This window comes from Polynucleobacter sp. HIN7 (genome assembly GCF_030297595.1).
GTDB lineage: Bacteria > Pseudomonadota > Gammaproteobacteria > Burkholderiales > Burkholderiaceae > Polynucleobacter.
Window position 1 is genome coordinate 1 of record NZ_AP028138.1, and the last position, 113,877, is coordinate 113,877.

Annotated in this window: 119 protein-coding genes, 8 tRNA genes and 3 rRNA genes (1 of these 130 only partly in view); 114 read left to right on the forward strand and 16 right to left on the reverse strand. The window is 47.4% G+C overall.

The window, feature by feature from the left end:
* Positions 1-130 precede the first annotated feature (130 nt).
* From dnaA to priA, 21 genes are all read left to right on the forward strand, one after another.
* Positions 131-1,582, forward strand: a complete 1,452-nt coding sequence (gene dnaA, locus QUE64_RS00005; RefSeq protein WP_286225412.1) for a chromosomal replication initiator protein DnaA — start codon at positions 131-133, stop codon at positions 1,580-1,582.
* Between the two features lie 248 nt (positions 1,583-1,830).
* Positions 1,831-2,946 carry a DNA polymerase III subunit beta gene (gene dnaN / locus QUE64_RS00010; protein WP_286225413.1) on the forward strand — a complete coding sequence of 372 codons (1,116 nt, stop codon included), beginning with the start codon at positions 1,831-1,833 and terminating at the stop codon, positions 2,944-2,946.
* Positions 2,947-2,981: 35 nt separating this feature from the next.
* Positions 2,982-5,480, forward strand: a complete 2,499-nt coding sequence (gyrB, locus tag QUE64_RS00015) for a DNA topoisomerase (ATP-hydrolyzing) subunit B (protein WP_286225414.1) — start codon at positions 2,982-2,984, stop codon at positions 5,478-5,480.
* A 31-nt stretch (positions 5,481-5,511) separates the two neighbouring features.
* On the forward strand, positions 5,512-5,970 hold the full coding sequence (locus QUE64_RS00020) for an SET domain-containing protein (RefSeq protein WP_286226215.1): 459 nt from the start codon (positions 5,512-5,514) through the stop codon (positions 5,968-5,970).
* A 12-nt stretch (positions 5,971-5,982) separates the two neighbouring features.
* Entirely contained in the window at positions 5,983-6,210 is a 228-nt protein-coding gene (locus QUE64_RS00025) for a DUF3717 domain-containing protein (RefSeq protein WP_286223743.1), read from the forward strand.
* Between the two features lie 23 nt (positions 6,211-6,233).
* Positions 6,234-7,025 (forward strand): sulfite exporter TauE/SafE family protein, encoded by a 792-nt coding sequence (locus tag QUE64_RS00030; protein WP_286225415.1) that lies wholly within the window; start codon positions 6,234-6,236, stop codon positions 7,023-7,025.
* 95 nt (positions 7,026-7,120) lie between these two features.
* Positions 7,121-9,040, forward strand: coding sequence for a tRNA uridine-5-carboxymethylaminomethyl(34) synthesis enzyme MnmG (mnmG, locus tag QUE64_RS00035; RefSeq protein WP_286225416.1), 1,920 nt, complete (start codon positions 7,121-7,123; stop codon positions 9,038-9,040).
* A complete protein-coding gene (gene rsmG, locus QUE64_RS00040; RefSeq protein ID WP_286225417.1) occupies positions 9,037-9,696 on the forward strand; it encodes a 16S rRNA (guanine(527)-N(7))-methyltransferase RsmG in 660 nt (219 codons plus the stop codon). Before mnmG ends, rsmG begins: the two co-directional genes overlap by 4 nt.
* A 5-nt stretch (positions 9,697-9,701) precedes the next feature.
* On the forward strand, positions 9,702-10,472 hold the full coding sequence (locus QUE64_RS00045; protein WP_286223747.1) for a ParA family protein: 771 nt from the start codon (positions 9,702-9,704) through the stop codon (positions 10,470-10,472).
* A gap of 7 nt (positions 10,473-10,479) precedes the next feature.
* Positions 10,480-11,388 carry a ParB/RepB/Spo0J family partition protein gene (locus tag QUE64_RS00050; RefSeq protein ID WP_286225418.1) on the forward strand — a complete coding sequence of 303 codons (909 nt, stop codon included), beginning with the start codon at positions 10,480-10,482 and terminating at the stop codon, positions 11,386-11,388.
* Between the two features lie 59 nt (positions 11,389-11,447).
* Positions 11,448-11,951, forward strand: coding sequence for an ATP synthase subunit I (locus tag QUE64_RS00055; protein ID WP_286225419.1), 504 nt, complete (start codon positions 11,448-11,450; stop codon positions 11,949-11,951).
* A 37-nt stretch (positions 11,952-11,988) separates the two neighbouring features.
* Entirely contained in the window at positions 11,989-12,858 is an 870-nt protein-coding gene (atpB, locus tag QUE64_RS00060) for a F0F1 ATP synthase subunit A (protein WP_286223750.1), read from the forward strand.
* Positions 12,859-12,897: 39 nt separating this feature from the next.
* Positions 12,898-13,164 carry a F0F1 ATP synthase subunit C gene (gene atpE, locus QUE64_RS00065; protein WP_286223751.1) on the forward strand — a complete coding sequence of 89 codons (267 nt, stop codon included), beginning with the start codon at positions 12,898-12,900 and terminating at the stop codon, positions 13,162-13,164.
* A 52-nt stretch (positions 13,165-13,216) separates the two neighbouring features.
* Positions 13,217-13,687: a F0F1 ATP synthase subunit B gene (locus QUE64_RS00070; protein WP_286225421.1), complete on the forward strand. Its 471-nt coding sequence runs from the start codon at positions 13,217-13,219 to the stop codon at positions 13,685-13,687.
* Positions 13,688-14,224 (forward strand): F0F1 ATP synthase subunit delta, encoded by a 537-nt coding sequence (locus tag QUE64_RS00075; RefSeq protein WP_286225422.1) that lies wholly within the window; start codon positions 13,688-13,690, stop codon positions 14,222-14,224.
* A gap of 46 nt (positions 14,225-14,270) precedes the next feature.
* The gene (gene atpA / locus QUE64_RS00080) at positions 14,271-15,812 is read left to right on the forward strand and encodes a F0F1 ATP synthase subunit alpha (RefSeq protein WP_286225423.1); all 1,542 of its coding nucleotides are present in this window, start codon (positions 14,271-14,273) and stop codon (positions 15,810-15,812) included.
* Between the two features lie 11 nt (positions 15,813-15,823).
* Positions 15,824-16,693 carry a F0F1 ATP synthase subunit gamma gene (gene atpG, locus QUE64_RS00085; RefSeq protein ID WP_286225424.1) on the forward strand — a complete coding sequence of 290 codons (870 nt, stop codon included), beginning with the start codon at positions 15,824-15,826 and terminating at the stop codon, positions 16,691-16,693.
* 37 nt (positions 16,694-16,730) lie between these two features.
* Positions 16,731-18,131: a F0F1 ATP synthase subunit beta gene (gene atpD / locus QUE64_RS00090; protein WP_286223756.1), complete on the forward strand. Its 1,401-nt coding sequence runs from the start codon at positions 16,731-16,733 to the stop codon at positions 18,129-18,131.
* The gene (locus QUE64_RS00095; protein WP_286225425.1) at positions 18,131-18,547 is read left to right on the forward strand and encodes a F0F1 ATP synthase subunit epsilon; all 417 of its coding nucleotides are present in this window, start codon (positions 18,131-18,133) and stop codon (positions 18,545-18,547) included. Before atpD ends, QUE64_RS00095 begins: the two co-directional genes overlap by 1 nt.
* 6 nt (positions 18,548-18,553) lie before the next feature.
* Positions 18,554-19,663: a uroporphyrinogen decarboxylase gene (gene hemE / locus QUE64_RS00100; protein WP_286225426.1), complete on the forward strand. Its 1,110-nt coding sequence runs from the start codon at positions 18,554-18,556 to the stop codon at positions 19,661-19,663.
* 263 nt (positions 19,664-19,926) lie between these two features.
* Entirely contained in the window at positions 19,927-22,008 is a 2,082-nt protein-coding gene (gene priA, locus QUE64_RS00105; RefSeq protein WP_286225427.1) for a replication restart helicase PriA, read from the forward strand.
* On the opposite strand, the gene gcvH is transcribed toward priA, so the two are convergent.
* Positions 22,005-22,397 carry a glycine cleavage system protein GcvH gene (gene gcvH / locus QUE64_RS00110; protein ID WP_286225428.1) on the reverse strand — a complete coding sequence of 131 codons (393 nt, stop codon included), beginning with the start codon at positions 22,395-22,397 and terminating at the stop codon, positions 22,005-22,007. The two genes, priA and gcvH, sit on opposite strands and share 4 nt — an antisense overlap.
* Before the next feature lie 44 nt (positions 22,398-22,441).
* Here gcvH and QUE64_RS00115 point away from each other — a divergent pair, with 44 nt between their 5' ends.
* Entirely contained in the window at positions 22,442-23,086 is a 645-nt protein-coding gene (locus tag QUE64_RS00115) for an MBL fold metallo-hydrolase (protein ID WP_286223760.1), read from the forward strand.
* Positions 23,087-23,306: 220 nt separating this feature from the next.
* On the opposite strand, the gene QUE64_RS00120 is transcribed toward QUE64_RS00115, so the two are convergent.
* Both QUE64_RS00120 and QUE64_RS00125 read right to left on the reverse strand, forming a co-directional pair.
* The gene (locus QUE64_RS00120; protein WP_286226216.1) at positions 23,307-24,341 is read right to left on the reverse strand and encodes a fatty acid desaturase; all 1,035 of its coding nucleotides are present in this window, start codon (positions 24,339-24,341) and stop codon (positions 23,307-23,309) included.
* A gap of 182 nt (positions 24,342-24,523) precedes the next feature.
* Positions 24,524-24,599, reverse strand: a tRNA-Arg gene (locus tag QUE64_RS00125).
* Between the two features lie 99 nt (positions 24,600-24,698).
* Between QUE64_RS00125 and QUE64_RS00130 the strand changes: the two genes are divergently transcribed.
* Positions 24,699-25,220, forward strand: coding sequence for a c-type cytochrome (locus tag QUE64_RS00130; protein WP_286225429.1), 522 nt, complete (start codon positions 24,699-24,701; stop codon positions 25,218-25,220).
* Here QUE64_RS00130 and rsmI read toward each other — a convergent pair whose 3' ends face one another.
* On the reverse strand, positions 25,221-26,117 hold the full coding sequence (gene rsmI, locus QUE64_RS00135) for a 16S rRNA (cytidine(1402)-2'-O)-methyltransferase (protein WP_286225430.1): 897 nt from the start codon (positions 26,115-26,117) through the stop codon (positions 25,221-25,223). It abuts the gene before it with no gap.
* A 97-nt stretch (positions 26,118-26,214) separates the two neighbouring features.
* Between rsmI and QUE64_RS00140 the strand changes: the two genes are divergently transcribed.
* From QUE64_RS00140 to dsbD, 55 genes are all read left to right on the forward strand, one after another.
* On the forward strand, positions 26,215-26,823 hold the full coding sequence (locus tag QUE64_RS00140; protein WP_286226217.1) for a phosphoheptose isomerase: 609 nt from the start codon (positions 26,215-26,217) through the stop codon (positions 26,821-26,823).
* Position 26,824: 1 nt separating this feature from the next.
* Positions 26,825-27,469 carry a BON domain-containing protein gene (locus tag QUE64_RS00145; protein ID WP_286225431.1) on the forward strand — a complete coding sequence of 215 codons (645 nt, stop codon included), beginning with the start codon at positions 26,825-26,827 and terminating at the stop codon, positions 27,467-27,469.
* A 415-nt stretch (positions 27,470-27,884) separates the two neighbouring features.
* Positions 27,885-29,417 (forward strand): 16S ribosomal RNA (locus tag QUE64_RS00150).
* Between the two features lie 58 nt (positions 29,418-29,475).
* Positions 29,476-29,552: transfer RNA gene (locus QUE64_RS00155), tRNA-Ile, on the forward strand.
* Between the two features lie 28 nt (positions 29,553-29,580).
* A tRNA-Ala gene (locus QUE64_RS00160) sits at positions 29,581-29,656 on the forward strand.
* Between the two features lie 237 nt (positions 29,657-29,893).
* Positions 29,894-32,765 (forward strand): 23S ribosomal RNA (locus tag QUE64_RS00165).
* 112 nt (positions 32,766-32,877) lie between these two features.
* Positions 32,878-32,991: ribosomal RNA gene (gene rrf, locus QUE64_RS00170) — 5S ribosomal RNA — on the forward strand.
* Together the 16S, 23S and 5S rRNA genes with 5 tRNA genes alongside form the textbook arrangement of a ribosomal RNA operon.
* A gap of 106 nt (positions 32,992-33,097) precedes the next feature.
* Positions 33,098-33,183 (forward strand) — tRNA-Tyr (locus QUE64_RS00175).
* 73 nt (positions 33,184-33,256) lie between these two features.
* A tRNA-Gly gene (locus QUE64_RS00180) sits at positions 33,257-33,330 on the forward strand.
* Between the two features lie 49 nt (positions 33,331-33,379).
* Positions 33,380-33,454: transfer RNA gene (locus QUE64_RS00185), tRNA-Thr, on the forward strand.
* Positions 33,455-33,517: 63 nt separating this feature from the next.
* A complete protein-coding gene (gene tuf / locus QUE64_RS00190; RefSeq protein WP_286223765.1) occupies positions 33,518-34,708 on the forward strand; it encodes an elongation factor Tu in 1,191 nt (396 codons plus the stop codon).
* Between the two features lie 9 nt (positions 34,709-34,717).
* A tRNA-Trp gene (locus QUE64_RS00195) sits at positions 34,718-34,793 on the forward strand.
* Between the two features lie 26 nt (positions 34,794-34,819).
* On the forward strand, positions 34,820-35,197 hold the full coding sequence (gene secE / locus QUE64_RS00200; protein ID WP_286223766.1) for a preprotein translocase subunit SecE: 378 nt from the start codon (positions 34,820-34,822) through the stop codon (positions 35,195-35,197).
* A gap of 21 nt (positions 35,198-35,218) precedes the next feature.
* Positions 35,219-35,776, forward strand: coding sequence for a transcription termination/antitermination protein NusG (gene nusG, locus QUE64_RS00205; RefSeq protein ID WP_407675552.1), 558 nt, complete (start codon positions 35,219-35,221; stop codon positions 35,774-35,776).
* A gap of 115 nt (positions 35,777-35,891) precedes the next feature.
* Entirely contained in the window at positions 35,892-36,323 is a 432-nt protein-coding gene (rplK, locus tag QUE64_RS00210) for a 50S ribosomal protein L11 (RefSeq protein ID WP_108507572.1), read from the forward strand.
* 2 nt (positions 36,324-36,325) lie between these two features.
* Positions 36,326-37,024: a 50S ribosomal protein L1 gene (gene rplA / locus QUE64_RS00215; RefSeq protein ID WP_286223768.1), complete on the forward strand. Its 699-nt coding sequence runs from the start codon at positions 36,326-36,328 to the stop codon at positions 37,022-37,024.
* A gap of 220 nt (positions 37,025-37,244) precedes the next feature.
* On the forward strand, positions 37,245-37,835 hold the full coding sequence (rplJ, locus tag QUE64_RS00220; protein ID WP_286223769.1) for a 50S ribosomal protein L10: 591 nt from the start codon (positions 37,245-37,247) through the stop codon (positions 37,833-37,835).
* Between the two features lie 36 nt (positions 37,836-37,871).
* On the forward strand, positions 37,872-38,249 hold the full coding sequence (gene rplL / locus QUE64_RS00225) for a 50S ribosomal protein L7/L12 (protein WP_108507575.1): 378 nt from the start codon (positions 37,872-37,874) through the stop codon (positions 38,247-38,249).
* Positions 38,250-38,474: 225 nt separating this feature from the next.
* Positions 38,475-42,575 carry a DNA-directed RNA polymerase subunit beta gene (gene rpoB, locus QUE64_RS00230; protein WP_286225432.1) on the forward strand — a complete coding sequence of 1,367 codons (4,101 nt, stop codon included), beginning with the start codon at positions 38,475-38,477 and terminating at the stop codon, positions 42,573-42,575.
* 1 nt (position 42,576) lies between these two features.
* Positions 42,577-46,845 carry a DNA-directed RNA polymerase subunit beta' gene (gene rpoC / locus QUE64_RS00235; protein WP_286223771.1) on the forward strand — a complete coding sequence of 1,423 codons (4,269 nt, stop codon included), beginning with the start codon at positions 42,577-42,579 and terminating at the stop codon, positions 46,843-46,845.
* 176 nt (positions 46,846-47,021) lie between these two features.
* The gene (gene rpsL / locus QUE64_RS00240; RefSeq protein WP_286223772.1) at positions 47,022-47,399 is read left to right on the forward strand and encodes a 30S ribosomal protein S12; all 378 of its coding nucleotides are present in this window, start codon (positions 47,022-47,024) and stop codon (positions 47,397-47,399) included.
* A 118-nt stretch (positions 47,400-47,517) separates the two neighbouring features.
* Positions 47,518-47,988 carry a 30S ribosomal protein S7 gene (rpsG, locus tag QUE64_RS00245; protein ID WP_108507579.1) on the forward strand — a complete coding sequence of 157 codons (471 nt, stop codon included), beginning with the start codon at positions 47,518-47,520 and terminating at the stop codon, positions 47,986-47,988.
* Positions 47,989-48,011: 23 nt separating this feature from the next.
* Positions 48,012-50,114: an elongation factor G gene (gene fusA / locus QUE64_RS00250; protein ID WP_286225433.1), complete on the forward strand. Its 2,103-nt coding sequence runs from the start codon at positions 48,012-48,014 to the stop codon at positions 50,112-50,114.
* A 39-nt stretch (positions 50,115-50,153) separates the two neighbouring features.
* Positions 50,154-51,344, forward strand: a complete 1,191-nt coding sequence (gene tuf, locus QUE64_RS00255) for an elongation factor Tu (protein WP_286223765.1) — start codon at positions 50,154-50,156, stop codon at positions 51,342-51,344.
* Positions 51,345-51,442: 98 nt separating this feature from the next.
* The gene (gene rpsJ / locus QUE64_RS00260; protein ID WP_108507581.1) at positions 51,443-51,754 is read left to right on the forward strand and encodes a 30S ribosomal protein S10; all 312 of its coding nucleotides are present in this window, start codon (positions 51,443-51,445) and stop codon (positions 51,752-51,754) included.
* 185 nt (positions 51,755-51,939) lie between these two features.
* Complete coding sequence (gene rplC / locus QUE64_RS00265) at positions 51,940-52,590, forward strand: 50S ribosomal protein L3 (RefSeq protein WP_286225434.1); 651 nt, start codon at positions 51,940-51,942, stop codon at positions 52,588-52,590.
* 9 nt (positions 52,591-52,599) lie between these two features.
* Positions 52,600-53,220: a 50S ribosomal protein L4 gene (gene rplD, locus QUE64_RS00270; RefSeq protein WP_286225435.1), complete on the forward strand. Its 621-nt coding sequence runs from the start codon at positions 52,600-52,602 to the stop codon at positions 53,218-53,220.
* Complete coding sequence (rplW, locus tag QUE64_RS00275) at positions 53,217-53,531, forward strand: 50S ribosomal protein L23 (RefSeq protein ID WP_108507584.1); 315 nt, start codon at positions 53,217-53,219, stop codon at positions 53,529-53,531. Before rplD ends, rplW begins: the two co-directional genes overlap by 4 nt.
* Before the next feature lie 2 nt (positions 53,532-53,533).
* A complete protein-coding gene (rplB, locus tag QUE64_RS00280) occupies positions 53,534-54,364 on the forward strand; it encodes a 50S ribosomal protein L2 (protein WP_286225436.1) in 831 nt (276 codons plus the stop codon).
* A gap of 18 nt (positions 54,365-54,382) precedes the next feature.
* Positions 54,383-54,661, forward strand: a complete 279-nt coding sequence (rpsS, locus tag QUE64_RS00285) for a 30S ribosomal protein S19 (protein WP_108507586.1) — start codon at positions 54,383-54,385, stop codon at positions 54,659-54,661.
* 7 nt (positions 54,662-54,668) lie between these two features.
* Positions 54,669-55,001 (forward strand): 50S ribosomal protein L22, encoded by a 333-nt coding sequence (gene rplV / locus QUE64_RS00290; protein WP_199908528.1) that lies wholly within the window; start codon positions 54,669-54,671, stop codon positions 54,999-55,001.
* An 8-nt stretch (positions 55,002-55,009) separates the two neighbouring features.
* Positions 55,010-55,852 carry a 30S ribosomal protein S3 gene (rpsC, locus tag QUE64_RS00295; protein WP_286225437.1) on the forward strand — a complete coding sequence of 281 codons (843 nt, stop codon included), beginning with the start codon at positions 55,010-55,012 and terminating at the stop codon, positions 55,850-55,852.
* Positions 55,853-55,854: 2 nt separating this feature from the next.
* Positions 55,855-56,271 carry a 50S ribosomal protein L16 gene (gene rplP / locus QUE64_RS00300; protein WP_108507588.1) on the forward strand — a complete coding sequence of 139 codons (417 nt, stop codon included), beginning with the start codon at positions 55,855-55,857 and terminating at the stop codon, positions 56,269-56,271.
* A 13-nt stretch (positions 56,272-56,284) separates the two neighbouring features.
* The gene (gene rpmC / locus QUE64_RS00305; protein ID WP_108507589.1) at positions 56,285-56,479 is read left to right on the forward strand and encodes a 50S ribosomal protein L29; all 195 of its coding nucleotides are present in this window, start codon (positions 56,285-56,287) and stop codon (positions 56,477-56,479) included.
* Between the two features lie 13 nt (positions 56,480-56,492).
* Positions 56,493-56,762, forward strand: coding sequence for a 30S ribosomal protein S17 (rpsQ, locus tag QUE64_RS00310; protein WP_108507590.1), 270 nt, complete (start codon positions 56,493-56,495; stop codon positions 56,760-56,762).
* Between the two features lie 221 nt (positions 56,763-56,983).
* The gene (gene rplN, locus QUE64_RS00315) at positions 56,984-57,352 is read left to right on the forward strand and encodes a 50S ribosomal protein L14 (RefSeq protein WP_108507591.1); all 369 of its coding nucleotides are present in this window, start codon (positions 56,984-56,986) and stop codon (positions 57,350-57,352) included.
* Positions 57,353-57,362: 10 nt separating this feature from the next.
* A complete protein-coding gene (gene rplX, locus QUE64_RS00320; RefSeq protein WP_286223777.1) occupies positions 57,363-57,671 on the forward strand; it encodes a 50S ribosomal protein L24 in 309 nt (102 codons plus the stop codon).
* Positions 57,672-57,685: 14 nt separating this feature from the next.
* Entirely contained in the window at positions 57,686-58,228 is a 543-nt protein-coding gene (gene rplE, locus QUE64_RS00325) for a 50S ribosomal protein L5 (protein ID WP_286225438.1), read from the forward strand.
* Positions 58,229-58,237: 9 nt separating this feature from the next.
* A complete protein-coding gene (gene rpsN, locus QUE64_RS00330; protein WP_108507594.1) occupies positions 58,238-58,543 on the forward strand; it encodes a 30S ribosomal protein S14 in 306 nt (101 codons plus the stop codon).
* A 25-nt stretch (positions 58,544-58,568) separates the two neighbouring features.
* Positions 58,569-58,964 (forward strand): 30S ribosomal protein S8, encoded by a 396-nt coding sequence (gene rpsH / locus QUE64_RS00335; protein ID WP_108507595.1) that lies wholly within the window; start codon positions 58,569-58,571, stop codon positions 58,962-58,964.
* 10 nt (positions 58,965-58,974) lie between these two features.
* Positions 58,975-59,508 (forward strand): 50S ribosomal protein L6, encoded by a 534-nt coding sequence (gene rplF, locus QUE64_RS00340; RefSeq protein ID WP_286223779.1) that lies wholly within the window; start codon positions 58,975-58,977, stop codon positions 59,506-59,508.
* 22 nt (positions 59,509-59,530) lie between these two features.
* Complete coding sequence (gene rplR / locus QUE64_RS00345; protein ID WP_286225439.1) at positions 59,531-59,884, forward strand: 50S ribosomal protein L18; 354 nt, start codon at positions 59,531-59,533, stop codon at positions 59,882-59,884.
* Positions 59,885-59,905: 21 nt separating this feature from the next.
* A complete protein-coding gene (gene rpsE, locus QUE64_RS00350; protein WP_108507598.1) occupies positions 59,906-60,424 on the forward strand; it encodes a 30S ribosomal protein S5 in 519 nt (172 codons plus the stop codon).
* 23 nt (positions 60,425-60,447) lie between these two features.
* Positions 60,448-60,642, forward strand: a complete 195-nt coding sequence (gene rpmD, locus QUE64_RS00355) for a 50S ribosomal protein L30 (protein WP_108509267.1) — start codon at positions 60,448-60,450, stop codon at positions 60,640-60,642.
* 4 nt (positions 60,643-60,646) lie between these two features.
* Positions 60,647-61,087, forward strand: a complete 441-nt coding sequence (gene rplO / locus QUE64_RS00360; RefSeq protein ID WP_286225440.1) for a 50S ribosomal protein L15 — start codon at positions 60,647-60,649, stop codon at positions 61,085-61,087.
* Between the two features lie 38 nt (positions 61,088-61,125).
* Entirely contained in the window at positions 61,126-62,439 is a 1,314-nt protein-coding gene (secY, locus tag QUE64_RS00365; RefSeq protein WP_286225441.1) for a preprotein translocase subunit SecY, read from the forward strand.
* Between the two features lies 1 nt (position 62,440).
* Positions 62,441-62,659, forward strand: a complete 219-nt coding sequence (infA, locus tag QUE64_RS00370) for a translation initiation factor IF-1 (protein WP_108507601.1) — start codon at positions 62,441-62,443, stop codon at positions 62,657-62,659.
* 21 nt (positions 62,660-62,680) lie between these two features.
* Positions 62,681-62,797, forward strand: a complete 117-nt coding sequence (gene rpmJ, locus QUE64_RS00375) for a 50S ribosomal protein L36 (RefSeq protein WP_096673338.1) — start codon at positions 62,681-62,683, stop codon at positions 62,795-62,797.
* Between the two features lie 23 nt (positions 62,798-62,820).
* On the forward strand, positions 62,821-63,186 hold the full coding sequence (gene rpsM / locus QUE64_RS00380; protein WP_108507602.1) for a 30S ribosomal protein S13: 366 nt from the start codon (positions 62,821-62,823) through the stop codon (positions 63,184-63,186).
* A 12-nt stretch (positions 63,187-63,198) separates the two neighbouring features.
* Positions 63,199-63,612, forward strand: a complete 414-nt coding sequence (gene rpsK, locus QUE64_RS00385) for a 30S ribosomal protein S11 (RefSeq protein ID WP_108507603.1) — start codon at positions 63,199-63,201, stop codon at positions 63,610-63,612.
* A gap of 115 nt (positions 63,613-63,727) precedes the next feature.
* Positions 63,728-64,351: a 30S ribosomal protein S4 gene (gene rpsD / locus QUE64_RS00390; RefSeq protein ID WP_108507604.1), complete on the forward strand. Its 624-nt coding sequence runs from the start codon at positions 63,728-63,730 to the stop codon at positions 64,349-64,351.
* A gap of 28 nt (positions 64,352-64,379) precedes the next feature.
* Complete coding sequence (locus tag QUE64_RS00395) at positions 64,380-65,360, forward strand: DNA-directed RNA polymerase subunit alpha (protein WP_286223783.1); 981 nt, start codon at positions 64,380-64,382, stop codon at positions 65,358-65,360.
* 16 nt (positions 65,361-65,376) lie between these two features.
* A complete protein-coding gene (gene rplQ, locus QUE64_RS00400; protein ID WP_108507606.1) occupies positions 65,377-65,775 on the forward strand; it encodes a 50S ribosomal protein L17 in 399 nt (132 codons plus the stop codon).
* Between the two features lie 76 nt (positions 65,776-65,851).
* Positions 65,852-66,172: a divalent-cation tolerance protein CutA gene (gene cutA / locus QUE64_RS00405; RefSeq protein WP_286225442.1), complete on the forward strand. Its 321-nt coding sequence runs from the start codon at positions 65,852-65,854 to the stop codon at positions 66,170-66,172.
* Complete coding sequence (gene dsbD / locus QUE64_RS00410; protein WP_286225443.1) at positions 66,169-67,851, forward strand: protein-disulfide reductase DsbD; 1,683 nt, start codon at positions 66,169-66,171, stop codon at positions 67,849-67,851. The genes cutA and dsbD overlap by 4 nt, the downstream gene beginning before the upstream one ends.
* Before the next feature lie 2 nt (positions 67,852-67,853).
* Here the strand turns inward: dsbD and hemB are convergent, their stop codons facing one another.
* Positions 67,854-68,846 carry a porphobilinogen synthase gene (gene hemB / locus QUE64_RS00415; protein WP_286225444.1) on the reverse strand — a complete coding sequence of 331 codons (993 nt, stop codon included), beginning with the start codon at positions 68,844-68,846 and terminating at the stop codon, positions 67,854-67,856.
* A gap of 26 nt (positions 68,847-68,872) precedes the next feature.
* Complete coding sequence (gene yihA, locus QUE64_RS00420) at positions 68,873-69,496, reverse strand: ribosome biogenesis GTP-binding protein YihA/YsxC (protein ID WP_286223787.1); 624 nt, start codon at positions 69,494-69,496, stop codon at positions 68,873-68,875.
* Between the two features lie 112 nt (positions 69,497-69,608).
* Between yihA and QUE64_RS00425 the strand changes: the two genes are divergently transcribed.
* Entirely contained in the window at positions 69,609-70,277 is a 669-nt protein-coding gene (locus tag QUE64_RS00425) for a c-type cytochrome (protein ID WP_286225445.1), read from the forward strand.
* 17 nt (positions 70,278-70,294) lie between these two features.
* Here QUE64_RS00425 and lysA read toward each other — a convergent pair whose 3' ends face one another.
* Complete coding sequence (gene lysA, locus QUE64_RS00430) at positions 70,295-71,587, reverse strand: diaminopimelate decarboxylase (protein WP_286225446.1); 1,293 nt, start codon at positions 71,585-71,587, stop codon at positions 70,295-70,297.
* Between the two features lie 226 nt (positions 71,588-71,813).
* On the opposite strand from lysA, the gene cyaY reads away from it, so the two are divergent.
* A complete protein-coding gene (cyaY, locus tag QUE64_RS00435; RefSeq protein WP_286225447.1) occupies positions 71,814-72,197 on the forward strand; it encodes an iron donor protein CyaY in 384 nt (127 codons plus the stop codon).
* Here cyaY and aroB read toward each other — a convergent pair.
* Genes aroB through QUE64_RS00455 form a run of 4 tightly spaced genes read right to left on the reverse strand, consistent with a single transcriptional unit; the run spans position 72,181 to position 75,583 of the window.
* The gene (gene aroB, locus QUE64_RS00440) at positions 72,181-73,263 is read right to left on the reverse strand and encodes a 3-dehydroquinate synthase (protein ID WP_286225448.1); all 1,083 of its coding nucleotides are present in this window, start codon (positions 73,261-73,263) and stop codon (positions 72,181-72,183) included. The two genes, cyaY and aroB, sit on opposite strands and share 17 nt — an antisense overlap.
* Positions 73,260-73,784, reverse strand: coding sequence for a shikimate kinase (locus QUE64_RS00445; protein ID WP_286225449.1), 525 nt, complete (start codon positions 73,782-73,784; stop codon positions 73,260-73,262). The genes aroB and QUE64_RS00445 overlap by 4 nt, the downstream gene beginning before the upstream one ends.
* 9 nt (positions 73,785-73,793) lie before the next feature.
* The gene (locus tag QUE64_RS00450) at positions 73,794-74,912 is read right to left on the reverse strand and encodes a secretin and TonB N-terminal domain-containing protein (protein WP_286225450.1); all 1,119 of its coding nucleotides are present in this window, start codon (positions 74,910-74,912) and stop codon (positions 73,794-73,796) included.
* On the reverse strand, positions 74,909-75,583 hold the full coding sequence (locus QUE64_RS00455; protein WP_286225451.1) for a hypothetical protein: 675 nt from the start codon (positions 75,581-75,583) through the stop codon (positions 74,909-74,911). Before QUE64_RS00455 ends, QUE64_RS00450 begins: the two co-directional genes overlap by 4 nt.
* 98 nt (positions 75,584-75,681) lie before the next feature.
* Between QUE64_RS00455 and QUE64_RS00460 the strand changes: the two genes are divergently transcribed.
* From QUE64_RS00460 to hisD, 16 genes are all read left to right on the forward strand, one after another.
* On the forward strand, positions 75,682-77,979 hold the full coding sequence (locus QUE64_RS00460) for a penicillin-binding protein 1A (RefSeq protein ID WP_286223795.1): 2,298 nt from the start codon (positions 75,682-75,684) through the stop codon (positions 77,977-77,979).
* 6 nt (positions 77,980-77,985) lie between these two features.
* A complete protein-coding gene (locus QUE64_RS00465) occupies positions 77,986-78,669 on the forward strand; it encodes a transposase (protein WP_286225452.1) in 684 nt (227 codons plus the stop codon).
* A gap of 168 nt (positions 78,670-78,837) precedes the next feature.
* On the forward strand, positions 78,838-83,586 hold the full coding sequence (locus tag QUE64_RS00470) for a glutamate synthase-related protein (protein ID WP_286225453.1): 4,749 nt from the start codon (positions 78,838-78,840) through the stop codon (positions 83,584-83,586).
* Between the two features lie 38 nt (positions 83,587-83,624).
* Positions 83,625-85,088 (forward strand): glutamate synthase subunit beta, encoded by a 1,464-nt coding sequence (locus QUE64_RS00475; RefSeq protein ID WP_286225454.1) that lies wholly within the window; start codon positions 83,625-83,627, stop codon positions 85,086-85,088.
* A gap of 7 nt (positions 85,089-85,095) precedes the next feature.
* Positions 85,096-85,929 (forward strand): ABC transporter ATP-binding protein, encoded by an 834-nt coding sequence (locus QUE64_RS00480; RefSeq protein ID WP_286223799.1) that lies wholly within the window; start codon positions 85,096-85,098, stop codon positions 85,927-85,929.
* Positions 85,929-86,741: a lipid asymmetry maintenance ABC transporter permease subunit MlaE gene (mlaE, locus tag QUE64_RS00485; RefSeq protein WP_286225455.1), complete on the forward strand. Its 813-nt coding sequence runs from the start codon at positions 85,929-85,931 to the stop codon at positions 86,739-86,741. The genes QUE64_RS00480 and mlaE overlap by 1 nt, the downstream gene beginning before the upstream one ends.
* 35 nt (positions 86,742-86,776) lie before the next feature.
* Positions 86,777-87,271 (forward strand): outer membrane lipid asymmetry maintenance protein MlaD, encoded by a 495-nt coding sequence (gene mlaD / locus QUE64_RS00490; protein ID WP_286223801.1) that lies wholly within the window; start codon positions 86,777-86,779, stop codon positions 87,269-87,271.
* 27 nt (positions 87,272-87,298) lie between these two features.
* Complete coding sequence (locus QUE64_RS00495; RefSeq protein ID WP_286225456.1) at positions 87,299-88,036, forward strand: MlaA family lipoprotein; 738 nt, start codon at positions 87,299-87,301, stop codon at positions 88,034-88,036.
* A 47-nt stretch (positions 88,037-88,083) separates the two neighbouring features.
* On the forward strand, positions 88,084-88,713 hold the full coding sequence (locus QUE64_RS00500) for an MlaC/ttg2D family ABC transporter substrate-binding protein (protein ID WP_458574694.1): 630 nt from the start codon (positions 88,084-88,086) through the stop codon (positions 88,711-88,713).
* Positions 88,714-88,715: 2 nt separating this feature from the next.
* Complete coding sequence (locus QUE64_RS00505) at positions 88,716-88,976, forward strand: STAS domain-containing protein (protein WP_286225457.1); 261 nt, start codon at positions 88,716-88,718, stop codon at positions 88,974-88,976.
* Between the two features lie 3 nt (positions 88,977-88,979).
* Positions 88,980-89,726 carry an ABC transporter ATP-binding protein gene (locus tag QUE64_RS00510; protein ID WP_286223805.1) on the forward strand — a complete coding sequence of 249 codons (747 nt, stop codon included), beginning with the start codon at positions 88,980-88,982 and terminating at the stop codon, positions 89,724-89,726.
* Between the two features lie 5 nt (positions 89,727-89,731).
* Positions 89,732-90,508: an ABC transporter permease gene (locus tag QUE64_RS00515; protein ID WP_286225458.1), complete on the forward strand. Its 777-nt coding sequence runs from the start codon at positions 89,732-89,734 to the stop codon at positions 90,506-90,508.
* A gap of 12 nt (positions 90,509-90,520) precedes the next feature.
* Positions 90,521-90,760, forward strand: coding sequence for a BolA family protein (locus QUE64_RS00520; RefSeq protein ID WP_286225459.1), 240 nt, complete (start codon positions 90,521-90,523; stop codon positions 90,758-90,760).
* Positions 90,761-90,778: 18 nt separating this feature from the next.
* Entirely contained in the window at positions 90,779-92,053 is a 1,275-nt protein-coding gene (gene murA, locus QUE64_RS00525) for a UDP-N-acetylglucosamine 1-carboxyvinyltransferase (protein WP_286225460.1), read from the forward strand.
* A 9-nt stretch (positions 92,054-92,062) separates the two neighbouring features.
* Positions 92,063-92,689: an ATP phosphoribosyltransferase gene (gene hisG / locus QUE64_RS00530; RefSeq protein WP_286225461.1), complete on the forward strand. Its 627-nt coding sequence runs from the start codon at positions 92,063-92,065 to the stop codon at positions 92,687-92,689.
* Complete coding sequence (gene hisD / locus QUE64_RS00535; protein WP_286225462.1) at positions 92,686-94,005, forward strand: histidinol dehydrogenase; 1,320 nt, start codon at positions 92,686-92,688, stop codon at positions 94,003-94,005. The genes hisG and hisD overlap by 4 nt, the downstream gene beginning before the upstream one ends.
* 24 nt (positions 94,006-94,029) lie before the next feature.
* Here the strand turns inward: hisD and hisC are convergent, their stop codons facing one another.
* A complete protein-coding gene (hisC, locus tag QUE64_RS00540; RefSeq protein WP_286225463.1) occupies positions 94,030-95,109 on the reverse strand; it encodes a histidinol-phosphate transaminase in 1,080 nt (359 codons plus the stop codon).
* A 106-nt stretch (positions 95,110-95,215) separates the two neighbouring features.
* On the opposite strand from hisC, the gene hisB reads away from it, so the two are divergent.
* From hisB to QUE64_RS00595, 11 genes are all read left to right on the forward strand, one after another.
* Positions 95,216-95,803, forward strand: coding sequence for an imidazoleglycerol-phosphate dehydratase HisB (gene hisB / locus QUE64_RS00545; protein WP_108507634.1), 588 nt, complete (start codon positions 95,216-95,218; stop codon positions 95,801-95,803).
* A 36-nt stretch (positions 95,804-95,839) separates the two neighbouring features.
* Entirely contained in the window at positions 95,840-96,490 is a 651-nt protein-coding gene (gene hisH, locus QUE64_RS00550) for an imidazole glycerol phosphate synthase subunit HisH (protein WP_286225464.1), read from the forward strand.
* 22 nt (positions 96,491-96,512) lie between these two features.
* Positions 96,513-97,259 (forward strand): 1-(5-phosphoribosyl)-5-[(5-phosphoribosylamino)methylideneamino]imidazole-4-carboxamide isomerase, encoded by a 747-nt coding sequence (hisA, locus tag QUE64_RS00555; protein WP_286223813.1) that lies wholly within the window; start codon positions 96,513-96,515, stop codon positions 97,257-97,259.
* 7 nt (positions 97,260-97,266) lie between these two features.
* Positions 97,267-98,025 (forward strand): imidazole glycerol phosphate synthase subunit HisF, encoded by a 759-nt coding sequence (hisF, locus tag QUE64_RS00560; protein WP_286223814.1) that lies wholly within the window; start codon positions 97,267-97,269, stop codon positions 98,023-98,025.
* A gap of 5 nt (positions 98,026-98,030) precedes the next feature.
* Complete coding sequence (gene hisI / locus QUE64_RS00565) at positions 98,031-98,432, forward strand: phosphoribosyl-AMP cyclohydrolase (RefSeq protein WP_286225465.1); 402 nt, start codon at positions 98,031-98,033, stop codon at positions 98,430-98,432.
* A complete protein-coding gene (locus QUE64_RS00570; protein ID WP_286225466.1) occupies positions 98,429-98,824 on the forward strand; it encodes a phosphoribosyl-ATP diphosphatase in 396 nt (131 codons plus the stop codon). The genes hisI and QUE64_RS00570 overlap by 4 nt, the downstream gene beginning before the upstream one ends.
* Positions 98,825-98,878: 54 nt before the next feature.
* Positions 98,879-99,244 carry a histidine triad nucleotide-binding protein gene (locus QUE64_RS00575; protein ID WP_286225467.1) on the forward strand — a complete coding sequence of 122 codons (366 nt, stop codon included), beginning with the start codon at positions 98,879-98,881 and terminating at the stop codon, positions 99,242-99,244.
* Positions 99,245-99,261: 17 nt separating this feature from the next.
* Entirely contained in the window at positions 99,262-99,489 is a 228-nt protein-coding gene (gene tatA / locus QUE64_RS00580) for a Sec-independent protein translocase subunit TatA (protein ID WP_286225468.1), read from the forward strand.
* Between the two features lie 46 nt (positions 99,490-99,535).
* Positions 99,536-100,027 carry a Sec-independent protein translocase protein TatB gene (gene tatB / locus QUE64_RS00585; RefSeq protein WP_286223819.1) on the forward strand — a complete coding sequence of 164 codons (492 nt, stop codon included), beginning with the start codon at positions 99,536-99,538 and terminating at the stop codon, positions 100,025-100,027.
* A gap of 27 nt (positions 100,028-100,054) precedes the next feature.
* Complete coding sequence (gene tatC, locus QUE64_RS00590; protein WP_286225469.1) at positions 100,055-100,846, forward strand: twin-arginine translocase subunit TatC; 792 nt, start codon at positions 100,055-100,057, stop codon at positions 100,844-100,846.
* 170 nt (positions 100,847-101,016) lie between these two features.
* Positions 101,017-102,315 (forward strand): porin, encoded by a 1,299-nt coding sequence (locus QUE64_RS00595; RefSeq protein ID WP_286225470.1) that lies wholly within the window; start codon positions 101,017-101,019, stop codon positions 102,313-102,315.
* Between the two features lie 268 nt (positions 102,316-102,583).
* Here the strand turns inward: QUE64_RS00595 and QUE64_RS00600 are convergent, their stop codons facing one another.
* From QUE64_RS00600 to mscL, 3 genes are all read right to left on the reverse strand, one after another.
* Positions 102,584-104,881, reverse strand: a complete 2,298-nt coding sequence (locus QUE64_RS00600) for a tetratricopeptide repeat protein (protein WP_286225471.1) — start codon at positions 104,879-104,881, stop codon at positions 102,584-102,586.
* Between the two features lie 60 nt (positions 104,882-104,941).
* Positions 104,942-107,359: an O-linked N-acetylglucosamine transferase family protein gene (locus tag QUE64_RS00605; RefSeq protein ID WP_286225472.1), complete on the reverse strand. Its 2,418-nt coding sequence runs from the start codon at positions 107,357-107,359 to the stop codon at positions 104,942-104,944.
* Positions 107,360-107,435: 76 nt separating this feature from the next.
* Complete coding sequence (gene mscL / locus QUE64_RS00610; protein WP_286224685.1) at positions 107,436-107,852, reverse strand: large conductance mechanosensitive channel protein MscL; 417 nt, start codon at positions 107,850-107,852, stop codon at positions 107,436-107,438.
* Positions 107,853-108,006: 154 nt separating this feature from the next.
* Between mscL and petA the strand changes: the two genes are divergently transcribed.
* The 6 genes from petA (at position 108,007) to QUE64_RS00640 (ending at position 112,067) form a co-directional block, all read left to right on the forward strand.
* A complete protein-coding gene (gene petA, locus QUE64_RS00615; RefSeq protein ID WP_108507647.1) occupies positions 108,007-108,609 on the forward strand; it encodes a ubiquinol-cytochrome c reductase iron-sulfur subunit in 603 nt (200 codons plus the stop codon).
* Positions 108,610-108,651: 42 nt separating this feature from the next.
* Positions 108,652-110,052, forward strand: coding sequence for a cytochrome b (locus tag QUE64_RS00620; RefSeq protein WP_286225474.1), 1,401 nt, complete (start codon positions 108,652-108,654; stop codon positions 110,050-110,052).
* A 52-nt stretch (positions 110,053-110,104) separates the two neighbouring features.
* Positions 110,105-110,860, forward strand: a complete 756-nt coding sequence (locus QUE64_RS00625; RefSeq protein ID WP_458574695.1) for a cytochrome c1 — start codon at positions 110,105-110,107, stop codon at positions 110,858-110,860.
* A 48-nt stretch (positions 110,861-110,908) separates the two neighbouring features.
* Positions 110,909-111,520: a glutathione S-transferase N-terminal domain-containing protein gene (locus QUE64_RS00630; RefSeq protein WP_108507650.1), complete on the forward strand. Its 612-nt coding sequence runs from the start codon at positions 110,909-110,911 to the stop codon at positions 111,518-111,520.
* 35 nt (positions 111,521-111,555) lie between these two features.
* Positions 111,556-111,963, forward strand: a complete 408-nt coding sequence (locus QUE64_RS00635; protein ID WP_286225475.1) for a ClpXP protease specificity-enhancing factor — start codon at positions 111,556-111,558, stop codon at positions 111,961-111,963.
* Positions 111,964-111,991: 28 nt separating this feature from the next.
* Positions 111,992-112,067 (forward strand) — tRNA-Thr (locus QUE64_RS00640).
* A gap of 21 nt (positions 112,068-112,088) precedes the next feature.
* Here QUE64_RS00640 and QUE64_RS00645 read toward each other — a convergent pair.
* On the reverse strand, positions 112,089-113,405 hold the full coding sequence (locus QUE64_RS00645; RefSeq protein ID WP_286225476.1) for an MFS transporter: 1,317 nt from the start codon (positions 113,403-113,405) through the stop codon (positions 112,089-112,091).
* 160 nt (positions 113,406-113,565) lie between these two features.
* Between QUE64_RS00645 and QUE64_RS00650 the strand changes: the two genes are divergently transcribed.
* Positions 113,566-113,877: the 5' portion of a phasin family protein gene (locus tag QUE64_RS00650; RefSeq protein WP_286225477.1), read on the forward strand. 270 nt of this gene lie beyond the right edge of the window; the window shows 312 of its 582 coding nt (coding positions 1-312); the start codon lies at positions 113,566-113,568; its stop codon lies off the right edge, out of view.

The window sequence follows — 113,877 nt, forward strand, 5'->3', positions numbered from 1 at the left end:
AGAGAAACTCTGTTTACACACAACTTATCCACAGCTTATCCCCTGTACTTTTGCTTGTGGATAACTTTTAACACTGGCTACAATCGATACCTAATTTCGTATGAGCAAACCCGATCTACCCCCCCTTCTTATGCACCCAAATCCATTGGGTTTTTGGGATTTAGCTCTGGAAACCCTGGCCAAAGAGCTCTCACCACAACAATTCAAAACCTGGATTCAACCACTTAAAATAAAGGGTTACGACGAAAGTGAGCGGTTACTATTAATTGGCGCGCCCAACCCCTTTAAGCTTGACTGGATCAAACGGACCTTTTCTACAAGGCTCCATGAAATCGCCTCTTCCTATTTTGGGGGGCCGGTTAACCTTCAATTTACACTCGGTGCCGATCCATCAAAAAACATCACCAAAATACCTGGTCCCGGCTTTCGCCCCGAAGGTTTAACTGAGGGCGCCGCTGGCACCGCCGTATCGACAGGGCCCACATTAATTGCTGAGGGTTTGGGGGCTGAGCCTGATGAGGCTTCCCAAACCAACCTTGGTGCCGCGCTTGCTGACCGCGAACACTCCAAGCTGAATCCTGGTCTAACCTTTGAGAGCTTTGTTACTGGCAAAGCAAATCAACTGGCTCGCGCAGCCTCCATTCAGGTTGCCCACAATCCTGGGGCATCTTATAACCCAATGTTTTTGTATGGCGGCGTTGGTTTAGGAAAAACCCATTTAATCCACGCAATTGGCAACCATCTTCTAAAAGAAAAGCCGGATGCCAAAATTCGGTACATACACGCCGAACAGTATGTGTCAGATGTCGTTAGAGCATATCAACAAAAGGCGTTTGATCGGTTTAAGCGCTATTACCACTCCTTAGACCTTTTGTTAATTGATGACATTCAGTTTTTTGGTGGCAAGTCGCGCACCCAAGAGGAGTTCTTTTATGCCTTTGAAGCCCTCATTAGCAATGGGGCACAGGTCATTATTACTAGCGATACCTATCCAAAAGAAATGGAGGGCATCGATGAGCGGTTGATTTCTCGTTTTGATTCCGGACTAACTGTCGCTATTGAACCCCCAGAACTTGAAATGCGAGTAGCAATTTTGATGAAGAAAGCCGCAGCCGAAGGCATTCCAATGGGTGAGGATGTTGCATTTTTTGTTGCTAAACACCTACGCTCCAACATTCGGGAGCTAGAGGGGGCGCTAAGGAAAATTTTGGCTTACGTTCATTTTCATGGCAAAGAAGTCAATATTGAGGTGGCCCGCAGCGCCCTTAAGGATCTTTTATCAATTCAGAACCGCCAAATTTCGGTTGAAAGTATCCAAAAAGTGGTTGCCAGCTTCTATAACATCAAGGTTGCCGACATGTACTCCAAAAAGCGGCCCGCCAATATTGCCCGACCCAGGCAAATCGCGATGTTTATTGCCAAGGAGCTAACCCAAAAAAGTCTGCCTGAAATTGGTGAACTTTTTGGCGGCAGAGACCATACTACGGTTTTGCATGCGGTTCGCAAAATTGCTGAGGAGCGCCAACACGACTCTCACCTTAACCACGAACTGCATGTGCTTGAGCAGAGTTTGAAAAACTAGCCTGTGGATAAGCCTGTGGAAGGCAAATGGGATAACCCTGTTAATAGGTGATTGATAAGTTTGTGAATAAGCAGTTTGTCTTTTTTGAACCAAACCCTTGTTCACAATTTTTCCATACCTTATACCGAACTTATCCACACCAATTTTTCTCAAAAAGAGCCTGATTTCACTATAAAATTTAACTTATCAACAGAAAAAATCGGTCTTATTATTACTACGATATAAATATAAAAAGGAATTTAAAAACAATGCAACTAATCAACGCTACCCGAGATGAATTGCTAAAACCATTACAGGTGGTTAGTGGTATTGTTGAGCGCCGTCATACCTTAGCAATTTTGGCGAATTTACTTTTTAAAAAGACGGGGTCTTCGGTCTCGTTTGTTTCTACCGATATCGAAATACAAATTACGACTAAGGCGAATTTTGGAGTTGGTGATGATGATGTCACCACAACAGTTGGCGCACGAAAAATTTTAGATATTTTGCGAGCTCTACCAGAGGGCCCTGTAAGCCTTAATCTTAAAGATAACAAACTGGTGGTGCAAAGCGGTAAGAGCCGGTTTTCTCTTCAAACCTTAGCCGCCTCCGAATTTCCTGTCATGCAAACCCACTCTGAAGCTCAGGCAAGCTGGGGGATGAGTCAAAGAAAATTCCGTCAACTCATCAGTCAAGTGTATTTCGCAATGGCTCAGCAAGATATACGCTATTACTTAAACGGAATGCTTTTAGTTGTGGATGGCAAGGATGTGATTGCGGTTGCAACCGATGGTCATCGTCTTGCTTATAGCCACACCGAGCTTGATGCGAGCCCCACAGGAAATGGTCAAAAACAAGAAATTATTATTCCTCGTAAAACGATTTTAGAGTGTCAACATTTGTTGCAGGATACAGACGAGGCGGTTGACATTAGTATTAGCAATAATCAAATCAAATTCACTTTTGGGGATATCGAATTAATCTCGAAGTTGGTCGAGGGTAAGTTTCCAGACTATCAGAGAGTAATTCCAAAGGGGCACAAAAATACACTTTCTGTAAATCGTGAAGTTTTGCAGGCAGCGTTGCAGCGGGCGGCTATTTTGACAACCGAAAAGTTTAAAGGTGTTCGCTTTTCACTAACAACTAACAAAATTACGATACAGTCTACAAACGCGGAGCAAGAAGAGGCCCAAGAGGAAATTGAAACCAATTATGCTGGCGACGCCGTTGAGATTGGGTTTAACGTTAGCTATCTTCTTGATGTCTTGGCTAATATTAAAAACGAAGAAATTCAAATCAGTCTTGGTGATGCTAACAGTAGCGCTGTTATTACATTACCCGGATCAGAGGCGTTTAAATACGTTGTAATGCCAATGCGCATTTAAGTTTTGATGCCCAATAAGTTCAAAGAAGAAAATTCATGTCTTTAGAAAATCAAACTAACGAGCAATATGGCGCCTCTTCGATCCAGATATTAGAGGGCTTGGAGGCAGTTCGTAAGCGTCCGGGGATGTACATTGGTGATACCTCCGATGGCACTGGCTTACATCACCTAGTATTTGAGGTTCTTGACAATTCGATTGACGAAGCTCTAGCAGGGTACTGTACCGAGATTTCGGTTGTGATTCACACCGACAACTCTATTTCAATTATCGACAATGGCCGAGGTGTTCCAACTGGCATTAAGTTTGATGATAAGCATGAGCCAAAACGTAGCGCCGCAGAAATCGTAATGACAGAACTTCATGCGGGTGGCAAATTTGATCAGAATTCCTATAAGGTCTCAGGTGGGCTTCACGGCGTTGGAGTTAGTTGTGTAAACGCCCTTTCAAAATGGCTGCGCTTAACCATTCGACGTGACGGCAAGATTCATCACATGGAGTTTGCTCGCGGCGTTGTTCAAAACCGGAACATCCAAACAGAAAATGGGGTTGAGGTTTCCCCAATTTCAATAACAGGTGAAACGGATCTTCGAGGCACAGAGGTTAACTTTCTTGCAGATGAAGAGATTTTTGGCAACATTGAGTATCACTATGAAATTCTTGTAAAACGAATACGCGAACTTTCGTTCTTAAATAACGGCGTTCATATTCGTCTTGTTGATCAGCGTAGCGGCCAAGAAGAGGACTTTGCTTTTTCTGGCGGTGTGCGGGGCTTTGTTGAGTACATCAACCAAACCAAAACTGTTTTGCACCCAAACATTTTCCATGCGCTTGCTGAGCGCCCATCGGATTTGGGTGGCCAAATCACCGTTGAGGTTGCGATGCAGTGGAATGATGGATACAACGAACAAGTTTTATGTTTTACCAATAACATTCCTCAGCGCGATGGCGGCACACATCTAACGGGGTTACGCGCGGCAATGACTCGTGTCATCAATAAATATATCGATGAAAATGAGATTGCGAAAAAAGCAAAGGTCGAGATTTCTGGCGATGATATGCGCGAGGGCCTTACATGCGTTCTTTCAGTGAAGGTTCCGGAACCTAAGTTTTCAAGCCAAACCAAAGATAAGTTGGTGTCAAGTGAGGTCCGGGGTCCTGTCGAGGAGGTAGTAGCCCAGGCACTTGCAGAATATTTAGCTGAAAAACCACAGGATGCAAAAATCCTGTGCGGCAAGATTGTGGATGCCGCAAAGGCGCGCGAGGCTGCACGTAAGGCTCGTGAGATGACCCGTCGCAAAGGGGCGCTCGACGGCATTGGCCTACCGGGCAAGCTCGCTGATTGCCAAGAAAAAGACCCCGCCAAATCGGAGTTGTTTATTGTCGAGGGAGACTCTGCCGGCGGCTCGGCCAAACAGGGGCGCGATCGAAAGTTCCAAGCAATCTTACCGCTAAAGGGCAAGATTCTAAATGTGGAAAAAGCGCGTTTTGACAAGATGCTAGGAAGCCAAGAGGTGGTTACCTTAATTACGGTTTTGGGCACCGGCATTGGTGCCGAAGAATACAAAGCCGATAAATTGCGCTATCACCGCATCATTATCATGACCGACGCCGATGTAGATGGCAGCCATATCCGCACCTTGCTCCTAACTTTCTTTTACCGCCAAATGCCAGAATTAATTGAGCGCGGACATGTTTATATAGCTCAGCCCCCTCTTTATAAAGTGAAGTTTGGTAAGAGCGAGCAGTACATTAAAGATGATGCTGAATTAAATCAACTGTTGTTTAGGGTTGCGCTTGAGCAAGCCTCTATTGAGACCCCAACAGGTGAGAAGATCGTTGGTCAAGAGCTAGAGGATCTTGCAAAACACTATCAAAATATTCAAGCGGTGGTTGACCGATTATCAAGAACGATGGACGAAGATGCTCTCAGAGCGGTTGCCGCGGGCGTAACCCTCAATTTTGATACAGAAGCCCTAGCCAACGATTCAGCCCGTCGCCTACAAGAGGCATTCTCACAAAACGCAAATCTCTTATCGATTCCTACCGATATTGTGGTTCAAAAGGAAGAGAGAACCGAGCGCTATCGACTGCTGTTATCTAAACGAGTCCATGGTAATTTAAAAATCTCAGTGATTAGTTCTGACTTTGTGGCAAGCGATGATTATCAAAGCCTAATGAATGCCGCCCTATCGCTTGCCGGGAAGGTTCCCCAGGGCAGCCGCGTGCGGCGCGGAGATCCCGAGAAATCCAACAAAGAGAGTGTGATTGCTGATTTCCGCGGAGCGTTTGAGTGGCTTCTCTCCGAGGCCGAGCGCTCGATTAGTCGTCAACGGTATAAAGGCTTGGGTGAAATGAATCCCCAGCAGCTCTGGGAAACCACAATGGACGCAAGCACCAGAAGACTGTTGCGCGTACAAATCGAAGACGCCATCATGGCCGATCAGGTGTTTACAACTTTAATGGGTGATGAGGTTGATCCTCGACGTGCTTTTATTGAAAAGAATGCTTTAATCGCACGCAATTTAGATATCTAGCCTCATGAAAAATAACAAAGCCCCGAAAACCGTGGCCAAATCATCCATTGCCGTTAAAAACTCGAAAATCCACGGTCGTGGGGTTTTTGTAAAAAAAGAAATTCCAAAGGGCTCGGCAATCATTGAATACATTGGGGAGCGGATTAGCTGGAAGGGGGCTCTGCGTCGCCATCCACATGATCCAGAACAACCGAACCACACCTTTTATTTTTCTTTGGAAGACGGTCGGGTCATTGATGCGAATGTTGGCGGTAATGCGGCGCGCTGGATTAACCACTCCTGTAAACCAAATTGCAAGGCAGACGAAATCTCGGTCGACGGCGAGGGGCGCGTATTTATTTTTGCAAAACGCAAGCTTCTTCCCGGCGAAGAGCTTTTCTATGACTATTCCTTAAATTTAGACGAAAAGCCAACCAAAAAGTTACTGAAGGAATATGCCTGTTATTGTGGCCATAAAAAGTGCCGAGGCACGATGCTCGACATCGATTGATCGGTTGTCGAAATGCTCTTCGTTTCCATTCAAGAGTTAGAGGCCGCCATTAATTATTGGCGCTCCCAGTCACCCTCTCGCGGCGATGAACTGATTTTGTCTAAAGAGGCTAGTGCGTTAGCAAAGCCTTATGCACTCATGATTATCCAGGGCGCACAACGAATCCCGCTTGATATGCTCGACGAGCTTAGTAAAGAATCGTTTGCCAAGTTTGTGGCCTGGAAGTCGCAGACTAAATAATTGGCAATTTCTTAAGCCAAGCCATGGAAACCGTAGTCGATTTCAGTTCATATTTATGGCTTTTGCTTTTAGTGGCTGCGTTTGCTTCGGGTTTTGTTGATGCAATTGCTGGTGGTGGAGGATTAATACAGGTGCCAGCTTTATTTGCGGCCTACCCAGACACTCATCCAGCAACGCTCTTGAGCGCCAATAAGGTTTCCTCGATTGGCGGAACTATCAACGCAGCAAGGCGCTATTTGCGTCATGCAAAGTTACCCTGGAATATCTTGGGTCCAGCCATCGTTGCCGGTTTTATTGGGGCGCTTTTGGGGGCTCTGGCGGTAAGTGTATTTCCGCCTGAGCCTCTTCGAAAGGCTTTGCCATTTATGTTGGCGATTTTGTTGGCCTACACCTGGTTTGCCCCGAACATGGGCCTTGAGAATCGCCCCGCCCACAAAATAGGTCGCTACGAGGCTCCGAAGGCGGTGGCGATGGGCTTGGTCATCGGGTTTTATGACGGATTTTTTGGCCCAGCAACCGGAAGTTTTTTTCTGTTCGCTTTTGTCCGAATCTTTTACTTTGACTTTCTGCACGCATCTGCCGCGACCAAATTAGTTAATGTCACCACTAATCTGGCCACGATCATCATGCTTACAAGTCTTGGCTTCATTGATTGGCCCCTCGGCTTGAGCCTCATGGTGGCCAATATTCTTGGCAGTCAGGTGGGAACCATGTTGGCGATTGCGCATGGCAGCCAATTTGTTCGGAAAATATTCTTAATTGTGGTGTTAGCCCTTATCGCTCGATCGACCTACTCAGCATTTTTTTCCAATTAAATCAACAACTTAAATTTTTTTGTATCCCCGGCCACCGGATTGTTTCACGTGAAACAGTAAAAATGCTATGATCAACGCCCTAATTGGGCAAATCCATGTTTTATTTCAAGAAATTCGATGTGATTGTGGTCGGCGGCGGTCATGCAGGAACCGAAGCCGCACTTGCGTCTGCTCGGAGAGGATCAAACACCTTATTAATTACCCACAGCATCGAAACACTTGGGGCAATGAGCTGTAACCCTTCAATCGGGGGTATTGGCAAGGGTCATCTAGTAAGAGAGATTGATGCCTTGGGCGGAGCCATGGCGGTCGCAACCGATGAGGCTGGCATTCAATTTCGGATCTTGAACTCAAGCAAGGGCCCAGCGGTTCGGGCAACCCGGGCTCAGGGCGATCGAATTCTATATAAGGCTGCGATTCGTCGGCGCCTCGAGAACCAAGCAAACTTGACCCTATTTCAGGCGGCCGTTGATGATTTGATTGTGGTTGGAGATCGGGTTCGTGGGGTTAGAACCCAAAGCGGCCTTGAGTTTGAAGGAAAAAGTGTTGTATTAACCGCGGGCACTTTTTTGGATGGAAAAATTCATATCGGCCTAATGAACCATAGTGGTGGCCGGGCTGGAGATCCTGCTGCAACCACCCTTTCTGCTCGTCTAAAAGAGCTGAAATTACCGCAGGGGCGCTTAAAAACCGGAACCCCACCCCGCATTGATGGTAGGACCATTAATTTCTCAGTAATGCAGGAGCAGGCCGGAGACTTAGATCCTATTCCATGTTTTTCGTTTATGGGCAGACCCGAACAGCACCCGCCCCAGGTGCCCTGTTGGATAACCCATACTAATAGCCAAACGCACGACATTATTCGTTCCGGATTGGACCGTTCGCCGATGTATACGGGGGTCATTGAGGGGGTTGGCCCGCGCTATTGCCCTTCGATTGAAGACAAAATCCATCGCTTTGCTGCTAAAGAGAGCCACCAAATCTTCTTAGAGCCAGAGGGCTTAACAACCAACGAGTTTTATCCGAACGGAATTTCAACGAGCCTGCCATTTGATGTTCAAATGGCTCTGGTTCACAGCATTCGTGGGCTTGAGAGTGCTGATATCGTCCGCCCAGGATATGCCATTGAGTATGACTATTTCGATCCGCGGCAGCTAAAGCATAGCCTAGAAACCAAGGCGATTAATGGCCTATATTTTGCCGGGCAGATTAATGGAACAACTGGGTATGAGGAGGCTGCGGCCCAGGGCCTGCTGGCGGGTATTAATGCAAGCCTTTCAGCACAAGACCAGGAGCCCTGGCTGCCCAAGAGAAGCGAGTCATACATTGGTGTTTTAGTTGACGATTTAATTACAAGGGGCGTGCAAGAGCCCTATCGCATGTTCACTAGCCGCGCCGAATATCGTTTGAGTTTGCGGGAGGATAATGCCGATACGCGGCTTACCGAAATTGGACGAGGCCTTGGTCTGGTGGGTGATGAGCAGTGGGAGTTTTTTCAACGAAAGCAGGAGCATGTTTCACGTGAAACATCGCGCTTACGCTCCTTCCGGGTTGGGCCAAAGCATCACACCGCTCAACAACTGGAGGCATTTCTTGGTCAAGCCTTGGCGCATGAGTGTAGCTTGGCAGAGATCTTAAGACGACCCGAGGTTGATTACCGCTCGTTAATGAAAGTTGATCCGGTTTTTGTGCAGGACTCCCCAAGCCTTGAAGACCCTCATTTGGGGCGCCAGGTTTTTGATCAGGTAGAGGTTTCCATTAAATACGAGGGCTATATTGAGCGGCAACGCGTTGAAATCGAGCGACATGAGCATTACGAAACACTTCGTTTGCCTGGGGACCTGGACTATTCCTTGGTTAAGGGCCTGTCAGTTGAGGTTTGGCAAAAGCTGAATTTGCATCAACCGGAAACCTTAGGCCAGGCATCGCGAATTTCAGGGGTAACGCCGGCCGCCATATCCTTGCTTTTGGTTCACTTAAAAAAGGGTATTGGCAAAACCCAAATAGTGTCATGAGCCCTGAGGTTGGTGAGGGCCTAAAAGCGGCCGGCCTTTCCCCGGAAGAGGCTGCTGCAATGCAATATTTTTTAGGCGAGCTGCTACGCTGGAATCGGGTCCATAACCTCACCGCTATTGATGAGACTGAGGCCGCATTTCATTTGCATCTTATTGATTCAATTGTTGTTTTGCCGATATTGCGGCGATATTTACAGGCTCACTCGCGGACCAGTGGGGCGCCGATTCAAATTGCTGACTTGGGGTCGGGGGGCGGCTTGCCGGGCATTCCGCTGGCAATCCTTCAGCCCACATGGTTTTTTAGTTTGATTGAGTCAAGCAAGAAAAAGGCCGCATTTTTACAGCATGTTCGTGGCGGTTTGGGCCTAGGTCATCTTCAAATTATGGCAAGTCGTGTTGAAAATGTGGCCAAGACCCGCCGGGCATTTTTTGATGCCATTACTGCAAGAGCATTTACGCGTCTTCATAAACTGCTAGACCTTTCAGCCCCTTTATTAAAATCATCGGGGTTTGTATTTGCGATGAAGAGTCAACAAAGCGAAGAGGAAATTTCTGAGGTGTCGAGCAAAGACTGGACGCTACTTGAGGAGTGTGAATTATCCTTGCCCGGGCAAACTCTTGATCGCCGACTCTTGGTTTTTCAGTACCAACAATAGTTACTATGGCTAAAACTTTTTGCATCGCAAATCAAAAGGGCGGGGTTGGAAAAACAACTACTGCAGTTAATCTGGCCGCCGGACTGGTTGCCCAGAGACAGCGCGTGCTTTTGGTGGATTTGGACCCCCAAGGAAATGCCACCATGGGCTCAGGAATTGATAAGTCGACGATCACAAGCGGCGTTTATCACGTGCTGATCGGAATGGCTTCCGCAAGCGAAGCAATTCAGTTCGCAAAAGAATCTGGTTACAGTGTTTTGCCTGCAAATCGCGAATTAGCCGGAGCCGAGGTTGAATTGGTTGATTTGGAGGGTCGGGAGGCAAGACTAAAAAATGCATTAAATGAGGTTGCTGATCAATACGATTTCATATTGATTGATTGCCCTCCCGCGCTGTCTTTGTTGACCCTAAATGGTTTATGCGCAGCTAATGGCGTAGTGGTCCCCATGCAGTGTGAATACTTTGCTCTAGAGGGACTTTCTGATTTGGTTAATACCATTAAACAAGTTCATGCCAACTTAAACCCAGACTTGAAAATCATTGGGCTTCTAAGGGTTATGTTTGATACCCGGGTTACCTTACAGCAACAGGTTTCAGAGCAGCTCAATTCACATTTTGGCGACAAGGTGTTTAAGACCATTATTCCTCGTAATGTGCGCTTAGCCGAGGCCCCTTCATTTGGCTTGCCGGGCGTAATTTTTGACAAATCATCTCGAGGCGCTCAGGCCTATATTGAGTTTGCGGGTGAAATGGTTCAACGAATTAAAACGATGTAGGTGAACAATGGGTGTGAATAAGAAAAAGGGGTTGGGGCGCGGCCTTGACGCGTTATTGAGTGCTAGTAGCAAGGTGGGCGATGCGGACCCTGTTGCCGACAAGGCACTCCAGTCGCTAGCACTGCAGCGTTTGCAGGCGGGTAAATATCAGCCTCGAACCATGATGGCTGATGAGCCACTAAAGGAATTGGCTGATAGTATTCGAGAGCGCGGTGTGATGCAGCCCCTCTTGGTTCGTGAAATTGATGGTGGTCGGTACGAAATTATTGCGGGTGAACGACGATTTCGAGCTGCAAAACTAGCGGGTCTTAATGAGGTGCCCGTACGAATCTTAGAGGTCGACGACCAGGCCGCAGCTGCGATTGCCCTCATTGAGAACATGCAGCGGGAGGATTTAAATCCCCTAGAAGAGTCGCGAGGACTATCTCGTCTGATTCATGAATTCAGCTTTACTCATGAGCAGGCCGCAAAAGCCGTTGGTAAATCGAGAAGCGCCATTACTAACCTGCTTCGCCTATCGCAACTCTCCGGAGCGGTTCAAGCGATGCTTTTATCTGGTGATTTGGATATGGGCCATGCAAGGGCGCTCTTGTCCCTGCCGGGCGCAAGCCAAGTTGCCTTGGCCCAAAAAATTGTTGCCCAAGGCCTTTCAGTTCGTGAGGCAGAGCGATTGGCGAGTTCGGCGGCCCTGGCTGCGGGCGATTTATCCCGAAATACTCCCACAAAGGGAAAAAAGAAGCACTTAATCAGCCAAGACCAAGATTACAAACGCCTTGCTCAAGCTCTGGCTGATTTAGTTGGGCTAGAGGCTGTTTTTAAGACCAATAAAAGGGGCGGAGAGTTACGCTTTTACTTTAGCCACTTTGATGAGCTTGATTCGCTGATAAAAAAACTGGGAATTAAGGATCATTCTTAATAAAAGTGTCTAAAACAATTGACCTTCACTAGGGTAAATACTAAAATCTTGAGGCTTAATTGATTCCCAAAAAAGATCAATCAATGCAATCCCGGTCTTGGGAAGAGGACGATCAAGAAGTAGATGTGTATCGAACCCTCAGTCGAGACGAGGCAAAAGCCCTTTTTGGCAACAATAAAAAGGCATTTGCAACGATTTCGCCGTGGCTAGTTGTGCGTATTCAGCTGCTAATGACCGGTATTTGCGTCCTTTTTTGGTCAATATTTGCAGATCCGATGGAGGGGCGAACCCTTTATACTTATTCGGCTTTTTGGGGTGGGTTTATCGGATTTTTTCCGGTACTGGTATTTGCTCTGCGCGTTCGAATGTCGCGAAGCATGAAAAACCCAAGCCCTGGAAGAATGTTGTCGGCGATTGTGTCTGGCGAACTGATGAAGATCGCCTTAACAATCGGGTTGTTTTTGGGGGTAGCACTTGTTATTCCCAACCTGCAGTGGTTACCGTTGCTGGTCACATACGTGCTTACGCTAATGAGCTATTGGTTGGCGTGGGTGTTGCGGTGAGCAGCTTTAATTGGCGTAGAGAAGGAATGATCTAGAAATGGCTAGCGCAGCACACGGGGCATCAACAGAGCCTCTAACCCCGACCGCATATATTGCCGAGCATTTACAGAATTTAAACAATATCGGTGGTGCGCAGAGCTCCGTCGTTGACTTTAGTGTTATTAATCTTGACACCTTGTTTTGGTCGATTTTGATGGGCCTGATTGTGGTCACTTTTTTATTGATTGCTGCTCGACGCGCAACCTCTGGTGTTCCGGGGCGCTTTCAGGCATTTGTAGAGATGATGGTCGACATGGTTGAGACGCAATCAAAAACCATTGTTCATGGAGACCGTAGCTATATTGCACCTTTGGCTTTGCTCGTTTTTTGCTGGATTATTTTGTTAAATGCGCTCGATTTGGTGCCGGTGGATTGGGTGGTTGGATTTAACCACTTCTTAGAAAATTTTGGCGTGCACGTGCCGCATCACAAATTAGTACCCACTACGGATTTGAACGCAACCTTGGGAATGTCCTTTGCTGTTATTTTGCTGGTTTTTTTCTACAGTTTTAAGATCAAGGGCGTTGGCGGCTTCCTTCACGAATTGATTTCAGCCCCCTTTGGTGCGAAGTGGTATTTAGCCCCATTTAATCTCGTTCTTAACATGATTGAATTTGTTGCCAAGGGCGTTTCTCTTGGGATGCGACTTTTTGGCAATATGTATGCAGGTGAGCTCCTGTTCTTGTTAATCGCATTGCTCGGTAGCATCTGGACCTTTAGTCTTGACCTCAGTGTTTTTGGCTTGGTTGGGCATGTGATTGCAGGATCTGCTTGGGCCATTTTTCATATTTTGGTCATCCTTTTGCAGGCCTTTATTTTTATGATGTTGACATTGGTCTACATTGGTCAGGCGCACAGCCATCATTAATTTTTATTTTTTACACACTTAAACTTAGGAGTTAGCAACATGCAAGAATTTCTCGCCAACATTCAAGGATTAACCGCCATTGCAATCGGCATCATTATTGGCCTAGGCGCAATCGGAGCCTGTTTGGGTATCGCCCTAATGGGTGGAAAATATATTGAAGCTTGTGCTCGCCAGCCTGAGCTCATGGAGCCATTACAAACCAAAATGTTTTTATTGGCCGGCTTGATCGACGCGGCCTTCCTGATCGGTGTTGGTGTTGCGATGTTGTTCGCATTTGCCAATCCATTGCTTGCTGTTATTAAGTAATTTAGTTGTGGGTCGATGACCCATTACTGCAACAAGTTTTGAAAGGAATATCGTGAATTTAAACGCGACTCTATTCGCGCAAATGATCGTTTTCTTCGTTTTATGGTGGGTCGTGGCTCGTTTTGTGTGGCCCCCATTGGTGAAGGCGCTTGATGAGCGAGCCGCTAAAGTGGCAGAAGGTCTTGCTGCCGCTGAGCGGGGAAAATTAGATCTTGAGAATGCGACGAAAAAGGCAGAAGAGGCTATGAGCTCTGCTCGTCAAGAAAGTATTCAGCGTGTTGCAGAAGCTGAAAAGCGTGCTCAGTTAGCGGCGGAAGAAATTAAGGCGAATGCCCAGGCGGAAGCAGCTAGGATTATTGCCCAGGCTAAGGCTGACGCAGAGCAACAGGTCGACAAGGCTCGTGACGAGTTACGCAATCAGGTCGCCAGCTTAGCTGTCAGAGGTGCAGAGCAAATTTTACGACGCGAGGTTGATCCTAAAGCGCATGCTGCATTGCTTGACCAACTAAAGGCAGAACTATAAATGGCTGATATTGCCACCATTGCCCGCCCTTACGCTGAGGCCTTGTTTGCAAGCGCCAAGCCAAATGATTTGTCATCATGGGAAAAGCAGCTCGATGAGCTTGCTAGATATTTAGAAAACAACGAGCTTCTAACGCTTGTTAGCAACCCAAAATTAGGTGCTGACGAGCTTGCTAAGCTAGTCTTAGGTTTTCTTAAATCAAAACCCGATGAATCAATCAGCTCTTTTATTAAGCTTTTAGCGAATAATCATCGCCTCATCGTCTTGCCCGAGATTGCGAAGCAATTTTCGGCGATGAAAAACAAAAGCGAGGGTGCCGCAGAAGCTCTCATTACCTCGGCCTTTCCTCTCGAGGGCGCCGCACTAAATGATTTGCTCTCCGCCCTAAAAAAACGTTTTGGTGGAAAAGAATTACGCCCAACGGTGGTGATCAATCCTAATTTAATTGGCGGCGTTCGTGTCCAAGTGGGCGACGAGGTGTTGGATGGCTCCGTGAAAGCGCAGCTTAGCCATATGCACGATCGGTTGATTGCTTAACGCAGGGATTTATTAAGAATATTCGATTTATATCTAGGAGTAATTGATGCAACTAAACCCTTCCGAGATCAGCGAACTGATCAAAAGCCGAATTAACGAATTAGGCGTTGATTCAAAGATTCGTAACGAGGGAACCGTGATTTCGGTAACCGACGGCATTTGTCGTATTTATGGTTTATCTGGGGTCATGCAAGGTGAGATGCTTGAGTTTCCTGGTGGCACCATTGGTTTGGCATTAAACCTAGAGCGCGATTCCGTCGGTGCCGTGGTATTGGGTGAATACACTCATATTAAAGAAGGCGATGCCGTTAAATGTACTGGCCGTATTCTTGAGGTTCCCGTTGGACCAGAGCTCCTCGGTCGAGTTGTTAATGCTCTCGGCCAGCCTATCGACGGCAAGGGCCCCGTCAATACCAAGCTGACTGACTTTATTGAAAAAGTTGCTCCCGGCGTGATTGCACGTCAATCGGTTAGTCAACCAGTGCAAACTGGCCTAAAGGCGATTGATGCAATGGTACCAATTGGTCGCGGTCAACGCGAGCTCATTATTGGCGATCGTCAAACTGGTAAAACCGCCGTTGCTGTGGATTCCATCATCAATCAAAAGGGTAAGGGCGTTTACTGTATTTATGTTGCGATTGGTCAGAAGGCGTCGACAATTGCAAACGTGGTTCGCAAGTTGACTGAGCTTGGTGCGATGGAATACACCATTGTGGTTGCGGCAAGCGCCTCAGAGTCCCCAGCAATGCAGTATTTATCGGCTTATGCCGGCTGCACGATGGGCGAGTATTTCCGTGATCGCGGTGAGGATGCGCTGATTATTTATGACGATTTAACGAAGCAGGCGGTTGCTTATCGTCAAATTTCTCTTTTGTTACGTCGTCCCCCAGGTCGCGAAGCATATCCTGGCGATGTTTTCTATTTACACTCCCGCTTGTTAGAGCGCGCTGCCCGCGTGAACGCAGATTATGTGGAGAAATTCACCAACGGCGCCGTTAAAGGAAAAACGGGATCTTTAACCGCTTTGCCGGTGATTGAGACCCAAGCTGGCGACGTATCGGCTTTCGTGCCAACCAATGTGATTTCGATTACGGACGGTCAGATCTTCCTAGAAACTGATTTGTTTAATGCAGGTATTCGTCCAGCAATTAATGCCGGTATTTCAGTATCGCGCGTAGGTGGTGCGGCACAAACCAAAGTGATTAAAAAATTATCGGGCGGTATTCGTACAGACCTTGCCCAATATCGTGAATTAGCAGCTTTTGCCCAATTTGCATCCGATCTTGACGAAGCAACCCGTAAGCAATTAGAGCGCGGTCGTCGAGTTACTGAATTGCTAAAGCAGCCCCAGTACTTGCCCATGCAAGTATGGCAAATGGCCGCCTCCTTATATGCAGTGAACAATGGCTTTTTTGACGACTTAGAGATTAAACAGGTTCTGCCATTCGAAAAGGGTCTGCACGAGCATTTAAAGTCAAAATACGCTGATTTGGTTGGCCGCATTGAGGACACCAAAGATTTGAGTAAAGACGATGAGGCTGCTCTTCGCTCTGCCATTGAAGACTTTAAACGCGCTGGCACTTTTTAAGATAGGCAATCATGGCCGGCACAAAAGAAATACGCACCAAGATCAAGAGCGTTCAGAATACGCGCAAGATCACTAAAGCGATGGAAATGGTCGCCGCTTCCAAGATGCGGCGTGCTCAAGAGCGCATGCGCTCAGCAAGACCTTACTCTGAAAAAATTCGGGCAATCACCGCCAATCTATCAAAAGCAAATCCAGAATACCGTCCGGTGTATATGGCTGTGCGTGAGATTAAGAAGGCAGGCCTGATTTTAGTAAGCACTGACAAGGGATTGTGCGGCGGTTTAAATACCAACGTCCTTCGTTTGGTCACGAATCAGATGCGGGACTTTGGCGAGAAGAATATTTCTGTTGAGTTCACTGCAATTGGTTCAAAGGGCTTGCAATTTTTAAACCGAACCAAGGCTAAGCTTTTATCTCAATCTATTTTGTTGGGCGACACCCCGCATATGGATAGCTTAATCGGTGCAATCACTGCACAGCTTGATGCATTTGAGCGCGGCGAGGTGGATGCGGTGTATTTGGCCTATACCCGATTTATCAACACCATGAAACAAGAGCCAGTCTTAGAAAAGCTCTTGCCGCTTGAGTCTGACGACTTAAGCCAAGAAGCAAATACAGGCCATGGTTGGGATTACATCTATGAGCCTGATGCGGAATCAGTATTGAATGGCCTTTTGAAGCGCTACATTGAGGCGTTGATTTATCAGGCGGTCGCAGAGAATATGGCGTCAGAGCAGTCAGCGAGGATGGTGGCCATGAAAGCCGCGTCTGATAACGCAAAGAATGTGATCGGTGAATTGCAGCTGATTTATAACAAAACCCGTCAAGCAGCGATTACCAAGGAGCTTTCCGAGATCGTCGGCGGAGCGGCGGCGGTTTAAGTAAAGATTTTTAAAGATTAAATAGCGGAGAAATGTGATGAGCATCGGAAATATTGTTCAGTGTATTGGTGCGGTGGTGGATATTCAGTTCCCCCGAGATAAGATGCCCAATATCTATGACGCATTAACTTTGGTCGAAAGCGATGAGGCTTCATTTGCCGAAAAAGGATTGACCTTTGAAGTTCAGCAGCAAATTGGCGACGGCGTGGTTCGCGCGATTGCGATGGGCGCTAGTGACGGCCTACGTCGTGGCATGGAGGTGAAGGCGACCGGCGCGGGAATTTCTGTACCAGTTGGCCCCGCAACCTTGGGCCGCATCATGGATGTATTAGGTCGTCCGATCGATGACGCCGGTCCAATTGCAACCCAAGAGCGCCGCTCCATTCATCAATCCGCACCAAAGTTTGATGAGTTATCGCCATCGGTGGATTTGCTTGAAACCGGTATTAAGGTGATTGACCTCGTCTGCCCATTCGCTAAAGGTGGTAAGGTCGGACTCTTCGGTGGCGCGGGCGTTGGAAAAACCGTGAACATGATGGAGCTCATCAACAACATTGCAAAACAACACTCCGGTTTGTCGGTGTTTGCGGGAGTCGGTGAGCGCACTCGTGAAGGTAACGACTTCTATCATGAAATGAAAGAGTCAAACGTGATCGATAAGGTGGCCATGGTTTTTGGTCAGATGAACGAGCCCCCAGGCAACCGTTTGCGTGTCGCTTTAACAGGCTTGACAATGGCTGAAGCATTCCGTGACGAAGGCCGTGACATTCTGTTCTTCGTTGACAATATTTACCGCTATACCCTTGCGGGTACCGAAGTATCCGCTCTATTAGGCCGTATGCCATCTGCTGTGGGATATCAGCCTACCTTGGCTGAAGAGATGGGAAAGCTCCAAGAGCGAATCACCTCAACTAAAACAGGCTCGATTACGTCGATTCAGGCCGTTTATGTTCCAGCTGACGACTTAACCGATCCATCGCCAGCCACTACCTTCTTGCACTTGGATTCCACGGTCGTGTTATCCCGTGACATCGCGGCTTTGGGTATTTATCCGGCGGTTGATCCTTTGGACTCAACAAGCCGACAGCTTGACCCGCAGGTGGTGGGAGCTGAGCATTATGAAGTTGCGCGCGGTGTGCAAATGACCTTGCAACGTTATAAAGAATTGCGAGACATCATTGCGATTTTGGGTATGGACGAGCTCTCTCCCGAAGATAAGTTAGCTGTTGCCCGTGCTCGTAAGATTCAGCGTTTCTTGTCCCAGCCTTTCCACGTTGCCGAAGTTTTCACCGGCTCACCTGGAAAATACGTTCCACTAAAAGAGACAATTCGTGGCTTTAAGATGATTGTTAGTGGTGAACTTGACCATTTGCCAGAGCAGGCCTTTTATATGGTTGGTTCAATTGATGAGGCCATTGAGAAAGCGAAGAAACTCTAATGGCAACCATTCATGTTGATGTCGTGAGTGCAGAGCGGTCAATTTTTAGTGGCGAGGCTAAATTTGTAGCCCTGCCAGGCGAATCAGGTGAGCTTGGAATTCTGCATGGCCACACCCCTTTAATTACTCGCATTCGGCCTGGTTCGGTGCGAATTGAAAAGGCGGATGGCGATGAAGAGTTTGTCTTTGTTGCCGGCGGTTATTTAGAGGTTCAGCCAGATTGCGTTACGGTTTTGGCTGATACCGCAATCCGTGGCCATGATCTGGATGAGGCTAAGGCGCTTGAGGCAAAAAGGCGTGCTGAAGAAGCCATGCAAAATCGTGCCGGTGATTTTGATATTGCCTACGCCCAGTCTGAATTTGCAATGGCCGCAGCTCAATTGGCTGCAATTGCGCGCTTGCGTCGTAAGAAGTAAGCTCAATTGTTAGCAAACGATCGCTTCCTTCGGGCCTGTTTGGGTCAAAAAACAGACCGCACTCCTTTGTGGCTCATGCGTCAGGCAGGTCGGTATCTACCTGAATACAATGCAACGCGTGCAAAGGCCGGTAGTTTTTTGGGCCTTGCTAAAAATCCTGCGTATGCAACAGAGGTTACTTTACAGCCATTAGACCGCTATCCCTTAGATGCGGCCATTTTGTTTTCTGATATTTTGACCATCCCTGATGCGATGGGTTTGGGCCTCCAGTTTGCTGCGGGCGAAGGCCCAAGCTTTACTCACCCCTTGCGCACGGAGGAGGCTGTTAAAAATTTAAGGCCTGCAGACCTTCATCAACTGCAATATGTGTTTGATGCGGTAGCCCAAATTAGGAAATCGTTGATCCAACACGGCAAGCAGCGCGTTCCGCTAATTGGATTCTCGGGCAGTCCATGGACCTTAGCTTGTTACATGATAGATGGCTCAGGTTCGGATGATTTTCGACATGCAAAGACCATGATGTTTAATCGTCCGGATTTGCTCAAGCACATTCTCGACATTAACGTTCAATCGGTAGCTGCATATTTGACGGAACAATTACGCTCAGGCGCTCAGGCGCTCATGATTTTTGATACTTGGGGTGGGTTATTGCCTGATGGTTGGTACCAAGAAATCTCATTGGCAAGTATGCGTAAGGTGATTGACCAGCTTCCTCAGGAATTAAATGGGCAAAAGGTGCCAATCATTATTTTTACTAAGGGCGGCGGTCTGTGGCTCGATGACATGGCAGAATCTGGAGCTGATGTGATTGGGCTCGATTGGACAATGTCGGTCGCCAAGGCAAGAGCTCGCTTAGTCGAAAAAAATAAGTCCATTGCGCTTCAAGGCAATCTTGACCCGCTCGCTTTATTTGCTAACCCAGAACAAATTGAGGCTCAGGCCAAGAAAATCTTGGATGGCCTCAACAAGGCTCCCGCTTTGAAGGCGGACCTCCACCCCCTTGATGCGCACATTTTCAATTTGGGGCACGGAATCTCCCAGTTCACAAATCCAGATAGCGTGACTGTCCTAGCCAAGACCGTTATCGAGTATTCAGAATATCTACGTAAGGCTTAATTTACCCGTTTTATCCCTTTGCTTCAGTAGGTTTAGGGGTAGACTTATGCACAAATAGTGTCGGTCTATTGGATTTCATGGAGATTATCAATATACCGCAGATCATAGTTTAACTTTATCCTATAAGTTATTGATTTGTTTAAATATTTTTTAATTTTCAATGGATATAAGAAAGTTAGGGCCCGCTATCACTCTTGTTATTTATTAGCCTAAGTAGCGGTTGTCCACAAAGTTATCCACAGACTAATCAATACACTACTTTATTGAATCAATCAGCGCCAATCATCGTTAAAGTTGTTGTCGATCGGCCTCTTCCGGAGGCCTTTGATTACCTATGGGATAAAGAAACGCTTCGCGCCATACCCCAGGTCGGGATGTTGGTTGAGGTTCCCTTTGGACGAACAAATCTACCAGGTATAGTTATTGAAGTAACTACTTACTCTCATTTAAATGATTCAAAATTAAAGAAAGTGCTTCAGATTGCGCCCCTAAACCCGATCGATAATCGCTTGATGGAATTAGCGCATTTTGCTTCCCAATATTATCTTCATGGGCTTGGCGAAACAATCGTGTCAGCGATACCGAAATGGTGGCGCACTGCCAGCAACTGGAATAAGCCACTTGATTATTTAAATCTCAAAACAAAGGACGCAACCGAATCAAAAGCCAAGGAGAAAAAACTCTCTCTTGAGGAGCTCAATGATGATCAAAGACAAGCAATTCAGATCCTAAACGGCCATCAGCAGGGGACATTTAATACATTCCTTCTCAACGGGGTGACCGGTAGTGGCAAAACAGCCGTTTACCTTACGTTTATCGAAACTTTGCTCAAGCAAGATCCCGCGGCTCAAGTTTTAATCATGTTGCCGGAAATTAATCTAACTCCGCAATTACAAAGGCGGATTCAAGAATATTTCCCCCAAGAGATTCTGGCCGTTCTTCACAGTGGATTAACGGAGAAGCAGCGTGGCATTGCTTGGTACCTTGCAATGACGGGGCTTGCCCGCATCGTATTGGGTACGCGACTATCGATTATGACCCCCCTACCAAAATTGGTAGGGATTGTGGTCGATGAGGAAAATGACAGCTCCTTTAAGCAGCAAGAAGGTATGGCCTATTCAGCGCGCGACTTAGCCGTGTGGCGTGCTAAAAACGAACGCCTGCCAATTGTTTTAGTTTCAGCAACCCCCTCCTCGCAAACCTGGCAGGCAGTAAAAGAAGGTCGGTATCAGGAAATTCAATTAACCAATCGAGCCGGGGGTTTTCAAATGCCCAATGTCGAGCTGGTAGCCCCTAGTAAGTCCTCGCGTTCAATCACCATCAGTCCTTTAATGATCAGGGCGCTTGAACAGAATCTTCACAAAGGCCGACAGAGTCTAATATTGATCAACCGGCGGGGATTGGCGCCCGTTCTTAGTTGTTCATCGTGTGATTGGTTAAGTGAGTGTGACCATTGTTCCAGTTATATGGTGATGCATCGACAGTTAGGGCACTTTAAAAAGCCTATGTTGTGCTGCCATCATTGCGGCCTGATGAAAGTTGTTCCACAAGGATGCCCAGGGTGTGGTGATGTTGATTTGCAGCCGCTCGGCAGGGGAACCCAAAAAGTCGAGGATCAATTACAAACACTGTTCCCACAAGCAACGGTACTTCGCGTTGACGCCGATACTGCACGCACGAGCAAAAAGACCGAGGCGCTGTTTCAAGCGATACATGCTGGTACAGCACAAATTATTGTTGGTACACAAATGCTTGCGAAGGGGCACGATTATCAAAATATCGGCCTAGTTTGTGTTCTAGATGCCGATGCAAGGCTGTATTCCAATGACTATATGGCGCCAGAACATTTATTTGCTCAACTCGTTCAGGTGGCTGGGCGGGCTGGCCGTTTTAGTGGTGAGTCCACCCAGATATTGATTGAAACTCGATATCCCGATGATCCCGTCTATCAATATATAAAAACATTCGATCTAGCTGGATTCATGGAGCATTTAATGGCTGCTCGTCAAGAGGCAGGTCTGCCGCCATTTAGTTATCAAGCGTTAGTGCATGCGGAAGCAAAGCAGAAGAAAGAGGTATTGACATGGCTAAATCATGCAAAACAATTTTTGCAGAAAACCGCTCATTTACAAACCGGAATCACCGTCTTTGATCCAGTTCCGAAATCCATCGCTCGTCTAGGAGGATGGGAGCGTTCGCAATTATTAATTGAGTCGCGTCAACGGGCACCGCTCCAAGCCCTGCTTAATGAGCTTGAGCATTATTTGCGGCAACAGTCAGTCGGACGAATTTCAAAAGTGGGCAAAGTGCGCTGGTCAATTGAGCGCGATCCGCTATTTATTTAGCCACTAACGCCAGTCTCGTATTGATCGGGGCTTTGTAATAACGCAAGCTCGTTAACAGACAGCGCCTCATCTTTTGTCTGAATTTTGAAAAGCCAAACATCATAGGGTTGGGTGTTGATGCTTTCTGGTTTTTCTACTGCCGCTACATTAATTTCGCTAATGATCCCACTAATTGGCGCATGAATATCGCTTGCTGCTTTGAGCGATTCAATCGTAGCGCAAGTCTGACCCTGTTTCAATGAAGCCCCAAGTTCAGGAAGCTTTAGAAAAAGAATATCCCCCAAGGCCTCTTGAGCATGATTACTAATGCCAACCCAATATTGACCGTCATCACCATGCCTTACCCATTCATGGGTTTGTGCAAATAAAAGATCGTTTGGAATATTCATTAGAATATTTTAACGACACTAACCAAGAATTTGATCATATCGGCATGACCTTAAAGCTCTCAATTGTTCCTGTGACCCCATTTGAGCAAAATTGCTCAATCGTGTTTTGTGAGAAAACTAAAGAGGCGGCAGTTGTTGATCCAGGTGGAGATTTAGAAAAAATCGAAGACGCCTTATCGAAGCTGAATGTCAAACTTCGTAAAGTCCTATTAACTCATGGCCATTTGGATCATTGCGCTGGGGCGAAAGAGCTTGCTAAAAAATGGCAGGTTCCCATTGAGGGCCCCCACCCTCTTGAAAAATTTTGGCTTGATCAACTTCCAGAGCAAACCGTCCGTTTTGGTTTTGGGGAGGCCGAACCTTTTGAGCCGGATCGTTGGTTACTCGACGGGGATACGGTTTCTCTTGGAGAGCATGAATTGAAGGTATTTCATTGCCCAGGACACACGCCTGGGCACATCGTGTTCTATGACGAGCCTACTCGCCTTGCTTTTGTTGGCGATGTCTTATTTGCTGGATCGATTGGCCGCACAGATTTTCCAAAAGGTAATCACGCAGACCTAATACACGCCATCAAAACAAAGTTATGGCCTCTAGGCAATGATGTACATTTTGTGCCAGGCCATGGCCCCATGTCGACTTTTGGCCGCGAGAGACAAAACAACCCCTATGTTGGGGATAGGGCTTAGGTTTTAGCTGAACCAGTGCGGTGTGTGCGATTGTAAAGGCAGCTTGCGCAAATCCAACGCTGTTTACGATTGCTCGTAGGGATCCAGGTGCCCCCTTCTAGCCTTTTTTCCCGGCTGCATGAAGAGCAAAACTTAAGGCTAGGAGAAGTATCTTGGGTAGGGGTTGGAGTGGTTGACGTGGTCATAACGGAATCTGATAAATCTTCTCGAAACCATTATTTTACCTTGTTTCCCCATTGTTAGAGGGGGTAAGCAGAACCCGAACGGAGTTCGCGGTTTTATTGCCATCAAAATCGAGCCAGGCTTTCTCATTAAAGTCGTAGAGTTTGCAGGCTTTGGCGGTATCAAAATACCACTTCCAAGAAAACGGCTGAACAATAATTCTTTCTGGTAGAAGGGTTTCCAGGCGATTTTGGGCGGCCGGAAGGTTATACAGGGGAACGCTCATATCAACGTGATGCGCCGTATGTTCCATGATGTGATGCATCAGGGCTCCCCAATAGAAACCAAAGGTCAAGTGAACCGTGGTCGATACAAAAGGCTGTGCCCTTAACCACTCTGATTTATTGTCGTACCAACAAACTGCTGGGTGGGTATGGTGGACATAGACTACAAACCCAATCATCCCGTTCCAGAATAAATAAGGAAGGACAAAGCCGCATAACAATGCGACCAGAACAGATTGCCCCGTGTTGATGGCAAAAAAGCTCAAAAGCCCAATCCAGATCAGGGCAAATGCGCTCACCAGAAGGTTATCTTTTAGAAAAATAGAACGGTCCGCAGGGCGGTATTTTTTATTGGGGAAGAACATTTTGTTCCACCAAATTTCAATCAAATAGTAGGCGATGGGCCCCCAACCACTCCGATAGTGCCGCTCTAGAAATTGACGCCATTTGGGAAGGGCATCATATTCTGATTTTGAAAGGGGTGCCCAAACGAAATCAAAGCCTTTGAGATTAGTTTGTCCATGATGGACTACGTTGTGCCCTATATCCCAAAGGCTGTACGGGGTAAGGGAAGGCAAGAAGGCAATGCGACCAAGTACTTTGTTTAAGGTGCGATGGGCGGTAAAGCTCTGGTGACAGGCATCGTGGCCCAAGATAAAGATTCGTCCAGTCACAAAACCGGCGATCACACCAAATAGAATTTTGATCAGAATGTTCTCAAAGTAAACCGTAGCGGCAATACTAAGAACCCACAAGAACGAATCTAGGATCAAAAGAGAAATGGCCCGAACCGTGTTTCCCTCGGTCATTGGGCTCAACCATGAGCGAATAACCTTGCGGTGAGGAAGGGGAAGATCTGGGCTTAGGGGTGCCGGATTAACCAATACTTGATTGGATTGGAGGGCGCTATTTAGCTCTGACACAGTGACTTTCTTAAGATCCTTGAATCATAGTGGTTTTTTGGGATTTCGGTATTACAGAATGATGAAAGTGGCGCGCCCGGCAGGAATCGAACCTGCGACCCTTGGCTTCGGAGGCCAATACTCTATCCACTGAGCTACGGGCGCAATCAAAATAATTCAGTATGTATTGTAAGTGCCTGAAACCAGATTGCTCTCGGTATAATCCAATGCATTCTTAATTAACCACCCTTTTTTCGAGCCATTATGAGTGAAGAGCACGGTAATTTAATCAAAAATACAAAGCAATTAAGTATTGCGGTAATTGCTAGTTTTTTTGTACCCCTAATCATCATTTTCCTGTTGATTGTTTATGTCAGCAGTGGGAAAAATAAAGAAAATGTGGCCTCAGAGAAGAGTACGGAGACCTTGATCAAGCCAGTTGGTAAATTGAATTTCAAAGATGCAAGCGCTCCTCGCGAAGTTCAAACGGGTGAGGCAGTTTACAAAGCAGTGTGCGCTTCTTGCCATAATTCGGGCGCTGCTGGCGCTCCCAAGTATGGCGATCCATCTACCTGGGGTGGCAGAATCGCCAAGGGCTATGATGCGCTCTATGCATCGGTTATGAAGGGCAAGGGCGCGATGCCCGCTCGTGGCGGCGCAAGTCCTGCAGATGTGAGCGATTATGAAATTGCTCGATCGGTTGTTTATCTAGCGAATTCAGCTGGCGGAAAGTTTGCTGAGCCCAAGGCCCCCGCTCCTACGCCAGCAGCAGAGCCAGCGAAGTAATTACTCATCCCCCTTCTTCACTGCAAGGGCAAGTTCGTAGGCCTCATTTTTTTGTAGGCCATACATCGACTGCAAAACTGCTGAGAGATCTTTGCTGCTCAATTGCTTGCTAAGCAATTGAGCTAAGCGTAAAGGCGCATTGCTTTCAATGACGATTTTGCGATCCACGCCCTCAAGAACAAAGACAAATTCCCCCTTTAGGTGATTAGGGTTGTCTAGCCAGGCCGAGATTTCGTTGGGCCGTAATAAAAAAAGACTCTCAAATTTTTTACTAAGCTCCCGCCCAATGATTAATCGTCGATCATTACTCAGAAGCTCACTCAATCGAGTTAAGGTCTTGGTTAGGCGATGGGGGCTTTCGTAAAACACAGTTGGAATCGGGCTCTCAATCATTAAACGAAGTGTCTCTTCCATCTCATTTTTTGAGCTAGGCAAGAAACCAAGAAACTGAAATTGCCCATGGGCTGCTTGTAGTACACCCCCGGCAATCGAAAGAACTGCTGTCAGTGCGCTTGCTCCTGGAATGGGAATGGTTCGATAACCGTTCTTTTGAACTTCGGCGACCAAACGAGCCCCAGGATCCGAGACTCCCGGGGTGCCAGCGTCTGATAGATAGGCCCAACGCTCTCCCGCTTTAAGACGATCTATTAGTTTTTTTGATGCCTCAAGTTCGTTGTGCTCATGAATGGCCATCATTGGTTTGCTAATTCCATAATGCTTGAGAAGCAATAGGCTATGACGTTTGTCTTCACAGGCAATGCCGTCGACAAGGTTCAGCACATGTAACGCCCTTAGTGTGATATCCCCTAGATTTCCGATCGGGGTTGCTACGACATACAAACTGGCGCTTGGAAAGTCTTGCTTTTGCAATGCATCGAGTGATGGTATTTCCAGCATGAAGAACCCCTTTAGAATTAATTATCCCTGCAAATGTATTGAAATGAAACCATATGGAGCAGTATTTGGGGATGGCAAAACAGAGCATAATATTGTGATGAAAACAAAACCAATCGATGAGCTAAAAGCCAGAGCACAACAGCATTTTGTTGATAGTATTGCGACAAAGCAGTTAGGGGCCAAGGCCCTGCCTTCAGAAATTGCGCGCGCCATTCTTTTGATCACGCAATCGATTGAAGCGGGCGGAAAAATAATGGCCTGCGGAAATGGTGGATCTGCGGCAGACGCACAACATTTTGCAGCCGAACTAATGGGTCGCTTTGAACGTGAGCGCCGCGAGCTTGCTGCGCTTGCACTCACAACCGACTCATCCATATTGACAGCCATCGGAAATGATTACAGCTATGAGGAAGTATTTAGCAAGCAGGTGCGCGGCATCGGGCGCCCGGGCGATGTATTGATTGCTATATCAACATCTGGGAACTCAAAGAATGTCGTCAAAGCGATTGAAGCAGCGAAAAAGATTGGCATTCATATTGTTGCGATGACAGGTAATGGCGGGGGAAAGATTGCTGTGCTACTCAGCGGAGAAGATGTTCATTTATGTGTTCCAGCGACCCGTACTGCACGCATCCAAGAAACCCATCTACTTTTATTGCACTGCCTTTGCGATGGCGTTGATCACGTTTTGTTTAACGAGGATTGAAATGATGCGACTCATCAAAATAGTTTGTACCGCCTTAATTGCCCTGCAACTATCTGCTTGCGGCGTGTTAGTGGTTGGTGGCATGGTCGGTGGCGTAACAATACTGGCTGATCGCAGAACGCCCGCAGTTCAGGCAATTGATTTGGGAATTGAGATTGAGGCCAATAGTCAGCTCTCCAGAAAGTTCGGGGACTCTGGGCACATTGTCGTTGTTTCATTTAACCAAAAAGTTCTCCTAATCGGCGAGGCGAAAGACGAGACCATCAAAACTCAGGCAGGTAACGATGTGAAGGCGATGAAGAACGTTCGCTCTCTATTTAATGAAATTGTGATCGGGCCCAATAGCTCATTGGGTCAACGGGCAAGCGATGCTTATTTAGCCTCAAACATTAAAACCCAACTTATTTTTAGCCCTGATGTTCCCTCAAATTCTATGAACATTTCGGTTGAGAGTGGCAGGGTTTACCTAATGGGCATATTGACTCAGCAAGAAGCTGACAAAGCCAAGCAAATTGTCAGCAAGGTAAGCGGCGTGAAGCAGGTGTTTGCCTTCTTTGACATTATTTCGGAGGCTGAGAAGCAGCGCCTTGAGCAAGAAGGCAAGGCAAGAACCTCGCAACCAGATACGAATCCTGCCCCAAACTAAATTCGGATGCTTTTTGATCCCAATTAATTAGTATTTACCCTAATATCTAGAGCTAGCGCTTTATATGAGTTTAAAGAATTGGCCTAGGGGGCTTTCTAAGCCATTGATTTTATTGTAGCCCAAATTGATGGGGCTAATTTGGGGGTCCGGCGGCATAAAAATATTTGTAAGAAGGTGTTGACATCCTTCTAAGGGTATGTCATAGTTATGGACTTCGCTGAATTCCCATGAATTGTCTCTGGGGACAGCCTTCTTTAAAAATTAGTCAACCGATAATTGTGGGTACTGAGTAGAGGCATCCAGTCCTTCGGGACAGATGTAAATAAACAGTACTCATAGACAGTAAAAATGATTTGGTTTTTTACCAAGTCAATTTCTTAAATGAGTGCGACGAACCGCAAGGTTCACAGGAATTGAACTGAAGAGTTTGATCCTGGCTCAGATTGAACGCTGGCGGCATGCCTTACACATGCAAGTCGAACGGCAGCACGGGTGCTTGCACCTGGTGGCGAGTGGCGAACGGGTGAGTAATACATCGGAACGTACCTTATCGTGGGGGATAACGCAGCGAAAGTTGCGCTAATACCGCATACGCCCTGAGGGGGAAAGCGGGGGACCGTAAGGCCTCGCGCGATTAGAGCGGCCGATGTCTGATTAGCTTGTTGGTGAGGTAAAAGCTCACCAAGGCGATGATCAGTAGCTGGTCTGAGAGGACGATCAGCCACACTGGGACTGAGACACGGCCCAGACTCCTACGGGAGGCAGCAGTGGGGAATTTTGGACAATGGGGGCAACCCTGATCCAGCAATGCCGCGTGAGTGAAGAAGGCCTTCGGGTTGTAAAGCTCTTTTGTCAGGGAAGAAACAGCAGCTCTAACACAGTTTGCGAATGACGGTACCTGAAGAATAAGCACCGGCTAACTACGTGCCAGCAGCCGCGGTAATACGTAGGGTGCGAGCGTTAATCGGAATTACTGGGCGTAAAGCGTGCGCAGGCGGTTATACAAGACAGGCGTGAAATCCCCGGGCTTAACCTGGGAATGGCGTCTGTGACTGTATAGCTAGAGTGTGTCAGAGGGGGGTGGAATTCCACGTGTAGCAGTGAAATGCGTAGATATGTGGAGGAACACCAATGGCGAAGGCAGCCCCCTGGGATAACACTGACGCTCATGCACGAAAGCGTGGGGAGCAAACAGGATTAGATACCCTGGTAGTCCACGCCCTAAACGATGCTGACTAGTTGTTGGGAATTTACATTCTCAGTAACGTAGCTAACGCGTGAAGTCAGCCGCCTGGGGAGTACGGTCGCAAGATTAAAACTCAAAGGAATTGACGGGGACCCGCACAAGCGGTGGATGATGTGGATTAATTCGATGCAACGCGAAAAACCTTACCTACCCTTGACATGTCACTAACGAAGTAGAGATACATTAGGTGCCCGTAAGGGAAAGTGAACACAGGTGCTGCATGGCTGTCGTCAGCTCGTGTCGTGAGATGTTGGGTTAAGTCCCGCAACGAGCGCAACCCTTGTCTTTAGTTGCTACGCAAGAGCACTCTAAAGAGACTGCCGGTGACAAACCGGAGGAAGGTGGGGATGACGTCAAGTCCTCATGGCCCTTATGGGTAGGGCTTCACACGTCATACAATGGTGCGTACAGAGGGTTGCCAACCCGCGAGGGGGAGCTAATCTCTTAAAACGCATCGTAGTCCGGATCGTAGTCTGCAACTCGACTACGTGAAGCTGGAATCGCTAGTAATCGCGGATCAGCATGTCGCGGTGAATACGTTCCCGGGTCTTGTACACACCGCCCGTCACACCATGGGAGTGGGTTTTGCCAGAAGCAGTTAGCCTAACCGCAAGGAGGGCGATTGCCACGGCAGGGTTCATGACTGGGGTGAAGTCGTAACAAGGTAGCCGTATCGGAAGGTGCGGCTGGATCACCTCCTTTCTAGAGAATGATGCTAAAACTTTAGTACCCACACTTATCGGTTGACGAAAAACGCCACGGGTCTGTAGCTCAGCTGGTTAGAGCACCGTCTTGATAAGGCGGGGGTCGTAGGTTCAAGTCCTACCAGACCCACCATCAAGCGGCGGTACAGACTGCGGTCGATGGGGGATTAGCTCAGCTGGGAGAGCACCTGCTTTGCAAGCAGGGGGTCGTCGGTTCGATCCCGTCATCCTCCACCATCATTAAATGTCAAAACAAAGCATTGATGCAGTGTTTTGTTTTGCCATTTATGGCTGTTCTTTAACAATTTGAGTAAGCAATGCGTTTGATGCATCTTTGAGAGTGCATCAAACAACAAGTAGTATGGGTAGTGATTGAATCATCAGTAATACAAATGAGTTTTATCAAGTTTGGATTACGGCAAACATGTCAGAAGTAAAACCTGTAACAGGTATCAGTAATGGTGCTCGTTATAGGATCAAGTGAATAAGTGCATGTGATGGATGCCTTGGCGATTACAGGCGACGAAGGACGTTGTAGCCTGCGATAAGCTTCGGGGAGCTGGCAAACAAGCTTTGATCCGAAGATTTCCGAATGGGGAAACCCGCCGCTTTTGCGGCACCCACATCTGAATACATAGGGTGTGTGGAGCGAACCTCGTGAACTGAAACATCTAAGTAGCGAGAGGAAAAGACATCAACCGAGATTCCCAAAGTAGTGGCGAGCGAAATGGGAGCAGCCTTCTAGTGATAACACAACATTTAGCAGAACGGAATGGAAAGTCCGGCAATAAAGGGTGATAGCCCCGTATGCGAAAGGTGATGTGTGGTACTAGGCTAGAGACAAGTAGGGCGGGACACGTGAAATCCTGTCTGAATATGGGGGGACCATCCTCCAAGGCTAAATACTCGTAATCGACCGATAGTGAACAAGTACCGTGAGGGAAAGGCGAAAAGAACCCCGGGAGGGGAGTGAAATAGATCCTGAAATCGCATGCATACAAACAGTAGGAGCCCCGCAAGGGGTGACTGCGTACCTTTTGTATAATGGGTCAGCGACTTACATTCAGTAGCAAGCTTAACCGCATAGGGAAGGCGTAGCGAAAGCGAGTCCGAATAGGGCGTTAGTTGCTGGGTGTAGACCCGAAACCAGTTGATCTATCCATGGCCAGGTTGAAGGTGCGGTAACACGTACTGGAGGACCGAACCCACTAACGTTGAAAAGTTAGGGGATGAGCTGTGGATAGGGGTGAAAGGCTAAACAAAACTGGAAATAGCTGGTTCTCTCCGAAAACTATTTAGGTAGTGCCTCGTGTATCACCAAAGGGGGTAGAGCACTGTAATGGTTGTGGGGTCCATTGCGGATTACCGCGCCATAGCAAACTCCGAATACCTTTGAGTGTCAGCACGGGAGACAGACATCGGGTGCTAACGTCCGGTGTCAAGAGGGAAACAACCCAGATCGCCAGCTAAGGTCCCTAAAATTGGCTAAGTGGGAAACGAAGTGGGAAGGCTAAAACAGTCAGGAGGTTGGCTTAGAAGCAGCCACCCTTTAAAGAAAGCGTAATAGCTCACTGATCGAGTCGTCCCGCGCGGAAGATGTAACGGGGCTAAGCCAGTTACCGAAGCTGCGAATCACGTAAGTGATGGTAGGAGAGCGTTCTGTAAGCCTGTGAAGGTGTGTTGTAAAGCATGCTGGAGGTATCAGAAGTGCGAATGCTGACATGAGTAGCGATAAAGGGGGTGAAAAGCCCCCTCGCCGTAAGCCCAAGGTTTCCTACGCAACGTTCATCGGCGTAGGGTGAGTCGGCCCCTAAGGCGAGGCAGAGATGCGTAGCTGATGGGAACAAGGTTAATATTCCTTGACCGTCGTTAGATGCGATGGGGGGACGGATCGCGGAGAGTTGTCCGGGTGTTGGATGTCCCGGTTCCTGCATTGGAGATGGCTATTAGGTAAATCCGGTAGCGTAAATCAAGGGTGTGGGACGAGTGAGCTTGCTCACGAAGCAATTGGAAGTGGTTCCAAGAAAAGCCTCTAAGCTTCAGTCTAACGAGACCGTACCGCAAACCGACACAGGTGGGCGAGATGAGTATTCTAAGGCGCTTGAGAGAACTCAGGAGAAGGAACTCGGCAAATTGGTACCGTAACTTCGGGATAAGGTACGCCCAAGTAGCTTGACTGTGAACAACAGAAGGGCAAAAGGGTTGCAATAAAATGGTGGCTGCGACTGTTTAATAAAAACACAGCACTCTGCAAACACGAAAGTGGACGTATAGGGTGTGACGCCTGCCCGGTGCTGGAAGATTAAATGATGGGGTGCAAGCTCTTGATTGAAGTCCCAGTAAACGGCGGCCGTAACTATAACGGTCCTAAGGTAGCGAAATTCCTTGTCGGGTAAGTTCCGACCTGCACGAATGGCGTAACGATGGCCACACTGTCTCCTCCTGAGACTCAGCGAAGTTGAAATGTTTGTGATGATGCAATCTACCCGCGGCTAGACGGAAAGACCCCATGAACCTTTACTGTAGCTTTGCATTGGACTTTGAATCGGTCTGTGTAGGATAGGTGGGAGGCTTTGAAACCAGGATGCTAGTTCTGGTGGAGCCAACCTTGAAATACCACCCTGATTTATTTGAGGTTCTAACCTTGGCCCGTTATCCGGGTCGGGAACAGTGCATGGTAGGCAGTTTGACTGGGGCGGTCTCCTCCCAAAGTGTAACGGAGGAGTACGAAGGTACGCTTGGCACGGTCGGACATCGTGCCTAAAGTGCAATGGCAAAAGCGTGCTTAACTGCGAGACCGACAAGTCGAGCAGGTGCGAAAGCAGGTCATAGTGATCCGGTGGTTCTGTATGGAAGGGCCATCGCTCAACGGATAAAAGGTACTCTGGGGATAACAGGCTGATACCGCCCAAGAGTTCATATCGACGGCGGTGTTTGGCACCTCGATGTCGGCTCATCTCATCCTGGGGCTGTAGCCGGTCCCAAGGGTATGGCTGTTCGCCATTTAAAGAGGTACGTGAGCTGGGTTTAAAACGTCGTGAGACAGTTTGGTCCCTATCTGCCGTGGGCGTTGGAGATTTGACGGGGGCTGCTCCTAGTACGAGAGGACCGGAGTGGACGTACCGCTGGTGTACCTGTTGTTTCGCCAGAAGCATCGCAGGGTAGCTATGTACGGAAGAGATAACCGCTGAAAGCATCTAAGCGGGAAACTTGCCTGAAGATAAGATCTCCCGGAGGTTTAACCTCCATAAAGGGTCGTTGAAGACCACAACGTTGATAGGTCAGGTGTGGAAGCGCAGTAATGCGTTAAGCTAACTGATACTAATTGCCCGTTAGGCTTGATCCTATAACCAGCACCATTGTGCTGAAGTTTGCGTGATTCAAGTCACTATCGATATTAAGTAATACATTGCTTGCTCAAATTGGGTTGTTTCTTTTGAAACAGCCTATCCTCTACGCCCGGTGACCATAGCGAGTTGGAACCACCCCTTCCCATCCCGAACAGGACCGTGAAACGACTCAACGCCGATGATAGTGCGGATTACCCGTGTGAAAGTAGGTAATTGCCGGGCACCAATGTGTGACGCCCAGACCCCTACGGTCTGGGCGTTTTCACTTGTGGAAGAAGGACTTGCAGATTGACAGCAGTGACCGAACAAGAGAAAATATACGGTTCTCGGAGAGATGCCCGAGCGGCTAAAGGGGGCAGACTGTAAATCTGTTGGCTTACGCCTACGTTGGTTCGAATCCAACTCTCTCCACCAGATGAATTGGTAGTAAAAGAAGTAAGAGCGGAATAAGTGAAGTATGAGTGGATGTAATTAAGCAGTATTTACTGCGGGTGTAGCTCAATGGTAGAGCTGAAGCCTTCCAAGCTTATGACGAGGGTTCGATTCCCTTCACCCGCTCCAGCTTTTGTAGTTCATGTGCAGTATTGACGCAGTGTGATGTAAGAGCGCTGCCCATGTGGCTCAGTGGTAGAGCACTCCCTTGGTAAGGGAGAGGTCGGCAGTTCGATCCTGCCCATGGGCACCAGTTTTTGTGGTTAATTTTTTAGTGTGACTCAATTTGATTTAAGTAGATTACAAGGCACCCAAAATGGCAAAAGAAAAATTTGAACGGACTAAACCCCATGTGAACGTTGGCACCATTGGTCACGTCGACCACGGTAAGACCACGCTAACCGCGGCAATCACCACCGTGCTCTCCAAGCTCTTTGGTGGCGAAGCAAAAGCCTACGATCAGATCGATGCGGCCCCTGAAGAGAAGGCCCGTGGTATTACGATTAATACCGCCCACGTCGAGTACGAGACCAAGAACCGTCACTACGCGCACGTCGATTGCCCAGGTCACGCCGACTATGTGAAGAACATGATTACTGGTGCTGCCCAGATGGACGGCGCTATTTTGGTGGTCTCGGCAGCCGATGGCCCCATGCCCCAAACCCGTGAGCACATCCTCTTGGCCCGCCAAGTAGGCGTGCCTTACATCATCGTGTTTATGAACAAATGCGATATGGTCGACGACGCTGAACTCTTAGAGCTCGTGGAGATGGAAGTGCGTGAGCTGCTCTCCAAGTATGAGTTCCCAGGCGACGATACCCCCATTGTCAAGGGCTCTGCCAAGCTCGCCTTAGAAGGCGACAAGGGTGAGTTGGGCGAAGGCGCCATCATGAAGCTTGCTGAAGCTTTAGATAGCTATATCCCCAATCCTGAGCGTGCGATTGATGGCGCATTCTTGATGCCAGTCGAAGACGTGTTCTCGATCTCTGGTCGTGGCACGGTGGTGACCGGTCGTGTTGAGCGCGGCATTATTAAAGTCGGTGAAGAGATTGAGATCGTCGGTATTAAGCCCACCCTCAAAACCACCTGCACTGGCGTAGAGATGTTCCGTAAACTGCTCGATCAAGGTCAAGCAGGTGATAACGTCGGTATCCTCTTGCGCGGCACCAAGCGCGAGGAAGTCGAGCGTGGCCAAGTATTAGCTAAGCCCGGCTCGATTACCCCCCACACCCACTTTACTGCTGAGGTTTATGTGTTGTCCAAAGATGAGGGCGGTCGTCACACCCCCTTCTTTAACAACTACCGCCCTCAGTTTTACTTCCGTACCACCGATGTCACCGGCTCAATTGAGTTGCCTAAGGACAAAGAGATGGTGATGCCTGGCGATAACGTCACCATCACCGTAAAGCTTATTGCCCCCATCGCGATGGAAGAGGGCTTGCGCTTTGCAATCCGTGAAGGCGGTCGTACCGTCGGTGCGGGTGTGGTTGCGAAGATTTTGGCTTAAGAAGGAATTAGGGGCGTAGCTCAATTGGCAGAGCGTTGGTCTCCAAAACCAAAGGTTGGGGGTTCGATGCCCTCCGCCCCTGCCAGCATTATTTTGTAAGTGGATTTGTAAATGTCACAACAAACGATAGATAGCTCGGAGCAGAAATCAGGTTGGGTCAGCCTTGTAGCGGTTGCTATTGTGATCGCTGCGCTGGTTCTTTATTACACCCTGATTGACCAAGGCTATTGGGTTCGTCTTGCTGCGTTATTGGGCGGAATTGCTCTCGCGGTTATTTTGATGGCATTTTCAGCCGATGGTAAGCGTTTTATAGCTTATAGCAAAGACTCTTGGCTAGAGGTAAAAAAAGTAGTTTGGCCGACCCGCCAAGAATCAACTCGCATGACTCTCGTTGTATTCGGCTTTGTTCTAATCATGGCGCTTTTTTTATGGCTAATTGATAAATTGGTCGAATGGCTCGTGTTCTCAATCTTTTTAGGCTGGAAGTGAGGCAATATGGTTGATACTGATATGGTTTCCAACCCTCAGGCAACTGGCAATATGCGCTGGTATGTAATCCACGCCTATTCTGGTATGGAAAAGAGTGTAAAGAAGGGGCTCGAAGAGCGCATTGCGCGCTCCGGAATGGCTGAAAAGTTTGGCCGTATATTGGTTCCATCCGAGGAAGTGGTAGAAGTTAAATCAGGTCAAAAGGCTGTTTCTGAGCGTCGTTTTTTCCCCGGTTATGTATTAATTGAGATGGAAATGACCGATGAAACCTGGCATTTGGTCAAAAATACGCCCAAGGTTACCGGTTTCGTGGGCGGTGTTCGCAATCGCCCATCCCCAATTTCGACTGCAGAAGTCAGCAAAATCATGGATCAAATGCAGGCCGGCGTAGATAAGCCTAAGCCTAAGACCCTATTTGAGGTGGGTGAGATGGTTCGTGTCAAAGAAGGCCCATTTACCGATTTCAATGGAAATGTGGAAGAAGTGAACTATGAGAAGTCAAAACTCCGCGTTTCTGTTACAATTTTCGGTCGCGGTACTCCCGTTGAGCTTGAATTCGGCCAAGTGGAGAAGATGTAATTTGTAGAAGTATCAAGTAGTTAGCGAGGAGCGGATCCAGAACACGCCAATTCTGGTGAAGCGTTTACTCAACAGCGGTTAACACAATTGGTTAGCACGCTTTTTTGGAGCAAGTATGGCAAAGAAAATTATTGGCTTTATCAAGTTGCAGATTCCTGCTGGTAAAGCAAATCCATCCCCACCCGTTGGTCCCGCATTGGGTCAGCGCGGCCTCAATATTATGGAGTTCTGTAAGGCGTTTAATGCTCAAACTCAGAGCATGGAACCTGGCTTACCAATTCCAGTTGTAATTACTGCTTTTGCGGACAAGAGCTTCTCATTTGTGATGAAGACTCCCCCCGCAACCATTTTGATTAAGAAGGCAGCGAAAATTGAGAAGGGTTCACCCCGGCCTCATACCGATAAGGTTGGCAAGATTACTCGTGCACAAGCAGAAGAGATTGCCAAGTTAAAAATGCCTGACTTAACAGCCGCTGATTTAGATGCTGCTGTTCGCACTGTGGCAGGCAGTGCCCGTTCGATGGGCATTACTGTGGAAGGAGTCTAAACATGCCTAAATTATCTAAGCGCGTGAAAGCGATTCAGTCCAAGGTTGATCGTAATAAATTTTATCCATTAGATGATGCTTTAGCATTGGTGAAAGAGTGTGCAACGGCAAAGTTTGATGAGTCAATCGATGTTGCTGTTCAGCTAGGCATTGATGCAAAGAAATCTGACCAGGTTGTTCGTGGCGCAGTTGTGCTGCCAGCGGGTACCGGTAAGCATGTGCGTGTTGCCGTATTTGCTCAAGGTGAAAAAGCCGAGCAAGCCAAAGCGGCTGGAGCCGAAATCGTAGGCATGGAAGATTTGGCAGAACAGATCAAGGGTGGCAACATCAACTTTGATGTGCTGATTGCATCCCCAGACACGATGAAGATTGTTGGTACCTTAGGACAGGTGTTAGGCCCACGTGGTTTGATGCCCAATCCAAAGGTGGGCACTGTGACCCCTGATGTGGTTACTGCCATTAAGAACGCCAAGGCTGGCCAGGTCCAGTTCCGAGTTGATAAAGCCGGAATTGTGCATGCTTCGATTGGCCGTCGTTCTTTTGAGCCAACCGCACTCAAGACCAATTTGCTAGCCTTGCTTGATGCCTTAAATAAGGCCAAGCCAAGCGCATCAAAGGGGATTTATTTAAGAAAGATCGCACTGAGCAGCACGATGGGTGCTGGTGTGCGTGTCGATCAAGCTTCACTGCAGGCCGCATAAGTCTGTAGTAAACAAACTTTGGGTCGAGTGCCTTGGCACTCGAACATCAAAGACCGTTGGTGAACAAAGTGTCGTTTACGAGTTCTTAATTGTTGCGAGAGCGATAACCAACCTAGATGGCGACCCTGTAAGGATATTTCGGGCACACCCCGTGATAGACAAATCAGACGCTGGTGTGTAACCCCGATTGGAAACAGTCGGAATGAGAAGGAGTTAAACCGTGCCTTTGAATGTAGAAGACAAAAAAGCGATTGTGGCTGATGTCGGCGCTCAATTGGCTGCGGCTCAAACAGTGGTGCTTGCCGAGTATCGCGGGATTCCCGTGGGCGAGTTAACCACCTTGCGTGCGAACGCACGATCCCAAGGTGTTTATCTTCGTGTATTGAAGAACACCTTGGCGCGTCGTGCTGCGCAGGGAACACCGTTTGAGCAACTTGGCGACTCAATGGTTGGACCTTTGATTTATGGAATCTCTGCAGATCCTGTTGCTCCGGCAAAGGTACTGCATCAGTTTTCCAAAGGCCAAGACCAGTTGGTCATCAAGGCAGGCTTTTATAACGGCAAAGTACTAGATGTAAACGGTGTTAAAGAACTAGCGACAATTCCGTCACGCGAAGAATTGCTCTCGAAGTTATTGGGAGTGATGAAGGCGCCTGTATCGGCAATGGCTCGTGTTCTTGGTGCTGTGGCAGAGCAAAAAGCAAGTGGAGCGCCGGCTGCGGCCGCTGCACCGGTTGCCGAAGCCACCGCAGAGCCAGCGCCTGAGGTCAGTGCTGCACCCGAGCAAGACAACCCAACTCCTGCTGCTTAATGCGCAGGATTAACCAATACAGTTTAGGAGCTAAAAATGGCAATTACTAAAGAAGAAATTATTGAAGCAGTTGGCAATATGTCCGTAATGGATTTGAATGACTTGGTCAAAGCATTCGAAGAGAAGTTTGGTGTTTCTGCAGCAGCAATGGCTGTAGCAGGACCTGCTGGCGGCGGCGGTGGTGCAGCTGCTGCTGAAGAAAAAACTGAGTTCACTGTAAATCTCCTCGAGGCTGGTGCCAACAAGGTTGGTGTCATTAAGGCGGTTCGTGAGATCACCGGCCTTGGCTTGAAAGAAGCCAAAGACTTGGTCGATGGTGCACCAAAACCAATTAAAGAAGGTGTTGATAAGAAAACAGCGGAAGAGGCTAAGAAAAAGCTCGAAGACGCTGGCGCAAAAGCCGAACTCAAGTAATTTTGAGATTGCCGGAGGGCTCACGGGCTCTCCGCGGTTTGATCCTCAGTGGTCAAACCAGATCTCATATTTACAAATGTAAGTCTGAAATCTGGTTTGCCTTCTGATACGACTGCAGAAGACAAGTTTGGTCGGGCATAACAATTTATATTGTTTTGCTGTCCGCCAGAGGCTGGTAGAGGCCAGCCGCCAAATCTTTGCTCAGTCGCTGCCATCGGAGATGAAATGAACTATAGCTTCACCGAACGCAAGCGCATCCGTAAGAGTTTTGCTAAGCGACCCAATAATCACCAGGTTCCATACCTGCTTACAACCCAGCTCGAGTCCTATGCCAAATTTTTGCAGGCTGATAAACCTGCAACTGCAAGAGTGAACGAAGGACTTCAGTCTGCATTTACGTCAATATTCCCGATCGTATCTAACAATGGATATGCGCGCATGGAATATGTTTCGTATCAATTATCGCCACCACCATTTGACGTCAAAGAGTGTCAACAGCGTGGCTTGACCTATCACTCCGCCTTGCGCGCCAAAGTTCGCTTAATCATTAATGACCGTGAAGCGCCGCACAAGGTAAAAGAGGTTAAAGAGCAAGAAGTCTACATGGGTGAAATCCCTTTGATGACCGATACCGGCTCATTTGTGATCAACGGCACCGAGCGCGTGATCGTTTCTCAGTTGCATCGTTCACCCGGTGTATTTTTTGAACATGACAAAGGCAAAACTCATAGCTCAGGGAAGCTTTTATTCTCCGCGCGCATTATTCCTTATCGTGGATCGTGGTTGGATTTTGAGTTCGACCCTAAAGATATTTTGTACTTCCGGGTAGACCGTCGGCGTAAGATGCCGGTCACCATTTTGCTCAAAGCGATTGGCTTAAACAATGAGCAAATTTTGGCGAACTTCTTTAATTTTGACCACTTCACACTCTCGCAATCCGGCGCATCGATGGAATTTGTCCCAGAGCGTTTGCGTGGTGAAGTTGCTCGATTTGATATTGTGGACAAGAACGGCGTTGTAGTTGTTCAAAAAGACAAGCGCATCAATGCAAAGCATATTCGTGAGCTTGAGGCTGCTAAAACCAAAATTATTACCGTCCCGGATGATTCTTTAATTGGTCGTGTGGTCGCTAAAAATATTGTCGATCCGGATTCTGGCGAAGTACTAGCAAGCGCGAATGACGAGATTACCGAAGACCTGTTGGCCAAACTTCGTGAAAGCGGCATTAAGCAATTTGAGACCATTTATACCAATGACTTAGATTGCGGTGCTTATATCTCGCAGACCTTGCGCATGGATGAGACAGTTGATCAAACCGCTGCTCGCATTGCCATTTACCGCATGATGCGTCCTGGTGAGCCGCCCACCGAAGATGCTGTTGAGGCTTTGTTCCAACGCTTGTTCTACAGCGAAGACTCTTATGACCTCTCGCGAGTTGGTCGCATGAAGGTCAATAGTCGTTTGGGTCGCAGCGATATGGAAGGCCCCATGGTGCTCTCGAATGAAGACATCATGGATACCATCAAGATTTTGGTTGATCTGCGCAATGGTAAGGGCGAGGTTGACGATATCGATCACCTTGGTAATCGTCGTGTCCGCTGTGTTGGCGAATTGGCAGAAAATCAGTTTCGAGCTGGTTTATCGCGTGTTGAGCGCGCTGTTAAAGAGCGCCTTGGTCAAGCCGAGACCGAAAATTTGATGCCTCATGATTTAATCAACAGCAAACCAATTTCCTCGGCAATTCGTGAATTCTTTGGCTCATCGCAGCTATCGCAATTTATGGATCAAACTAATCCATTGTCTGAGATTACCCATAAGCGCCGTATCTCAGCATTGGGACCGGGTGGATTAACACGTGAGCGTGCCGGCTTTGAGGTACGCGACGTGCATCCAACTCATTATGGCCGTGTTTGCCCAATTGAAACCCCAGAGGGACCAAACATTGGGTTGATTAACTCACTCGCTCTATTTGCTCGATTAAATGAGCATGGTTTTCTTGAGACGCCATACCGTAAGGTAAGCAATGGCAAGGTAACCGATCAAGTGGAATATTTGTCGGCGATTGAAGAAGCGAAGTACACGATTGCTCAGGCGAATGCGACCATCGATAAAAACGGTAAGTTAGCGGATGAATTGGTTTCTGCACGCCAGGCGGGCGAGACCATGATGGTTGGACCGGAGCGTATTGATTACATTGATGTCGCACCAAGCCAAATCGTTTCTGCGGCAGCTTCCCTCGTGCCATTCTTGGAGCATGACGATGCAAACCGCGCATTGATGGGTGCAAACATGCAGCGTCAAGCGGTTCCTTGTTTGCGTCCTGATAAGCCACTGGTTGGAACGGGCCTCGAGCGCATTGTGGCTTTGGACTCAGGCACTGTTGTGATGGCAACGCGTGGTGGTGTGGTTGATTATGTGGATGCAAACCGCATCGTGATTCGCGTGAATGATGATGAGACCGCAGCCGGTGAAGTGGGTGTGGATATTTATAACCTCACTAAATACACTCGCTCGAATCAAAATACCAACATTAATCAACGTCCAATTGTACAAGTGGGCGATCATGTCAAACGTGGTGATGTGGTTGCGGACGGCGCCTCAACCGATTTGGGTGAATTGGCTTTGGGTCAAAATATGACCGTCGCCTTTATGCCTTGGAACGGCTACAACTTCGAAGACTCTATTTTGATTTCTGAGAAGGTTGTGGCGGATGATCGCTATACCTCGATTCATATTGAGGAGCTATCGGTTGTAGCGCGAGATACCAAGCTGGGCTCGGAAGAGATTTCAAGGGATATTTCCAATTTGGCCGAATCGCAATTGGCGCGCCTCGATGAAAGCGGTATTGTCTACATCGGTGCTGAAGTTGAGGCTGGCGACGTATTGGTCGGTAAGGTAACGCCAAAAGGCGAGACCACCTTAACTCCAGAAGAGAAGCTATTACGCGCAATCTTTGGTGAAAAAGCCTCTGACGTTAAAGATACTTCCCTGCGTGTGCCATCGGGCATGAGCGGAACTGTTATCGACGTTCAGGTATTTACCCGCGAGGGTATCGAGCGTGATGCACGTGCTCAATCGATTATTGCTGAAGAGCTCCAACGCTATCGTTTAGATCTGAATGATCAGTTGCGTATTGTTGAGGGCGATGCGTTTGATCGTTTGCAAAAATTACTCTTAAACAAAACTGCGAATGGCGGCCCTAAGAAATTGGCCAAAGGTAGCAAGATTACGAAAGAGTATTTGTCGGAATTGGATCGTTATCACTGGTTTGATATTCGTCCAGCTGATGAGGAGGTAGCAACCCAAATCGAAGCCATTAAAGCCTCGATTGAGGCAAAGCGTAAGCAGTTTGATGCAGCGTTTGAGGAAAAGCGGAAGAAGCTGACCCAAGGCGATGAATTGCCTCCAGGCGTTACCAAGATGGTTAAGGTGTATTTGGCGGTTAAGCGCCGCCTGCAGCCTGGCGACAAGATGGCAGGACGTCATGGCAATAAGGGTGTTGTATCCAAGATTGTTCCAGTCGAAGATATGCCATATATGGCCGATGGTCGTTCGGTTGATATCGTGCTGAATCCCTTGGGCGTCCCATCACGGATGAACGTTGGTCAGATTTTGGAAACTCACTTGGGTTGGGCTGCGCAGGGAATTGGTAAGCGCATTGATGCCATGCTCAAAGAGCAAGCCAAGGTAGCCGATCTCAGGAAGTTCTTTAAGACTCTCTATAACGAGACTGGTCGTCAAGAAAACATTGATGAGTTTAGTGATGAGCAGATTCTAGAGCTTGCGAGCAATCTGAAGAATGGCTTGCCATTTGCAACCCCTGTTTTTGATGGGGCTACAGAAAACGAGATTGGCAAGATGCTGGAGTTTGCTTATCCCGATGATCAAGCTAAGAGCTTGCACATGACTCCCTCGCGTCAGCAAATCACCTTGTATGACGGGCGAACTGGTGATGCTTTTGAGCGCCCAGTCACCGTTGGTGTGATGCATGTCTTGAAATTGCACCATTTGGTGGATGACAAGATGCATGCTCGCTCAACTGGTCCGTACTCCTTGGTCACCCAGCAACCTCTGGGCGGAAAAGCCCAGTTTGGTGGACAGCGCTTTGGTGAGATGGAAGTTTGGGCCTTAGAAGCGTATGGCGCCTCTTATGTCTTGCAAGAGATGCTCACTGTGAAGTCTGACGACGTCACTGGCCGAACCAAAGTTTATGAAAACATCGTCAAGGGTGAGCACACGATTGATGCTGGCATGCCCGAATCGTTCAACGTTCTGGTGAAGGAAATCCGTTCGTTGGGTATTGACATTGACATGGAGCGTAACTGATATGAAAGCATTGCTCGATCTATTTAAGCAAACCTCTGGCGAGGAGCAATTTGATGCTATCAAAATTGGCTTAGCCTCTCCCGAGAAGATTCGTTCGTGGTCTTTCGGAGAAGTTCGTAAGCCTGAGACGATTAATTACCGTACCTTCAAACCAGAGAGAGACGGCCTTTTTTGTGCCAAGATCTTTGGACCCATTAAAGACTATGAGTGCTTGTGTGGTAAGTACAAGCGTCTCAAATTCCGCGGTGTTATTTGTGAAAAGTGCGGCGTCGAGGTCACACTGGCCAAGGTGCGCCGTGAGCGCATGGGGCATATTGAACTCGCTGCCCCGGTTGCGCATATTTGGTTTTTGAAGTCCTTGCCATCCCGTTTGGGAATGGTATTAGACATGACCTTGCGTGATATTGAGCGCGTTCTGTACTTTGAAGCATATGTCGTTGTTGATCCAGGCTTAACGCCTGAGGGCGCGATGAAGCGCGGTCAAATTATGTCCGAGGATGAGTACAACGCTAAGGTCGAAGAATTTGGCGAGGGCGCCTTTACTGCCATTATGGGGGCCGAAGGTATTCGGGAGCTATTGCGCACCATCAATATTGATCGTGAGGTTGAATCGATTCGTTCAGAGTTGAAGGCAACCGGCAGCGACGCTAAGATTAAAAAGTACGCCAAGCGTCTCAAGGTATTAGAGGCCTTCCAAAGTTCGGGCATCAAGCCTGATTGGATGATCATGGAGGTCTTGCCAGTATTGCCTCCTGAGTTGCGTCCATTGGTGCCATTGGATGGTGGTCGTTTTGCAACCTCCGATTTGAACGATCTGTATCGTCGCGTTATTAATCGTAATAATCGTCTACGCCGCCTTTTGGAGTTGCGCGCCCCCGAGATTATCGTTCGTAACGAAAAACGCATGTTGCAAGAAGCGGTTGACTCCTTATTGGATAACGGTCGTCGCGGTAAGGCAATGACGGGTGCGAATAAGCGTCCGTTGAAGTCGCTTGCTGAGATGATTAAAGGTAAGAGCGGTCGTTTCCGTCAAAACTTATTAGGTAAGCGTGTTGACTACTCCGGTCGTTCGGTGATCGTAGTGGGCCCAACGCTGAAATTGCATCAGTGCGGTCTGCCAAAATTGATGGCATTGGAGTTATTCAAGCCATTTATTTTTAATAAGCTTGAGACACTCGGCATTGCAACCACCATTAAGGCCGCCAAGAAAGAGGTCGAAAGCCAAACCCCAATCGTTTGGGATATTTTGGAAGAGGTCATTCGGGAACATCCAATTCTGTTAAATCGTGCACCGACCTTGCATCGTCTCGGTATTCAAGCGTTTGAACCGATGTTAATTGAGGGTAAAGCGATTCAGTTGCACCCCTTGGTATGCGCTGCGTTCAATGCTGACTTTGACGGCGACCAAATGGCTGTTCACGTCCCGCTCTCTCTCGAGGCGCAAATGGAAGCCCGCACCTTAATGTTGGCCTCTAACAATGTGCTTTTCCCTGCGAATGGCGAGCCATCCATTGTTCCGTCCCAAGACGTGGTGCTAGGTTTGTATTACGCCACGCGTGACAAGATTAACGGTAAGGGCGAAGGCATGGTATTTGCCAATATCCCAGAAGTGATTCGGGCGTATGAGGCTGGAACTGTTGAGCTTGCATCGCGGATTGCGGTACGCGTCACTGAGTATGAAGTGGTGAATAAAAATGCCGAGGGCGATGAGCGCTTTGTTGCCAAGACATCGGTTCAGCACACGTCGGTAGGCCGGGCAATTTTGTCTGAAATCTTGCCAAAAGGTATGGCATTTGCGGAAATTAATAAGCCGCTGAAGAAAAAAGAAATCTCACGCCTGATTAATACTTCCTTCCGGAAGTGCGGCTTGCGTGAAACCGTTATTTTTGCCGACCGTTTGTTGCAGGCAGGTTTCCGTTTGGCAACCAAGGCAGGTATTTCGATTGCGATCGATGACATGCTGATTCCAAGCTCGAAAGACGGAATCATTAACGAAGCTGCCGGCAAAGTGAAAGAGTATGACAAGCAATTTATGTCAGGCTTGGTAACCAATCAAGAGCGTTACAACAACGTGGTTGATATTTGGGGTGCCGCTGGTGATCAGGTTGGCAAGGCGATGATGGACGAGTTGTCGCATGTTGATGTAACTGATCGCAACGGCAAGCCGGTACGCCAGGAGTCCTTCAACTCCATTTACATGATGGCTGATTCTGGAGCGCGTGGTTCAGCAGCACAGATTCGTCAGCTTGCTGGTATGCGAGGCTTGATGGCGAAGCCCGATGGCTCAATCATTGAAACACCGATTACAGCGAACTTCCGTGAAGGCTTGAATGTGTTGCAGTACTTCATTTCCACCCACGGTGCTCGTAAGGGCCTCGCAGATACTGCGTTGAAGACTGCAAACTCTGGCTACTTGACGCGTCGTTTGTGCGATGTGACGCAAGATCTGGTTGTGGTTGAAGAAGATTGTGGCGCAAGTAATGGTGTAACGATGCGTGCCCTAGTGGAAGGCGGCGAAATTATTGAAGCCCTGCGCGATCGCATTTTAGGCCGCGTATGCATTGGCGATATCTTGCATCCAGACACTCAAGAGGTCATTGTTCCCCACGATACCTTGCTCGAAGAAGATCATGTCGATCAAATCGTTGATTTAGGTATTGATGAAGTCAAGGTTCGTACTGTTCTAACCTGTGAGACGCGCTATGGACTATGTGCTAAGTGCTATGGACGTGATCTAGGTCGTGGCGGTCTCGTTAACGTGGGTGAGGCAGTTGGAGTAATCGCGGCTCAGTCGATTGGTGAGCCCGGTACCCAGTTAACGATGCGTACTTTCCACATTGGTGGAGCCGCATCACGTGCATTGGTTGCAAGTAATGTTGAGGTGAAGTCAAACGGTTCATTGAAGTTCTCCTCCACTATGCGATTTGTAACGAATGCGAAGGGCGAGCCAGTGGTGATATCTCGTTCAGGCGAGGCCTTGGTCTTGGATGACAACGGTCGCGAGCGCGAGCGTCACAAGATTCCGTACGGAGCGACCTTGCTCGTGAAGGAAGGCGCAAGCGTAAAAGCCGGTACCAGTATTGCAACCTGGGATCCTTTAACTCGCCCAATTATTTCTGAGTATGCAGGCATTGCACGCTTTGAGAATGTTGAAGAGGGCGTCACCGTTGCCAAGCAAGTTGATGAAGTCACCGGCTTATCAACCTTGGTGGTGATCGATGGTAAGCGCCGTTCAGCAGCAAGCAAAGGTTTGCGTCCTGTAATCCAGTTACTCGATGAGCAGGGAAATCAAACCAAGATTGCTGGTACTGATCATCCCGTAACGATCGGTCTTCAGGTCGGCGCATTGATCACCGTAAAAGATGGTCAGAAGATTGAAGTTGGTGAGGTGTTGGCGCGTATTCCAATTGAGTCGCAGAAGACTCGCGACATTACCGGTGGCTTGCCACGAGTTGCTGAATTATTTGAAGCCCGTTCACCCAAAGATGCGGCGATTTTGGCCAAGGTAACTGGAACAGTTTCGTTCGGTAAGGAAACCAAAGGTAAGCAGCGTTTGGTGATTACTGATATGGATGGTGAAAGCAGCGAGTTCCTCATTCCAAAAGAGAAGCAGGTTCTGGTTCATGACGGCCAAGTCGTGAACAAGGGCGAGATGATTGTGGAGGGTCCAGCAGATCCACACGATATTTTGCATCTCAAGGGAATCGAAGAGTTAGCGATCTACATCGTTGATGAGGTGCAAGACGTTTATCGACTGCAAGGCGTAAAGATTAATGACAAGCACATTGAGGTAATCGTGCGTCAAATGTTGCGTCGTGTTCAGATCACCAATCCTGGCGACACCAACTTCATTACTGGTGAGCAAGTGGAGCGTTCCAAGCTTTATGACGAAAACGATCGTGTGATTGCTGAAGGCAAGCAACCTGCTCAGTTCGAAAACATTCTGCTCGGAATTACCAAGGCATCCTTGTCAACCGACAGCTTTATTTCAGCGGCATCCTTCCAAGAAACCACTCGTGTATTAACAGAAGCTGCCATTATGGGCAAAGTTGATACCTTGAGAGGCCTCAAGGAAAACGTCATTATTGGGCGTTTGATTCCTGCCGGAACTGGCTTGGCCTATCGTCGTGCTAGAAAAGTACGTGAGCAATTTGAGCGCGATCGTGCTCAGATGATTGCAGCCGAGGAGGCTTTAGCGTTGGAGGCTGGCGCTGTGGCGGAGCAAGTTGAGGCTGCAGCAACGCCTGAAGGTGAGGCCGAGCAAAGTTAGGGGTTGTAATTCAACACATTGACCAGTCTTTCTCCTGGAAGTTGACGGGAAGGGCTGGTCAAGTTAGAATGCTGAGTTCTACTAATTCATAAGAAAATCAATTACTTAAGAAAATAGCAGGCTAATTTTATAAGTTATTGATTTTAAAGATAAAAGTAATAAGCGAGTATAAATTTATGCCAACAATTAATCAGCTGCTACGAAAGCCGCGCTCACGTCTAGTGGTTAAGAGCAAAAGCCCAGCGTTGCAGAATAGCCCCCAGCGCCGCGGTGTTTGCACCCGTGTTTACACGACGACGCCAAAAAAGCCAAATTCGGCATTGCGTAAAGTGGCAAAGGTGCGCTTAACCAATGGTTTTGAGGTGATCTCATATATCGGCGGTGAAGGCCATAACCTTCAGGAGCACTCGGTTGTGCTGATTCGTGGTGGTCGTGTGAAGGATTTGCCTGGTGTGCGCTATCACATTGTTCGCGGATCTCTTGACTTGCAGGGCGTTAAAGATCGTAAGCAAGCTCGTTCTAAGTATGGCGCAAAGCGTGCTAAGAAAGCGTAATTTGAAGTAGTAGTTTGTAGTAAAGGTCATTTTGGCAAGTAAGTGGTTACTTCGCTTTGTTTGCAAAGTTGTTAGGTAACCAAGGGAATGTTCCCTAACTGAATAGATAGGAGTTGTTATGCCGCGTCGTCGCGAAGTCCCGAAACGGGAAATTCTTCCTGACCCAAAATTTGGGAATGTGGAAGTAGCTAAGTTCATGAACGTCTTAATGCTTGACGGTAAAAAGTCCGTTGCAGAGCGCATCGTCTATGGTGCCTTTGAACACATTGAGAAAAAAGCCAATAAAGAGCCCCTCGAGATTTTCTCGACCGCAATGGGAAATGTAAAACCCATGGTTGAGGTCAAAAGTCGCCGGGTTGGTGGCGCCAACTATCAGGTGCCCGTTGAAGTTCGTCCATCGCGTCGATCTGCCTTGGCAATGCGCTGGCTAAGAGAGGCTGCCAAGAAGCGTGGTGAAAAGTCTATGGCACAGCGTTTGGCAAACGAATTACTAGAAGCTGCTGAAGGTCGTGGCGGCGCAATGAAGAAGCGTGAAGAGGTTCATCGTATGGCTGAAGCCAACAAAGCCTTCTCGCATTTCCGTTTCTAACGCTCTAACAGAAAGAGGAAAAAGTGGCACGTAAAACCCCCATTGAGCGCTATCGAAATATTGGTATCTCTGCACACATCGATGCTGGCAAAACAACCACAACCGAGCGCGTGTTGTTTTATACCGGCGTAAATCACAAAATCGGCGAAGTTCATGATGGCGCTGCCACGATGGACTGGATGGAGCAAGAGCAAGAGCGAGGGATTACCATCACCTCAGCTGCTACCACCGCTTTCTGGAAAGGTATGGCTGGTAATTATCCAGAGCATCGCATCAACATCATTGATACACCAGGACACGTTGACTTCACGATTGAAGTGGAGCGCTCAATGCGTGTATTGGATGGTGCTTGCATGGTTTACTGTGCGGTGGGCGGTGTTCAGCCACAGTCTGAGACCGTTTGGCGCCAAGCAAATAAATACAAAGTGCCACGTTTAGCCTTTGTGAACAAAATGGATCGTACCGGTGCTAACTTCTTTAAGGTCTACGACCAGATGAGATCGCGCCTAAAGGCAAACCCGATTCCAATTCAGGTTCCAATTGGTGCCGAGGAAAACTTCCAGGGCGTGATTGACTTAATCAAGATGAAAGCCATCATTTGGGATGATGCTTCTCAGGGAACTAAGTTTGAGTACGGTGATATCCCTGCTGAATTGAAAGAAACCGCTGAAGAGTGGCGCGAGAAAATGCTTGAGGCTGCGGCTGAGAGCTCTGAGGAAATGATGGACAAGTACCTTGGCGGCGAAACTCTGACAGAGGAAGACATCAAGAAGGCACTCCGTCAACGGACCATCGCTGGTGAAATCGTTCCCATGCTTTGTGGCAGCGCTTTCAAAAATAAAGGCGTCCAAGCAATGTTGGATGCAGTAGTTGATTTCCTGCCCTCACCCGTTGATATTCCTCCGGTCAAAGGCGAAAAAGAAGACGGTAGTGAAACCAGTCGTAAAGCCAGTGATGATGAAAAGTTCTCGGCACTTGCATTTAAGATCATGACCGATCCCTTTGTGGGCCAGTTAATTTTCTTCCGCGTCTACTCTGGCGTTGTGAATTCTGGTGACACGATTTATAACCCCATCAAGGGCAAAAAAGAGCGTATCGGTCGTCTATTGCAGATGCATGCCAATCAGCGCGAAGAAATTAAAGAAGTTCGTGCTGGCGACATTGCCGCAGCGGTTGGTTTAAAAGAAGCCACCACTGGTGAAACTCTTTGCGACCCAGATAATATTTTGATCTTAGAGCGCATGGTGTTCCCAGAGCCCGTGATCTCTCAGGCCGTTGAGCCAAAAACGAAGGCTGACCAAGAGAAGATGGGCTTAGCGCTCAATCGCCTTGCACAAGAAGATCCATCATTCCGCGTGAAGACCGATGAAGAATCTGGTCAGACGATTATTTCTGGAATGGGCGAGCTACACCTTGAGATTATTGTTGATCGCATGAAGCGCGAGTTCGGCGTTGAGGCAACGGTTGGTAAACCACAAGTTGCTTATCGTGAAACCATTCGTAAGGTTTGCGACGAAATCGAAGGCAAATTTGTTAAGCAATCTGGTGGCCGTGGTCAATATGGTCATGTGGTATTGAAACTTGAGCCACAAGACCCAGGTAAGGGCTTTGAGTTTGTTGATGCGATCAAGGGTGGAGTTGTTCCTCGTGAATACATTCCTGCGGTTGAAAAGGGTATCGTGGAGACGCTCAATGCCGGAGTCCTTGCTGGCTACCCAGTGGTTGACGTAAAGGCAACCCTGTTCTTTGGTTCCTATCACGATGTTGACTCGAATGAGAATGCATTCAAAATGGCGGCGTCGATGGCATTCAAAGACGGTATGCGTAAAGCAAGCCCAGTTCTGCTTGAGCCAATGATGGCGGTAGAAGTTGAAACGCCAGAAGATTTCATGGGTAATGTGATGGGTGATTTATCTTCTCGTCGCGGCATCATGCAAGGCATGGATGATATTCCTGGTGGCGGCAAGATTGTGCGCGCTGAGGTTCCCCTTGCAGAAATGTTTGGATATTCAACCGGCTTGCGCTCACTAACCCAAGGTCGCGCGACCTACACCATGGAATTTAAGCATTATTCAGAAGCGCCGAAGAACGTGGCTGATGCTGTGATTGCAGCAAAAGCAAAGTAAATTTTTGAACATTGATTAGCTAAATAAAAGGCACCCAAAATGGCAAAAGAAAAATTTGAACGGACTAAACCCCATGTGAACGTTGGCACCATTGGTCACGTCGACCACGGTAAGACCACGCTAACCGCGGCAATCACCACCGTGCTCTCCAAGCTCTTTGGTGGCGAAGCAAAAGCCTACGATCAGATCGATGCGGCCCCTGAAGAGAAGGCCCGTGGTATTACGATTAATACCGCCCACGTCGAGTACGAGACCAAGAACCGTCACTACGCGCACGTCGATTGCCCAGGTCACGCCGACTATGTGAAGAACATGATTACTGGTGCTGCCCAGATGGACGGCGCTATTTTGGTGGTCTCGGCAGCCGATGGCCCCATGCCCCAAACCCGTGAGCACATCCTCTTGGCCCGCCAAGTAGGCGTGCCTTACATCATCGTGTTTATGAACAAATGCGATATGGTCGACGACGCTGAACTCTTAGAGCTCGTGGAGATGGAAGTGCGTGAGCTGCTCTCCAAGTATGAGTTCCCAGGCGACGATACCCCCATTGTCAAGGGCTCTGCCAAGCTCGCCTTAGAAGGCGACAAGGGTGAGTTGGGCGAAGGCGCCATCATGAAGCTTGCTGAAGCTTTAGATAGCTATATCCCCAATCCTGAGCGTGCGATTGATGGCGCATTCTTGATGCCAGTCGAAGACGTGTTCTCGATCTCTGGTCGTGGCACGGTGGTGACCGGTCGTGTTGAGCGCGGCATTATTAAAGTCGGTGAAGAGATTGAGATCGTCGGTATTAAGCCCACCCTCAAAACCACCTGCACTGGCGTAGAGATGTTCCGTAAACTGCTCGATCAAGGTCAAGCAGGTGATAACGTCGGTATCCTCTTGCGCGGCACCAAGCGCGAGGAAGTCGAGCGTGGCCAAGTATTAGCTAAGCCCGGCTCGATTACCCCCCACACCCACTTTACTGCTGAGGTTTATGTGTTGTCCAAAGATGAGGGCGGTCGTCACACCCCCTTCTTTAACAACTACCGCCCTCAGTTTTACTTCCGTACCACCGATGTCACCGGCTCAATTGAGTTGCCTAAGGACAAAGAGATGGTGATGCCTGGCGATAACGTCACCATCACCGTAAAGCTTATTGCCCCCATCGCGATGGAAGAGGGCTTGCGCTTTGCAATCCGTGAAGGCGGTCGTACCGTCGGTGCGGGTGTAGTTGCGAAGATTTTGGCTTAATTGTTTTGCACGATTGGGAATATTTGTGCTGCAGATATTCCCTTGCTCTTTAGTTGGATGATTAACGCGGCAGCACCGCACTGCTCTTTGGAATAAATATGCAAAACCAGAAAATTAGAATTCGTTTGAAAGCGTTTGATTATCGATTGATCGATCAATCTGCTGCTGAGATTGTAGATACTGCAAAGCGCACTGGCGCTGTTGTCAAGGGCCCAATTCCTTTGCCAACCCGTATTGAGCGTTTTGATTTGTTGCGCTCGCCCCATGTGAACAAGACTTCACGCGATCAAATGGAGATCCGCACCCATCTACGTTTGATGGACATTGTGGATCCAACTGAGAAAACGGTGGACGCCCTGATGAAGTTGGATTTACCTGCCGGCGTCGATGTTGAAATCAAGTTGCAGTAAGGTAGATTGCGCAAAAGTTTGTTAGTTTTGCCTTTTTAGGCTAGAATTGAAGGCTTTTCGTAGTTTTGAAAAGCTAGGTTTGTAGTACATAAATTGTAAGTGCTTGTTTTATATAAACATTTTTATTTAAAACAGGTTAAATTAAATTTCCGCTGACCAATCGAAGTCAGCATTGGAGTAAGAATATGAGCTTAGGCTTGATCGGCCGTAAGGTCGGCATGACCCGTCTGTTTACGGATGAAGGGGAAGCTATCCCTGTCACCGTGATTGATGTGAGCGATAACCGGGTTGCTCAAGTGAAAACCCAGGCAACGGATGGCTATGATGCTGTTCAGTTAGCTCACGGAACACGCCGCGCTAGCCGCGTAACCAAGGCGATGGCTGGACACTTTGCAAAAGCAGGTGTGACGGCTGGCAATGCCTTAAATGAATTCCATGTTGATGCTGAAAAATTGGCGGAGATGAAGCCTGGTCAAGTCGTTGGCGTTGATGTTTTTGCTGCCGGTCAAAAGGTGGATGTGCAAGGTGTAACGATTGGTAAGGGTTACGCTGGAACGATTAAGCGCTACCACTTTGCGTCTGGTCGCGCGAGTCACGGTAATTCCCGTTCACACAATGTTCCAGGCTCTATTGGTATGGCGCAAGATCCAGGTCGTGTTTTTCCTGGTAAGCGCATGACCGGTCATTTGGGTGATGTAACCCGTACCGTTCAGAATCTGGTGATTGCTCGCATTGATGCGGAGCGCAATCTCATTATGGTCAAGGGCGCTATTCCCGGCGCTCCTGGTGGAAAAGTACTTGTTACTCCAGCTGTTAAAGCTGTAGCTAAGAAATAAGGAGAGGACATGGAACTGAAACTTCTCCAAGACAACGGCCAGCTAGGTGCTGGCGTACAAGCTTCACCCGAAGTATTTGAGCGTGAGTACAACGAAGCACTTGTTCATCAGATCGTGGTTGCGTATCAAGCAAATGCACGTATTGGTAATCGCGCACAAAAAGATCGTGAGCAAGTAAAGCACAGCACAAAAAAACCATGGCGCCAAAAAGGTACCGGCCGTGCCCGTGCTGGTATGAGCTCTTCGCCATTGTGGCGTGGAGGCGGTCGGATATTCCCGAACTCTCCAGAAGAAAATTTTTCGCACAAGGTCAACAAGAAAATGTATCGCGCTGGTATGCGCTCGATCCTTTCTCAGTTGGCGCGCGAAGGTCGTTTAAATGTGGTCGACCAATTTAATTTGGATGCGCCCAAGACCAAGTTGTTGGCTGAGAAAGTCAAGGGTATGGGTCTTGAGTCGGTATTAATTATTTTGGATGAGGTTAGCGAGAATCTTTATCTTGCATCGCGCAATTTGCACAAAGTTGCTGTGGTTGAACCTCAGCATGCAGACCCCTTGTCATTAGTTCAGTTTCAAAAAGTATTGGTGAGCAAAGCAGCGATCGCCAAGATGGAGGAGTTGCTGAAATGAGCCAAACACGTAAAAACGATCATCGTCTCATGCAAATTTTGCTTGGACCCATTGTTTCTGAAAAAGCAACGATGGTAGCCGAAAAGAATGAGCAAGTGATTTTCCAAGTTGCGCGTGACGCAAACAAGCTTGATGTGAAGCAAGCCGTTGAATTGCTTTTCAAAGTTCAAGTCGAGTCTGTGCAAATCGTCAACCAAAAAGGTAAACCAAAGCGCTTTGGCCGATTTGAGGGTCGACGCGATCACGCTAAGAAGGCTTATGTCAATCTGAAGCCTGGCCAAGAAATTAACTTTGAAGCGGAGGCAAATTAATTATGCCGCTCATGAAAACTAAACCGACCTCACCAGGTCGTCGTTCAATGGTCAAGGTGGTTAATCCTGATCTGCATAAAGGCAAGCCTTTTGCAGGATTGGTTGAGCCACAGTTCCAAAAAGCTGGTCGTAACAATAATGGTCACATTACGACACGTCACAAGGGAGGTGGTCATAAGCATCACTACCGCGTGGTTGACTTCAAGCGCAACGATAAAGATGGCATTGCCGCTAAGGTTGAACGCCTAGAATACGATCCAAATCGTAGTGCAAATATTGCCCTTCTCGTTTTTGCTGATGGTGAACGTCGCTACATCATTGCCTCTAAGGGAATGACAGTTGGACAGCAAGTGATGAATGGTGCCGAGGCTCCCATCAAAGCAGGAAATAATTTACCGATTCGCAATATTCCAATTGGTAGCACGATCCATTGTGTTGAGATGTTGCCTGGAAAGGGTGCGCAAATCGCTCGCTCTGCTGGTAGCTCAGCAGTATTGTTGGCCCGCGAAGGTGTGTATGGCCAGGTTCGTTTGCGCTCAGGTGAGGTACGTCGTATTTTGATCGATTGCCGTGCCACTATTGGCGAAGTTGGCAATGAAGAGCATAGCTTGCGTCAGATTGGTAAAGCAGGTGCAACCCGTTGGCGCGGTATTCGTCCAACAGTTCGCGGTGTGGCCATGAACCCAATCGACCACCCACATGGTGGTGGCGAAGGACGAACTGGCGAGGGCCGTGTGCCTGTCTCTCCATGGGGAACCCCAACGAAGGGCTATCGTACCCGTCGCAATAAACGTACAACGACCATGATTGTTCAGCGTCGTCAAAAGCGTTAATGGATAAGGAATAGATAAATGACTCGTTCTGCGAAAAAAGGCCCTTTCTGCGATGCCAGCCTTGTGAAAAAGGTTGAGACTGCTCAGGCCAATAAAGATAAGAAGCCAATTAAGACATGGTCACGTCGTTCGACCATTCTTCCTGACTTCATTGGATTAACAATTGCTGTTCACAACGGTAAGCAGCACGTTCCAGTCTATGTTTCTGAAAACATGGTTGGACACAAGCTTGGTGAGTTTGCTTTGACGCGTACGTTCAAGGGACACTCTGCCGACAAGAAAGTAGTGAAGAAGTAAGGGGATGATGATGGAAGTTAAAGCTATTCACCGCGGCGCACGAATTTCTGCACAAAAAACACGTTTAGTGGCAGATCAAATTCGTGGCTTGCCGATTTCTCGTGCTATGAACATTTTGAATTTCAGCCCCAAAAAAGCTGCTTTCATCATGAAGAAGGTGGTTGAATCCGCCATCGCCAATGCCGAACACAATAAAGGTGCCGACATTGATGAGCTCAAAGTGTCCGCTGTGATTGTTGATAAAGCAACATCATTAAAGCGTTTTACTGCTCGGGCCAAGGGCCGCGGTAATCGTATCGAGAAACAAAGTTGTCACATTAGCGTGACCCTGAGTAATTAAGGAAAGACATGGGCCAAAAAATTAATCCAAATGGATTTCGTCTATCGGTAAGCCGTAACTGGACATCCCGTTGGTATGCCAATAGCAATGATTTTGCCAACATGCTCAAAGAGGATGTTGAGGTTCGCAATTATTTGAAGAAGAAGCTGAAGAATGCTTCTGTTAGCAAGGTTTTAATTGAGCGCCCTGCTAAGAACGCACGAATTACCATTTTTAGTTCGCGTCCTGGCGTTGTAATTGGTAAGAAGGGTGAGGACATTGAAGTTCTCCGTAAAGAATTACAAAAGCGGATGGGCGTACCTGTTCATGTCAATATTGAAGAGATTCGCAAGCCCGAAGTGGATGCCCAGTTGATTGCAGACTCAATCACTCAACAGCTTGAAAAGCGCATTATGTTCCGTCGTGCCATGAAGCGTGCGATGCAAAGCGCAATGCGTCTTGGTGCCCAGGGTATCAAGATTATGTCCTCTGGCCGTTTGAATGGCGCTGAGATTGCGCGTCGCGAATGGTATCGCGAGGGCCGCGTTCCACTCCATACTTTGAAGGCGGATATTGATTACGCTACATCTGAGGCGGAAACAACTTACGGAATCATTGGCGTTAAAGTTTGGGTTTATAAGGGCGACACCTTAGGTCGTGGCGCAGACGCCCAATTGACCCAAAATGCGGCACCAGAAGCCCCAGTTGCTGAAGAGAAAAAACCACGTCGTGCACCAGCAAAGACTGTGCGGCGTGCAGCCGGCGCTGATGCCTCAGCGAAGCCCGGTGAAGAGAAGCCAGCGGTGAAGCCCACTGTAAAGCGGGTTCGTAAAGCCGCAGCTAGCACAGAAACGAAGAAGGCAGGAGAGTAAGCATGCTGCAACCAAAGCGTCGCAAATATCGTAAAGAACAAAAGGGTCGCAACACCGGTGTTGCAACACGTGGCAGTTCGGTTGCCTTTGGAGACTTTGGATTGAAGGCGGTTGGCCGCGGTCGTTTAACGGCCCGTCAAATTGAATCTGCACGTCGCGCCATGACGCGTCACATTAAGCGTGGCGGACGAATTTGGATTCGTATTTTCCCAGACAAGCCAATTTCTCAAAAGCCTGCTGAAGTTCGTATGGGTAACGGAAAAGGTAACCCAGAATATTATGTAGCCGAGATTCAGCCAGGCAAGGTTTTGTATGAGATGGACGGTGTTGATGAAACTCTTGCAAGAGAGGCATTCCGTCTAGCCGCATCCAAGTTGCCTATTCAAACAACGTTTGTGATTCGTCAAATCGGCGCTTAATCAGGAATCCATCATGAAAAGCAAAGAACTGCAAAGCAAAGATTTAGGTGCTCTTAACCAAGAGCTCTCTGAGTTACTAAAAACCCATTTCAAGCTGCGTATGCAAAAAGCAACTCAGCAACTCCAAAATACCAGTCAATTGGGACAGGTCAAGCGTGATATTGCTCGCGTTAAAACCTTTATCACCCAAAAGACTATTCAGAAATAATTAGGATCGAGATATGACAGAAATCTCTAAACCCTTGCGCCGCACCTTGGTTGGTCGTGTTGTTAGCGACAAAATGCAAAAAACTGTGACTGTTCAAGTTGAGCGCCAAGTGAAGCACCCTGTAATTGGTAAATACGTTGGTAAATCAAAAAAGTATCACGCACATGATGAGACCAATCAATACAAGATGGGTGACACCGTGGAAATTACGGAAGGCAAGCCAATGGCCAAAACAAAGGCCTGGGTAGTGACCCGCTTGGTTGAGGCCTCCAAGGGAATTTAACTTGAAATTTTGACAAGAGATTGTCAAAACAGAGTTTTTTTGTAGTAGAATTAAAGGCTTTCCGTGATTAAAAATACTAAATAACGGAAACATAAAGTTTTATTAAGTTGTTGATTGATAAGTAATTTTTATTAAATCCGAGCTATTTCGCAGCAATGCGAAAGGCTCATAGACGGAACCAAGACTGACGCCATTGGCGTACAAGTTGGGGATTAGACAAAATGATTCAGACTGAAAGCAGGTTGCAAGTCGCCGATAACACTGGCGCGAGCGAAGTTTTGTGCATCAAGGTATTGGGCGGCTCAAAGCGCCGTTATGCCAATATTGGTGACGTGATTAAGGTTAGCGTAAAAGCTGCCGCTCCTCGTGGTCGTGTAAAAAAGGGTGATATTTACAACGCCGTGGTTGTTCGTACCGCAAAAGGCGTTCGTCGTCCCGACGGCTCCTTAATTAAATTTGATGAAAACGCTGCTGTTTTGCTAAATGCAAAGCTTGAGCCAATTGGCACCCGTATTTTTGGACCAGTTACACGTGAGCTCCGTACAGAGCGTTTCATGAAGATCGTTTCGCTTGCCCCAGAAGTTATTTAAAGAGGTCACTATGAAAAAGATTCGTAAAGGCGACTCCGTGATTGTTCTTACTGGGCGTGATAAAGGTAAAAAAGGAACGGTCACCGGAATTCTTGAAAACAAATTTGTGGTTGAGGGCGTCAATATTTACAAAAAGAATGTAAAGCCCAATCCTAATGATGGAACTACTGGTGGAACTGTTGATAAGACGATGCCAATCGCTGCTTCTAATATTGCATTGGTTGATGCGAACGGCAAACCATCGCGTGTTGGCATTAAGTTGGTTGATGGCAAAAAAGTGCGTTACTTAAAAACCACTGGCGCGACGCTTAGCGCTTAAGGTTCGGAGAAATTATGAGCACCCGTTTACAAGAACATTACAAAAATACAGTCATTGCAAACTTGATGCAGCAGTTTGGCTATAAGTCTGTGATGGAAGTTCCACGCATTACCAAAATTACCCTTAATATGGGTTTAGGTGAAGCTGTCAGTGATAAAAAAGTGATTGAGCATGCTGTTGGTGATTTAACCAAAGTTGCTGGTCAAAAGCCCGTTGTTACCAAGGCACGCAAAGCGATTGCTGGATTTAAGATTCGTCAAGGCTATCCTATCGGTGCGATGGTAACGCTGCGCGGCACTCGCATGTATGAGTTCTTAGATCGTTTTATTACGGTTTCTTTGCCACGCGTGCGCGATTTCCGTGGAATCTCCGGTAAAGCGTTTGATGGCCGTGGCAACTACAACATTGGCGTTAAAGAACAAATTATTTTCCCTGAAATTGAGTACGACAAGATTGATGCATTACGTGGTCTCAATATCAGTATTACGACCACCGCTAAAACCGATGAGGAAGCCAAAGCATTGTTAGCGGCGTTTAAATTTCCATTTCGCAATTAAGAGGCAAACGTGGCAAAACTATCTTTAATTGAGCGTGAGAAAAAACGCGCTAAGTTGGTTGCAAAATTCACGCATAAGCGCGCTGAGCTCAAGTCGATCATTAACGACACAAGCCGCAGTGACGAGGAGCGTTATGAGGCCCGTTTGAAGCTGCAGTCATTGCCGCGCAATGCGAGCCCTATTCGCCAACGTAATCGTTGTTCATTAACCGGTCGTCCACGTGGCACCTTCCGCAAATTTGGTTTGGCACGCGGCAAGATCCGTGAGATTGCTTTCCGTGGCGAGATCCCCGGTTTAACCAAGGCCAGCTGGTAAGCGGCGAACGAATTTAGGAGAACCCATGAGTATTAGTGATCCAATCGCCGATATGTTGACCAGAATTCGCAACGCGCAAGCGGTGCAGAAAACTTTGGTTACCATGCCGTCGTCAAAATTAAAAGTAGCGATTGCCAAGGTCTTGAAAGACGAAGGCTATATCGATAGTTTTGAAATCACCGGTGAAGCAGCTAAGCCAGTATTGAAGATTGATCTGAAATACTACGCTGGCCGTCCTGTGATTGAACGAATTGAGCGAGTTTCAACCCCTAGCTTGCGTATCTACAAAGGACGCCATGACATTCCTGAGGTCATGAATGGCTTGGGCGTTGCCATTATTTCAACACCGCAAGGTTTGATGACCGATCGCAAAGCGCGCGCATCTGGCGTTGGCGGTGAAGTCATTTGCTACGTGGCTTAAGGAGAGAACAATGTCTCGAGTTGGTAAATCTCCCATTACGGTGCCAAAAGGTGCTGAGATCAGTATTGCAAACGCGTTATTAACCGTGAAAGGCCCATTGGGGACTCTCACACATACCTTACATCCTAGTGTTGGCCTTGAGCATAAAGATGGTGTTATCACGGTTGCCATTAAAGATAATTCCCCAGAAGCTAATGCATTGTCTGGAACGACTCGTGCATTAGTTAACAACATGGTCGTTGGTGTGACCCAGGGATTTGAGCGCAAGCTGAGCCTTGTTGGAGTGGGCTATCGTGCACAGGCACAAGGCAATTCCTTGAAATTGCAATTGGGCTTTTCGCATGAAATCAACTATCCGCTACCCACTGGCGTGAAAGCGGAAACCCCTTCGCAAACCGAAATCATTATTAAGGGTGCCAATAAGCAACAAGTTGGTCAAGTTGCTGCGGAAGTTCGTGCCTATCGTTCCCCAGAACCATACAAGGGTAAAGGCGTGCGCTATGTTGACGAAGTGGTTCACCTCAAAGAAACCAAGAAGAAGTAATTAAGTACAGCTGAGATTCGATATGAATAAAAACGAAACAAGACAACGACGTGCGCGTCAAACCCGTATCAAGATTGCTGAGTTATTGGCTCATCGCTTGACAGTGATTCGAAGCAATTGCCACATCTCCGCTCAGGTCTATAGCCCATGCGGTAGCAAGGTGGTTGCCGCGGCCTCGACCATGGAAAAGGATTTGCGTACTTCGGTAAAAAATGGCGGCAATAGCCAAGCAGCACAAGCGATTGGCAAATTAATCGCCGAACGTGCAAAAAAGGCTGGCGTTGAGGCCGTCGCGTTTGATCGTGCTGGACATCGTTATCACGGCCGTATTAAGGCCCTTGCTGAAGCTGCGCGTGAAGCCGGCTTGAAGTTCTAAGAAACGGTTTAGGAAAAAATTATGGCAAAAATGCAAACCAAAATTCAGTCAGAAGAGCGCGATGACGGTCTACGCGAGAAGATGATTGCTGTTAATCGCGTGACCAAAGTAGTGAAGGGCGGCCGTATCCTTGGCTTTGCTGCCTTGACGGTCGTTGGTGATGGTGATGGACGAATTGGAATGGGTAAAGGTAAGTCGAAAGAAGTTCCAGTTGCCGTTCAAAAAGCAATGGACGAAGCACGTCGCAAAATGATTAAGGTCCCTCTTCGTAAGGGCACATTGCAGCATTCTGTGATTGGTCAGCATGGCGCGTCGCGCGTTCTGATTTCTCCTGCAAAAGAAGGTACCGGCGTGATCGCAGGTGGTCCAATGCGCGCGATCTTTGATGTGATGGGCGTAACCAACGTAGTTGCTAAATCGATTGGTTCAACCAATCCTTACAACATGGTACGTGCCACTTTGGACGGTTTGAGCAAGATGAGTACGCCAGCAGAAATTGCTGCAAAGCGCGGAAAGTCGGTTGAAGAAATTTTGGGTTAATCGCCTGTAATCGAAAGTAAAAGATGGCAAATACACAATCAAATTCAAAGGTCAAACTTCAGCTCGTGCGCAGCTTGATCGGTACGCGCGAGAGTCACCGTGCGACGGTTCGTGGTTTGGGCCTTGGTCGCCTCAACTCAGTTTCAGAGTTACAAGATACCCCGGCAGTCCGGGGAATGATTAATAAGGTTTCATACCTTGTGAAAGTGATCGGGTGAAGCAATGCAATTAAATACGATTAAACCCGCTGAAGGTGCTAAGCGCCATCGTCGCCGTGTCGGCCGTGGGATTGGTTCCGGTCTTGGTAAGACCGCTGGTCGTGGTCACAAAGGCCAAAAGTCGCGTTCCGGCGGTTTTCATAAAGTTGGTTTTGAAGGCGGTCAAATGCCCATGTATCGTCGCCTACCCAAGCGCGGCTTTATCTCTTTAACACGTCGTTTTATTGGTCAAGTAACTCTTGCTGATTTAGAGCGCATTGGTTTAGCTGAAGTTGATCTGGTTGCCTTGAAACAGCACGGTCTTGCTGGTGAGCAAACCAATGCTGTCAAAGTCATTAAGACCGGTGAAATCAAGCGCGCAGTTACCTTAAAAGGATTGACTGCAAGTGCTGGTGCAAAAGCTGCCATTGAGGCTGCTGGTGGCAAGGTGCTCGCTGAGGTTTAAAGCAATCTATGGCGCTCGGTTCCTCTAACGTCTCTAGTTTGACACCATCTGGAAACAAGTATGGCGACTTACGTCGCCGCTTGATTTTCTTGGTATTGGCGTTGGTTGTCTTCCGTATTGGCGCTCATATTCCAGTCCCTGGTATTGATCCTGATCAGTTATCAAAACTGTTTAGTGAACAAAAGGACGGTATTTTGGGAATGTTCAATTTGTTTTCAGGCGGTGCTTTGTCTCGCTTCACGGTGTTTGCTTTGGGTATCATGCCCTATATCTCGGCATCGATCATCATGCAGTTGATGACCATTGTGATTCCTTCGCTCGAGGCGATGAAGAAGGAAGGTCAAGCTGGTCAACGCAAGATTACCCAATACACCCGCTATGCAACGGTCTTTTTGGCAACTTTCCAAGCGATTGGAATTTCCGTTGCGCTTGAGTCTCAGCCAGGCCTTGTTGTTGATCCTGGCTTGATGTTTCAGTTCAATACCGTTGTAACTCTTGTTACGGGCACGATGTTTTTAATGTGGCTCGGTGAGCAAATTACTGAACGCGGCTTGGGTAATGGTATTTCCATCATTATTTTTGCCGGGATTGTTTCTGGCCTGCCAAGCGCATTGGCTAGTCTTTTAGAGTTGGTTCGCACTGGCTCCATGAGCATTCTTTCAGCAATTTTTATCGTAGTGATTGTTATTGCAGTTACTTACTTTGTTGTCTTCGTAGAGCGTGGTCAGCGCCGTATTCTGGTGAACTACGCCAAACGTCAGGTGGGTAATAAGATTTACGGCGGTCAGTCTTCTCATCTGCCTTTAAAGCTCAATATGGCTGGTGTGATTCCTCCCATTTTTGCTTCATCGATTATTTTGTTCCCGGCCACTATTGCCGGCTGGTTTACAGCAGGCGAACCAACCAATATGGTGAGTCGTATTGTGAAAGATTTGGCGGCAACTTTAGCTCCTGGGCAGCCGGTTTACATCATTTTGTACGCCACTGCCATTATTTTCTTCTGCTTTTTCTATACTGCCTTGGTTTTTAACAGCCGCGATACGGCCGACAACTTGAAAAAGAGCGGTGCATTTGTTCCAGGTATTCGTCCGGGCGATCAGACGGCGCGCTACATCGACAAAATTCTTGTTCGTTTAACTTTGGCTGGCGCAATTTATATGGTTTTAGTGTGCTTATTGCCCGAGTTTTTGGTTTTGAAATACAACGTTCCTTTCTACTTTGGCGGGACATCGTTGTTAATTATTGTTGTGGTTGCGATGGACTTTATGGCTCAGGTGCAATCATTTGTGATGCAACAGCAGTACGGCTCTCTGATGAAGAAAGCCAACTTTAAGATGGGACCCACTCTCTAAGATGCCTAAAGACGATGTAATTCAGATGGCAGGGGAAATTGTTGAAAACCTCCCCAATGCCATGTTTAGGGTGAAGTTAGAGAATGGGCATGTAGTTTTAGGTCATATTTCTGGGAAGATGCGGATGCATTACATCCGAATCCTGCCAGGAGACAAGGTAACTGTGGAAATGACCCCATACGATTTAACGCGCGCAAGAATTATCTTCCGTGCGAAGTAAGGATTATTAAAGAGGTGAATGATGAAAGTATTGGCATCCGTTAAATGTATTTGCCGCAATTGCAAAATCATCAAGCGTAAGCGCGTGGTGCGTGTGATCTGCTCGTCCGATCCACGTCATAAGCAGCGTCAAGGTTAATTCGGTTAAGTAGAGGAATTTATATGGCACGTATCGCTGGGGTAAATATCCCAAATCATCAACATACTGTGATTGGTTTAACCGCCATTTACGGTATTGGCAAAGCACAAGCTCTCAAGATCTGTGAGAACACGGGTGTTGCAATCGATAAGAAAGTGAAAGATCTTACCGATGCTGAGCTCGAGAAGCTGCGTGATGAAGTGGGTAAGCGCACCACAGAGGGTGATTTGCGTCGTGAAGTCACCATGAACATTAAACGTTTAATGGACTTGGCTTGCTATCGCGGTATTCGTCATCGAAAGGGTTTACCAGTGCGCGGCCAGAGAACGAAGACCAATGCCCGTACCCGTAAAGGCCCCCGTAAGGCTGGCGTTGCACTCAAGAAATAATTAGGAACTGATATGGCAAAAGCACAACAAACCGCCGCAAATGCAAGTGCACAACGCGCTCGTAAGAAGGTTAAAAAGAACGTCGCCGATGGTATCGCACACGTGCATGCATCGTTTAATAACACCATTGTGACCATTACCGACCGTCAAGGAAACGCCTTGTCGTGGGCAACATCAGGCGGTCAAGGATTTAAGGGTTCACGTAAGTCAACGCCATTTGCAGCTCAGGTTGCTGCTGAAGTGGCTGGTAAGGCAGCAATTGAGTGTGGGATTAAGAATTTAGAAGTTCAGATTAAGGGCCCGGGTCCTGGTCGCGAGTCTGCGGTTCGTGCATTGAACTCGTTAGGGATCAAGATTGTTGAGATCCAGGACGTGACTCCGGTTCCTCACAATGGTTGCCGCCCTCCAAAGCGTCGCCGTATCTAATTTTTGCAGTACCAAGCCGCTGGCTTTGCCAGCAATTGTTTAATAAGCCCACCGTTCGTTGGTAGTTACAGCGAACTCACCTCGGTAACCATCGAGGCATAGAAAGGAAGAAATCGTGGCACGTTATTTAGGCCCTAAAGCCAAACTATCTCGTCGGGAAGGTACCGACTTATTTTTAAAGAGCGCACGCCGTGCTTTATCGGACAAGTGCAAACTAGACAGCAAACCAGGACAGCACGGTCGCACCTCAGGTGCTCGTACTTCTGACTTCGGTAATCAGTTGCGTGAAAAGCAAAAGGTGAAGCGGATTTATGGCGTGCTCGAGCGTCAATTCCGTCGCTATTTTGCTGAAGCTGAGCGCCGTAAAGGTAATACTGGTGAGACCTTATTGCAACTGCTTGAGTCCCGTTTAGATAATGTGGTTTATCGCATGGGTTTTGGCTCAACTCGCGCTGAAGCGCGTCAGTTGGTATCGCATGCAGCAATTACGGTAAATGGCCAAGTGGTCAATATTCCGTCCATGCAGGTTCGTCCCGGCGATGTCATTGCAATTCGTGAGAAGGCAAAGAAGCAAACTCGTATCCAAGAAGCACTAAATCTTGCTTCGCAAGTTGGTTCAATTAATTGGGTCAGCGTTGATGCAAGCAAGCTCGAGGGAACGTTTAAACAAGTACCAGATCGCGATGAAATCAGCGGTGATATCAACGAAAGTTTGATCGTCGAATTGTATTCACGCTAATACTGCACCTCTTAAGGAAAAGATATCTATGCAAACAAATTTGCTTAAACCAAAAATCATTTCTGTTGAAGCACTCGGTGCAAACCAGGCTAAGGTTGTGATGGAGCCATTTGAGCGTGGCTATGGCCACACGCTTGGTAATGCATTACGTCGTGTTTTGTTGTCTTCCATGGTTGGTTTTGCTCCAACCGAAGTAGCGATTGCTGGTGTTGTTCACGAGTACTCAACCTTGGATGGTGTTCAGGAAGATGTTGTGAACTTGCTACTCAATTTAAAGGGGGTTGTTTTCAAGTTACAGTCCCGGGATGAAGTGACGATCAATTTGCGTAAAGAAGGTCCTGGCGTTGTTTACGCTAAGGATATTGATCTTCCCCATGATGTTGAAATCATTAATCCAGAGCATGTCATTGCACACTTAGCGGCTGGCGGTAAGCTCGATATGCAGATCAAGGTTGAAAAGGGTCGCGGATATGTACCGGGAAATATGCGTCAGTATCAAGATGAAGCGACTAAGCTAATCGGCCGTATTGTGTTGGATGCATCATTTAGCCCAATTAATCGTGTTAGCTATGCGGTTGAGTCTGCTCGTGTTGAGCAACGTACCGATTTAGATCGTTTGGTGATGACTATTGAAACCAATGGCGTGATCTCTCCTGAAGAATCAATTCGCCAGGCCGCCAGTATTTTGGTTGACCAGTTGGTCGTATTTGCCGCCTTAGAGAGCAGTCAAGTGAGCGGTGAGTTGGCTCCAAGTCGCTCAACCATGGTTGATCCGTTGTTGATGAGACCTGTTGATGATTTAGAGTTGACCGTTCGCTCTGCAAACTGCCTAAAGGCTGAGAACATTTACTACATCGGTGATTTGATTCAGCGTACTGAAAATGAATTACTCAAGACGCCTAATTTGGGCCGCAAGTCTTTGAATGAAATCAAGGACGTATTGGCAGCCCGTGGTTTAAGTCTTGGGATGAAGCTCGACAGCTGGCCTCCAGCGACTCTCGGGCAATAATTAGAAAGGAAGCATCATGCGTCATGGTAATGGCTTACGCAAACTAAATCGCACCTCATCGCATCGTTTGGCGATGTTGCGCAATATGTCGAACTCACTGATCGAGCACGAAGTTATTAAGACAACCCTGCCAAAGGCAAAAGAATTGCGGATGGTGGTTGAGCCTTTGATTACTTTGGGTAAGAAAGATAATTTAGCGAACCGCCGTTTGGCATTCAATCGTTTGCGCGATCGTGAAATGGTAAGCAAATTGTTTACTGAGCTCGGCCCACGTTATGCAACTCGACCAGGTGGTTATCTCCGTATTCTGAAATTTGGTTTTCGGCACGGTGACAATGCCCCAATGGCACTGGTTGAGTTGGTTGATCGCCCTGAAGTTGAAGAGGCGCCTCAACAAGAGCCTGCAGCAGCATAAATTAGCATCGGGTATAGTTAAAGCCAGGCTTCGGTCTGGCTTTTTCATTTAACCCACTGCTTGAGCCATCTTTTGTATGGATTCGATACTGATCGTAACCACGACTTTGCCCACGATGGATGCGGCTAGATTACTAGGTCAGCAATTAATCGATGAGCGTTTTGCAGCCTGTGTACAAATTCAGGAGGGCGTGCAATCGATCTATCGATGGGATGGAAAGGTTTGCAATGACACCGAAGTTCTATTAAGTGCTAAAACAGCAACAACTCAATGGAAGGGCATTGAGGCATTTATTAAGGCCCATCACCCTTATCAGTTGCCAGAGATCATCGCTTTGAAACCAGTTGAATACTCCCAGGCATATGGGCGCTGGGTGAATGAGGAAACAAAGTCATGAAGAGAATTCAATATGGCTTGGTTCAACTCTTGCTGTTTCTACTATCGAGTGTCGCACTCCTTGGTTCAGTAAATGCCAAGGAATTTCTACCTCCCGAAAAGGCATTTATTGTGGAGGCGACATGGATTGCCAATGCCAATGAAATTGCCATTGAGTATCGACCGGTTTCGGGTTATTACATTTACCAGGAGTCTTTAGCGTATCGGCTGTTCATCAATGACAAGCCAAGCGCTCCCAAGAGCATTCAAATTCCTAAAGGGGTTGAAAAGTTTGATGAGACCTTTGGGAAAAAAATGGAGATTTTTCCAAAACCATTCGAAGTTCTTATTGGGTTGCCAGAATCTCCACAAAGCGGTATTCGCCTAGAGATTGATTTGCAGGGTTGTGCTGACGGTGGCATTTGTTATCCACCCATGACCTATCAATACTTCATAGCAGCTCCAGGCGTTCGAGTGGCGCCCATCCCTGAAGGTGATGCAGCGCCAATCCGTACTATCGCCACAAACTCAACACCATTTAGCCTCACGGATTTATGGAGTGGGCGCGATGATGTCACATCAATTAAAAGCTATTTAGAGAATGCCAAACCGTTTTATCTATTGATCGGATTCTTTATTCTTGGGATTGCGCTTGCCTTTACGCCTTGCGTATTACCCATGCTCCCGATTTTGAGCAGTATTGTTTTGGGTCGCCAAGATGGCAGCCCAATTAGCAAGACCCGATCGGCTTATCTTGCTTTGGCCTACATTTTGGGCATGGCCTTGTTATATGCCTTAGCGGGGGTTTTAACAGCGGCATTAGGAAGCGGCGTACAGCGCGCCCTTCAAAGTCCCATTGCCCTCATTTTGTTTGCTCTCCTTTTATTATTTTTGGCTGGCAGCTTATTTGGTTTATACGAGCTAAAGATGCCCCAAGGATGGCAAACCAAAGTCGATCAATTGGCCGGGCGACAAAAGGGCGGAAGTATTGTCGGGGCTTTTAGCCTTGGCGCAATTTCAACGCTGGTTGCAAGCCCTTGTATTACAGCACCCTTAGCCAGTGTTTTAGGGTTTGTGGCACAAACCGGATCGATGGCGCTTGGTGGGGGCTTACTATTTGTGATGGCCTTAGGGATGGGATTGCCCTTATTGCTCATCGCATTGGGCGCTAGAAGTTTTTTGCCGCAAACGGGCGCTTGGATGATGTGGTTACAGCGCGCTCTTGGGCTAGTGTTGGTTGCTTTAGCTATTTGGATTGTGTGGCCAGCAATTTCCGTCCTAACTGGTAACCAAACTCAAACAAGTACTCGTACTGAAAAACGAATTCCTCCAGATTTGGTATTTCAGGTTGTGCGATCGAGTGAAGAGCTCGAGCGTATTATGCAAAAGGCTAAGGCTGACAATAAACCCGTCATGCTCGATTACTACGCTGATTGGTGTATTTCTTGTAAAGAGATGGAAGCCATTACTTTTACCAATGCAGAGGTTGGAAAAGCCATGGGTCGTTTTGTACTAATACAAGCCGATGTCACCATCAACAATCCACAAACGCAAGCGCTTCTGAAACAATTTGGTTTGTATGGCCCGCCCGCAATTTTGTTCTTCAATGGTGCTGGTGAAGAACAAAAATCGTTACGGGTAGTGGGTTTTATGACTCCCAGTCGTTTTCTAGAGCGCCTGCAAGAGTTAGGAGCGAAATAATCTTAGCGCTTGAGATGGCGAGCGGCCTCAAGCGCAAAATAGGTCAAGACACCATCTGCTCCAGCACGTTTAAATCCGAGCAGTGACTCCATCATGACCGCATCATGATCAAGCCAGCCATTTTGGGCAGCAGCTTTGATCATGGCGTATTCGCCGCTGACCTGATAGGCATAGGTTGGGTAACCGAAGGCTTCTTTGATGCGATAGACGATATCGAGGTAGGGCATGCCGGGCTTTACCATCACCAAGTCAGCACCCTCGCTAATATCTAAGCCAACTTCGCGGATGGCTTCATCGCCGTTAGCAGGATCCATTTGATAGGTCTTTTTATCCGCCTTGCCAAGATTGCTCGCTGATCCAACGGCATCCCGAAAGGGGCCATAAAACGACGAGGCGTATTTGGCCGCATAAGCCATGATGCGCGTATGAATTAATCCTTGATTTTCAAGGGCAGAACGAATCGCTCCAATTCGGCCATCCATCATGTCGGATGGGGCAACTATGTCTACACCTGCTTGGGCATGGCAGAGCGCCTGCTTAATGAGGATCGTGACAGTTTCATCATTCAAAATCCGATGCTGTTCATCGAGCACACCATCTTGACCATGACTGGTATAGGGATCAAGCGCAATATCGGTCATGATGCCAAGGGTGGGAAAGCGTTTTTTGAGCTCCATCACTGCGCTTGGAACAAGGCCCTTTGGATTAAATGCTTCAGCACCGTCGTTGCTCTTTAGTGATGCATCGATTACAGGAAAGAGTGCCATTACTGGGATGCCAAGGGCTACGCATTCTTCAGCCACATGAAACAGGCGATCAAGCGACATGCGCTCAATACCCGGCATTGAGTTGACCGCTTGGGTTTGATTACTTCCAGGTAGTAAGAAAACGGGATAGATTAGATCGTCAACCCTTAGATGATTTTCTTGAACGAGACGACGTGACCAATCATCACGGCGCATCCGACGGGGGCGATAGGCAGGATATTGAGACATGCAAATACTCTCTAATCAGGATAGGGTTAGGCGATGTTGCGCTCTGGAAAAAGCCATTGTTGAATAAGTGTATCGCTTTCCGAAAGACCGACCCGTTTTGTGCTGGAGAACAGTTGAGCTGTAATCTGTGCAGGGGCAAATTGCTTAATTTGTTCTGAGATGGCTTGCAGCAGGGCGCGGTTTTCGGAGAAAGTTTGTTTGTCTGACTTACTTAGCAAAATATGGATAGGTTTTTGGGTCACACTAAACCAGGCAATCATTTGTTCATCAAGTTCTGTTAAACCCCGTCGTGCATCCACAATTAAGATCAAACCAACCAAATTTTTACGGGTTTGCAAGTAGCGGCTTAAGATCTCGTTCCAGTGGGAGCGGGTTGCCTCACCAACTGCGGCATAGCCATAGCCTGGCAAGTCGACCAAATAGGCTAGTAACTCATCCTTGGCATAGATCCCAAAATAGTTGATGTGCTGGGTTCGACCCGGAGTTTTGCTCGCAAAAGCCAGGCGCTTTTGATTGCATAAGATATTGATTGCACTGGATTTTCCGGCATTGGAGCGACCCGCAAAGGCGATCTCAGGAAGCTCACCCTGGGGAAGCGTTTGCAGCTCATTGACCGTGGTAAAAAAGCGGGCTTGGTGCAGTTTAGACATGAATGGAAGCTATTGTAAAATCACATGAATTTCGTTTGAACATTTCAAAGTAGGCTAGGTACCCATAATGCGCTATAGCAGCAAATTCTCCAAATTAAATATCTCTGTCCTGATGGCTGTTTTAGTTGGTGGTTTTATATCGTTCGCTCATGCGGCTGAGCCTGCAAAAGCTGACGCCCCAACAATGACTACTAGTGCACCAACTCCAGCAGTGATCAAGGCAGATGCTGCTGCAGGAGATGCTCTTTATAACAATGGCGACCCTAAGCGTGGAATCGTTTCTTGTGTCGGTTGCCATGGCCCAAATGGAAATAGTGGGGTTGCGTCATGGCCTAAGTTGGCTGCCCAGCACACGGCTTACACAGTAAAGCAACTTAAAAATTACAAAGATGGTACCCGGATGAATCCCGTCATGATGGGAATGGTGGCTACGCTAACCGATCAAGACATGCTCAACTTGGCTGCGTATCTCAATAAACAAGAGCTGAAGTTGGGTACTGCGCAAAACAAAGACACCATTGCATTGGGACAACGGATTTATCGTGCAGGTATTGCTGAGAAAGGTATTCCAGCATGCTCAGGCTGCCATAGTCCGAATGGCGCTGGTATTCCTGCTCAGTACCCTCGTTTAAGTGGTCAATGGGCAGATTACTCGATCTCACAATTGATTGCATTTAGAGAGGGTACGCGCAAGAACAGTGTGCAAATGAGCACGATTGCTACCAAGATGTCTGACGCTGAAATGAAAGCCGTCTCGGATTACATGGCTGGGTTGCGTTAATCGAATATTTCGATTAACTAGCTCGGCCCAATCGTTCGTTCATTCGCAAAGAGGCTATTTACAGACTCCCGCTCTCTGACCAAGTAAGCCTGGTCGCCGTCGACCATGACCTCTGCGGGCCGTCCCCGGGTGTTGTAGTTTGAAGCCATTACAAAGCCGTAGGCACCGGCTGACAAAATAGCCAGCACATCGCCTTCTTGAACAGCAAGGGCGCGATCCTTGCCTAACCAGTCGCCTGACTCACAAACAGGACCAACTACATCATAAGTGATTGCTTTACCAATTCCACTTTTGATAGGAACGATCGCATGATAGGCATCGTATAGAGCTGGTCGCATTAAATCATTCATGGCGGCGTTCACAATGCAGAAGTTTTTATCTGCACCAGTTTTAAGATATTCAACTTGTGTTAATAGCACTCCCGCATTTCCGACTAAGGAGCGACCCGGTTCCAAAATGACATCCAAGTGCCCAAAGCCACGCTCATCCACACGATTGAGTAGGGTGTTGGTGAACTCGGTGATATCGGGTGGTGCGTCCGAGCCGTAGTCGATCCCAAGGCCACCACCAAGATCGAGATGATGAATGACAATGCCATCACGTTTGAGTTGATCGATGAGATCAAGGACTTTATCAAGAGCATCGAGGTATGGCGATGTGCTAGTAATTTGGGAACCAATATGGCAATCAATGCCAACAATATCAATGTGGGGCAGTAGCGCCGCCTCTCGATACGTTTTTAGAACCTCAAAATAGGCAATCCCAAATTTATTATCTTTGAGACCCGTGGAAATATACGGATGGGTTTGCGCATCTACATCAGGGTTCACGCGCAATGAAACTGGGGCGCGAAGACCCAAACTCTTAGCAATGGAATTAATACGCTGCAGTTCAGGGATGGATTCGACGTTGATGCATTTGACGCCAACCGAGAGGGCAAATTTAATTTCATCAGAGGATTTGCCGACTCCAGCAAAAACCATACTTTTTGGATCGGCTCCAACGTGAAGGGCTCGAGCGAGTTCGCCGCCGCTGACCAGATCAAATCCAGCACCTAATTGTTTGAGCTCATCTAAAACAGCGAGATTACTATTAGCCTTGACGGCGTAATGAATTCTGGCGCGGCGACTGCCGTTTGCACGGATACAGGCAACATCATAGGCGCGGTATGCCGTACAAATTGCATGCTTACTGTAAACATATAGAGGGGTGCCATATTGATTCGCTAAAGCAGATAGCGAAACACCTTCAGCAAACCACTCTCCATGGTGTTCAGTAAAGCCAGTTAATGATGGAATGGAATGCGTCATTACTTTGGCGAGCTCGTATTAGTGGGGGTCGATAAACCTGATTCTTTAGGAGGGTACAGAGTACCTTTGGGCTCCGGTTGGGTGGGCGCTGGTGGAGCGGGCGGTGGATTGGGTAAAAACAAAGGTCCTCTAACCCCACATCCAAGTAGGGACAGCAACACAACGTAAACTGGAATCTTAACTACAATCAATGTCATCTGTTTAATCACCGGAATTTGAATATAGCATGCAGAACACCCCTTCATCCCAGATTGACAAAATTGACGATAAGCAATTTCATCAACTGGCTAGCCATCTATTGCAATCGATTGAACTATCGCTGGAAAATGCCGATGAGCGTTTAGATCTCGACCTTGATATTGCTCGTCAAGGGGGCAATGTGATTAATATTGTTTTTCGGGATCGTAGTGTGGTTGTGGTGAATACCCAGCCACCTCTCCATGAAATTTGGGTGGCCTGTAAAGCCGGAGGATTTCATTACCGTTGGGCCGGAATGATGAACCAGCCACTCTGGCTGGATACAAAAACTGGTAATGAGTTGCTTGCCGATTTATCCCGTTTTGTAAGTGACCAGGCTGGGCAGACAGTTGAGATTAATTTACTTGATTAGTCGTTAAGACCTGTTCAACAATTGCATCATCAACCGCTTCAATTTTTGCTTTGCCAATTCTCTCAAGGGTGATGTAGCGAATTTCCCCACCCTCGGATTTTTTATCGATGCGCATTAAATCAAAGAAACGGCTGTTTCCAAGTTTGGGTGCGCAATCCGGCAGACCCATTGCCATAACGAGTTTTTTGATACGACTTACTTCCTCGGTTTTTAAATAACCCAGACGAGAAGATAAATCAGCCGCCATCACCATTCCACATCCCACGGCCTCACCATGCAGCCATTCTCCATAGCCTAAGCCAGATTCAATGGCATGGCCAAAAGTATGACCAAAATTTAAGATGGCACGAATCCCAGATTCCTTCTCGTCGGCGGCCACTACTGCCGATTTAATTTCGCAAGAACGCTCGACCGCATGACTCATGGCGCCACTATCGCAATTTAATAGTTCTTGACGGTGCGCTTCAATCCAATTAAAAAATTGAGCGTCTGCAATTGCGCCGTGTTTGATGACCTCCGCCAAGCCAGCTGATAGTTCTCTTGGCGGGAGTGATTTGAGGGTATCAAGGTCAGCAATAACCGCAACCGGCTGATGAAAGGCGCCAATCATATTTTTACCAAGCGGGTGATTAATCCCAGTCTTACCGCCTACCGAAGAATCAACCTGAGCTAATAAAGTCGTGGGTACTTGAACAAATTGAATGCCGCGCATAAAGCTAGCCGCTGCAAACCCCACCATATCACCAATCACGCCACCACCGAGAGCAATTAGTACTGATTTTCGATCAGCGCCATGCGTTAATAAAGCATCAAAGATTTTCTGTAGGGTAACCCAGTCTTTATACGACTCCCCATCGGGCAGGACAATTTCATGAACTGACTTCGCGTCGCCTGAAATGGTTTGGATCAACGTCTTACTATAGAGGGGCCCTACGGTCGTGTTGGTCACCACGAATACCGATTTGTCGGTAATCCAAGGTTTAAAGAGTTCCGGCTTTTTGAGAAGTCCCGAGCCAATGTAAATAGGGTAGCTGCGCTCACCGAGCGACACATTCAGAGTTTTCATGGGGCTAATTCAAGTTGCATGAGTAAAGAGCTTACGAGTTGATTGACGCTTGGTTTACCAGTTTCAATAATAAAGTCCGCGATTTCGCGATACAGTGGATCGCGAATGGCATATAAGTTTTCTAAGATTGCTTTTGAGTCGCCATGTTGCAACAGGGGGCGACCTTCACCACCTTTAGTACGATGCCAAAGTTCAATCGGGTTGGCATGTAGATAAATGACCGTACCACGTTCAGCTAGTACCTTACGGTTCTCTGGGAGTAATACTGCACCACCGCCGGTGGCGAGCACAATCGATTGCTCGCGGGTTAGCTCATCAATAATTTGTGCCTCGCGTTTACGAAAACCTGCCTCACCTTCCATCTCAAAAATAGTTGGTATTTTGACCCCGCAGCGCTCCTCAAGTGCGTGGTCAGAGTCAATAAAGCGCCGCTCAAGCTTGCGGGCAATTAATTTCCCCACCGTTGATTTGCCAGCCCCCATCAGCCCAATCAGAAAGATATTGGAATTTTTAATGTCCATTTCATCATTCTATTCGGGTTTATCTAAGATAGTAGGCGTTAAAAAGACGAGAAGTTCTGTTTTATCTCGCAAAGTTGATTGATGTTTGAACAGATGCCCAATCAAGGGAATATCACCTAAAAGCGGGATTTTGACAGTGTCATCACGCTCTGTAGTTTGATAAATACCGCCTAAGATGACGGTACCGCCATTCTCAACACTGACTTCGGAGCTCAGATTCTTGGTATCGATGGCGTAACCTTGTTCGGTCTTCATGCCCACGCTATCTTTATTAATGGCAACCAATAAAGAGACTTTGCCGTCATGATGAATCTTGGGAATCACCTCGAGACGCAAGTTCGCTTTACGGAATTGAATTTTGTTACCTCCATTTGAAGAGGAGGTTTGGTACGGTAGTTCAGTACCTTGTTCAATAGTTGCTTTCACCATATCGGCGGTCATGATGCGGGGATTGGACAATATCTTGCCCTGTCCATCGCTCTCAAGAGCACTTAATTCCACATCGAGAAGACGTGTGGCATTTTTACTAAGAAGGGTCGCCGCGGCAGTCACTGGCTCAAATCCACTAAGGCCGCCAGCCCCAAGTGGTGATCCTAGTGCAAAAGAACCCTGAACCCGATCGCTCCCTTCGGGCAGATTCTTTGCTTGCGAGCGCAAGCCAAGCTTGGCGCCAAGATTACGTGCAAAGCGATGGTCAGCTTCAACAATCCGCGCCTCAATCAAAATTTGCCGGGGTGTACCATGATGCTCGCCCCCAAAGGGGAGTGCTGAGTCATCCCGACGTTGTTTTTGGAAAGCGTTGATTTCTTGATGCGGTGCAATCCAATAGACCCCCTGATTGCGTATGAACCGCAAGCCTCGGCTTGCCAAGATCGTTGATAACGCAGTTTGCCATGGAACATCGACAAGCTGAACATCAATACTTCCTTGAATACTAGGACTTAATACAAAATGCGTATTGCCAAGTTGCCCCAATACATGGAGCAAATCCACTAGTGGCATCTCTTTTGCTGAAATACTAATTGGAGTATTCAGTGCAGCATTACCACTGGCCGCGTGGTATGCAAATGTGTTTTGTGGGCCAAGTAAAAGCCAAATCCAACAGTATCGAAATATCACATGCTTCATGGCGAAATCAGCACCACTTGCTTTCCTCCGGGACCCTGTAAGGTGACCTGGGACTGGTCAAAGTGGGTGATCTGCCAGGAAGGTTTAGCAAACCCATGTTTTGCAAAGAGTCGACTTTGTTGGCCATCATGAAGCATCACGAAAGCGCCATCCTTATTCTTGCTAATACCCAAATGACGCCATTTCTTTAAATCGACCTCATCGGGATCGGGGATAACTGATCGCTTCGTTTCTTTGACAGAAATGTGTCGCTTTGCTTGGATCTCCTCCAGAAACTCCATCATCTGCTCTAGATTTTCGTCAGCCTGGCTATGAAGTTCGTCAATTTGGCTTTGAATTGTCAACAACTCTTTCTTCATAGCTGTTTGGTTTGGTTCACCCTGGCCAAGTTCAGCAATTTCCCGAACCTGGATGGTCAAATAGACTAAAGTCACAAGAATCGCTATAAAACTAATTCCAGCAATGAGCATTCCTGGGTGAAGCGATGCTAGGGGCAATTCTTTGAAGGCGTTAAGGCCTGGCCAGGATTGGCTCATTTGATTGTGCCTTGGTGCCTGGTGCTTGCTTTGTAAATGATCAGCCTGGGTTTCATGCTCCAAAATAGCAGGATCGTTGCCTAGACTTTGCAAGGTTTCGTCAAAATCCTCTCGTTTGATATTGCGATAGACCATGCCCTATTGTGTTGGTGGGCGCTAGTGATTGAAATCAGCAAAACCGGATTGATTGATCGGTCATTCTTGCAAATGCTGTAGGACCATATAATTTGGGGATGGCTAATCCACCGAGCAAAAAACCGCCTTTCCAACGGGGCTCGGGCACTCGTTTTTCTGAGAAGTCAGGTGCCAGCCCACTAATTAAAGCCTTATTGATTTTGATGGTGGTGCTTGGCTTGTTATTTACCATGTTAGTCGCCTACGCATTCATTATTGCGAAGCCAAACTTACCGAACATTTCAGCGCTAGTGGATTACAACCCCAAAGAGCCATTACGGATCTATACCGCCGATAAGGTATTAATAGGTGAGTTTGGAGAGGAACGGCGAAGCGTTGTCCCTCTCAATGAAATCCCTGTCTATTTGAAGTATGCAGTGATCGCGATTGAAGATGATCGTTTCTATAGTCATGGCGGCGTTGATTACTGGGGCGTATTGCGAGCAACTTTAGCCAATTTAAGAGGAAGCCTCTCCCAAGGGGCGTCGACCATCACCATGCAGGTGGCACGTAATTTTTTCTTAAGCAATGAGAAAACCTTCAGTCGCAAGCTTTATGAAGTGCTACTTGCCTGGGAGATCGAGGCCCAATTAACCAAGGACAAGATTCTTGAGATTTACATGAACCAAATTTATTTGGGACAGCGCGCCTATGGATTTGCGAGCGCTTCCAAAATATATTTTGGTAAGGAACTTAAAGACATTAGCATTGCAGAGGCGGCGATGCTAGCAGGCCTCCCAAAGGCACCCTCTGCCTATAACCCGGTTAGTAACTATAAGCGCGCAAAGATTCGTCAAGAATATATTTTGCAGCGCATGCGCGATCTCTCATACATTACGCCAGCCGATTATGAAAAGGCGATGGCTGAGACCATTAAGATTCGAGGCCTAGGAAAAGAATTTGATACTCGCGCTGATTTTGTTGCTGAGATGGCCAGACAACTCCTTTTTTCTCAGTACGGTGACATTATTTATTCGCAAGGTATCAATGTTTACACCACGGTCTTAAAGGCAGACCAAGATGCTGCCTATGCTGCAGTTCGCAAGGGTATTTTTGACTATGATTTGCGACATGCGTATCGCGGCCCAGAGGGTTTTATTGAGTTACCCGAAGACCCTGTAAAGCGCCAGCGAACGATTGATGACGCCTTGCTTGATTACCCGGCGCTTGATGAATTGCAATCCGGGGTTGTATTGGAGGCAAGCCCCAAAGAATTAAAAGTCATGATTGCAACTGGTGAGCAAATCACCATTAAAGGCGATGCATTAAGACTTGCAAGTGCTTCATTATCCGAATCCGCACAGCCTAAGCGACGCATTCGTCCGGGCGCAGTGGTTCGACTGCTCAACGATGACGGGGTTTGGAAGCTGGCTCAATTACCTCAAGTCGAGGCTGCTTTTGTGGCTCTTGACCCTAACGATGGAGCAATCTTGGCCTTGGTTGGTGGATTTGATTTTCGTCGTAATAAATTTAATCACGTAACCCAGGCGTTTCGTCAACCAGGCTCGGCATTTAAACCCTTTGTTTACGCAGCTGCTCTCGAGCGGGGTTTAAGTCCTTCAACCATGGTGAATGACGCACCATTATCGATTGGGGCATTGGAGACTGGCAGTCAAGTGTGGCAACCCAAGAACTACGATGGCAAGTTCGATGGGATGATGCGGTTGCGAGCTGCATTGGCGAAGTCTAAAAATTTAGTATCGGTTCGGGTAATTCGCAAAATAGGCCCTTCGTATACCCAAGAATTTATTCAGCGCTTTGGTTTTGAGCCTGAGAAGCATCCGCCATATCTTACGATGGCCCTTGGCGCAGGTTCAGTCACACCTTTGCAAATGGCGAGTGCTTATAGCGTCTTTGCAAATGGCGGCTATTTCGTGAATCCCTATTTGATTGATAAGGTCACGGATGCAAAAGGTCAAACCTTGTTTGAGGCTAATCCGGTGCGTGTTGGAAAAAATGCGATTCGTGTATTGGATGAGCGAACGACCTTTGTGATGGACAGTATGTTGCAAGAAATTACAAAGACTGGAACCGCAGCGCGTGCCAGGCCTGCTTTAGGTCGTAACGATATCGCTGGAAAAACCGGTACAACGAATGATTCGCACGACGCATGGTTTGCTGGTTATAACCCTCGGGTTGCGGCAGTGGCTTGGATTGGTTTTGATAACCCAAGAAGCCTCGGCGACCGTGAGACGGGTGGCGGCTTAGCATTACCTGTCTGGATTAACTTTATGTCGGTCGCTCTACGAGGCGTCCCCGAGATAAACCGCACCCCTCCACCGGGAGTTTCTGAGTACGACGGCGATTGGATTATTCCTGAGTTCGCTCCCTTGGGCGGCGTTCGCCAAATTAACTAAGTAAAGATGGCCCGTAAAGCACGCTTGGTTATTGTTGGACAAGCGATGCATCTTTTGGTTCGTGGTCACAATCGTCAAATCATATTTAGCCATGATGCGGATTGCCGAATTTATCTTGACTGGTTACGTGATGCTGCTAAAGAGTTTGGATGTGCCGTTCATGCTTATGCCTTGATGCCAAACCATGCACACGTATTAGCCACCCCCCGTTTTGAATATTCCTTATCAAAAACGATGCAATCCTTGGGTCGCCGCTACGCGCAATACATCAATCGACAACAAGGGACTTCGGGCACGATTTGGGAAGGTCGCTTTTGTTCTTCCCTGATTGATCCAATGTATGCCTTACGAGTCCAGCGCTACATTGAACTTAACCCTGTGCGCGCCGGACTGGAATCTCGTGCTGAGGACTGTAAAAACACTAGCTACCAAAGCCATATTGGGGGCAAGGGTGAGACTTGGATAACCGATCACCCAAGCTTCTGGGGTTTAGGCAACACCCCTTTTGAGAGGCAGCTGGCCTGGGTGGCTTTTGTGAGGGAGGGGGCGCCGCATCATGAGGATCGGGCAATTACTGAGCATTTAATCCGCTCAAGACCCTGGGTAAGTCCTGAATTTATCAAGCAAAATCCTAAGATGAGCCTGAATCAATGGCAGGTCAAGCCGCGTGGAAGACCAAAAAAACTTTAAGTCTGTCCCTATTTAATTTAATTTCTATTCTTCCGCCATTATATAAATGGGACAGAGTCATTAAATTTCTATTGCATCCCTTAGTGGATTCCCCTATATTTACCCTCCCGGCCTCTATTTGAAGCAATCCATGGGGATTGCCGGCCGCATGACCAATTTGGATTAAATATGAATCATCTCGAGTTACGTCCGCCCGCCCAAGGTCTCTACGACCCTCAAAATGAACACGATGCCTGTGGCGTTGGTTTTGTGGCACACATCAAGGGCAAGAAATCCCATGACATCATCACTCAAGGATTAAAGATCCTCGAGAACCTCGATCATCGAGGCGCCGTAGGTGCTGACCCACTGATGGGTGACGGCGCCGGAATACTGATTCAAATTCCTGATGAGCTGTATCGCAGCGAGATGAAAAAGCAGGGGGTCGAGTTGCCACCCGTTGGCGAATATGGCGTTGGCATGATCTTTTTGCCTAAAGAGAACGCGTCACGCTTAGCGTGCGAGCAAGAGTTAGAGCGCACAGTACGTCAAGAAGGACAAATTGTATTGGGTTGGCGCGATGTGCCGATCGATCGTGCTATGCCGATGTCGCCCACCGTGAAAAAAACCGAACCAATCATTCGCCAAATTTTTATCGGGCGTGGTCGCGACATCATGACCACCGACGCACTCGAGCGTAAGCTCTATGTGATTCGTAAAACAGCAAGTCATGCGATTCAAGATTTGCACCTCAAGCACGGCAAAGAATATTTTGTGGCATCAATGTCTGCGAGAACCGTCGTGTATAAAGGCCTCTTATTGGCTAGTCAAGTGGGCGCCTATTATTGCGATCTTAAAGATCCCAAAGCAGTGTCAGCTCTAGCATTGGTGCATCAGCGCTTCTCAACCAATACCTTCCCAGCGTGGGAACTAGCTCACCCATACCGCTTGCTTGCTCACAATGGTGAGATTAATACGGTGAAGGGGAACGTGAACTGGATTAATGCGCGCACGGGCGCGATTAGCTCGCCTGTACTAGGCGATGATTTACAAAAGCTGTGGCCACTGATTTATCCGGGTCAGTCCGATACTGCCTCCTTTGATAACTGCCTTGAGCTTTTGGTGATGGCTGGTTATCCGCTTGCGCAAGCCATGATGATGATGATTCCAGAGGCATGGGAGCAGCACACCCTCATGGATGAGAACCGCCGCGCCTTTTATGAGTACCACGCCGCCATGATGGAGCCATGGGATGGCCCCGCGGCAATGGCCTTTACCGATGGGCGTCAGATTGGCGCCACCTTGGATCGTAACGGCTTGCGACCAGCACGCTATTACGTGACCGATGATGATTTGGTCATCATGGCTTCTGAAGCTGGTGTGTTGCCGATTCCAGAAAATAAGATTGTGCAAAAGTGGCGCTTACAGCCTGGCAAGATGTTCATGATCGACATGGATCAAGGCCGCATCATTGATGATGTGGAGTTAAAGAACTCGGTCTCTAAAGCCAAGCCATACAAGAGCTGGATTGATGCGGTGCGCGTGAAGCTCGATGAGTTGGATGTGAGCAAAAAAGACACTCAGGATGATGCGAAACACATTCGCCCCGCAGCAAAATTACTCGATCGTCAGCAAGCATTTGGTTATAGCCAGGAAGATCTCAAATATCTGATGGCACCGATGGCACAGAATGCAGAAGAAGCAATTGGGTCGATGGGCAACGACAGTCCACTTGCGGTTTTATCCGATCGCAGCAAGTCGCTCTACAACTACTTTAAGCAATTGTTTGCTCAAGTTACTAATCCTCCAATCGATCCGATTCGTGAGAATCTGGTGATGTCTTTGGTGTCCTTTGTTGGACCAAAGCCCAACCTATTAGATACCAACAATATCAATCCCCCGATGCGTTTGGAGATCAGCCAGCCGGTCTTGGACTTGGATGACATGACCAAGGTGCGTCATATTGAACATTACACCGGTGGTAAGTTCCGTTCGTATGAATTAGATATTTGTTATCCAGTTGCCTGGGGCAAGGAGGGCATTGAGGCGCGTTTAGCCTCCTTGTGCGCTGAGGCAACCGATGCAGTGCGCAGCGGTTTCAATATTTTAATTGTGAGCGATCGCCAAGTGGATCGCGAGCATATGGCGATTCCTGCACTCTTGGCAACCTCGGCGATTCATCAGCATTTGGTGGAGCGCGGTTTACGAACCAGCACTGGCTTAGTGGTGGAGACTGGTAGTGCTCGCGAGGTTCATCACTTTGCCTTACTTGCAGGGTATGGCGCGGAAGCGATTCATCCCTATTTGGCGATGGAGACCTTGGCTGAGATGGCCAAAGGCCTCTCAGGCGACTTATCGTCTGAGAAAGCGATTAAGAACTTTGTCAAGGCGATTGGTAAGGGCTTGCAAAAGGTGATGTCGAAAATGGGTATTTCGACTTATATGTCCTATACCGGATCGCAAATCTTTGAAGCGATTGGCCTTAATCATGAGCTCATTGATAAGTATTTCAAAGGCACCTCATCAAATGTTGGTGGAATTGGTGTGTTTGAAGTTGCTGAAGAAGCCTTACGGATGCACCACTCTGCGTTTGGTGATGATCCTGTATTGGCTGATATGTTGGATGCGGGTGGAGAGTACGCGTATCGGGTACGTGGTGAAAAGCATATGTGGACACCCGATTCGATTGCAAAGTTACAGCATGCGACTCGCACCGGGCCAGAGAAGGGATATCAAACCTATAAAGAGTATGCCAATCTGATTAATGATCAGAGTAAGCGTTTGATGACTTTGCGAGGATTATTTGAGTTCAAGATTGATCCGAATAAAGCCATTCCCCTTGATGAGGTCGAGCCTGCCAAAGAGATTGTGAAGCGCTTTGCAACCGGTGCCATGTCCTTAGGTTCAATTTCGACCGAGGCCCATGCAACCTTAGCAATCGCGATGAATCGTATTGGCGGTAAATCCAACACGGGTGAGGGCGGCGAAGATCCAAATCGCTATGTCAATGAACTCAAAGGGATTCCGATTAAGAAGGGTGAGACCCTCGCTAGTATTTTGGGCAAGGATGTCGTTGAGGCAGATATTCCATTGCAAGACGGCGACTCATTGCGTTCGAAAATTAAGCAAGTTGCCTCTGGGCGTTTTGGCGTGACCACTGAGTATTTGCGTTCAGCCGATCAGATTCAAATTAAGATGGCCCAAGGCGCAAAGCCAGGCGAGGGCGGTCAATTACCAGGTGGCAAGGTCTCGGACTATATTGGACGTCTGCGATTCTCAGTACCAGGCGTAGGTCTGATCTCGCCACCACCGCATCACGACATTTATTCGATTGAAGATTTGGCGCAACTCATTCATGACTTAAAGAACGTCAATCCACAAGCCGATGTTTCAGTAAAGCTTGTCTCAGAGGTGGGTGTTGGCACGGTGGCAGCAGGCGTGGCCAAAGCAAAGTCGGATCACGTCGTGATTGCTGGTCATGATGGTGGTACAGGCGCATCTCCTTTGTCATCGATTAAGCATGCTGGCACACCGTGGGAGTTAGGTCTTGCAGAGACCCAGCAAACATTGGTACTCAATCAGTTGCGTAGTCGTATTCGTGTACAAGCCGATGGTCAAATGAAAACCGGCCGTGATGTCGTGATTGGTGCATTACTAGGCGCTGATGAATTTGGTTTTGCTACAGCGCCTTTAGTGGTTGAGGGTTGCATCATGATGCGTAAATGCCATCTCAATACTTGTCCAGTGGGTGTTGCGACTCAAGACCCCGAGTTGCGTAAGAAGTTTTCAGGCAAACCCGAGCACGTCGTTAATTTCTTTTTCTTCATTGCCGAAGAGGTGCGGGAGATTATGGCGCAGTTGGGAATTCGGACATTTGATGAGCTGATTGGTCGTGTTGATCTATTGGATACCCGCAAGGGCGTTGATCATTGGAAGGCGCAGGGCTTGGATTTCAGTAAAGTCTTTGCTCTGCCCAATGTTTCACATGACGAGCCTCGTCACCAAACGCTCACTCAAGATCATGGTTTAGGTGCTGCGCTTGACCATACCTTGATCGAAAAGAGTGAGCCAGCTTTAGAGCGTGGCGAGAAGGTTTCTTTCATTGTGCCGATCCGCAACGTCAATCGAACAGTGGGTGCGATGCTCTCTGGTGAATTGGCAAAACGTTATGGTCATTTGGGCTTACCCGATGACACGATCCATATTCAGTTAAATGGTACGGCCGGACAAAGTTTTGCGGCATTCTTGGCGCGCGGAATTACCTTAGATCTCGTGGGCGATGCGAACGACTATGTCGGCAAGGGATTGTCGGGCGGGCGCGTTGTGGTGCGTGCGCCCCACGAGTTCCGGGGCGATGCTTCGCAAAACATTATTGTGGGTAACACGGTGTTGTATGGCGCGATTGAAGGCGAGGCATTTTTCAATGGCGTGGCTGGCGAGCGTTTTGCAGTGCGTAACTCTGGATCGATTGCGGTTGTCGAGGGCACCGGTGACCATGGATGCGAGTATATGACTGGCGGCACTGTAGTGGTGCTTGGTAAAACTGGCCGTAATTTTGCTGCAGGCATGAGCGGTGGTGTTGCCTATGTCTTTGATGAAGACGGACTCTTTGAGAAGCGTTGTAATACCACGATGGCAACCTTGGAGAAAGTGCTGCCATCGTCGGAGCAGATTGCGAATATGCCTAAATCCACATGGCATGCACCAGTCAATGTCAAAGAGGGCGGCGAGCGTCAAACCGATGAGCAAATCCTAAAGACACTGATTGAGCGCCATTTCCGGTACACCGGATCAGAGCGTGCCAAGGCATTGCTAGCTGATTGGGACAAGTCGCGCGCGCGTTTTGTGAAGGTATTGCCTACTGAATATAAGCGGGCTCTCGGTGAGTTGTGGGAGCGTGCTCAAGGGCAAGATCAAACTAAGCCTGTGATGGCTTGATCACGTGAATTGATTAATGAAGAATCTTTGGAGTAGGTATGGGTAAAGTCACTGGATTTATGGAATTTGAGCGGGTCGAAGAGACCTATGAAGCGCCGGTCAAACGAATTCATCATTACAAAGAATTTGTAGCTGCGCTATCGGATGCGGATGCAAAAGTGCAAAGTGCACGTTGTATGGATTGTGGGATTCCGTTTTGCAACAACGGCTGCCCCGTGAACAACATCATTCCTGACTTTAATGATTTGGTTTATCACAACGATTGGAAAAATGCGATTGAGGTTTTGCATTCAACGAATAACTTTCCAGAGTTCACGGGCCGTATTTGCCCAGCACCATGTGAGGCAGCGTGCACTCTTGGGATCAACAAGCTACCAGTAGGTATCAAGTCGATTGAGCATGCGATTATCGATAAAGCTTGGGCCAACGATTGGGTAAAACCACAGCCACCTAAAACCAAGACTGGTAAGAAGGTTGCCGTGGTTGGTTCTGGCCCCGCAGGAATGGCAGCGGCTCAACAGTTAGCGCGAGTTGGTCATGATGTGACCGTTTATGAAAAGAATGATCGGGTCGGTGGTTTACTGCGTTATGGCATTCCCGACTTCAAGATGGAGAAGTGGTTGATTGACCGACGGGTTGAGCAAATGCAAGCCGAAGGTGTTACTTTTGCAACCGGGGTTTTTGTCGGTAAAGAAACGCTAGGCAAAGAAGTAAAGAACTATGCTCAAAAAACGGTAAGCCCGCATGAATTACTCAAGAGCTTTGATGCGGTCATTATCAGTGGTGGTGCTGAGCAACCCCGCGATTTGCCAGTCCCCGGTCGTGAGTTAAGTGGAATTCATTTTGCTCTGGAGTTTTTAATTCCACAAAACAAGGAAGTGGCTGGCGATCTCAAAAATGAGATTCGGGCAACAGATAAGCATGTGGTTGTGATCGGTGGTGGTGACACCGGTTCGGATTGCGTAGGCACATCCAATCGGCATGGTGCAAAGCATGTTACGCAGTTTGAGTTATTGCCTCAGCCACCTGAAGAAGAGAATAAGCCTTTAGTTTGGCCCTATTGGCCCACTAAACTTCGCACCTCGTCTTCGCATGAAGAAGGTTGCGAGCGCGACTGGTCGGTTGCCACCAAGCGGTTTGAAGGCAAAAACGGCAAAGTAGAAAAACTCATTGGGGTGCGTTTAGAGTGGAAAGACGGCAAGATGAGTGAGGTCCCAAATTCAGAGTTTGAAATCAAGGCCGATTTAGTTTTACTCGCCATGGGTTTTGTTTCCCCAGCACAGCAAATCTTAAATGCTTTTGGTGTAGAAAAAGATGCGCGCGGTAATGCAAAGGCTACGACGGATGGTCATCATGCCTATCACACCAATATACCTAAGGTGTTTGCGGCAGGCGATATGCGGCGCGGCCAATCCTTAGTGGTTTGGGCAATCCGAGAGGGTCGCCAATGCGCCCGTGCGGTCGATGAGTATTTAATGGGATCGTCGGTATTGCCCCGATAATCAAGTCATGCCCACTAATCTGACCTTAGGTGCGATTGATTTGCCCGTTGTCTCCATTCGGGGGGTGGATTTTTCATATGCCCCGGGTGAGCGTCAAATTTTGGGTGGGCTTCATATGGAGTTTCGCCGCGGCCAAGTGGTTGCGGTGATGGGTGGTTCGGGTTGCGGTAAGACCACAGTATTGCGATTGATCGGCGGACAGGTGACAGCTCAAACGGGTTCGGTGGAGTTTGAGGGTCGTGAGATTTCTGCGATGAATAGTGATGAGCTGATGCAGGCTCGCCGTCGTATGGGCATGCTATTTCAGTTCGGTGCCTTGTTTACTGATTTGAGTGTGTTTGAGAATGTTGCTTTTCCATTGCGCGAGCACACGAACCTAAGCGAAGAGCTGATTCGTGATTTGGTCCTGATGAAATTAAACGCGGTGGGTTTACGCGGCGCTCGCGATTTAATGCCATCGCAGATTTCAGGGGGGATGGCGAGACGGGTTGCGCTAGCGCGGGCGATTGTTTTAGACCCGCCTCTCATCATGTACGATGAGCCATTTGCGGGACTTGATCCAATTGGTTTAGGGATTACAGCGCGATTAATCCGCAATCTCAATGATGCCTTGGGTGCAACCAGTATTCTGGTGACACACGATGTCGAAGAGACCTTCGAGATTGCAGACTACGTGTACTTTATTGCCAATGGCAAGATTGGAGCGCAAGGTACGCCCGATGAACTCAATCGCTCAACCGATCCCTTTGTTCGCCAATTCTTAGACGCATCTCCTGAAGGTCCAGTGCCGTTTAATTACCCAGGCCCGGATTTAGCTAGTGATTTTGGATTGCACCGTTAATGAATCTCGAACCAAGCTCTAAGTCAAATCCAATCACGAACACACTGGGCGATCTCGGATTTTTTATTCGTAAGAATATTACTGGCCTTGGGTATGCCGCTCGGATGTTTGTCTTGGTGCTGATGCGTTCTGGCGGGTTACTTAAACGACCGCGCCTAGTATCGGATCAAATTTTGTTCGTTGGTAATTATTCGTTTGTGATCATTACCGTATCAGGTTTATTTGTTGGTTTTGTATTAGGGTTACAAGGCTATTACACCTTAACGCGTTATGGTTCCGAGCAGGCTCTGGGATTGTTGGTGGCTTTGTCATTGACACGTGAACTGGGCCCCGTGATTACTGCTTTATTGTTTGCGGGTCGTGCTGGCACTTCGCTCACAGCGGAGATTGGTCTTATGAAAGCCGGAGAGCAGTTATCCGCCATGGAGATGATGGCAGTAGATCCATTACGTCGGGTAATCGCTCCGCGTTTATGGGCCGGGATTATTGCGATGCCAATTTTGGCCACCATCTTTACTGCGGTTGGTGTTTTGGGCGGCTATCTAGTGGGCGTACCCCTGATTGGGGTCGATAGCGGTGCATTTTGGTCCCAAATGCAAGGTGGTGTTGATTTATTTGATGACATTGCCAATGGCTTTATCAAAAGCATTGTCTTTGGGGTGGCCGTGACATTTATTGCCCTTTATCAGGGGTATGAGTCAAAGCCTACTCCGGAGGGAGTGTCGCAAGCGACTACGAGGACTGTGGTGCTCTCGTCTTTAGCAGTGTTGGCATTGGACTTTTTATTGACCGCGATGATGTTCTCCAATTAAAGCGTAGGACAAGATCGGAATAAACTAGGATTCTTATGAAAAAAAGTGCAATTGATATTTGGGTCGGGTTATTCGTAACGATCGGCATGTTAGCCATGCTTTTTCTGGCACTTAAGGTGGGCAATATGAGTGCTGTGTCATTTGCGCCAACGTACACGGTCTCGGCCCGCTTTGACAATATTGGTGGCTTAAAGCCGCGTGCACCGGTAAAAAGTGCTGGCGTTGTGGTCGGCCGTATTGCCACCATTCAGTTTGATGATACGACCTATCAGGCTACAGTGACGATGACGATTGAAAAGGCCTATCAGTTTCCCAAAGATTCGTCGGCAAAGATCTTAACGTCAGGATTGTTAGGCGAGCAATACATTGGTCTTGAAGCGGGTGGTGATGAGCAAATGCTCGCCGATGGGGGCAAGATCACCCAAACCCAATCCGCTATTGTTCTAGAAAATCTCATTAGCCAATTTCTATACAACAAGGCAGCGGATACTGGGCAGGACAAAGGCGATACCAAGTCAGGCACCAAATAATCTCATTATTTAAGAACTAAAATTATTGTGATTTTTCTAAAGCGCTTGTGCGTTACTCTTCTGAGCCTTTGCATCATCGGATGTGCGAGTATCCCGGCGGGCAGCGAGCCATCGCCGCACGATCCTTGGGAGTCCTTTAATCGCTCAGTTTTCTCTTTCAATGAAGGATTGGATGAGTATTTGTTAAAGCCAATCACCAAAGGCTATCGATTTATTCTGCCAAAGCCAGCGCAGCAAGGCATTGATAACTTTTTTGGCAACTACCGCGACATCTACACTTCCGTGAATAATTTATTGCAAGGTAATGTCAGTATGGCATTTAGTGATCTAATGCGGGTGGTCGTTAATACCATTTTTGGATTAGGTGGGTTTATTGATATGGCCTCACCGGGTGGCTTAGAAAAACACAAAGCGGATTTTGGGCAGACCTTTGGTGTTTGGGGTGTTCCGCCAGGACCCTATGTGGTCTTGCCGTTTTTTGGGCCAAGTAATGTACGCGATACCTTTGGTACCGCAGTCGATTTAGAAACCGATTATCTTTTCCGTCTCTTGCCGGACGTAGCCTTGCGTAATAGTTTGACGGGATTGCGGATTGTTAATGCCCGTAATAACTACTATGAGGCAGGCGATCTTTTGGAAGGTGCGGCGATTGATAAGTACACCTTTACACGTGATGCCTATATTCAGAGGCGTCAGTATCAAATTGATCAGGCTAAAGAGGGTAAGGAGCCTCCTGCCCCAGTCTATGAGAACCCCTACGAGTAAATGGTTCAAAGAGACTAAAATTGTTTCTTTACCTTTTTGATCGGTTTATCGTGAAAACAGCCTTTCTAACATTTTTTGCCTTTTTGCTTTCAGGCGCGCTTGGGATTGCCAACGCCCAAAATGCACCAGACTCTAATACACCTGATGGTCTTATCAAAATGATCGTGGCTGATGTGATGGCCTCCGTGAAAGCCGACCCTGAAATCCAGAAAGGCAATATTCCTCGCGTCGTGGATTTAGTCGAAAAGAAAATTGTTCCCTACACGGATATGCGCAGAACCACGCAATTGGCCATGGGAAGAAATTGGAGTAAGGCAACCCCAGAGCAGCAAAATCAATTGATTGCCGAGTTCAAGTCTTTATTGATTCGGACTTATTCAGGAGCCTTAAGTCAGTTGCGTGATCAAACGGTTCAATACAAACCCTTTCGTGCAAATCCGAGTGACACCGATGTGATCGTTCGCACCGTGGTGATTGGTAAATCGGATCCCATTCCCTTGGACTATCGCCTTGAGAAAACCAATGATGGCTGGAAAGTTTATGACATCAACATTATGGGGGCTTGGTTAATTGAGGCTTACCGAAATCAATTTACCAATCAAATTAGCCAAAACGGTGTCGAAGGCCTGATCAAGTTTTTGCAAGAGCGCAATGCGATGTTGGCAGGTAAGAAGTAAATATGAGTTTTGCTTTACCTCACCAAGTTAACCAGACGAATGCCGAGAAGATTGCAAAGCAGGGTAGTGAGGCATTAACTAAGGATTATCAAGTCGATTGTTCTGCCCTATCTGACTTTGATTCAAGTGTACTGGCGGTTTTGCTCGCATGGCGTCGTCAGCTCCAAAAGCGCAATCAATCCTTGGTGGTATTAAATCCTCCTGCGAAGTTAAAAGTGCTCGCTGGTGTCTACGGAGTGACTGATCTTTTAGGACTTCAATAATTTATGCAGTCCGCAGTTTTAGTCGAGCATTTAAGTAAATCGTATGGTTCATTGCAAGCCCTCAAGGATGTTTCTTTAGATATCAAAGAGGGCGAGTTTTTTGGATTGCTTGGCCCCAACGGCGCTGGTAAGACCACTCTCATTTCTATTTTGGCTGGCTTGTGCCGCCCCGATTCTGGTCGTGCATTCATTATGGGCACGAATGTGCAAACCAATTTCATTGAAGCGCGTCGTTTACTCGGTGTGGTTCCTCAAGAGTTGGTGTTTGATCCTTTTTTTACAGTGCGCGAGACCTTGCGGTTTCAATCAGGTTACTTTGGGATTCGGAACAATGACGATTGGATCGATGAGATCATGACGCATCTCGACTTAACCAGTAAAGCCAACAGTAATATGCGTTCGCTCTCTGGGGGTATGAAGCGGCGCGTTCTGGTCGCGCAAGCCCTGGTTCACCGTCCTCCAGTGATTGTGTTGGATGAGCCAACTGCTGGGGTGGATGTCGAGCTACGTCAGTCCCTCTGGAAATTTATTAGTCGGCTTAATCAAGATGGCCATACCATTTTGCTCACCACGCACTATTTAGAAGAGGCTGAATGTTTATGTGGTCGGATTGCGATGCTCAAGTCTGGTCAAGTGGTGGCATTGGATACTACTCAAAATTTGCTCGCACGCTACGGATCCCATAAGGCGCAAGCAGGTCAAGAGGTCGATCTTGAGGATGTATTCATTCAGATCATGGCGGGAGAGTAGTCGCAATGCCAATTCCATTTGAATACGGCAGTGGTTTTCCAACCCTACTCCGAAAAGAGATTAAGCGTTTTTATAAGGTTGCCTTTCAAACGGTTGCTGCCCCTGTCTTGACCGCCGTGCTGTACCTCATGATTTTTGGGCATGTTTTAGAAGGCCGCTTGGTGGTGTATGACAAGTTAACGTACACCGCGTTTCTCATTCCGGGCTTAGTGATGATGAGCGTGTTGCAAAATGCCTTTGCCAATACTTCTTCTTCATTAATTCAATCCAAAATTACCGGTAATTTGGTGTTTGTCTTACTGGCACCACTCACGCATCTTGAGTTTTATTCAGCCTATGTGCTAGCTGCAGTATTTCGGGGAGTTGTGGTGGGTCTAGGCGTTTTAATTATTACCCTCTTATTTAATGTGCCGGCTATGCATAACCCTGTTTGGATTGTGTTGTTTGCATTTATGGGGGCCGCGATTTTGGGCGGTTTGGGATTGATTGCGGGTATTTGGGCCGATAAGTTTGATCAGTTAGCTGCCTTTCAGAACTTTTTGATCATGCCCGCCACCATGCTCTCAGGTGTGTTTTATTCGATTCATTCCTTACCAGAGATTTGGCAATTCATTTCACACCTGAACCCATTCTTTTACATGATTGATGGCTTTCGTTATGGATTTTTTGGGGTCTCGGATGTTTCGCCCTGGCTAAGCCTGACCATTGTTACTTCGTTTTTCTTGGTCGTCTCAGGGTTGGCTCTGCGTTTACTACAATCGGGTTATAAATTACGCCACTAATGAAGGATTGCAATGTTTCCAACCCCTGAGCAAGTGAAAAGCTATATCAGCGAGAAGCTCCCTTGTACGCATTTAGAGGTCGAGGGTGATGGGCAACATTTTTATGCCACCATCGTGAGCCCCGAGTTTGCAGGCAAGCGCTTGGTGCAGCGCCATCAGTTGGTCTACGCAGCCTTGGGTGATCGAATGAAGGCCGAGATTCATGCACTCTCGATCAAAGCCTTTACGCCCGACGAGTTTGCGACTCAATAAATTACCTCAGATCAGCGTATGGATAAATTAGTGATGACAGGGGGAGCCCTCCTTAAGGGCGAGATCAATATTGCGGGTGCTAAGAATGCCGCTCTACCCATTTTGTGTGTCAGCTTATTAACGGCTGACCCGGTCGAGCTCTTTAATGTGCCTGATTTGCAAGATGTGCGCACGATGTTAAAGCTCTTGCAACAAATGGGCGTCACTTTAGAGTTTCCGAATCCCAATGATCGCAGCCATTTGATTTTGCAAGCCGGAACGATTTCAAGCCCTGAGGCACCCTATGAGTTAGTAAAAACCATGCGGGCATCGATTTTGGTATTGGGCCCTCTCTTGGCGCGGATGGGACGTGCAACCGTATCGCTACCCGGGGGCTGTGCAATTGGCGCACGACCGGTAGATCAGCACATCAAAGGTTTGAAGGCGATGGGGGCGAGCATCCAAATTCGTAAGGGCTTTATCGTCGCGAAGATTGCAGAGCCCAATACTCGCTTACAGGGTAATGCGATCCTCACCGACATGATTACCGTGACCGGTACTGAAAATCTTTTAATGGCGGCTTGCCTTGCAGAAGGAACGACAATTTTAGAAAACGCGGCGCGTGAACCCGAGGTCGGTGATTTGGCAGAACTTTTGGTCAAGATGGGTGCAAAGATCAGTGGCATTGGTAGTGATCGCCTCGTGATCGAGGGGGTTCCCGCCTTACACGGAGCAAGCCATCATGTGATTGCAGATCGTATTGAGACCGGCACCTTCTTATGTGCAGTAGCAGCTACCGGTGGTGAGATTGTTCTTAAGAACTGCCGACCCGATACCTTAGATGCTGTCTTAGTAAAGCTTAAAGAGGCGGGTCTCAAAATGAAAAAGGGTGCCGATTGGATTTCTGCATCGATGAATGGTCGTCCAAAACCGGTGAGTTTTCGGACCTCCGAGTACCCGGCTTTTCCAACCGATATGCAAGCGCAGTTTATGGCGCTCAATGCCATTGCCGGGGGTAGCTCACGTATCACCGAGACCATTTTTGAGAACCGTTTTATGCATGTGCAAGAGCTCAATCGCTTAGGGGCCGATATTTCAATCGAGGGCAATACCGCGATTGTGGAGGGTGTTGATAAGCTCTCGGGTGCAACGGTGATGGCGACCGATTTGCGTGCCTCCGCAAGCCTTGTGATTGCTGGCTTAGCGGCTCAAGGTGAGACCCAAGTGGATCGGATTTATCACCTTGATCGTGGTTACGATCGTATGGAGCAGAAATTGACCCAACTTGGCGCAAACATCCGCCGCATGAAATAATGGGTCATTATGTTGACTTTAGCTTTGTCCAAAGGACGCATCTTTGAAGAAACCGCCCCTGTTTTAGCAAAGGTGGGTATTCGTCCGCTTGAAGATCCTGAGCAATCCCGTAAGTTAATTATTCCGACCTCTAATCCAGAGGTGCAAATCATCATTGTCCGTGCATCGGACGTACCCACCTATGTGCAATTTGGCGCAGCGGATTTTGGCGTTGCGGGTCAAGACGTTCTGTTAGAAAAAGGCAGCGACGGTTTATACATCCCGATTGATTTAGGAATCGCGCGTTGTCGGATGGCAGTGGCTGTCAAAAATGGCTTTGATTATGCAGCGGCGGTACGCCAGGGATCGCGTTTGCGGGTGGCCACCAAGTATGTCAACTGCGCCCGTGAGCACTTTGCTAATAAGGGCGTGCATATCGATACGATTCATTTATATGGATCGATGGAGTTGGCTCCATTAGTAGGCTTAGCCGATGCGATTGTGGATTTAGTATCGACAGGCAACACCTTGCGCGCCAATAACCTAGTCGAGGTCGAGTCCATTACCGATATCAGCGCACGCTTAATCGTGAATCAAGCATCGTTTAAGCGTAAGCGCGCTCAATTACAAAAGATCTTGAGTATTTGGCAGCCATGAGTGTCAAGATTCGACGCCTGACCAGCCGTGATGCTGGCTTTGAAAAGACCTTGCTATCTAGCTTGTCGATTCCATTAGCCGACGATCAAGCCATTGATCAGATTGTGCTTGGGATTTTGGAGCGTATTGAGCGCGAGGGCGATACGGCACTGTTGCAATACACCCAGCAGTTTGATCGCTTAGCAGTAACTCAGGTTCGTGATCTTGAGATTACCTCTGCTGATTTAGCTGCGGCGTATCATGCTTTACCCCAAGAACAAGCAAACGCACTACGAGCAGCTGCCGAGCGAGTGCGGGCCTATCACGAGCGCCAGAAAGTAGAAACCGGTTGCCATTCGTGGGAATACACCGAGAGCAATGGCACGCGTTTAGGCCAGAAGATTACGCCCTTGGATCGCGTTGGTATTTATGTGCCCGGTGGTAAGGCGGCTTATCCATCTTCCGTTCTTATGAATGCCATTCCTGCCAAAGTTGCAGGGGTTGGTGAGATTGTGATGGTGGTACCTACACCCGATGGTGCGCGCAATCCCTTGGTATTGGCAGCCGCTCATCTAGCGGGAGTGGATCGGGTCTTTACGATTGGTGGTGCCCAAGCGGTTGGCGCATTGGCGTATGGAACCCAAACCGTGCCACCAGTCGATAAGATCGTAGGCCCTGGTAATGCCTATGTAGCAGCAGCCAAGCGCAGAGTATTTGGTCGAGTGGGGATCGATATGATTGCAGGCCCCTCCGAGATCTTGGTGTTATGTGATGGTTCTACCGATCCAGACTGGATTGCAATGGATTTGTTTTCGCAGGCTGAGCACGATGAGCTCGCCCAATCGATTCTGCTCTGTCCTGACAAAGGGTTTATTGATCGAGTGGATGCGAGTATTCAGAAGCTATTGCCGCAAATGCCTAGAGAGAAAGTGATTCGCGCATCCTTGCAAAATCGGGCGCTCTTGATTGAGGTGGACGATATGACACAAGCTTGTCAGATCGCTAATTTGATTGCGGCTGAGCACCTAGAGATTTGCGCAAACAATGCTGATCAATGGGCAGCGCAGATTCGGCATGCAGGCGCTATTTTTATGGGCTCTTATACCAGTGAGTCATTAGGTGATTATTGTGCTGGACCGAATCACGTTTTACCCACGGCACGGACGGCGCGGTTTTCTTCACCTTTAGGTGTTTATGACTTTATCAAGCGCTCGAGCCTCATTGAGGTGAGTGAGGCGGGTGCACAAACCTTAGGTCCCATCGCCAGTACCTTAGCGCATGGCGAAGGTTTGCAGGCGCATGCGCGCGCAGCCGAGATGCGGCTCACGAAAAAATAATTAACTGAGCCCCACTACAGAAAATTACGAGACGATGTCGCACAAGGCATCGATGAGGATGTTCATTTGCTCATTCGTGCCAATCGTAATGCGAAGGTAGTTCTTAATCCGTGGTGTTTTGAAGTGGCGCACGATGATGCCGCGCTCTCGTAAGGCTAAATACAATTTCTCGCCATCATGCTTTGAATGCTGGGTAAAGACAAAGTTAGCGCTTGATGGAAGCGTCTCAAAGCCTAGATTCTTGAGGTACTCGACACAGGCGATCCGGGTTTTGATGACCTCTTGAGTAATGGTATCAAGATGCGCCTGGTCCTCAATCGCCGCAATCGCACCGGCTTGCGCTAATTGACCTAAGGGGTAGGAGTTAAAACTATTCTTCACGCGTTCTAGTCCCGTAATTAAGTCGGGGTGACCTAAAGCGTAACCAACTCGCAGTCCTGCCAAGGCCCTCGATTTTGAGAGCGTGTGGGTGATCAGAAGATTGGGATAGTGTTTTTGTAAGAGTGGTACACACGATTCGGTGCCGTAATCCACGTAGGCCTCATCAACCACCACCACGCTTTGGGTATTTATTTTTAGAAACCCTTCAATTGCTGCGCGCGGTAGAGCGCGACCGGTGGGCGCATTTGGGTTCGGAAAGATGACCCCACCATTTCCGCCTAACTGATTTGTTTTCTGAATGTAGTCATCCAAGTGAATGGCAAATTGACTATCGAGCGCAATCGTTTGGTAGTCAATCCCAAACAGTTGGCAGTAGACGGGGTAGAAGCTGTAGGTGATATCGGGAAAGAGAAGGGGCTTTGGGTGTTTGAGAAGTCCCAAGAACACATGGGCCAGTACTTCATCTGAGCCATTGCCCACAAATACCTGATTAGGTTCTAAGCCATAGTGTTTTGCGATGGCTTCTTTGAGGGCTTTTGCATCCGGATCGGGATAAAGCCGCAAGCCCTCGTGATTACTTGCAGCAATTGCTGCTAAGGCTTTGGGCGAGGGCCCATAGGGGCTCTCATTGGTATTGAGTTTGACAAGTTTCTCGTGTTTGGGCTGCTCTCCCGGGACATACGGGCTTAAGTTCTGCAGGTCGGGGTTCCAAAAGAGGCTCATCGTAATGGGGTCCAAAGAGTAACAATGAAAAACTGGTGAAGTGATTGATTTTGAATGACAAATGATATTATGAACGCTTAAGACTTATTATTTTTATTCACACACCATGCGCCAAGCAGATGTCAGTCGTAATACCTCAGAGACCAAGATCCAAATTACGTTGAACTTGGATGGTACCGGCAAAGCGGATTTGAACTCCGGGGTGCCGTTCTTAGATCATATGCTCGATCAAATTGCCCGTCACGGCATGATCGATCTCAAGGTACATGCCCAGGGCGACACTCACATCGACGATCACCACACCGTGGAGGATGTCGGTATTACTTTGGGCCAAGCGATTGCGAAAGCAGTTGGTGATAAAGCGGGTATTACACGTTATGGTCACTCCTATGTACCACTCGATGAGACCTTGTCGCGCGTTGTGATAGATTTCTCCGGTCGGCCAGGCTTAGAGTTCAACGTACCCTTTACCCGTGCGCGGGTGGGTGACTTTGATGTGGATTTGAGCATCGAGTTCTTCCGTGGTTTTGTAAACCACGCCGGCGTAACCTTGCACATCGATAACATTCGCGGTGTCAATGCGCATCACCAGATTGAGACCGTATTTAAGGCTTTTGGGCGTGCACTGCGTATGGCCTTGAGTATCGATCCACGTTCACCCCATGCGGTGCCATCCACTAAGGGAAGTTTGTAGACACACTTCTTTTACCAACAAATTATTGAGATCGCGATGCACATCGCTATTGTTGATTATGGAATGGGTAATTTGCGCTCGGTCTCGCAGGCTCTGCAGCATGTGGCCCCAGAGTGCAAGATTACAATTGCGAGCGATCCTGCCGAAATCTTGCGTTCAGACCGTGTGGTGTTGCCGGGACAGGGTGCCATGCCCGATTGCATGAAGCAACTCCGTTCTTCAGGTCTCATGGATGCAGTGATGCAGTCGGTGCGTGAGAAGCCACTTTTTGGTATCTGTGTGGGCGAGCAAATGCTTTTTGAAGAGAGCGAAGAGCGCAAACCAGGAGTAACGACCAATACGGCGTGCCTTGCCTTAATGCCAGGGAAGGTAAAACGCTTTCATTTGTCTGGCACGCAAGAAGATGGTTCGAAGTTTAAGATCCCGCATATGGGATGGAACCAGGTTCGCCAAGACCGTGATCATCCGATGTGGCATGGTATCCCTGATATGACGAGTTTTTACTTCGTGCACAGTTATTATGTCGAGGTGGCTAACCCAGAAGATACTGTAGGATCAACGAATTACGGCGGGTGGTTTACATCGGCCGTGGCTCGCGATACTATTTTTGCTACGCAGTTCCATCCCGAGAAAAGTGCTCAATACGGACTTAAGCTCTATCAAAATTTTGTCGCTTGGCGACCCTGATTGATTTCAACAAGATGATCTTATGTTGTTAATACCTGCCATTGATATTAAAGACGGACACTGTGTGCGTCTTGAGCAAGGTGATATGAACCGTAGCACCGTGTTCTCCGAAGATCCTGCGGCGATGGCCAAGCATTGGTTGAGTAAAGGCGCGCGCCGTTTGCATTTGGTTGACCTCAACGGCGCCTTCGCGGGCAAGCCCAAGAATGAGGCTGCAATCAAATCGATTCTGAAAGCAGTGGGCGATGACATTCCCGTGCAATTAGGTGGCGGTATCCGCGATCTAGAAACGATTGAGCGCTTACTCGATGATGGCATTAGCACCATCATCATAGGTACCGCTGCGGTGAAGAACCCCGGATTTTTACAAGATGCGTGTACTGCATTTGCCGGCCACATCATGGTGGGCTTAGATGCTAAAGATGGTAAGGTCGCCACCGACGGTTGGAGTAAGTTAACCGGTCATGAAGTGATCGATCTTGCAAAGAAGTTTGAGGACTACGGCGCTGAGGCTATTATCTACACCGATATCGGGCGCGATGGCATGCTCAAGGGTATCAATCTAGAGGCAACGGTGAAGCTTGCGCAATCGGTGCGTATTCCGGTGATCGCAAGCGGCGGTCTCTCGAGCAAGAAAGATATTGAGGCGCTCTGTGCAGTTGAAGACGAGGGCGTTATGGGCGTGATCGCCGGCCGCTCCATTTACACCGGCGATATTGATCTAACTGAGGCACAACAGTACGCTGATCAACTCAGCAAAGCCAAGTAGGCAAACGATGCTGACCAAACGTATTATTCCTTGCCTCGATGTCACTGCAGGCAGGGTTGTTAAAGGAATTAATTTTGTTGGCTTGCAAGACGCTGGAGATCCGGTGGAGGTTGCAGAGCGTTATAATGAGCAAGGTGCTGATGAACTCACATTCCTAGATATCACTGCAACATCGGATGGCCGTGATCTGATTTTGCCCATCATTGAAGCGGTGGCATCGAAGGTATTTATTCCTTTGACGGTGGGCGGTGGAGTGCGCGCCACTCAGGACGTGCGTCGCTTACTGAATGCTGGCGCTGATAAGGTGAGCATGAACTCCTCAGCAGTTGCCAATCCAGATTTGGTCTCGGATGCGTCCGCGCATTATGGCTCGCAATGCATCGTGGTAGCAATTGATGCCAAGCAAACCGCCCCCAAGCGTTGGGAGGTGTTCACGCATGGTGGACGCAAGGGTACGGGTATCGATGCCATCGAGTGGGCCAAGGAAGTTGCAAAGCGCGGCGCCGGTGAGATCCTGCTCACCAGCATGGATCGCGATGGCACCAAGGATGGGTTTGATCTGGAACTCACTGCTGCGGTAAGTAAAGCAGTACCTGTGCCTGTGATTGCGTCTGGTGGTGTGGGCGGCTTGCAAGATCTAGTCGATGGCATCCAAATTGGGAGAGCCGATGCGGTACTGGCAGCAAGTATCTTTCATTATGGACAGCACAGCGTGCAAGAGGCTAAGCACTATATGGCAGAGCAAGGAATTGCGATTAGACTCTAATCATCATGACCAAGGCTAAATTTACAAAGATATCGGGTTTGCAAGCTGGTCCATGGCTTGATCGCATTGCTTGGAACGAGCAAGGTTTGGTGCCCGTGATTGCTCAAGAGGCTTCATCGGGTGATGTATTGATGATGGCTTGGATGAATCAAGCGTCTCTACTGCAAACCTTGCAAAAGGGTGAGGCAGTGTATTGGTCGCGCTCGCGTAACAAGTTGTGGCATAAGGGCGAAGAGTCGGGTCATACGCAAACCGTGCGAGAGATTCGGTTAGATTGCGATGGCGATACGCTTTTACTAATCGTGGATCAAAAAGACGGAATTGCTTGCCATACCGGCAGTCACAGTTGCTTTTTTAACGAGTGGGACTCTGTGGCGAGCAATTGGGTCGATACAATGAAGCCATGAGTAGCCCGAATCAATTCAACCAAAACCCCAACCTCGATTCCATCTTGGCGCATCTGGCCGATGTGGTTGATAGCCGTCGTGCTGATTTAGCGAGTGGCAAGATCGATGCCGGAAGTTCATACATCGCTCAGTTATTTACTAAGGGTGACGATGCGATTCTGAAGAAGATTGGGGAAGAGGCGACCGAGACCGTGATGGCGGCCAAGGATTCTCGCCAGAATCAGCTTGATCCCAAATACCAACAGTTATTGGTCGGCGAGATGGCTGACTTATGGTTTCACTGCCTGGTGGCGCTCTCAAGGTTCAATTTGCGTCCCGAAGATGTAATAGCCGAGCTCAAGCGTCGTGAGGGTACTTCGGGTATTACCGAGAAGGCCAGTCGCAAAACGTAGTGCTTACCCCCAATTTGCCCGTTTTTGGGCTTAATTCAGGTAAGATGCCAGCCTATGAAACACCCGAGCTATGACCCAAACTGCATTTTTTGCAAGATTGTTGCAGGGGAAATTCCTTGCCAAAAGGTCTACGAGGATGAAGAAATCCTGGCGTTTAAGGACATTAATCCGGCTGCCCCAGTCCATTTATTGCTGATTCCCAAGAAACACCTACCGATGTTGGAGTCAGCGACTGCCCACGATGCGCCATTGCTGGGTAGAATGTTGGAATTAGCCCCGCGTTTAGCTTCCCAAGAAGGATGTCGCCCCGGTAAAGAGGGGGGATTTCGGGTGATGGTGAACAATGGCGCGGATGGGGGTCAGGAGGTTTATCACTTGCATTTGCATGTGATGGGCGGGCCGCGCCCCTGGAAAAAATAATCCGAGGAGAAATTGAGATGGGCTCATTTAGTATTTGGCACTGGTTAATCGTACTGGTCATTATTTTGTTGGTCTTTGGTACCAAGAAACTCCGTAATATTGGTTCTGATCTAGGCGGTGCCGTAAAAGGCTTCAAAGATGGTATGAAAAATGGTGATGAAGCCAAGACCGAACAGATTCAGTCGCAGACCCCTGCTGGTGAAAAGACTGTTGATGTGCAAGCCAAGGACGTGAACAAGTCGTAAGACCTGATCAAACCAAACACACAAACTAAATACCAGCGATGCATCGATGATTGATCTTGGTGTATCAAAGCTCGCCCTGATTGCAGTGGTGGCTTTGATTGTGGTGGGCCCCGAACGTTTACCCAAAGTTGCTCGCATGGCGGGCAATTTATTTGGGCGCGCGCAGCGTTATATGGCCGAAGTTCGTACTGAGGTCAACCGCCAAATTGAGCTCGATGAGTTCAAGAAGCTTCGTGAGGCCAGCGCCGACGCCATGCGGGAGATGGAGAGCACGCTCAATGCCACAGTCCAAGAGGCGAATGTAAATTTGAGTGATCAGGCCGAGCCTACGACCAATGAGTTTTCCAGTTCGCTCTTAGATTCTGCGCCGGATGTGACTAAGGTCTATCGAGATGCTCTGCGTCAGGGTAGGGATAGTTGGGGCGTCAAGCGCACCGCCAGACCCCTTTGGTATAAACACTCAGCGGGTGTGCGCACTCGAGTGCAATCGGGTGCAGCAAGGGTTAAGCGATTTAAACGTCCGGTATTGAGTAAGTAAAAAATCAAGAACAAAGAACAAATCACGATGTCCGATACCAAACCAGGTCAGAGCGAAGAGACTGCAAAAGAGGGCGAGGGTTTTCAAGAAACCTTTATGTCGCACCTCTTTGAGTTGCGCGACCGGGTTATCAAAGCTGCTATAGCAGTCATCGTCGTGTTCCTATCACTCGTTTATTGGGCGCCCGATATCTTTCATTTGTTTGCCAAGCCACTTCTAGATGCCCTTCCAGCCGGGGGTAAGATGATCGTGACCGATGTAACCGGATCCTTTTTTGTGCCGATGAAGGTCACGATGCTGGTTGCATTTTTGATTGCGCTACCGATTGTTCTCTATCAAATGTGGGCCTTTATCGCCCCAGGTCTCTACACCCATGAGAGAAAACTAGTCCTTCCATTAGTAGTAAGCAGTTACTCACTATTTTTGGTTGGAATGTCCTTTGCCTATTTCCTGGTTTTCCCAACCGTCTTCCAGTTTATGGCAAGCTATAACGCACCCCTGGGTGCCGACATGTCGACTGATATTGATAAGTACTTGAGCTTTGCCATGTCCACCTTCTTGGCCTTCGGGATCACTTTTGAGGTACCTGTGGTGGTGGTGGTTCTGGTCAAAATGGGGATTGTGAGCCTAGAAAAGTTAAAAGAGATTAGACCTTATGTGATTGTTGGGGCATTTGTGATTGCCGCGATTGTGACCCCACCAGACGTCTTATCCCAGCTCTTTTTGGCCATTCCTATGTGCCTTCTCTATGAGCTGGGGCTATTTATTGCTCGTTTCTACCTACCCAAAACTGAATCTGAAGAAGAAAAATCAGAATAATTCTGCAACTCATTGATTTAAATGGATTAAATCAATCAAAAATATCTGTTGCACCAATACAACGAATAGCCATAAAAAAGCCTCAAAAGGCTGTATTTACATACAAAAACGGGATAATTCAATGGTCTCGAAGGAATTCGGGCATTTCTTAATTTATGGAGATTTAAACAATGAAAAAATCACTATTTGCACTCGCCGCAGTCGGCGCGTTTGCTGGTGCTGCTCAAGCCCAGTCCAGCGTGACCGTATACGGTATTTTGGATGTGGGATATGTGGGTGGTAATGCCAAGGCAACCACTGTTAACTCAAGTGGTACTCAAGTTACCCCATCAGAAACAGTAAGCCTGCTTGGCCAATCTGCTCAGACTACCAGCCGTTTAGGCTTCCGTGGTACTGAAGACTTAGGTGGTGGCACAACCGCATTCTTTACCTTTGAAACTGGCCTTCAGCCAAATCAAAGCACCCTATCGTCATTTAATAACCGTCAAGCGTTTATTGGTTTAGGTCAAAAAGGTTTGGGTAATGCACGTATTGGTACCCAGTACACTCCAATCCACGAGGCAGTTGGTGCGACTGGTGCTAACCAATTGAACAACTTAGTAGGTGACGTGATTTATCCTCAAAATACTGGCTTGACCAACCAAGACGGTAGCGCAAGTAACGCCAACGCTGGTTACACAGTTCGTGCCAACAACATGATCCGTTTTGAGTCTGACACATTTGCTGGCTTCAAAGGCAAGGCTTTCTATGTTCAGAACTCAAGAAACCAAGATCAGCGTACTTATAGCGCTAGCTCCTCAAGTACCGCAACTCAAGGTTACATAAACGGTATAGGCTACACTGGAGGCAACACCAACAGCACTGGCTGGGGTCTTGGATTGGACTACAGAATTCAAAAATTCTTGATCTCTGCCAACTATCAGTCATTCAAGCAAGAAAACTCTTGGACTTATCAAGAGAACTTAGTTCCAGTTGTAACTGCTGCAGGTCAAACCGCAGTAGTTACTCGTAGCACAGGCGTATCAACTGGTGAGTTGACAAACCTCAATGACAATCAATGGTACGTAGGTGCGACCTATGACTTCGGTATTGTCAAGGCCTATGCTCAGTACATCAACCGTAAGATTGAGTCTGGTCTAGATTCAAATCTCTATGGAAAGCGTACTGCTCAGCAAATTGGTTTGCGTGGAAACGTAACCAAGACTGTAGAGCTCTGGGGCTCGGCTGGTATGGGTCGCAATAGCGCCTTTGGTGTAAGCAATCCAACTGCTAACTTCACTGGTTATCAGTTAGGTGCTAACTACTGGTTGAGTAAGCGTACCAATCTATACACAATCTTTGGTGCAAGCAACACATCGTCCACTTCTGGTAACTATGTAATTCGTGCATCGAACGGGAATGCCGATGGTCCACGTAATTTGAGCGCCAATGCCAACAACTACGCTGTTGGTGTACGTCACACCTTCTAATTTGATGCTAGCTTTGGCTAGTTGAAGATTAGTTGTAGCAAATAAACCCACTGTGGAAACACAGTGGGTTTTTTATAGACTAATCAATTGTTCCAATTGCTTTCGACATAACTACTTATTCACATATGTAGTTGATCAGATTATTAGTCTTAATTCTACTTAATTAAAATCGTCTTAAGCCGTTCGAAAAAACGATTGTCTTTAATGCAGAGAAAAGGTTAACAGTTCTTGCTTAATTAGATTTATGCTTAACAGCAAAGTAATTGCTTTAGTCACAAGAAATATGATTTGGTTCCAAATCTAACTGATAATGGTCATACATCTTTAAATAAATTGCTTCAAGATTTTTGGCAAATAAAGAAGTATTAAATAACGGGGTGATTTGAAGATTATCCCTCAGTTTAAGTTTTACATCTTCTAATTTATTTGGCGCCATTGCAAAATCAATAGCTAAGGCCTCATATTCCTCTTGGCTGAAGGTGATAAGCTCACCTAGACCAATTGTGTTTAATAAACTTGCAGCCACACGGCTTGCAAATGACTGACCCATAAGGGTTAGTATCGGTACCCCCGCTTTTAGTGAGTCAATTGCTGTGGTGTGAGCTCCGTAAGGATAGGTATCTAAAAATAGATCAGCTAGCCGATACCTGGCTAAATAGTCACCCATGGAATCAACTCGTCCAGCAAAAATAATCCGAGAAGGTTCTATGTCTCGATTTTCAAATTCAGCCAGTATGTTCTTTTGAAAATTTCTATTATTTTCCGAAATCCAAAGCACACTATTCTGTGTAGCAAGCAGAATTCTTGCCCAACAATCCAATATAAAAGGGTTGAATTTAAAATCGTTGTTAAAGCAACAATAGATGAAACGATTTCTTGGTAGACCACATTCTTCTCGTGTAAATATCCTGTCAGAGGGAGTGCGTTTTGAGTCATCCACCATATAGGTATTCGGAAGATGGGCAATCTTTTCAGAATACATGTGTTGTTCTGAAATAGGGATAATCGTTCTATCAGCAACTAAATAGTCTATGAACTTAATACCAGTTGTTCCAGGATAACCAAGCCAGTTGACTTGAATTGGGGCGGCGCGATAGGAAAATATACCTCCCCGAGAGTGTTGAGTATGGCCAGCTAAATCGATAGCAATATCGATCTCTAGGTGACGTGCTAATTTAGCAACTTCAAGATCTGATAATTGATTAACTTCGATAAAATGATCAAACACGTTTCTAAGCCGTACATTCATTTGATCGCCGGGAGGAGTCTTCTGCAATGAAAAAGCAATCACTTCAAACCTGCTACGATCATGTAATTCAAATAGCTCAGACGTTAAATGCGAAACCGGATGAGTTCTAAAATCAGGGGAAAAATAAGCAATCCGGAGCCTTTCTTTTTTTGAATATTTTGGAATGGAACCCAATTCTGAATTTGAAGAAAAATAATATTGCACATAAGTATGAGCTGCTTTCTTATGCAACACTGGATCATCAACCAATGATAGTAATGCAAAGGGGCGAATCACCTTCTGATTCCCCATTATTTTTTCAGAAATACTTTCCAAATGGGTCGATAATTCTGACCAATTGCAAATTTTCATTTTGGCGTGAATAAGGTATCCATCAACCCAAAATACATCTGGCTTTAAGTTAAGAGCTTGACTGAAGCAAACAATTGCCTCGTCATAGTCCCCCAGTTCATTTACTGTTACCCCTTTATTAATCCAGCCGGCAGCATAGTCGGGCTTTAACTTAAGAGCTTTGTTATGGTGATCTATAGCTGCATCAAATAGTTTGAGTTCGTAAAGGGCATTTCCTTTTGCAGAATGTGCTTCCGCATAATCAGGCTTAAATTCAAGAGCCTTATCGTAATAAATGACAGCTTCTTCAAAGCGCTTTAGCTCGACAAGAGTGTTCCCTTTGCCAATGTAGCCTTTTAAATAGGACGGTTTAAGACTTAGAGCCTTATCATAATGCGCAATCGCCTCATCAAGACGCTTGAGTTCTTGTAGGGCATTGCCTTTATTAGACCAGGCCTCGGCGTAGTTTGGATTGAGACTGAGCGCCTTATCATAATGAATAACTGCTTCTTCAAACCGTTTAAGCGCTTGCAAAGCATTACCTTTATTAGACCAAGCTTCTGCGAAGTCTGGCCTTAAACTAAGGGCCTTATCGTAATGAGTAATCGCTTCTTCAAAGCAATCGATCTCTTGCAGAGCATTTCCTACATTAGACCAAGCTTCAACATAATTTGGATTAACTTTTATCGATTTTTTATAAAATTCAATCGCATTTTCAAAATTTTTCAGTGAAGCATACACATTACCTAAGTTACTTAAGGTTAAAGGATTTTTTGGCAGAATTCGTAGAGAATCATTTAGGAATTTGAGTGCATCCGGATAGTTGCCCCGCTGTGTATAAACGATGCCCAAGAGTCCTAAAACATGTGGATTATGAGCTTGTAATTTTGATGCCTGATTCAAATAAAGTTCCGCAGAATCCAAATTTGAATTTCCAAGTGACTCAAGCGCTTTGTTTAAAAGGAAGTGAACTTGAGGATTCATCATGAAAATTTATAGTAGATATTCTGATAAAAATTTAACAAGGGAAACTCACTATTTAATGGATTACTTGACACTAAGAGAATGGTTAATCATGAAAGCCTCAAACGCTTTAATTGGCTCAATATCCTCATAGAGAGTTGACTTTCGTTCAATTATTTTATCTTTAACATTTTTACGGAACGAATGATCTTGGCACAGCCTTACTGCTAACTGAATATATTCTGCTGAATCTTTTGCTACCAGTTCTCTAAGTCCAATGCGTTTCAATATCCCACTCCCAAGCCTGCCGCGCAAGAAATTACCATCATGGCTAACTACTGGCAGATTGCATCCGATAGCTTGGATAGCAGTATTAAATCCAGAGAAATGAAGGGTATCAAGCATCGCCGTCGAAGACTTCAATAAACCATGAAACTCACGCGCGTCTAGCCATGGCATGAATGAAATAAACTCTTTAGAATCAAGACCATGTTTGCTGAATTCATTTTCAAGACGATTGCTCAAAACACTGGCCAGCGGGTCTTCAAGGTTAAAAAACACAAATTTACAAGCACCCAACCGTTTCGCTATATTTGCAAAAATCCAATCGCTATCTGGTTGATATTTATAGGGCGTTCCTGGACAGATGAGGACTGGGATATCGGAGGGGAATTGGGACAGAGGCTGATCCTTTGTAGATTGAATATTAACTGGGTCAACGTAGTAAGTGCCAAGATTCGGTAATTGAACTAGCTTTTCAGAATAATAATAAGTGGCATTTGGGGGCTCAAAAAGCTCAGAGGACACATAGTAGTCAATTGTGGGCAAGCCACTTGACTCCGGATGTCCCCATCCAACCAGCTGTACAGGAGAGAGCCTCAAACTTGCAAGTTGAGTGGTTAGTTGATCCATGCCAATTTCGGGGTAGAACAAAAAATCAATTTTTTTGTTAACAATTTCTTGGGCAAAAGCATTTATGTCGTGAGAATAAATGGTGAAAGAATCCGAATTTTCTTTAGCAAAATCTGTTTCCTTATCACAATAGGGGTTGGTGCTAAAAAGATGAATCTCAAAGGCCTCCCTATTTAAATTTTTAATCATTCCCTTAGTGAGTGCATGCCAAACAGAATGATTTCTGAAATGACTGCTGACGATTCCAAGCCTAATTTTTAATCTGGGAGTGTTTTGTTCGGGGCTTGACTGAATAGAAACTGCTTTACCCATCAATTTTGAGCAGAGATCTCCATATTCAGACAGGATATTCTTGTTATTGAAATTGTGATAAGCGAGGTAAAAAGGTTGAGTTGACGCAACAATCTCAATGATTTCATTTGACTTAAGATTTACGTCACTTATCAAGCTGTTTTTGAGTTTTATGAATTCAGTAGTGAAAATTTCTCTAATTGAATTGACATCATTTTTCGGACCCAAAATAGAGGGAATGATGGCAAATACTTTTGCCCACTGCGCCAACCTAAAATTCGGATCGTGCCTTAGGGCAAGATCAAAAAATAATTGAGCCTTATCATTTTGTGCTAAGCCAACGTGCGCAGCACCCTTGCCGTAGTAAGCTTTCGAAGAGGTGTCATCAATCAATAAAGCTGCATCAAAACCACTAATTGCGTTTGCAAATTTTTTTATTTTATTAAGAGTAAATGCTTTTGCTAATAATGCCTCAAAATAATCAGGATCAATGAGTAGGGCGTTATCAAATTCACGGATTGCATGTTCATCCTTATCTAAGCCAGTGAATGCAATACCTTTGCCAAAGAAAGCAACAGCAGACCGAGAGTCAATTTTTAATGTGTCATCAAACGATAAGATTGCTGACTCATATTTTTTTAGCTCATTTAGTGCGATGCCTTTATTTAATAGAGCATCAAAATTAGGTTGTATTTGAATTGACTGTTCGCATGCATTAATCGCTTCAAAGTGCCGCTTAAGCTTGATTAGAGTATTCGATTTATTGGCGTAAGCCTCGCTATATAAAGGATTTAGTTTTATTGCTTTATCAAAAGCTATCAATGCTTCTAAATATCGCTCTAAATGATTGAGGGCAATCCCTTTGTTTGACCATGCCTCAGGAAAGCTGGGATCAATGCTTATTGCTTCGTCAAGGGATTTATTCGCCTCATCGTACTTTTTTAATTGGATGAGTAATTGACTTTTGTTGATAATACTTGCTGCATCATTCGGTTTTATTTGAATTGCTGAGTCATAACAAGCGATTGCGGTATGAAGTTTGCTTTGAAGTGAATATAAAAGTCCCAAGTTATAAAAAATTCTTTCATCATTCTTTATTTCGGTTTTTAAAGACTCGAAAATAAGCAATGCATCATTTATTTTTCCATTATTTGCACAAAGGAGGCCTAATTCAAAAACATAAGATAGCCCCTCTTTTTTTGAGATTCCCTCCAATAAAAGCTTTTGATTATTAGCAAGCTTATTTGATTTAACTAGCTCAAAGAGTTGAATAACAAATGGAGGTGGGTTTTGATTCACAAGTTTGTGCTAATTTTCTTAAAAATACTAAGCGAAGTTACTCTGCTTGCATATCGGAAATGAGTCGTTATTAGACTCACTTCTTTAAACTATCTCTAATTTCTCTTAACAGCACAATATCTTCGGGTGTTGGGGGTGCCTCTTTTGGTTCTTCTGCTCTTATTTTGTTGATGATTTTGACCATCTGGAAGATCACAAATGCGAGCAAGATGAAATTAATCAGGATGGTGATGAAGTTGCCGTAGGCAAAAATAGGTATACCAGCCTTTTTGAGTGCATCAAAGGTTCTTGGTACGTTATCCGGTACTGTGCCAAGAACTATAAACAGGTTGGTAAAGTCAATCCTGCCCCCTAGTAGGGTAGAAATGAGGGGCATGACAATGTCATTGACCAGGGAATCGACGATTTTTCCGAAGGCGCCGCCAATGATGATACCGACCGCCAGGTCAACGACGTTGCCGCGGACCGCAAAGGCCCGGAATTCTTTCATCATCTTGGATGCCACAACTCTCTCCCTAAAAATCATGGGTTTGCTGGAAATTGACCCAAATTAAGCGGTCATTTGGCTTTTTACCTTAAAATTAGAGGTTTATGCAATTCACCCTTTAGAACCCCTTATTTGACTTAGGCACAAGGATAGATCGTACATGAGTGATACCCCAAAAATGGATAAAGACCGCCGCACTTGGCTGATTGCTACGACTGCTGTTGGTGGTTGTGGAGCCGCTGCTGTTGCATACCCATTTCTAGATAGTTTCCAACCATCCGAGCGTGCTAAGGCTGCTGGTGCCCCGGTTGAGGTCGATATCTCCGGCATGAAGCCTGATGAGATTCGCACGGTTGAGTGGCGCGGTAAGCCAGTTTGGGTCTTACGCCGCACCCCAGAGCAAGTAGCTGAACTTCCTAAATTAGACGGCGAGCTGGCCGATCCCAAGTCTTTGCGTGATCCCGCAGCTTTAACACCTACTTATGCTCGCAATGACCACCGCTCGATTAAGCCTGAGTATTTTGTGGCAGTTGGTATTTGTTCACATTTAGGTTGCTCACCAACGGCGAAGTTACAAGCAGGCCCACAACCATCCTTGCCAAACGATTGGCCAGGCGGTTTCTTGTGCCCTTGCCATGGCTCTACCTTTGATTTGGCTGGCCGCGTCTATAAGAACAAGCCGGCTCCGGACAACTTAGAAGTGCCTCCCCACATGTATTTGAGCGACACCAAGATTTTGATTGGTGAGGACAAGAAGTCGTAATTTGTTTATTTAATTATTAGTTACTGATTTAGGAAACTAACTATGGCATTCCAAGAAATTAAAGTCCCAGAAAACGCCTCTGTTGCTCAAAAAGGCTTGGCATGGGTGGATTCGCGCTTCCCATTGACTAAGCTCTTTAAAGAGCATATGAGCGAGTACTATGCTCCAAAGAACTTTAACTTCTGGTACTTCTTTGGCTCCTTAGCCATTGTGGTGTTGGTGATTCAGATTGTGACCGGTATTTTCCTCGTCATGAACTACAAACCCGATGCCATGAAAGCATTTGATTCGGTTGAGTACATCATGCGCGAGGTTCCCTGGGGTTGGCTGATTCGTTACATGCACTCGACTGGCGCTTCGATGTTCTTCGTAGTGGTCTACCTGCATATGTTCCGTGGCTTGATCTATGGTTCTTATCAAAAACCGCGTGAACTCATTTGGATCTTTGGTTGCACCATTTTCTTATTGCTCATGGCTGAGGCTTTCTTGGGATATCTCTTACCCTGGGGCCAAATGTCCTACTGGGGCGCTCAGGTGATTATTAATCTCTTTGCTGCTATTCCCTTAATTGGTCCAGACTTGGCTTTGTGGCTACGCGGTGATTATGTGGTGGGCGACGCAACTTTGAATCGCTTCTTCTCCTTGCACGTGATCGCTTTGCCATTAGTTCTAGTTGGCTTAGTTGCAGCTCATATCATTGCGCTACATGAAGTGGGCTCTAACAACCCTGACGGCATTGATATTAAGAAGAACCTAGATGCCTCTGGTAAGCCAGTGGACGGTATTCCATTTCATCCTTACTACTCAGTGCATGACATTATGGGTCTCGGTGTGTTCCTCATGATCTTCGCCGCCATTGTGTTCTTTGCACCTGAGATGGGTGGCTACTTCTTAGAGGCCAACAATTTTATTCCGGCTGATCCCTTGCAAACGCCTTCGCATATTGCGCCGGTGTGGTATTTCACGCCGTTCTATTCCATGCTGCGTGCGACCACCACCCCGTTCCTGATCCCTCTGTGGATTCTGTGCGCAGTGATTTTGGGGATGGTCATTAAGAACAACAAAGACATCCGGGTGAAAGCCGTTTGCGTTGGCATTTTGGCTGCTCTTGCGGTTGGTTTTTATGTGTTTGATGCGAAGTTCTGGGGCGTGGTCATCATGGGCGGTACGGTCGTGATCCTGTTCTTCTTGCCTTGGCTCGATAAATCCCCAGTGCGCTCGATCCGTTATCGCCCAGATTTTCATAAATACATTTACGGCATTTTCATTGTGAGCTTTGTGATCTTGGGTTATCTCGGCATCAAGCCACCCTCACCACTTTTTGAGAAGATCTCGCAGGTATGTACGATTTACTATCTGGCATTTTTCTTTGCCATGCCTTGGTGGAGCAAGATGGGTAAATTTAAGCCCGTGCCCGATCGCGTGACCTTTGAGGCGCACTAATCCATAAGAACAATAGAAGATATTAGGAATCCAGATGAACCATTCTCTTTATATGATCGGTGCGCTTAAGAAGTTTGTTGTAGTGGGCTTAGGTAGCTTCATGGTGAGCGCTGCATTTGCGGCTGGCAGCGACTTTCCTCTTGATAGCGCTCCTAACCGTGTAAATAACAATGCCTCTTTGCAAAATGGCGCTAAGATTTTTGTGAACTACTGCTTAGGTTGCCATTCTGCAGTGAACTTACGTTACAACCGCTTGCGTGATATTGGTTTGAGTGATCAGCAGATTAAAGACAACTTGATCTTGGGCGATCAAAAGGTAGGCGATCTGATGACTATCTCGATGACCCCTAAGGATGCTAAGGCTTGGTTTGGTAAGGTTCCACCTGATTTATCGGTTGAAGCTCGTGCCCGCGGTACCGATTGGCTCTACACCTACTTCCGTACTTATTACAAGGATGAGGAGAGCCCAACGGGTTGGAATAACATGGTCTATCCCAATGTTGGTATGCCCCATGTATTGTGGGAACTCCAGGGTGAGCGTATTGCTAAGTTTGAAGAGGTAAAAGATCCCAAGAATCCTGCCAAGACAACTAAAGTCTTCAAAGGATTTGAGCAAACCACCCCAGGATTAATGAAGCCCCAAGAATATGATGATAATATTGCGGACCTCGTTTCATTTATGTCTTGGATGGCTGAGCCTACTCAGTTACAACGTAAGCGGATCGGTGTCGTCGTCCTTCTATTCCTTGCAATCTTTACCTTGCTTGCATGGCGTCTGAACAAGGCGTACTGGAAAGACATTCGCTAAGAACTAACTTAGCGTATTTTGATTATTTGATTTGAAGGATATTTGCTTATGATGGTGTTGTACTCGGGTACCAATTGCCCATTCTCACAACGCTGCCGCCTAGTTCTCTTTGAGAAGGGTATGGATTTTGAGATTCGTGATGTCGATCTCTTCAATAAACCAGAAGATATCTCGGTCATGAACCCCTATGGCCAAGTTCCTATTTTGGTTGAGCGTGATCTGATTTTGTATGAGTCCAACATCATTAATGAGTACATTGATGAGCGCTTTCCTCATCCACAGTTAATGCCGCCCGATCCAGTGGCTCGTGCCCGTGCCCGCTTATTTCTGTTTAATTTTGAGAAAGAGCTCTTTGTGCATGTGAGTGCGCTTGAGAACGAAAAGGGCAAGAGTGCTGAGAAGTTGCATGAGAAGGCCCGAATAGCAATTCGGGATCGGTTGACTCAATTAGCACCGGTATTTGTAAAGAACAAGTATATGTTGGGGGATGAGTTCTCAATGTTGGATGTGGCAATAGCTCCTCTGTTGTGGCGCTTAGAGCACTATGGCATTGACCTTTCCAGAAATGCTGCTCCACTCCTGAAATATGCTGAGCGCATTTTCAGTCGTCCTGCTTACATTGAGGCCTTGACCCCTTCGGAAAAGGTCATGCGCCGTTAATCGAAGCATATGTGTCGCTGGCTTAAAATAACAATATGGCTAGCGAAACCCCAAGTACCAAACCCTACCTCATCCGTGCACTGCATCAGTGGTGTACGGATTTTGGTTTTACTCCGTTCTTAGCCGTTTTTGTTGATGAACGGGTTGAAGTGCCCATGGAGTTTGTCAAAAATAACGAGATTGTTCTCAACATCTCTTCAGAGGCTTGCCATCAGCTGCATATTGAGAACGATTGGATCAGTTTTCAGGCAAGGTTTGGTGGTGTACCGAAGAAAGTATTAGTACCGGTCACGCACGTATTAGCAATCTACGCCCGAGAAAACGGCCAAGGGATGTCCTTCCCCTTTGATCCCGAGACCAAGGGTCCGGTAGATAAGGGACTTGGTAACCAAGAAGCCACCAAGACCAAGAGCGAGCGCCCTGTTTTGAAGATTGTGAAGTAAGTTAAAATCTCAATTCTAGAAGGTCAATGCCCCATTAGCTCATCTGGTAGAGCAACTGATTTGTAATCAGTAGGTGGTCTGTTCGAGTCGGACATGGGGCACCAATCACCCTCTTGATCCTATCTTCATTGATTCAGATCCACTTTCCTTGTCTCTGGCAGATACAGTATTGCCAAGGTTGCTGCAATCGCTAGGAAAAGAGTTGGATACCAAAGCCCTGCAAGTTGACTCGTAAACTCTTTATTGAGCCAGGTCACAATCAACGGTAGCAATCCCCCGATCCAGCCGGCTGCTAGGTTGTGTGGCAAAGTTGCTGCACTATTGCGTGTTCTCGCTGGAAACAGCTCCGCTAGAAGAGCCGTTTGAGGCCCCACAACTAATGAAAGCGGTATTGCCAGTGCAATTAAGGTTGCGCTCATTAGAAAATAATCAGGGGCGCTTTGCATTGATAGGCTTTGCAGAAATTGATAGGCAGGCTGAATCAGGATTGTTCCGAGTAACAAGCCGCTAATCACGACTGGACGTCGACCAATTTTGTCGGAGAGTGCTCCTGCAATAATCACCATCGGAAAGAGAACGAGCGTTGCGGTGATGGTGAGGGTATCCACAATTTGCGAACTCATTTGCAAGGCGGATTTCATGAAGATACCGGTATAGACCTGCACACAGAAAAAGAGGACAGATCCGCCCGCTGAGATGCAGAAGAACAACAGAAACATTTGTTTACGCGTTTCTTTGTCTTTAAAGTTATCGCGCAGTGGTGATTTGGCTAGCTCGCCTTTAGCGAGCATCGCTTTAAAGATTGGCGTTTCCTCAAGGGTCATCCGAACCTTGAGGGCAACTAGCAGAAGAACAATAGAGAACCAAAAAGGCACGCGCCAACCCCATTCTTTAAAACTCTCTGGATCTAAATAGTGATGGAGCAAGACCAATTGCAGGATCGAGGCCAGCATTCCAAGCGGCCCCATGAGTTGTAAAACACTTGTCTTCAATCCCCGGTTGGTGCTTCCTGCATGCTCAGTTAAGTAGACCGCACTCCCGCCAATTTCTCCACCGGCAGATAGGCCTTGAAGAAGTCTTAGGGTTACCAAGCAAATAGGTGCCCAAATCCCAATTTGCTCATAGGTGGGTAAAAATCCCACGGCGAAAGTAGCTCCGCCCATTAAGGTGATCGTGATTAGAAAAACTGGCCGACGCCCAATACGATCACCGAGAGAGCCAAAGAATGCTGCACCCAAGGGTCTAACCACCATCCCTGCCCCAAAGGTTGCAAGACTGGCTAAGAGGCCCGTCATGGGGTCGGAGCTTGGAAAAAAGAGTGGGGCAAAGGCCACTGCCAGGGTGGCAAAGGTGAGGAAGTCGTACCACTCTAGAAAGGTGCCAAAACAGGCAGCGGTGGCAATTTTGGGGTAAGAATGGTTGGTATCTGGGGGATTTTGCACAGTAGATTTATTATAAATAATTGATTTAATTGACTATTTTATTCAATACCCGAGTATTTTGTTGCATTGCACACATATTTATTGCGCAGCAGCAAATAATTGGGTATAGTTTCATGGTGCAGTGCAATATCAAACGAATTAATTAATTGGAGAGTACACCATGAATCAAGATCAAGTCGCAGCAAAATTGTCGCAAATCCAGAGCAAGAACCTTGAGACCGTATTTTCTTTGAGCGAAGCTGCTCTTGAGAATGCTCAGAAACTCGTTGAATTGAACTACGACGCTTCTAAAGCTGTGTTGTTAAATGCTCAAGAGAACATTCAGCAAGTATTGAGTGCAAAAGATCCAAAGCAAGTAACCGAACTTTTGCAAGCCGATACTTTGCAAGACGTTGGTAATCAAGCCATTGCTCATCAGCGCAAAGTAACCAAAGTATTGCGTGAGAGCGGTAAAGAGTTTGCTGATGTCGTA

Excerpts from the sequence above, each read along its gene's own strand:
- hisC (WP_286225463.1), bottom strand. The coding sequence starts at position 95,109 with ATGAGCCTCTTTTGGAACCCCGACCTGCAGAACTTAAGCCCGTATGTC.
- hisB (WP_108507634.1), top strand. The coding sequence starts at position 95,216 with ATGCGCCAAGCAGATGTCAGTCGTAATACCTCAGAGACCAAGATCCAA.
- dsbD (WP_286225443.1), top strand. The coding sequence starts at position 66,169 with ATGAAGAGAATTCAATATGGCTTGGTTCAACTCTTGCTGTTTCTACTA.
- QUE64_RS00115 (WP_286223760.1), top strand. The coding sequence starts at position 22,442 with ATGACCTTAAAGCTCTCAATTGTTCCTGTGACCCCATTTGAGCAAAAT.
- rplW (WP_108507584.1), top strand. The coding sequence starts at position 53,217 with ATGAGCCAAACACGTAAAAACGATCATCGTCTCATGCAAATTTTGCTT.
- atpE (WP_286223751.1), top strand. The coding sequence starts at position 12,898 with ATGCAAGAATTTCTCGCCAACATTCAAGGATTAACCGCCATTGCAATC.
- rplF (WP_286223779.1), top strand. The coding sequence starts at position 58,975 with ATGTCTCGAGTTGGTAAATCTCCCATTACGGTGCCAAAAGGTGCTGAG.
- atpA (WP_286225423.1), top strand. The coding sequence starts at position 14,271 with ATGCAACTAAACCCTTCCGAGATCAGCGAACTGATCAAAAGCCGAATT.
- QUE64_RS00030 (WP_286225415.1), top strand. The coding sequence starts at position 6,234 with ATGGAAACCGTAGTCGATTTCAGTTCATATTTATGGCTTTTGCTTTTA.
- QUE64_RS00445 (WP_286225449.1), bottom strand. The coding sequence starts at position 73,784 with ATGGACATTAAAAATTCCAATATCTTTCTGATTGGGCTGATGGGGGCT.
- rplE (WP_286225438.1), top strand. The coding sequence starts at position 57,686 with ATGAGCACCCGTTTACAAGAACATTACAAAAATACAGTCATTGCAAAC.
- rsmI (WP_286225430.1), bottom strand. The coding sequence starts at position 26,117 with ATGCTGGAAATACCATCACTCGATGCATTGCAAAAGCAAGACTTTCCA.
- QUE64_RS00470 (WP_286225453.1), top strand. The coding sequence starts at position 78,838 with ATGAATCATCTCGAGTTACGTCCGCCCGCCCAAGGTCTCTACGACCCT.
- rpsH (WP_108507595.1), top strand. The coding sequence starts at position 58,569 with ATGAGTATTAGTGATCCAATCGCCGATATGTTGACCAGAATTCGCAAC.
- murA (WP_286225460.1), top strand. The coding sequence starts at position 90,779 with ATGGATAAATTAGTGATGACAGGGGGAGCCCTCCTTAAGGGCGAGATC.
- rsmG (WP_286225417.1), top strand. The coding sequence starts at position 9,037 with ATGAGCCCTGAGGTTGGTGAGGGCCTAAAAGCGGCCGGCCTTTCCCCG.
- rpsJ (WP_108507581.1), top strand. The coding sequence starts at position 51,443 with ATGCAAAACCAGAAAATTAGAATTCGTTTGAAAGCGTTTGATTATCGA.
- QUE64_RS00625 (WP_458574695.1), top strand. The coding sequence starts at position 110,105 with ATGATCGGTGCGCTTAAGAAGTTTGTTGTAGTGGGCTTAGGTAGCTTC.
- QUE64_RS00460 (WP_286223795.1), top strand. The coding sequence starts at position 75,682 with ATGGCTAATCCACCGAGCAAAAAACCGCCTTTCCAACGGGGCTCGGGC.
- rpsQ (WP_108507590.1), top strand. The coding sequence starts at position 56,493 with ATGACAGAAATCTCTAAACCCTTGCGCCGCACCTTGGTTGGTCGTGTT.
- QUE64_RS00570 (WP_286225466.1), top strand. The coding sequence starts at position 98,429 with ATGAGTAGCCCGAATCAATTCAACCAAAACCCCAACCTCGATTCCATC.
- QUE64_RS00450 (WP_286225450.1), bottom strand. The coding sequence starts at position 74,912 with ATGAAGCATGTGATATTTCGATACTGTTGGATTTGGCTTTTACTTGGC.
- QUE64_RS00480 (WP_286223799.1), top strand. The coding sequence starts at position 85,096 with ATGCCCACTAATCTGACCTTAGGTGCGATTGATTTGCCCGTTGTCTCC.
- QUE64_RS00475 (WP_286225454.1), top strand. The coding sequence starts at position 83,625 with ATGGGTAAAGTCACTGGATTTATGGAATTTGAGCGGGTCGAAGAGACC.
- secE (WP_286223766.1), top strand. The coding sequence starts at position 34,820 with ATGTCACAACAAACGATAGATAGCTCGGAGCAGAAATCAGGTTGGGTC.
- hisG (WP_286225461.1), top strand. The coding sequence starts at position 92,063 with ATGTTGACTTTAGCTTTGTCCAAAGGACGCATCTTTGAAGAAACCGCC.
- QUE64_RS00140 (WP_286226217.1), top strand. The coding sequence starts at position 26,215 with ATGAAAACAAAACCAATCGATGAGCTAAAAGCCAGAGCACAACAGCAT.
- rplD (WP_286225435.1), top strand. The coding sequence starts at position 52,600 with ATGGAACTGAAACTTCTCCAAGACAACGGCCAGCTAGGTGCTGGCGTA.
- rpmC (WP_108507589.1), top strand. The coding sequence starts at position 56,285 with ATGAAAAGCAAAGAACTGCAAAGCAAAGATTTAGGTGCTCTTAACCAA.
- rpsS (WP_108507586.1), top strand. The coding sequence starts at position 54,383 with ATGACTCGTTCTGCGAAAAAAGGCCCTTTCTGCGATGCCAGCCTTGTG.
- cutA (WP_286225442.1), top strand. The coding sequence starts at position 65,852 with ATGGATTCGATACTGATCGTAACCACGACTTTGCCCACGATGGATGCG.
- rplK (WP_108507572.1), top strand. The coding sequence starts at position 35,892 with ATGGCAAAGAAAATTATTGGCTTTATCAAGTTGCAGATTCCTGCTGGT.
- rpsG (WP_108507579.1), top strand. The coding sequence starts at position 47,518 with ATGCCGCGTCGTCGCGAAGTCCCGAAACGGGAAATTCTTCCTGACCCA.
- mlaE (WP_286225455.1), top strand. The coding sequence starts at position 85,929 with ATGAATCTCGAACCAAGCTCTAAGTCAAATCCAATCACGAACACACTG.
- hisI (WP_286225465.1), top strand. The coding sequence starts at position 98,031 with ATGACCAAGGCTAAATTTACAAAGATATCGGGTTTGCAAGCTGGTCCA.
- rpmD (WP_108509267.1), top strand. The coding sequence starts at position 60,448 with ATGGCAAATACACAATCAAATTCAAAGGTCAAACTTCAGCTCGTGCGC.
- rpsM (WP_108507602.1), top strand. The coding sequence starts at position 62,821 with ATGGCACGTATCGCTGGGGTAAATATCCCAAATCATCAACATACTGTG.
- rplX (WP_286223777.1), top strand. The coding sequence starts at position 57,363 with ATGAAAAAGATTCGTAAAGGCGACTCCGTGATTGTTCTTACTGGGCGT.
- QUE64_RS00600 (WP_286225471.1), bottom strand. The coding sequence starts at position 104,881 with ATGATGAATCCTCAAGTTCACTTCCTTTTAAACAAAGCGCTTGAGTCA.
- atpB (WP_286223750.1), top strand. The coding sequence starts at position 11,989 with ATGGCTAGCGCAGCACACGGGGCATCAACAGAGCCTCTAACCCCGACC.
- dnaA (WP_286225412.1), top strand. The coding sequence starts at position 131 with ATGCACCCAAATCCATTGGGTTTTTGGGATTTAGCTCTGGAAACCCTG.
- QUE64_RS00395 (WP_286223783.1), top strand. The coding sequence starts at position 64,380 with ATGCAAACAAATTTGCTTAAACCAAAAATCATTTCTGTTGAAGCACTC.
- rplR (WP_286225439.1), top strand. The coding sequence starts at position 59,531 with ATGAATAAAAACGAAACAAGACAACGACGTGCGCGTCAAACCCGTATC.
- tatC (WP_286225469.1), top strand. The coding sequence starts at position 100,055 with ATGTCCGATACCAAACCAGGTCAGAGCGAAGAGACTGCAAAAGAGGGC.
- rplV (WP_199908528.1), top strand. The coding sequence starts at position 54,669 with ATGATGGAAGTTAAAGCTATTCACCGCGGCGCACGAATTTCTGCACAA.
- QUE64_RS00620 (WP_286225474.1), top strand. The coding sequence starts at position 108,652 with ATGGCATTCCAAGAAATTAAAGTCCCAGAAAACGCCTCTGTTGCTCAA.
- gcvH (WP_286225428.1), bottom strand. The coding sequence starts at position 22,397 with ATGAATATTCCAAACGATCTTTTATTTGCACAAACCCATGAATGGGTA.
- rplN (WP_108507591.1), top strand. The coding sequence starts at position 56,984 with ATGATTCAGACTGAAAGCAGGTTGCAAGTCGCCGATAACACTGGCGCG.
- QUE64_RS00120 (WP_286226216.1), bottom strand. The coding sequence starts at position 24,341 with ATGACCGAGGGAAACACGGTTCGGGCCATTTCTCTTTTGATCCTAGAT.
- yihA (WP_286223787.1), bottom strand. The coding sequence starts at position 69,496 with ATGTCTAAACTGCACCAAGCCCGCTTTTTTACCACGGTCAATGAGCTG.
- QUE64_RS00025 (WP_286223743.1), top strand. The coding sequence starts at position 5,983 with ATGCTCTTCGTTTCCATTCAAGAGTTAGAGGCCGCCATTAATTATTGG.
- rplO (WP_286225440.1), top strand. The coding sequence starts at position 60,647 with ATGCAATTAAATACGATTAAACCCGCTGAAGGTGCTAAGCGCCATCGT.
- hisF (WP_286223814.1), top strand. The coding sequence starts at position 97,267 with ATGCTGACCAAACGTATTATTCCTTGCCTCGATGTCACTGCAGGCAGG.
- QUE64_RS00510 (WP_286223805.1), top strand. The coding sequence starts at position 88,980 with ATGCAGTCCGCAGTTTTAGTCGAGCATTTAAGTAAATCGTATGGTTCA.
- QUE64_RS00575 (WP_286225467.1), top strand. The coding sequence starts at position 98,879 with ATGAAACACCCGAGCTATGACCCAAACTGCATTTTTTGCAAGATTGTT.
- QUE64_RS00455 (WP_286225451.1), bottom strand. The coding sequence starts at position 75,583 with ATGGTCTATCGCAATATCAAACGAGAGGATTTTGACGAAACCTTGCAA.
- hisH (WP_286225464.1), top strand. The coding sequence starts at position 95,840 with ATGCACATCGCTATTGTTGATTATGGAATGGGTAATTTGCGCTCGGTC.
- tuf (WP_286223765.1), top strand. The coding sequence starts at position 33,518 with ATGGCAAAAGAAAAATTTGAACGGACTAAACCCCATGTGAACGTTGGC.
- QUE64_RS00075 (WP_286225422.1), top strand. The coding sequence starts at position 13,688 with ATGGCTGATATTGCCACCATTGCCCGCCCTTACGCTGAGGCCTTGTTT.
- QUE64_RS00130 (WP_286225429.1), top strand. The coding sequence starts at position 24,699 with ATGAGTGAAGAGCACGGTAATTTAATCAAAAATACAAAGCAATTAAGT.
- rpoC (WP_286223771.1), top strand. The coding sequence starts at position 42,577 with ATGAAAGCATTGCTCGATCTATTTAAGCAAACCTCTGGCGAGGAGCAA.
- tatA (WP_286225468.1), top strand. The coding sequence starts at position 99,262 with ATGGGCTCATTTAGTATTTGGCACTGGTTAATCGTACTGGTCATTATT.
- dnaN (WP_286225413.1), top strand. The coding sequence starts at position 1,831 with ATGCAACTAATCAACGCTACCCGAGATGAATTGCTAAAACCATTACAG.
- QUE64_RS00465 (WP_286225452.1), top strand. The coding sequence starts at position 77,986 with ATGGCCCGTAAAGCACGCTTGGTTATTGTTGGACAAGCGATGCATCTT.
- mscL (WP_286224685.1), bottom strand. The coding sequence starts at position 107,852 with ATGATGAAAGAATTCCGGGCCTTTGCGGTCCGCGGCAACGTCGTTGAC.
- gyrB (WP_286225414.1), top strand. The coding sequence starts at position 2,982 with ATGTCTTTAGAAAATCAAACTAACGAGCAATATGGCGCCTCTTCGATC.
- rpsK (WP_108507603.1), top strand. The coding sequence starts at position 63,199 with ATGGCAAAAGCACAACAAACCGCCGCAAATGCAAGTGCACAACGCGCT.
- QUE64_RS00595 (WP_286225470.1), top strand. The coding sequence starts at position 101,017 with ATGAAAAAATCACTATTTGCACTCGCCGCAGTCGGCGCGTTTGCTGGT.
- QUE64_RS00630 (WP_108507650.1), top strand. The coding sequence starts at position 110,909 with ATGATGGTGTTGTACTCGGGTACCAATTGCCCATTCTCACAACGCTGC.
- rpsC (WP_286225437.1), top strand. The coding sequence starts at position 55,010 with ATGGGCCAAAAAATTAATCCAAATGGATTTCGTCTATCGGTAAGCCGT.
- mnmG (WP_286225416.1), top strand. The coding sequence starts at position 7,121 with ATGTTTTATTTCAAGAAATTCGATGTGATTGTGGTCGGCGGCGGTCAT.
- QUE64_RS00095 (WP_286225425.1), top strand. The coding sequence starts at position 18,131 with ATGGCAACCATTCATGTTGATGTCGTGAGTGCAGAGCGGTCAATTTTT.
- lysA (WP_286225446.1), bottom strand. The coding sequence starts at position 71,587 with ATGACGCATTCCATTCCATCATTAACTGGCTTTACTGAACACCATGGA.
- rplQ (WP_108507606.1), top strand. The coding sequence starts at position 65,377 with ATGCGTCATGGTAATGGCTTACGCAAACTAAATCGCACCTCATCGCAT.
- QUE64_RS00635 (WP_286225475.1), top strand. The coding sequence starts at position 111,556 with ATGGCTAGCGAAACCCCAAGTACCAAACCCTACCTCATCCGTGCACTG.
- atpD (WP_286223756.1), top strand. The coding sequence starts at position 16,731 with ATGAGCATCGGAAATATTGTTCAGTGTATTGGTGCGGTGGTGGATATT.
- atpG (WP_286225424.1), top strand. The coding sequence starts at position 15,824 with ATGGCCGGCACAAAAGAAATACGCACCAAGATCAAGAGCGTTCAGAAT.
- tatB (WP_286223819.1), top strand. The coding sequence starts at position 99,536 with ATGATTGATCTTGGTGTATCAAAGCTCGCCCTGATTGCAGTGGTGGCT.
- rpmJ (WP_096673338.1), top strand. The coding sequence starts at position 62,681 with ATGAAAGTATTGGCATCCGTTAAATGTATTTGCCGCAATTGCAAAATC.
- rpoB (WP_286225432.1), top strand. The coding sequence starts at position 38,475 with ATGAACTATAGCTTCACCGAACGCAAGCGCATCCGTAAGAGTTTTGCT.
- aroB (WP_286225448.1), bottom strand. The coding sequence starts at position 73,263 with ATGAAAACTCTGAATGTGTCGCTCGGTGAGCGCAGCTACCCTATTTAC.
- rplB (WP_286225436.1), top strand. The coding sequence starts at position 53,534 with ATGCCGCTCATGAAAACTAAACCGACCTCACCAGGTCGTCGTTCAATG.
- petA (WP_108507647.1), top strand. The coding sequence starts at position 108,007 with ATGAGTGATACCCCAAAAATGGATAAAGACCGCCGCACTTGGCTGATT.
- nusG (WP_407675552.1), top strand. The coding sequence starts at position 35,219 with ATGGTTTCCAACCCTCAGGCAACTGGCAATATGCGCTGGTATGTAATC.
- infA (WP_108507601.1), top strand. The coding sequence starts at position 62,441 with ATGCCTAAAGACGATGTAATTCAGATGGCAGGGGAAATTGTTGAAAAC.
- QUE64_RS00515 (WP_286225458.1), top strand. The coding sequence starts at position 89,732 with ATGCCAATTCCATTTGAATACGGCAGTGGTTTTCCAACCCTACTCCGA.
- hemB (WP_286225444.1), bottom strand. The coding sequence starts at position 68,846 with ATGTCTCAATATCCTGCCTATCGCCCCCGTCGGATGCGCCGTGATGAT.
- mlaD (WP_286223801.1), top strand. The coding sequence starts at position 86,777 with ATGAAAAAAAGTGCAATTGATATTTGGGTCGGGTTATTCGTAACGATC.
- rplC (WP_286225434.1), top strand. The coding sequence starts at position 51,940 with ATGAGCTTAGGCTTGATCGGCCGTAAGGTCGGCATGACCCGTCTGTTT.
- rpsL (WP_286223772.1), top strand. The coding sequence starts at position 47,022 with ATGCCAACAATTAATCAGCTGCTACGAAAGCCGCGCTCACGTCTAGTG.
- rplP (WP_108507588.1), top strand. The coding sequence starts at position 55,855 with ATGCTGCAACCAAAGCGTCGCAAATATCGTAAAGAACAAAAGGGTCGC.
- QUE64_RS00145 (WP_286225431.1), top strand. The coding sequence starts at position 26,825 with ATGATGCGACTCATCAAAATAGTTTGTACCGCCTTAATTGCCCTGCAA.
- hisA (WP_286223813.1), top strand. The coding sequence starts at position 96,513 with ATGTTGTTAATACCTGCCATTGATATTAAAGACGGACACTGTGTGCGT.
- hisD (WP_286225462.1), top strand. The coding sequence starts at position 92,686 with ATGAGTGTCAAGATTCGACGCCTGACCAGCCGTGATGCTGGCTTTGAA.
- cyaY (WP_286225447.1), top strand. The coding sequence starts at position 71,814 with ATGCAGAACACCCCTTCATCCCAGATTGACAAAATTGACGATAAGCAA.
- QUE64_RS00425 (WP_286225445.1), top strand. The coding sequence starts at position 69,609 with ATGGCTGTTTTAGTTGGTGGTTTTATATCGTTCGCTCATGCGGCTGAG.
- QUE64_RS00045 (WP_286223747.1), top strand. The coding sequence starts at position 9,702 with ATGGCTAAAACTTTTTGCATCGCAAATCAAAAGGGCGGGGTTGGAAAA.
- rpsE (WP_108507598.1), top strand. The coding sequence starts at position 59,906 with ATGGCAAAAATGCAAACCAAAATTCAGTCAGAAGAGCGCGATGACGGT.
- rplA (WP_286223768.1), top strand. The coding sequence starts at position 36,326 with ATGCCTAAATTATCTAAGCGCGTGAAAGCGATTCAGTCCAAGGTTGAT.
- QUE64_RS00505 (WP_286225457.1), top strand. The coding sequence starts at position 88,716 with ATGAGTTTTGCTTTACCTCACCAAGTTAACCAGACGAATGCCGAGAAG.
- QUE64_RS00050 (WP_286225418.1), top strand. The coding sequence starts at position 10,480 with ATGGGTGTGAATAAGAAAAAGGGGTTGGGGCGCGGCCTTGACGCGTTA.
- QUE64_RS00520 (WP_286225459.1), top strand. The coding sequence starts at position 90,521 with ATGTTTCCAACCCCTGAGCAAGTGAAAAGCTATATCAGCGAGAAGCTC.
- rplL (WP_108507575.1), top strand. The coding sequence starts at position 37,872 with ATGGCAATTACTAAAGAAGAAATTATTGAAGCAGTTGGCAATATGTCC.
- tuf (WP_286223765.1), top strand. The coding sequence starts at position 50,154 with ATGGCAAAAGAAAAATTTGAACGGACTAAACCCCATGTGAACGTTGGC.